General features: G+C 64.1%; 81 protein-coding genes, 4 tRNA genes, 1 other RNA gene and 1 riboswitch. Of the genes, 34 read left to right on the top strand and 52 right to left on the bottom strand.

Features of this window, described 5'->3' with window-relative positions; all coding sequences use genetic code 11:
- From GCN78_RS26775 to GCN78_RS26730, 10 genes are all read right to left on the bottom strand, one after another.
- On the bottom strand, positions 1 to 868 hold an 868-nt coding region (locus tag GCN78_RS26775), incomplete at its 3' end, for a CheR family methyltransferase (protein ID WP_152254412.1).
- Positions 865 to 1,323 carry a chemotaxis protein CheW gene (locus tag GCN78_RS26770; RefSeq protein WP_152254411.1) on the bottom strand — a complete coding sequence of 153 codons (459 nt, stop codon included), beginning with the start codon at positions 1,321 to 1,323 and terminating at the stop codon, positions 865 to 867. The genes GCN78_RS26775 and GCN78_RS26770, both read right to left, overlap by 4 nt.
- 4 nt (positions 1,324 to 1,327) lie before the next feature.
- Positions 1,328 to 3,139, bottom strand: coding sequence for a methyl-accepting chemotaxis protein (locus GCN78_RS26765; RefSeq protein WP_152254410.1), 1,812 nt, complete (start codon positions 3,137 to 3,139; stop codon positions 1,328 to 1,330).
- 186 nt (positions 3,140 to 3,325) lie between these two features.
- Entirely contained in the window at positions 3,326 to 4,561 is a 1,236-nt protein-coding gene (locus GCN78_RS26760; RefSeq protein ID WP_034759383.1) for an argininosuccinate synthase, read from the bottom strand.
- 69 nt (positions 4,562 to 4,630) lie between these two features.
- A complete protein-coding gene (gene argF, locus GCN78_RS26755) occupies positions 4,631 to 5,551 on the bottom strand; it encodes an ornithine carbamoyltransferase (RefSeq protein WP_152254409.1) in 921 nt (306 codons plus the stop codon).
- A 284-nt stretch (positions 5,552 to 5,835) separates the two neighbouring features.
- Complete coding sequence (locus tag GCN78_RS26750) at positions 5,836 to 8,688, bottom strand: ATP-binding protein (RefSeq protein WP_152254408.1); 2,853 nt, start codon at positions 8,686 to 8,688, stop codon at positions 5,836 to 5,838.
- A 187-nt stretch (positions 8,689 to 8,875) separates the two neighbouring features.
- A complete protein-coding gene (locus tag GCN78_RS26745) occupies positions 8,876 to 9,331 on the bottom strand; it encodes a hypothetical protein (protein ID WP_152254407.1) in 456 nt (151 codons plus the stop codon).
- Between the two features lie 267 nt (positions 9,332 to 9,598).
- A complete protein-coding gene (gene rsgA, locus GCN78_RS26740; RefSeq protein ID WP_034785059.1) occupies positions 9,599 to 10,504 on the bottom strand; it encodes a ribosome small subunit-dependent GTPase A in 906 nt (301 codons plus the stop codon).
- Positions 10,501 to 10,866 carry a 4a-hydroxytetrahydrobiopterin dehydratase gene (locus tag GCN78_RS26735; protein WP_152254406.1) on the bottom strand — a complete coding sequence of 122 codons (366 nt, stop codon included), beginning with the start codon at positions 10,864 to 10,866 and terminating at the stop codon, positions 10,501 to 10,503. Before GCN78_RS26735 ends, rsgA begins: the two co-directional genes overlap by 4 nt.
- Complete coding sequence (locus GCN78_RS26730; RefSeq protein WP_152254405.1) at positions 10,863 to 12,143, bottom strand: M48 family metallopeptidase; 1,281 nt, start codon at positions 12,141 to 12,143, stop codon at positions 10,863 to 10,865. The genes GCN78_RS26735 and GCN78_RS26730 overlap by 4 nt, the downstream gene beginning before the upstream one ends.
- A 56-nt stretch (positions 12,144 to 12,199) precedes the next feature.
- Here GCN78_RS26730 and orn point away from each other — a divergent pair, with 56 nt between their 5' ends.
- Complete coding sequence (orn, locus tag GCN78_RS26725) at positions 12,200 to 12,796, top strand: oligoribonuclease (protein WP_175560553.1); 597 nt, start codon at positions 12,200 to 12,202, stop codon at positions 12,794 to 12,796.
- Here orn and GCN78_RS26720 read toward each other — a convergent pair.
- Both GCN78_RS26720 and gcvA read right to left on the bottom strand, forming a co-directional pair.
- Entirely contained in the window at positions 12,786 to 13,139 is a 354-nt protein-coding gene (locus GCN78_RS26720) for a hypothetical protein (RefSeq protein ID WP_152254404.1), read from the bottom strand. The genes orn and GCN78_RS26720 overlap by 11 nt on opposite strands.
- A complete protein-coding gene (gene gcvA / locus GCN78_RS26715; protein ID WP_131689209.1) occupies positions 13,136 to 14,080 on the bottom strand; it encodes a transcriptional regulator GcvA in 945 nt (314 codons plus the stop codon). Before gcvA ends, GCN78_RS26720 begins: the two co-directional genes overlap by 4 nt.
- A gap of 243 nt (positions 14,081 to 14,323) precedes the next feature.
- Here gcvA and GCN78_RS26710 point away from each other — a divergent pair, with 243 nt between their 5' ends.
- From GCN78_RS26710 to GCN78_RS26700, 3 genes are all read left to right on the top strand, one after another.
- Complete coding sequence (locus GCN78_RS26710) at positions 14,324 to 15,235, top strand: DMT family transporter (RefSeq protein WP_152254403.1); 912 nt, start codon at positions 14,324 to 14,326, stop codon at positions 15,233 to 15,235.
- A 213-nt stretch (positions 15,236 to 15,448) separates the two neighbouring features.
- Entirely contained in the window at positions 15,449 to 16,534 is a 1,086-nt protein-coding gene (locus GCN78_RS26705; protein WP_152254418.1) for a hemin-degrading factor, read from the top strand.
- Positions 16,522 to 16,755, top strand: coding sequence for a hypothetical protein (locus GCN78_RS26700; RefSeq protein WP_193316883.1), 234 nt, complete (start codon positions 16,522 to 16,524; stop codon positions 16,753 to 16,755). Before GCN78_RS26705 ends, GCN78_RS26700 begins: the two co-directional genes overlap by 13 nt.
- Before the next feature lie 48 nt (positions 16,756 to 16,803).
- Here GCN78_RS26700 and GCN78_RS26695 read toward each other — a convergent pair whose 3' ends face one another.
- The 6 genes from GCN78_RS26695 to GCN78_RS26670 all read right to left on the bottom strand — a co-directional run bounded on the left by GCN78_RS26695 (position 16,804) and on the right by GCN78_RS26670 (position 23,101).
- Entirely contained in the window at positions 16,804 to 17,238 is a 435-nt protein-coding gene (locus GCN78_RS26695; protein ID WP_193316882.1) for a hypothetical protein, read from the bottom strand.
- Positions 17,235 to 18,674 carry an efflux transporter outer membrane subunit gene (locus tag GCN78_RS26690; RefSeq protein WP_152254402.1) on the bottom strand — a complete coding sequence of 480 codons (1,440 nt, stop codon included), beginning with the start codon at positions 18,672 to 18,674 and terminating at the stop codon, positions 17,235 to 17,237. Before GCN78_RS26690 ends, GCN78_RS26695 begins: the two co-directional genes overlap by 4 nt.
- The gene (locus tag GCN78_RS26685) at positions 18,671 to 19,741 is read right to left on the bottom strand and encodes an HlyD family secretion protein (protein ID WP_152254401.1); all 1,071 of its coding nucleotides are present in this window, start codon (positions 19,739 to 19,741) and stop codon (positions 18,671 to 18,673) included. The genes GCN78_RS26690 and GCN78_RS26685 overlap by 4 nt, the downstream gene beginning before the upstream one ends.
- Positions 19,742 to 19,767: 26 nt before the next feature.
- Positions 19,768 to 21,303, bottom strand: a complete 1,536-nt coding sequence (locus GCN78_RS26680) for an MFS transporter (protein ID WP_152254400.1) — start codon at positions 21,301 to 21,303, stop codon at positions 19,768 to 19,770.
- Between the two features lie 102 nt (positions 21,304 to 21,405).
- Positions 21,406 to 22,326, bottom strand: a complete 921-nt coding sequence (locus GCN78_RS26675) for a LysR family transcriptional regulator (protein WP_152254399.1) — start codon at positions 22,324 to 22,326, stop codon at positions 21,406 to 21,408.
- A gap of 76 nt (positions 22,327 to 22,402) precedes the next feature.
- Complete coding sequence (locus GCN78_RS26670; RefSeq protein ID WP_034785080.1) at positions 22,403 to 23,101, bottom strand: UPF0149 family protein; 699 nt, start codon at positions 23,099 to 23,101, stop codon at positions 22,403 to 22,405.
- 103 nt (positions 23,102 to 23,204) lie between these two features.
- Between GCN78_RS26670 and GCN78_RS26665 the strand changes: the two genes are divergently transcribed.
- A complete protein-coding gene (locus GCN78_RS26665) occupies positions 23,205 to 24,218 on the top strand; it encodes a serine/threonine protein kinase (protein WP_152254398.1) in 1,014 nt (337 codons plus the stop codon).
- Between the two features lie 124 nt (positions 24,219 to 24,342).
- Positions 24,343 to 26,790 (top strand): coiled-coil domain-containing protein, encoded by a 2,448-nt coding sequence (locus GCN78_RS26660; RefSeq protein WP_152254397.1) that lies wholly within the window; start codon positions 24,343 to 24,345, stop codon positions 26,788 to 26,790.
- 123 nt (positions 26,791 to 26,913) lie between these two features.
- Here GCN78_RS26660 and GCN78_RS26655 read toward each other — a convergent pair whose 3' ends face one another.
- The 11 genes from GCN78_RS26655 to GCN78_RS26605 form a co-directional block, all read right to left on the bottom strand.
- Positions 26,914 to 27,867, bottom strand: a complete 954-nt coding sequence (locus GCN78_RS26655) for a hypothetical protein (protein ID WP_152254396.1) — start codon at positions 27,865 to 27,867, stop codon at positions 26,914 to 26,916.
- A 263-nt stretch (positions 27,868 to 28,130) separates the two neighbouring features.
- Positions 28,131 to 28,505: a hypothetical protein gene (locus GCN78_RS26650; protein WP_071078763.1), complete on the bottom strand. Its 375-nt coding sequence runs from the start codon at positions 28,503 to 28,505 to the stop codon at positions 28,131 to 28,133.
- A gap of 33 nt (positions 28,506 to 28,538) precedes the next feature.
- Positions 28,539 to 29,771: a TerD family protein gene (locus GCN78_RS26645; protein WP_152254395.1), complete on the bottom strand. Its 1,233-nt coding sequence runs from the start codon at positions 29,769 to 29,771 to the stop codon at positions 28,539 to 28,541.
- Positions 29,768 to 30,763 (bottom strand): HpcH/HpaI aldolase/citrate lyase family protein, encoded by a 996-nt coding sequence (locus tag GCN78_RS26640; protein WP_152254394.1) that lies wholly within the window; start codon positions 30,761 to 30,763, stop codon positions 29,768 to 29,770. The genes GCN78_RS26645 and GCN78_RS26640 overlap by 4 nt, the downstream gene beginning before the upstream one ends.
- Entirely contained in the window at positions 30,756 to 31,862 is a 1,107-nt protein-coding gene (locus GCN78_RS26635; protein WP_152254393.1) for a cysteine protease StiP family protein, read from the bottom strand. Before GCN78_RS26635 ends, GCN78_RS26640 begins: the two co-directional genes overlap by 8 nt.
- On the bottom strand, positions 31,859 to 32,611 hold the full coding sequence (locus GCN78_RS26630) for an HAD family hydrolase (RefSeq protein WP_152254392.1): 753 nt from the start codon (positions 32,609 to 32,611) through the stop codon (positions 31,859 to 31,861). Before GCN78_RS26630 ends, GCN78_RS26635 begins: the two co-directional genes overlap by 4 nt.
- Complete coding sequence (locus GCN78_RS26625; RefSeq protein WP_152254391.1) at positions 32,589 to 33,746, bottom strand: phosphoribosyltransferase domain-containing protein; 1,158 nt, start codon at positions 33,744 to 33,746, stop codon at positions 32,589 to 32,591. Before GCN78_RS26625 ends, GCN78_RS26630 begins: the two co-directional genes overlap by 23 nt.
- Entirely contained in the window at positions 33,743 to 34,780 is a 1,038-nt protein-coding gene (locus GCN78_RS26620) for an ATP-grasp domain-containing protein (RefSeq protein WP_152254390.1), read from the bottom strand. Before GCN78_RS26620 ends, GCN78_RS26625 begins: the two co-directional genes overlap by 4 nt.
- Before the next feature lie 98 nt (positions 34,781 to 34,878).
- Positions 34,879 to 35,595, bottom strand: a complete 717-nt coding sequence (locus tag GCN78_RS26615) for a TIGR00266 family protein (RefSeq protein WP_035826041.1) — start codon at positions 35,593 to 35,595, stop codon at positions 34,879 to 34,881.
- Positions 35,596 to 35,724: 129 nt separating this feature from the next.
- Positions 35,725 to 36,300, bottom strand: a complete 576-nt coding sequence (locus GCN78_RS26610; protein ID WP_046682304.1) for a TerD family protein — start codon at positions 36,298 to 36,300, stop codon at positions 35,725 to 35,727.
- Between the two features lie 100 nt (positions 36,301 to 36,400).
- Positions 36,401 to 37,483, bottom strand: coding sequence for a DUF475 domain-containing protein (locus GCN78_RS26605; protein ID WP_152254389.1), 1,083 nt, complete (start codon positions 37,481 to 37,483; stop codon positions 36,401 to 36,403).
- 236 nt (positions 37,484 to 37,719) lie between these two features.
- On the opposite strand from GCN78_RS26605, the gene GCN78_RS26600 reads away from it, so the two are divergent.
- The 3 genes from GCN78_RS26600 to GCN78_RS26590 all read left to right on the top strand — a co-directional run bounded on the left by GCN78_RS26600 (position 37,720) and on the right by GCN78_RS26590 (position 42,782).
- Positions 37,720 to 38,145 carry a divergent PAP2 family protein gene (locus GCN78_RS26600; protein WP_152254388.1) on the top strand — a complete coding sequence of 142 codons (426 nt, stop codon included), beginning with the start codon at positions 37,720 to 37,722 and terminating at the stop codon, positions 38,143 to 38,145.
- Between the two features lie 239 nt (positions 38,146 to 38,384).
- Positions 38,385 to 39,557 (top strand): efflux RND transporter periplasmic adaptor subunit, encoded by a 1,173-nt coding sequence (locus GCN78_RS26595; protein ID WP_152254387.1) that lies wholly within the window; start codon positions 38,385 to 38,387, stop codon positions 39,555 to 39,557.
- A 3-nt stretch (positions 39,558 to 39,560) separates the two neighbouring features.
- Complete coding sequence (locus tag GCN78_RS26590) at positions 39,561 to 42,782, top strand: efflux RND transporter permease subunit (RefSeq protein WP_152254386.1); 3,222 nt, start codon at positions 39,561 to 39,563, stop codon at positions 42,780 to 42,782.
- 98 nt (positions 42,783 to 42,880) lie between these two features.
- Here the strand turns inward: GCN78_RS26590 and GCN78_RS26585 are convergent, their stop codons facing one another.
- From GCN78_RS26585 to GCN78_RS26565, 5 genes are all read right to left on the bottom strand, one after another.
- Entirely contained in the window at positions 42,881 to 43,204 is a 324-nt protein-coding gene (locus GCN78_RS26585; RefSeq protein WP_152254385.1) for a hypothetical protein, read from the bottom strand.
- Between the two features lie 240 nt (positions 43,205 to 43,444).
- Positions 43,445 to 44,368, bottom strand: a complete 924-nt coding sequence (locus tag GCN78_RS26580) for an SAM hydrolase/SAM-dependent halogenase family protein (protein WP_152254384.1) — start codon at positions 44,366 to 44,368, stop codon at positions 43,445 to 43,447.
- A gap of 17 nt (positions 44,369 to 44,385) precedes the next feature.
- The gene (locus GCN78_RS26575) at positions 44,386 to 46,899 is read right to left on the bottom strand and encodes a TonB-dependent receptor plug domain-containing protein (protein ID WP_226939840.1); all 2,514 of its coding nucleotides are present in this window, start codon (positions 46,897 to 46,899) and stop codon (positions 44,386 to 44,388) included.
- 133 nt (positions 46,900 to 47,032) lie between these two features.
- A complete protein-coding gene (locus GCN78_RS26570; RefSeq protein WP_152254383.1) occupies positions 47,033 to 47,797 on the bottom strand; it encodes a histidine phosphatase family protein in 765 nt (254 codons plus the stop codon).
- Between the two features lie 80 nt (positions 47,798 to 47,877).
- The gene (locus GCN78_RS26565; protein ID WP_152254382.1) at positions 47,878 to 49,278 is read right to left on the bottom strand and encodes an L-cystine transporter; all 1,401 of its coding nucleotides are present in this window, start codon (positions 49,276 to 49,278) and stop codon (positions 47,878 to 47,880) included.
- 261 nt (positions 49,279 to 49,539) lie between these two features.
- Here GCN78_RS26565 and GCN78_RS26560 point away from each other — a divergent pair, with 261 nt between their 5' ends.
- The 3 genes from GCN78_RS26560 (at position 49,540) to GCN78_RS26550 (ending at position 50,898) form a co-directional block, all read left to right on the top strand.
- Complete coding sequence (locus GCN78_RS26560; protein ID WP_152254381.1) at positions 49,540 to 49,917, top strand: nuclear transport factor 2 family protein; 378 nt, start codon at positions 49,540 to 49,542, stop codon at positions 49,915 to 49,917.
- A gap of 13 nt (positions 49,918 to 49,930) precedes the next feature.
- Positions 49,931 to 50,320, top strand: a complete 390-nt coding sequence (locus tag GCN78_RS26555; protein ID WP_152254380.1) for a hypothetical protein — start codon at positions 49,931 to 49,933, stop codon at positions 50,318 to 50,320.
- A 128-nt stretch (positions 50,321 to 50,448) separates the two neighbouring features.
- Positions 50,449 to 50,898, top strand: coding sequence for a hypothetical protein (locus GCN78_RS26550; RefSeq protein WP_152254379.1), 450 nt, complete (start codon positions 50,449 to 50,451; stop codon positions 50,896 to 50,898).
- A 12-nt stretch (positions 50,899 to 50,910) separates the two neighbouring features.
- Here the strand turns inward: GCN78_RS26550 and GCN78_RS26545 are convergent, their stop codons facing one another.
- Together GCN78_RS26545 and GCN78_RS26540 are read right to left on the bottom strand one after the other, a co-directional pair.
- On the bottom strand, positions 50,911 to 51,504 hold the full coding sequence (locus GCN78_RS26545) for an IMPACT family protein (protein ID WP_152254378.1): 594 nt from the start codon (positions 51,502 to 51,504) through the stop codon (positions 50,911 to 50,913).
- Between the two features lie 67 nt (positions 51,505 to 51,571).
- Positions 51,572 to 51,829, bottom strand: a complete 258-nt coding sequence (locus GCN78_RS26540) for a hypothetical protein (protein ID WP_152254377.1) — start codon at positions 51,827 to 51,829, stop codon at positions 51,572 to 51,574.
- A 114-nt stretch (positions 51,830 to 51,943) separates the two neighbouring features.
- Between GCN78_RS26540 and GCN78_RS26535 the strand changes: the two genes are divergently transcribed.
- Positions 51,944 to 52,663: an AraC family transcriptional regulator gene (locus GCN78_RS26535; RefSeq protein WP_226939839.1), complete on the top strand. Its 720-nt coding sequence runs from the start codon at positions 51,944 to 51,946 to the stop codon at positions 52,661 to 52,663.
- Between the two features lie 55 nt (positions 52,664 to 52,718).
- On the opposite strand, the gene GCN78_RS26530 is transcribed toward GCN78_RS26535, so the two are convergent.
- Positions 52,719 to 52,794: transfer RNA gene (locus GCN78_RS26530), tRNA-Lys, on the bottom strand.
- A gap of 71 nt (positions 52,795 to 52,865) precedes the next feature.
- Positions 52,866 to 52,941: transfer RNA gene (locus GCN78_RS26525), tRNA-Lys, on the bottom strand.
- 118 nt (positions 52,942 to 53,059) lie between these two features.
- On the opposite strand from GCN78_RS26525, the gene GCN78_RS26520 reads away from it, so the two are divergent.
- Together GCN78_RS26520 and GCN78_RS26515 are read left to right on the top strand one after the other, a co-directional pair.
- Positions 53,060 to 53,518 carry a MarR family winged helix-turn-helix transcriptional regulator gene (locus GCN78_RS26520; protein WP_152254375.1) on the top strand — a complete coding sequence of 153 codons (459 nt, stop codon included), beginning with the start codon at positions 53,060 to 53,062 and terminating at the stop codon, positions 53,516 to 53,518.
- Positions 53,515 to 55,002: an MDR family MFS transporter gene (locus GCN78_RS26515; RefSeq protein WP_226939838.1), complete on the top strand. Its 1,488-nt coding sequence runs from the start codon at positions 53,515 to 53,517 to the stop codon at positions 55,000 to 55,002. Before GCN78_RS26520 ends, GCN78_RS26515 begins: the two co-directional genes overlap by 4 nt.
- On the opposite strand, the gene GCN78_RS26510 is transcribed toward GCN78_RS26515, so the two are convergent.
- The gene (locus GCN78_RS26510) at positions 54,996 to 56,084 is read right to left on the bottom strand and encodes an NADH:flavin oxidoreductase/NADH oxidase (protein WP_152254374.1); all 1,089 of its coding nucleotides are present in this window, start codon (positions 56,082 to 56,084) and stop codon (positions 54,996 to 54,998) included. The two genes, GCN78_RS26515 and GCN78_RS26510, sit on opposite strands and share 7 nt — an antisense overlap.
- Positions 56,085 to 56,190: 106 nt before the next feature.
- Between GCN78_RS26510 and GCN78_RS26505 the strand changes: the two genes are divergently transcribed.
- Both GCN78_RS26505 and GCN78_RS26500 read left to right on the top strand, forming a co-directional pair.
- Positions 56,191 to 56,532: an ArsR/SmtB family transcription factor gene (locus GCN78_RS26505; RefSeq protein ID WP_152254373.1), complete on the top strand. Its 342-nt coding sequence runs from the start codon at positions 56,191 to 56,193 to the stop codon at positions 56,530 to 56,532.
- 122 nt (positions 56,533 to 56,654) lie between these two features.
- The gene (locus tag GCN78_RS26500) at positions 56,655 to 57,785 is read left to right on the top strand and encodes an acyltransferase family protein (RefSeq protein ID WP_152254372.1); all 1,131 of its coding nucleotides are present in this window, start codon (positions 56,655 to 56,657) and stop codon (positions 57,783 to 57,785) included.
- Between the two features lie 36 nt (positions 57,786 to 57,821).
- Here the strand turns inward: GCN78_RS26500 and GCN78_RS26495 are convergent, their stop codons facing one another.
- From GCN78_RS26495 to ybgC, 11 genes are all read right to left on the bottom strand, one after another.
- Positions 57,822 to 58,127, bottom strand: a complete 306-nt coding sequence (locus GCN78_RS26495; protein ID WP_226939837.1) for a type II toxin-antitoxin system RelE/ParE family toxin — start codon at positions 58,125 to 58,127, stop codon at positions 57,822 to 57,824.
- A 69-nt stretch (positions 58,128 to 58,196) separates the two neighbouring features.
- Positions 58,197 to 58,400 carry a type II toxin-antitoxin system RelB family antitoxin gene (relB, locus tag GCN78_RS26490; protein WP_152254371.1) on the bottom strand — a complete coding sequence of 68 codons (204 nt, stop codon included), beginning with the start codon at positions 58,398 to 58,400 and terminating at the stop codon, positions 58,197 to 58,199.
- A 143-nt stretch (positions 58,401 to 58,543) separates the two neighbouring features.
- Positions 58,544 to 58,619 (bottom strand) — tRNA-Lys (locus GCN78_RS26485).
- Between the two features lie 89 nt (positions 58,620 to 58,708).
- Positions 58,709 to 58,784: transfer RNA gene (locus tag GCN78_RS26480), tRNA-Lys, on the bottom strand.
- 67 nt (positions 58,785 to 58,851) lie between these two features.
- Positions 58,852 to 59,610, bottom strand: coding sequence for a tol-pal system protein YbgF (gene ybgF / locus GCN78_RS26475; protein ID WP_152254370.1), 759 nt, complete (start codon positions 59,608 to 59,610; stop codon positions 58,852 to 58,854).
- Positions 59,611 to 59,745: 135 nt separating this feature from the next.
- Positions 59,746 to 60,267: a peptidoglycan-associated lipoprotein Pal gene (gene pal / locus GCN78_RS26470; protein WP_034759187.1), complete on the bottom strand. Its 522-nt coding sequence runs from the start codon at positions 60,265 to 60,267 to the stop codon at positions 59,746 to 59,748.
- A 43-nt stretch (positions 60,268 to 60,310) separates the two neighbouring features.
- The gene (gene tolB / locus GCN78_RS26465; protein WP_226939841.1) at positions 60,311 to 61,579 is read right to left on the bottom strand and encodes a Tol-Pal system beta propeller repeat protein TolB; all 1,269 of its coding nucleotides are present in this window, start codon (positions 61,577 to 61,579) and stop codon (positions 60,311 to 60,313) included.
- Between the two features lie 5 nt (positions 61,580 to 61,584).
- Complete coding sequence (gene tolA, locus GCN78_RS26460; protein WP_152254368.1) at positions 61,585 to 62,592, bottom strand: cell envelope integrity protein TolA; 1,008 nt, start codon at positions 62,590 to 62,592, stop codon at positions 61,585 to 61,587.
- A gap of 48 nt (positions 62,593 to 62,640) precedes the next feature.
- Complete coding sequence (locus tag GCN78_RS26455) at positions 62,641 to 63,081, bottom strand: ExbD/TolR family protein (RefSeq protein ID WP_226939836.1); 441 nt, start codon at positions 63,079 to 63,081, stop codon at positions 62,641 to 62,643.
- Between the two features lie 15 nt (positions 63,082 to 63,096).
- Positions 63,097 to 63,786: a protein TolQ gene (gene tolQ, locus GCN78_RS26450; protein WP_046682323.1), complete on the bottom strand. Its 690-nt coding sequence runs from the start codon at positions 63,784 to 63,786 to the stop codon at positions 63,097 to 63,099.
- Between the two features lie 46 nt (positions 63,787 to 63,832).
- Positions 63,833 to 64,234, bottom strand: a complete 402-nt coding sequence (ybgC, locus tag GCN78_RS26445; protein WP_099387060.1) for a tol-pal system-associated acyl-CoA thioesterase — start codon at positions 64,232 to 64,234, stop codon at positions 63,833 to 63,835.
- Positions 64,235 to 64,517: 283 nt separating this feature from the next.
- Positions 64,518 to 64,642: riboswitch (ZMP/ZTP riboswitch) on the top strand.
- A gap of 111 nt (positions 64,643 to 64,753) precedes the next feature.
- On the opposite strand from ybgC, the gene glyA reads away from it, so the two are divergent.
- From glyA to GCN78_RS26390, 11 genes are all read left to right on the top strand, one after another.
- Positions 64,754 to 66,001 (top strand): serine hydroxymethyltransferase, encoded by a 1,248-nt coding sequence (gene glyA, locus GCN78_RS26440; protein WP_058050318.1) that lies wholly within the window; start codon positions 64,754 to 64,756, stop codon positions 65,999 to 66,001.
- 144 nt (positions 66,002 to 66,145) lie between these two features.
- A complete protein-coding gene (gene nrdR / locus GCN78_RS26435; RefSeq protein ID WP_071078724.1) occupies positions 66,146 to 66,610 on the top strand; it encodes a transcriptional regulator NrdR in 465 nt (154 codons plus the stop codon).
- 203 nt (positions 66,611 to 66,813) lie between these two features.
- Positions 66,814 to 67,404, top strand: coding sequence for a type IV pilus modification protein PilV (gene pilV, locus GCN78_RS26430; protein WP_152254367.1), 591 nt, complete (start codon positions 66,814 to 66,816; stop codon positions 67,402 to 67,404).
- Positions 67,401 to 68,360, top strand: a complete 960-nt coding sequence (locus GCN78_RS26425) for a PilW family protein (RefSeq protein WP_152254366.1) — start codon at positions 67,401 to 67,403, stop codon at positions 68,358 to 68,360. Before pilV ends, GCN78_RS26425 begins: the two co-directional genes overlap by 4 nt.
- 84 nt (positions 68,361 to 68,444) lie before the next feature.
- Positions 68,445 to 69,029 carry a pilus assembly PilX family protein gene (locus GCN78_RS26420; RefSeq protein WP_264372700.1) on the top strand — a complete coding sequence of 195 codons (585 nt, stop codon included), beginning with the start codon at positions 68,445 to 68,447 and terminating at the stop codon, positions 69,027 to 69,029.
- The gene (locus tag GCN78_RS26415; protein ID WP_152254364.1) at positions 69,026 to 72,883 is read left to right on the top strand and encodes a pilus assembly protein; all 3,858 of its coding nucleotides are present in this window, start codon (positions 69,026 to 69,028) and stop codon (positions 72,881 to 72,883) included. Before GCN78_RS26420 ends, GCN78_RS26415 begins: the two co-directional genes overlap by 4 nt.
- An 88-nt stretch (positions 72,884 to 72,971) precedes the next feature.
- Positions 72,972 to 73,472 (top strand): type IV pilin protein, encoded by a 501-nt coding sequence (locus tag GCN78_RS26410; protein ID WP_152254363.1) that lies wholly within the window; start codon positions 72,972 to 72,974, stop codon positions 73,470 to 73,472.
- A gap of 3 nt (positions 73,473 to 73,475) precedes the next feature.
- Positions 73,476 to 74,045 carry a GspH/FimT family protein gene (locus tag GCN78_RS26405; RefSeq protein WP_226939835.1) on the top strand — a complete coding sequence of 190 codons (570 nt, stop codon included), beginning with the start codon at positions 73,476 to 73,478 and terminating at the stop codon, positions 74,043 to 74,045.
- A 35-nt stretch (positions 74,046 to 74,080) separates the two neighbouring features.
- The gene (gene ribD / locus GCN78_RS26400; RefSeq protein WP_152254362.1) at positions 74,081 to 75,181 is read left to right on the top strand and encodes a bifunctional diaminohydroxyphosphoribosylaminopyrimidine deaminase/5-amino-6-(5-phosphoribosylamino)uracil reductase RibD; all 1,101 of its coding nucleotides are present in this window, start codon (positions 74,081 to 74,083) and stop codon (positions 75,179 to 75,181) included.
- 30 nt (positions 75,182 to 75,211) lie between these two features.
- Positions 75,212 to 75,847 (top strand): riboflavin synthase, encoded by a 636-nt coding sequence (locus GCN78_RS26395; RefSeq protein ID WP_152254361.1) that lies wholly within the window; start codon positions 75,212 to 75,214, stop codon positions 75,845 to 75,847.
- Between the two features lie 102 nt (positions 75,848 to 75,949).
- On the top strand, positions 75,950 to 77,149 hold the full coding sequence (locus tag GCN78_RS26390) for a hypothetical protein (RefSeq protein WP_152254360.1): 1,200 nt from the start codon (positions 75,950 to 75,952) through the stop codon (positions 77,147 to 77,149).
- Here GCN78_RS26390 and GCN78_RS26385 read toward each other — a convergent pair.
- Positions 77,146 to 77,571: an OsmC family protein gene (locus tag GCN78_RS26385; RefSeq protein ID WP_152254359.1), complete on the bottom strand. Its 426-nt coding sequence runs from the start codon at positions 77,569 to 77,571 to the stop codon at positions 77,146 to 77,148. The genes GCN78_RS26390 and GCN78_RS26385 overlap by 4 nt on opposite strands.
- A gap of 357 nt (positions 77,572 to 77,928) precedes the next feature.
- Between GCN78_RS26385 and ribBA the strand changes: the two genes are divergently transcribed.
- The 3 genes from ribBA (at position 77,929) to nusB (ending at position 80,293) form a co-directional block, all read left to right on the top strand.
- Positions 77,929 to 79,050 carry a bifunctional 3,4-dihydroxy-2-butanone-4-phosphate synthase/GTP cyclohydrolase II gene (gene ribBA, locus GCN78_RS26380; RefSeq protein WP_096234479.1) on the top strand — a complete coding sequence of 374 codons (1,122 nt, stop codon included), beginning with the start codon at positions 77,929 to 77,931 and terminating at the stop codon, positions 79,048 to 79,050.
- A gap of 98 nt (positions 79,051 to 79,148) precedes the next feature.
- Entirely contained in the window at positions 79,149 to 79,631 is a 483-nt protein-coding gene (ribH, locus tag GCN78_RS26375) for a 6,7-dimethyl-8-ribityllumazine synthase (protein ID WP_131689563.1), read from the top strand.
- Between the two features lie 191 nt (positions 79,632 to 79,822).
- Positions 79,823 to 80,293, top strand: coding sequence for a transcription antitermination factor NusB (nusB, locus tag GCN78_RS26370; RefSeq protein ID WP_152254358.1), 471 nt, complete (start codon positions 79,823 to 79,825; stop codon positions 80,291 to 80,293).
- 222 nt (positions 80,294 to 80,515) lie between these two features.
- Here the strand turns inward: nusB and GCN78_RS26365 are convergent, their stop codons facing one another.
- Entirely contained in the window at positions 80,516 to 81,433 is a 918-nt protein-coding gene (locus GCN78_RS26365) for a transglycosylase SLT domain-containing protein (RefSeq protein WP_413465241.1), read from the bottom strand.
- 479 nt (positions 81,434 to 81,912) lie between these two features.
- On the opposite strand from GCN78_RS26365, the gene ubiD reads away from it, so the two are divergent.
- From ubiD to dnaX, 3 genes are all read left to right on the top strand, one after another.
- Positions 81,913 to 83,397, top strand: coding sequence for a 4-hydroxy-3-polyprenylbenzoate decarboxylase (ubiD, locus tag GCN78_RS26360; protein ID WP_071654453.1), 1,485 nt, complete (start codon positions 81,913 to 81,915; stop codon positions 83,395 to 83,397).
- Between the two features lie 122 nt (positions 83,398 to 83,519).
- Positions 83,520 to 83,618: signal recognition particle sRNA small type (ffs, locus tag GCN78_RS26355), an RNA gene on the top strand.
- A gap of 216 nt (positions 83,619 to 83,834) precedes the next feature.
- Positions 83,835 to 85,007, top strand: a 1,173-nt coding sequence (gene dnaX / locus GCN78_RS26350) for a DNA polymerase III subunit gamma/tau (protein WP_152254357.1), incomplete at its 3' end; no start/stop codon positions are given.

Raw genomic sequence — 85,007 nt, 5'->3', positions numbered from 1 at the left:
TGGCCGGCGCGACGGGCGCCGAGGGAGCGGCAGCGCGCCTTGGCGCGGGCGGCACGCTGCGCAGGGCAGGCAGCGGCGCCACCTGGATGACGGCGGCCGGCGGCGTGCTGTCCTTTTTCAGCGCGAAGGCCTGGCGGAACTGCAGCGTCGCAAAGCCGTTCTGGCAGAATGACGGCACTTCCGCATAACCGGCCAGCAGCATGCCGTCGTCGGCCAGCAGCGCCGACAGATTCTCGATGGCCGCGCGCGTGGTCGGCTTGTCGAAGTAAATCAGGAGGTTGCGACAGAAGATGACGTCGTAGTGGCGGCTGTAGGTGGCGGTGTCGAACTGCAGCAGATTGCCCTGCCTGAAGGTGACTTGCTCGCGCAAGGAGTCGATGATGCGGTAGGCGTCGTCGGCCACGTGCGTGAAATAGCGTTCGCGAAAGCCCACGTCCTGCGCGCGAAAGGCGTTGCGGCCATACACGCCGGCCTGCGCCCGCTCGATGCAGCCGGGACTCAGGTCATACGCGTCGATGCTGAACGCCTGCTTCGGCACGCCGCCGTCGCGCAGCGCCATGGCCATCGAATACGGTTCCTCGCCGCCGGCGCAGGGGATCGACAGGATGCGCGTGGCGCGCCCGCGCGCCCAGCGTTCCTGCACCAGTTCGACGGTGGCGTAGAACGCCTGCGGGTCGCGGAACAGCCACGATTCCGGCACCACCACCAGTTCGATCAATTGCGTCATTTCGGCCGGCGTGAGGGCCTGCAGGTAGGCTACGCTGTCGGTAAAACCCGTTTGCTCCATGCGCTGGCCGACGGCCCGCTCGGCCACGGCCTTGGAAACGGACAGGCCGGTGGCGCGGCGCAGCAGGGCTTGCGCCGTCATGTCGCGCCCGCGTCTTGAAACAGCAGCGCGCGCACGTCCGGCGGCAGCAGGTGCGCCAGTTCCACCAGCTGCACGATGCCGTCGGCGTCGCTGGCCACCTGGCCCAGGAAGGGCGCCGTCGCCACGCCGCTATCGTCGAGCTTTTCCGTATCGATGTCGGCGATGCCGCGCACCTGCGAGGCCAGCAAACCCAGCGCGTGCATGGTTTCGCCGCCAGGCGCGCGGTAGTCGACAATGACGATGCGCGTGTCGAACTGCGCGGCGGCGGCCGGCAGCCCGGCCAGGCGCGACAGGTCGATCACGGGCACGGGCGTGCCGTGCAAGTCCATCAGGCCGGCCACGTAGTCTGGCGTGAGCGGCAACTGTTTCAGCTCCAGCAGCGGCAAGACGCGCACGATGCCGGCCAGGGGCAGGCCATAGCGGTCGCGTCCTATGTGAAAGAGCAATACTTTCATGGGATCAGATGGTGACGGCGAAGGTCGACACGCTCGACTGCAGGTCGCCCGCCGCATATTGCAGCTGGTGCACCGCTTCGCTGGTGGCTTTCAATGACTCCACCGTCTGCTGCGTGGCGTCGTTGAGCTGCATCATGGTGTCGGAAATCTGCGAGGCGCCGATGGCTTGCGACTGCATGCCTTGCAGCACGGCGTCGAATTGCGGCGTGAGCTTTTGCACCTGGTCCATCACGGACGACAATTGTTCCGCCACTTGCCGCACTTCGCCCACGCTGCGGCGAATTTCTTCCGAGAATTTATCCATGCCCATCACGCTGGCGGACACGGCCGACTGCATTTCCTTGAGCATTTGCTCGATATCCCAGGTGGAAACGGAGGTCTGGTCGGCCAGGCGGCGGATTTCCGTCGCCACCACGGAAAAGCCGCGACCCGCCTCGCCCGCCTTTTCCGCCTCGATGGCGGCGTTCAGCGACAGGATGTTGGTCTGGTCGGCCACCTTCGTGATGGTGATCAGCACGCTATTGATATTGCTGGCTTTTTCCGACAGGGCCGCCAGCTTGGCGTTGATGGAATCGGTGGCCGAGACCATGTGCTGCATGGTCGAATCCATGCGCTTGAGGTTGTTTTGCGCTTCGGCCGTCGCATTCGTCGTGTAGTCGGCCACGGCGGTGGCATCTTCCATAGTTTTGAGCAACTGGCTCGTGTTGGCCGAAATTTCCTTGGTGGTGCTGAGGATTTCCACGCTCGTTTGCGCCTGCTCGATGCCCGTGGCTTCCTGCTGGCGCGCCGAGGCGGCGATTTCCGTGGCGGACGTCGTCACCTGGATGCCGGCCTTTTGCACATTGTTGAGCAGGCTGCGCAGGTTCTCGAACATCTTCGCCAGGCCATTGCCCAGCTGGCCGATGGCGTCGTTGCCCGTGATGCCGACCTTGCCCGTCAGGTCGCCCGAGGCCGCTTTCGACACCACTTCCAGCAGCGAATCGACCTTGGCGCGCAAGGTGTTGGTGGCGGCCAGTTCGTTGGCCTGGTTGTCCTGGATGGTTTGCGCCATGCGGTTGAACTCTTCCGTCACCTGACCCAATTCGTCGCGCGAAATGATGGCGGCGCGCGCGCTCTGCTCGCCGCCGGCGATGCGCCCGACGGCCTCCGTCAGGTTGTTCAGCGGACTGAGGATGGAGCGGCCCAGCAGGTAGGAAATGCCCAGCGCCAGTACCACGCACAGCAAGCCGCCCAGTGCCAGGGTCAGCATCATGGTTTCCTGCAATTTCGCCGTGGTGGCCGTGCGTTCGGCCAGCAAGCGGGACTCTTCTGCCGCCGCTTCGTCGAGCAGCTTGTTCGCTTGCGCGATGGCCGGGTAGCCGGTCGGCGGCATGGTGCGCGCCACCGATTCCGTGGCGCCTGGCGCATTGCCCAGCGCGCGGCGCTTCTCGATCAGCGGGGTGATCCATTCCTTGACCCAGGTGGTGGTCAGCTGGTCGATCTTGCGGAAGCGTTCCGATTGCACCTTGTTATCGACCGTCATGGCGATGGCTTTTTGCGTGTGCTGCGTCAGCACCGCCATCTCGTCCGTTTCCGGGTTCAGCGAAGCGTCGTTGCCGGTCAGAATGAAACCGCGCGCTTCCACCTGGATTTGCAGGATGGAATTGTGAATCTTGTCGATCTCGACCTGCACCTCCATCGTGTGGCGGTCCCAGGCATTGGCTTCCGACAGGCGCGTAAAGCTGTTGTAGGCCACGGCCAGCAGGATCAGGATGATGGCCACGATGGAGCCGAAGCCCAGATACAGTTTATTCTTGATGCTCAGGTTCTTGAACATGGGAGGGCTCCGGAAGCGGGAAGGTCAGCACAATTGCACTGTAGCATTTTGCCACGCAGACAGCAAAATGGGGGCAATACAGGGGAGCGCACGGCCGAAAATCGCGGCCGAGTGCGTTTCAGACGTAAAAAAGCCGCCCGTGGGCGGCTTGGGTTGGCACGGGAGGCAGTGCCTCCCGGCAACTAATTACTTCTGGCCGCGCTTTTCGCGGGCGATGGCGGCGATGCGCATGCGCAAGGCGTTCAGTTTGATGAAGCCGCCGGCGTCGGCCTGGTTGTAGGCGCCGCCGTCTTCGTCGAAGGTGGCGATGTTCATGTCGAACAGCGAGTCCGTCTTCGAATCGCGCGACACGACGATGACATTGCCCTTGTACAGCTTGATGCGTACCCAGCCGTTCACGGTTTCCTGCGTGTGGTCGATCAGGGTTTGCAGGGCGACGCGCTCGGGCGCCCACCAGTAGCCGTTGTAGATCATCGACGCGTAGCGCGGCATCAGGTCATCTTTCAAGTGGGCCACTTCGCGGTCCAGGGTGATCGATTCGATGGCGCGGTGGGCTTTGAGCATGATGGTGCCGCCCGGGGTTTCATAGCAGCCGCGCGACTTCATGCCGACGTAGCGGTTTTCCACCAGGTCCAGGCGTCCCACGCCATGCTTGCCGCCAACTTTGTTCAGTTCGGCCAGCACGGTGGCGGGCGACATGCGCACGCCGTTGATGGCGACGATGTCGCCTTTTTCGTATTCGATGTCCAGGTATTCCGCTTCGTCCGGCGCCTTTTCAGGGCTGACGGTCCAGCGCCACATGGTCTCTTCCGCTTCGGCGCTCGGGTTTTCCAGGTGGCGGCCTTCAAAGCTGATGTGCAGCAAGTTGGCGTCCATCGAGTACGGCGCGCCGCCGTTCTTGTGCTTCATGTCGATTTCGATGCCGGCGTCTTCCGCGTACTTCAGCAGTTTTTCGCGCGACAGCAGATCCCACTCGCGCCATGGAGCGATGATCTTTACGCCTGGCTTCAGCGCGTAGGCGCCCAGTTCGAAACGCACCTGGTCGTTGCCCTTGCCGGTCGCGCCGTGCGAGATGGCGTCGGCGCCCGTGGCGTTGGCGATTTCGATCAGGCGCTTGGCGATCAATGGACGGGCGATCGAGGTTCCCAGCAGGTATTCGCCTTCATACACGGTATTGGCGCGGAACATCGGGAAGACGAAATCGCGCACGAATTCTTCGCGCACGTCTTCGATATGGATGTTTTCCGGCTTGATGCCGAACTTGATGGCCTTGGCGCGCGCCGGTTCCAGTTCTTCGCCCTGGCCCAGGTCGGCCGTGAAGGTGACGATTTCGCACTGGTAGTTATCTTGCAGCCATTTCAGGATGACGGAGGTGTCGAGTCCGCCCGAATAGGCCAGGACTACTTTTTTAATGTCGCTCATATTGCTTCCAGTTGTCGTTGTCGATGTATGTGTTGCGATGCTGCCGGGAGTTCTGCAGTTCCAGGCGAATTATTGGATTTTACCGAGTAACAGGTATTCGATCAGCGCTTTTTGCACGTGCAAACGGTTTTCCGCCTCGTCCCACACCACCGATTGCGGGCCGTCGATCACTTCGGCGGCCACTTCCTCGCCGCGGTGGGCGGGCAGGCAGTGCATGAACAGGGCGTCGGGCGCGGCGCGGGCCATCTTCGCGCCATCGACGATCCAGCCGTCGAAGGCGGCGATGCGGGCCGCGTTTTCCGCTTCGTAGCCCATGCTGGTCCACACGTCCGTGTTGACCAGGTGCGCGCCTTCGCAGGCGTCCGACGGGTTGGCGAAGAAGGTGTAGCGGTCGGTCTTGACTTGCGACAGGTCGATGTCGTAACCCTTCGGCGTCGACACGTTGACGTGGAAGCCGAACACTTCGGCCGCCTGCAGCCACGAGTACAGCATGTTGTTGGCGTCGCCGATCCAGGCGACGACCTTGCCGGCGATCGAGCCGCGGTGTTCGATGTAGGTGAAGATGTCGGCAAAGACCTGGCAAGGGTGGTGTTCATTGGTCAGTCCATTGATCACCGGCACGCGCGAATTGGCGGCGAAACGCTCGATGATTTCCTGGCCAAACGTGCGCACCATGATGATGTCGCACATGCGCGACATGACCTGGCCCGCGTCTTCCACCGGTTCGCCGCGGCCCAGCTGGGAATCGCGCGTGTTCAGGTAGATGGCGGCGCCGCCCAGCTGATGCATGCCCGCCTCGAAAGACAGGCGGGTGCGGGTCGAGTTCTTTTCAAAGACCATCACCAGGGTGCGGTCGATCAGTGGATGGTAGATTTCGTAGTTCTTGAACTTGCGCTTGATCAGATGGGCGCGTTCGATCACATATTCGTACTCTTCCAACGTGAAATCGGAGAACTGGAGGTAGTGCTTGATCGGTTTTTTTGTCGACATAATGACCACTTGAAGATGCGCAGGCCGCCGGCGGCGTGCCTTTCCCGCCGGGTTGCATCAGCGTACAACATCTCGTCTGATGACTGCCTCGCCCGGCGCGCTGCTGTGTTGATCGGTGCCAGCGCGACGCCTGTCGCGCGGTACGATGCGGTTTGCCAAGTTGAAAATAATGCAATGGCAAGTACTTCAGCCGTTCAATTATAAGGGTTTTGCTTTTAGATTGGAAAGACCGTCCGGGCGCGTACTTGTATAGGCAAGCCTGCGCCCAGGAAAAGGGCGGCCTATTAATAGATGCTGGCGGGCGCGGCGCCGTCCAGTCGGGGCGCCACCAGGGGCAAGTCCAGGGTGAAACGCGTGCCGGCGGGGCTGCTGGTCACCTGGATGGTGCCGCCCAGCAGGGCCGTGACGATGTTGTAGCTGATCGACAGCCCCAGGCCGCTGCCACCCTGGCCCAGCTTGGTGGTAAAGAAGGGGTCGAAGATGCGCGACAAATGCTGTTCGGCGATGCCGCCGCCATTGTCCTCGAAGACGATCCGCACGCGCGCGGCGTGCGCCGTGGCCGACAGGCGCATGCAGCCCGTGCCGGCGGCGCCATCGTTGGGCGCGGGGGCGAAGGCGTGCAGCAGCGCATTGTTGATCAGATTGGTGATCACCTGGCCGAACGGGCCCGGATAGCTGTCCATGGCGATGCCGAAGGCTATCTCCATTTCGATGCGGTGGCCCGAACCGCGGATGCGGTTCATGACGGTGGCGATGATTTCATTGCTCACTTGTTGCAGGTCGAACTGGCGCCGCTGCTCGGTGGTGCGGTCCACGGCCACCTGCTTGAAGCTGTTGACCAGGTCGGCCGCGCTGCGCAAGCCGCGCATCACCAGCGCCGATGCCTTGCGCGCATCGTCGATGAAGGCCGCCAGGTCCGAGCGGCGCAGTCCGGGACCGTTCATCAGGCGTTCCACATCTTCCGTCTTTTGTTGCATGGTGCTGGCGATCAATAAACTGTTGCCGATCGGGGTATTGAGTTCATGCGCCACGCCGGCCATCAGCGAACCGAGGGCGGCCAGTTTTTCCTGCGATACCAGTTGCGCCTGGGCATCTTGCAATTGCCGGTAGGCGCTGGCATTGTCGAGCGCGATGGCGCCATACGCGCACAGGGTGCGGAAGATCAGGCGTTCGCGTTCGCCGTAGGCATGCGCATGGCACGCCTGCACCGTCATCACGCCCAGCACGCGTTCGCCCACCATCAGCGGCACGTACAGCACGCTCTGGTTATGCAGGGTGCCGGGCACCGTGTAGGCGTGGCGCTGCGGCGGTACCTGGTCGATATACACTTCGCGCCGGCCCAGCAGGCAACGCACGGAATAGGCGCGCGGATTGCTCAGAGGAATGGCGTTGTCGGGCAGGGGATGGCCCGCCTCCATGCCATGCGCGCGGTGCAGGGCCGTGCCCGCCGCGTCGAGCATGTAGACGGCGAAGGTGTTGACCGGCAGCAAGGCATGCACGTGGCGGTCGAGCACCTGGAAGACGGCGCTGGCGTCGAGGTGGGTGGTGATTTCCTGGCCGATGGCCGACAGCCGTTCCAGGGTGTCGCTGGTCTGCTGCAGCACTTCGGCGCGGCGCGCTTCGGAGGCGGCCAGTTCGCGGTGGTGATAGCCTTCCGAGCGCGCATGTTCCGTCTGGTGGTAGATCTGCATGGCGGTGGCGCGGTTGCTCGCTTGCTGGGTGTGGCTTTTTTCGCGCGCCACGCCCGCATCGAGGGCGATATCGTAGGCGCGCGCATAGTCGCCCGCATGCGCGTATTCGCGCGCCAGCGCATCGAGCAGTTCGCCGGGCGGCGAGTAGCCTTCGATGGAGGCGGCCACCTGCAGCGCCTGGTGCAGGAAATGCAGGGCGGGATTGCGTTCCGACATGCCTGCGGGCGGTGGCAACTCGTGGCGCGCATGCAGCATGGCCAGCACGCGCAGCGCCGCCACCTGGTGCATGGCGTCGCCCTGCGCCGTGGCCAGCTGGCAAGCCCGTTCAGCCGCCTGCAGCGCCTCGTCCGGCCGGTCCAGGTAGGACAGCGCGTGGGCGCTGCCGCGTTGCGCCATGCTGCGGAAATCGGCCTGGCCCAGCGCTTCGGCGCGCTGCGCCAGCCGGCTGAAGGCGTCGAGCGCCGTGTCGTAGTCGCCCTTGTCCAGGCTCAGCTCGCCCAAGTGGAACAGGGCGTTGGCGTAGGTGCGCGCACCGGATACGGGCGCCAGGATGTGCAGCGCTTCGCGCAGCAAGTCTTCGGCGGCGGCCAGCCGCCCCAGCTTGCGCATGGTTTCGGCCGTATGCGTCTGGCAGGCGCCGATGCTGCGCGGCCAGCCCGTGGGACGGGCCAGATCCAGCGCGCACTGCATCCATTCGAGGGCCGATTCGTTGTCGTTGAGGCTGGAGAAACAGTCGCCGATATTGATGGCGGCCGTGATCGCGCCGCGCAGCTGGCCGCTTTCCAGCGCCGCCTCGTAGCTTTGCATGTAGTAGCCGGCGGCCGCGCCCAGGTCGCGCGAGGTGTGCGCCAGCAAGCCGCGGAAGTCATGCACCCAGGCCGCCAGCGGCGCGGGCAGCTTGACGCCGGCGTCGGCCTGGAGGTGCCCGCTCCAGCGGGCCTGGGCGGCAGGCGCGTCGCGCAACACGGCCCAGCGCGCCATGGCCGCGTCGGCCAGGCTGGCGCGCGTCGCATCGCCGGCGCCGCGCGCTTGCTGCGCCGCAGCCAGCAGTTCGGCGTCGCAGCGGGCATGGTCGCCACGGTCGACGGCGATCGAGGAGAGCAGCCAGTGGGCGTCGGCGCAACCGGCGCCGTTGCCGTGCGCGCACAGGATGGCGTGCGCCGCCATGGCCAGGCTTTCCGCGGCATCGAGCGCACCTTGCAGCCATGCCACTTCCGCCTGCACCAGTTGCAGGCGCGCGCGCGCCTGTTCCAGTGCTGCCGCATCCAGGCCCGCCAGCGGCAGCAGCAGATGCGCCTCTTCGCTCAGCGCAATTGCTCTAGCGCAATCGCGCTGGCGCAGATGCCACGACAGCGCCAGCAGCAGCGGTACGCGCCCGGCGCCGCGCAACGGCAGCAATGCGCTTTCCCACTGCGCTACGTCATGTTCGAGCGCGAACATTTCCATTCAAGCATTCTCCCCCGCAAACAGTGGCTCCAGCCTGTGATTGCACAGGCCATGCGTCATCGCATTGTAAGCTGCATTCAGGGGAATTGTTCAGTGCGCCGGTCAGAATTCTTCATCGGGCATGGCGTCCCCGGCGGGGGCGATTTGCCCCCGCCGGCCGATGGCGGGGCAGGCGCCCAAGTCGATCCTAGCGCGACACCAGCCGGATGCTGGCGCTGCCCGTCGCGGTGCTGGCGCTGCGCATGTCGGCGGGCAGGCGCAAGCCGGGCAGGAACTGGGCGTCGTCGATCACCACGCGGTCGCCCGCATTGCTGAAGACGAAGGTGGCGCCCTTTTTGGTGACAAACTGGCCCGGGCCGGTCGGGTAGATTTCCACGCTGTTTTTTGCCTGCCATTCGCGGTCGTCGATCAGGCGGCCAAAGAAATGGCTGTCTTGCTGGCGGACTTCCAGCCGTTGTCCATTCGACAGGCGGTATTGCTGCTCGATGTCGAAGGCTTCCTGGGCCGTGACGTGATAGTAGGTGCCCGAGGTGACGCGCACGCTGTCGGTGGTGGGCGGTGCGGCGGCGGTTTGCGCCTGGGCCATGCCGCCGGCAAGCGCGAACAGGGCAAGGAGGAGGGGGAGGAAACGTTTGGTATGCATGACATTCACCTTCGATCAGGATGACAGGATTGGTTGAAGTTAGATCGTGTGGTCGCTGGCAGGTTTCCTGCAGGGACTGGTGTCAAGTTAGCAAACGCGCCTGGCCATCGCCAGCGGCGGGCGACGGAGGGCTGGTTTTACGCGATGAAGTGCATAAAACGGCAGATGAATGGTTTTGGGATTAAAATCGGAAGGCGAGCTCGGCTGCGAAATTAAATTTCGCCAGCCGAGCTTTTTTTGCCGTGATATTTGCGCTGGGGCGGGTGCTTAATACAGGGTCTGCGCCGATTCGTGCAGCAACTGGCCGTACAGGGTATGGCGCATCTTGGCGATCTTGCCTTCAGACAAGGCTTGCAGGATGGCGCACTGCGGCTCGATCAGGTGGCGGCAGTTGTAGAACTTGCAGCCGCCCAGGTAGGGCTGGAATTCGCGGAAGGCCCGCTCCAGCATGCCTTCGGACAGGTGGTACAGGCCGAATTCCTGGAAGCCGGGCGAATCGATGATGGAGCTGTTCGCGCCCAGTTCGTCGAGCTTGTACAGGCGCGTAAAGGTCGTCGTGTGCTTGCCCGTGTCGAGCGCTGCCGAGATTTCCCGCACGGCGATGTCGGCGTCCGGCACCAGCAGGTTGATCAGCGACGACTTGCCCATGCCCGACTGGCCGATGAGGATGGACGACTGGCCCGCCAGCAGCGGCGCCAGGGTGGCCACGGCGTGCTCCGGTTCGGCGCGCGCCGACACTTCATCGACGGGATAGCCCATCGAGGAATACGGCAGCAGGCGTTCGCGGGCGCGCTCCAGCGAGGCCGTCACGTCCGTTTTGTTCAGGATGATGCGCGCCTCGATGCCGGCCGCGTCGGCCGCCACCAGCGAACGCGAGATCAGGTCGTCGGCAAAGCCTGGTTCCGTCGCCACGACGATGAACAGCTGCGTCAGGTTGGCGGCCAGCAACTTCGATTTGTACTGGTCCGAGCGGTACAGCAGGGTCTTGCGTTCCTCGATGCGGTCGATGACGGCCTGGTCGTTCGAGGTGCGCGTCAGGTGCACGATGTCGCCCACGGCCACATTGGTCTTCTTGCCGCGCGTCACGCATTGCAGCTTGGCGCCATCCACGTCGGCCAGGTAATGGCGGCCGTGGGCGGCGATGATGACGCCGGTCAACTTGCCTTCGCTCATGGGGCCACCTGGCTGCTCTGGTAGATGAGGTCTGCCTTGGCGGCGCAGATGAAGTCGTTTTCGGACAGGCCGCCGGCGCCATGGTTGACCGAGTGCGTGTCGTAGCGCACGGCGCAGGTTTTGTAAGTAATGATGAGCTCCGGATGGTGGTCTTGCGTATGGGTCATATAGGCCAGGGCGTTCACGAACGCCAGGGTCTGGTAGTAATTCTTGAAGCCGAAGTCGCGGCACAGCTTGCCATTTTGCAGCGTCCACTGGGGCAGCAGGGCGTGCAGGGTGGCGATGTCCGTGTCGCCCAGCGCCTGCTGGCGCGGCGTGCAGGACAGTTGGGCCAGGTCTTGCGAGGTGGATGGCGTATTCATGTCGTAGCCCCTTTCAGGTGGCGGATGCGCACGCTGGCCGGCGGGTGCGAGTCGTAGAAGGCCGAGTGCAGCGGGTCGGGCGTCAGGGTCGACGCATTGTCTTCATACATTTTCACGAGCGCCGAGACCAGGTCGTCCGCCTGCGTGTGCGTGGCGGCGAAAGCGTCGGCTTCGAATTCATGCTTGCGCGAGCTCAGTGACGTCAACGGTCCCAGCAGGAAAGTGAAGACGGGCAAGGCCAGCATGAACAGCAGCAGGGCCAGCGCGTCCGTCGGCTGGCCCGTGATGGCCAGGGCGACGGGATCCACGCCCAGGCCCGCGTAAAACCATGGCTGCGTCTTCAGGAAGCCCAGCAGCGCCAAAAAGCCCAGCGAGATGGCGAACATCACGGCGATGCGCTTGACGATGTGCTTGAGCTTGAAGTGGCCCAGTTCATGCGCCAGCACGGCTTCGATTTCCTGCGGCGCCAGGCGCGACAGCAGGGTGTCGAAGAAGACGATGCGCTTGTTGGCGCCAAAACCCGAGAAATACGCATTGCCGTGGGCGCTGCGCTTCGAGCCATCCATGACGAACAAGCCTTTCGAGGCGAAACCGACGCGCTGCATCAAGCCTTCGATGCGGCTTTTCAAGGATTCGTCGGCCAGCGGCGTGAATTTGTTGAACAGCGGCGCGATGACGGTGGGGAACAGCACCATCATCAGCAACTGGAAGCCGCTCCAGACGAACCACGCGTACAGCCACCACAGGTCGCCCGACTTGGCCATCAGGGTCAGCACGACCCAGATCAGTGGCAGGCCGATGACGGCGCCCAGGCCCACGCCCTTGAGCATGTCCGCGAAGAACAGCTTGCGCGCCATGGTGTTGAAGCCGAAGCGCTGCTCGAGCACGAACTGACGGTAATAGTCGAAGGGCAGGTCGATCAGGCCGGAAATGGCGGCGAAGGCGGCGATCAGGCCGATCTGGTACAGCATGGGCGAGCCAGGCCCCATCCATTCATTCAGATGCAGGGCCAGCCATTGCAGGCCGCCCAGCAAGGTAAAGCCGATCAGCACGGCATAGTTGACCAGCAAGGTCAGCAAGCCGAACTTGGTCTTGGCCACCGTGTAGTCGGCCGCCTTCTGGTGCGCGGCCAGCGGAATCTTTTCCGCGAATTCGGGTGGAACAAAGGCGCGGTGAGCCAGCACGTGGCGAATCTGCCGCGAAGCGAGCCAGAAGCGCACGGCCAGGGTCAAAACGAGGACGGATACAAACAAAATCGAAAACGCGAGTGAATACATTCTGTGCCTGTGAGAAAATGGCTGATTATTTAGTTTGATTAGGCCAAGAGAGAATTATGTCACAAGCGACTGACTTAACTGCATCCACCCCCGCACCCACCGTGCCGGCACGTCCCAATGAGATGAACCTGGTCTGGGTCGACATGGAAATGACGGGCCTGGAGCCCGATACCGACCGCATCATCGAGGTGGCGGTGGTGGTGACGGACATGCACTTGAACCTGCTGGCCGAAGGCCCCGTGTTCGTGATTCACCAGTCCGATGAAACGCTGAACAAGATGGATGCCTGGAACAAGGGCACGCACGGCCGCTCGGGCCTGATCGACAAGGTCAAGGCGTCGACCGTGACGGAAGCCCAGGCGGAAGCGGAACTGATCGCGTTCCTGAAGAAATACGTACCGGCAGGCAAGTCGCCCATGTGCGGCAACACCATCGGCCAGGACCGCCGCTTCATGGTGCGCGGCATGCCGAAGCTGGAAGCGTTCTTCCACTATCGCAATGTTGACGTATCGACGCTGAAAGAGCTGTGCAAGCGCTGGAAGCCGGAAATCGCCACCGGTTTCAAGAAACACCAGAAACACACGGCCCTGGCCGATATCCTGGAGTCGATCGAAGAGCTGAAGTATTACCGCGAGCATTTTATTAAATTATAAATTCCTCGGCTGTTCCAAAAGCGAGGGTGGACCACACGCCATCCTCGCCTTGCCATTCCAGCGCAAACGTTCCCGTTTGCCGTAAAGCCGTGATCCAGCGCACGTCGCCTGGCTGGCGGTGGTATTCCATACACTGCCCGAACGGCTGGTCCAGCCGGCACAGCACCAATCCCTCGCCCGCCACGGCGCACCATCGCTCGTTGATGTCGATCAAGGCCACGGCCGGGTCGCCATAGAACTCGCCCAGGCTCGCCCGCCGGCCATCGGCGGCCAGTACGCTGGCGTGTTCGTATTCATGCTGGACAATATATGCGGCGCTGCGCGCCAGTTCCCTGTTTGTCATGCGCTCTCCACGGTGGGCCAGACGGTTTCCTGGTCGGCGCGGGCCTCGGCGATCAGCCATTCGCAGAACGCATGCACGAGGGGCCGCGTTTCCGCCTGGGGCGAGCGCAGCAGATAATAACAGTGGGGGCCGCGCACAGCGTGTTCGAACACGCGCACCAGGCGGCCCGAGCGCAGGTCGTCGCCGATCAGGGGGCTGGCGGCGATGGCCACGCCCTGGCCGCTGGCGGCCGCGTCCAGGCACAGATACGTGTGCGAAAAGCGCGCGCCGCTGTTGCCGCTATTGCCGCTGTAATGCACGCCGCAACTATGCAGCCAGCGCGTCCAGTCGATTTCGCCGGGCAGGTGCACTTCCGGTTCGTCGTGCAGCAGCGGATAGCGCAGCAGGTCGGCGGGCTGGCGCAGGCTGGCCGCGTTGGCGCGGAAGCCGGGGCTGCAGACGGCGGAAAACCATTCTTCCATCAATAAATCGACCTTCAGGCCCGGATAGCGGCCCGGTCCCAGGCGGATGGCCACGTCCACGCCATCGCGCGCCAGGTCGACCGGGTGCATCGACGCCAGCACGCGCAGCTCGATCTGCGGGTAGCGGTCGCGCAGCCGGCCCAGGCGCGGCATCAGCCAGCGCGAGACGAGCGAGCTGGTGGCCGTCACCGTCACCACCTTGTCGTCGCCCTGGCGCCGCGCCTGCTCGGACACGTCGGCCAGCTGGTTGAGTATCGGCCCCAGCGAAGCCGCATAGCGCTGACCGGCATTGGTCAGCACCACGCCGCGCGGCAGGCGCTGGAACAGCACGATGCCCAGCCACGCTTCCAGCTGTTTCACGTGGTGACCGATGGCGCCGGCCGACACGTGCAATTCTTCGCCCGCGCGCTGGAAGCCTTCATGGCGGGCGGCCGCCTCGAAGGCGTGCAGGGCGGCGAGCGGGGGCAAGGGACGTGACATGGCACTCTCAGGAGATTGAGCCTCAGTAATATTCGGCCTATCCGTGAAGAATATTGGTTTGTTTCATTTTGCGCAAGCGAATATGATGCCGTCACTGCGAGAAGTGACCCGCAATAGGATTCACGCATGCATTTCACGCACGCATCACCTTCCAGCCTTGCTTGGCATTAATATTTACAACGCCTGGGAAAACCGTCGCGATACGCAGCGGGTTTGCCCAGGTGTACTCAAAGAGGTTTAGTCATGTCTGATCGCCGCGCCGTTGCGCTGGTGTTGCTGTCGGCCGCCGGTTTCGGCAGTTCCGCAGTGTTTGCCAAGGCGGCCTATGCGTCCGGGGTCAACCCGTCGACCATGCTGGCTTTGCGTTTCGTCATCGCCGCCATGCTGTTGCTGCCGCTCGTGTGGCTCGGTGGCTGGCGCTTGCCGCGCGGCCGCCTGCTGGCCGGCTACATGCTGATGGGCCTGATGTACACGGCCCAGTCGCAAGGCTATTTCAATGCCTTGATGTATGCCAGCAGCGGCCTGTGCGGCATGCTGCTGTATGTGTATCCCGTGCTGGTCACCATCCTCGCGCTGGCGCTGGGCTGGGAAAAGCTGGACCGGCGCATGCTGGTGCTGATGGCGCTGGCGATTGCCGGCATGGCCATCACCCTGGGCGGCAAGTTGCAGGGCCAGCCCATCGGCATCGCGCTGGCCTTGATGGCCGCCGGCGTGTACGCCGTGTACATCCTGTTTGGCAACAGCCTGTCGAAAAGCCGCGAGAATATTCACCCATTGGCCGCCTGCGTGGTGATCCTGGGCACAGCCGGCCTGTCGAACAGCGCGATTGCCTTGTGGCAAGGCGTGTCCTTGCCGGGCACGGCGACGGGCTGGCTGGCCGTCAGCGCCATCGCCCTGTTTTCGACGGCCATCGCCATTGCCGCCTTCTTTGCCGGCGTGGCGCAGATCGGCGCGGCCAAGGCCTCCATCATTTCCACATTCGAACCCGTCATCACGATGGCGTTCGGCGTGACCCTGCTGAAGGAATCCGTCAGCGGCACGCAATTGCTGGGCGGCGCCATGGTGCTGGCCGCCGTGATCCTGCTGGCGCAGCGCTCCAGCCCGAAGCAGGCGGCGGAAGCGGCCGTCATGCCGGGAGCGCAGGCCAGCGCCTGACCTTTTTTTCCTGAACTGATCGGCAATACCGATCGGTCTCCTTTGCGCCGCGACGGGTTTCCTGTCGCGGCGCTTTTTTTTGCGCGCTATTCTTTTCACGCAAATAAGCCTTGATTGCGAATGATTCTCATTTATAATTGAATTCAAGATTCCCCACCACCAGCCAGCCCATGCCAGCCAGTGTTCGCCTTGAAAGGAGACACCGTGACGAGCATGCCCCCTGTTTGCAACACCGAGCTGGTCGCCAGCGAATTTGCCCGCCTGCGCCGCGAGAAAAAAGCCCGCCACCGCGACATCGCCGAGGAACTGGGCATGGCCGAAGGCGAGCTGATCGCCGCGCATGCGGGCTTGTCGCTGGCCAATGGCACCTTGCTGGGCGCCGAGCGCCTGCAGGCCGACTGGCCCGCCATCGTCCAGGCGCTGGAGCCGCTGGGCGAAGTCATGGCGCTGACGCGCAACGCCTCGTGCGTGCATGAAAAGACGGGCGTCTACCGCAAGGCCAGCCACAACAACCACGTGGGCCTGGTGCTCGGTGGCGACATCGACCTGCGCATGTTTTACCGCCACTGGGCGCATGGCTTTGCCGTTCGGGAGATGGGTGAGAAGGAAGTGCGGCGCAGCCTGCAGTTTTTCGATGCGGCCGGCCATGCCGTGCACAAGATTTTCCTCACGCCGCACAGCGACATCGCCGCCTACGATGCGCTGGTGGCGCATTTTGCCGACGCGAACCAGGCGGCCGGCATCAGCGTGACGGCGCCGGCGCCGCGGCCGGCCGAACTGCCCGACGCGCAGATCGACGTGGCCGGCTTTCGCGCCGCCTGGGCCGACTTGCGCGACACGCATGATTTTTTCACCGTGCTGAAAAAATACGCGGTCTCGCGCCTGCAGGGGCTGCGCCTGGCCGAGGCGCGCTTCGTGCAGCGGCTCGACCCATCGTGCGTGCTGGACCTGCTCAATAGCGCCGCCCTCGAAAAGGTGTCCATCATGGCCTTCGTCGGCAATGCCGGCATGATCCAGATCCATTCCGGCCCCGTGCACAAGATCGCCGTGATGGGGCCATGGATCAATGTCCTCGACACGCGCTTCAACCTGCATTTGCGCGAAGACCATATCGCCAGCGCCTGGGTGGTGAAAAAGCCGACCGTCGACGGCCTGGTGACGTCCGTGGAACTGTTCGACGCCAGGGGCGACAACATCGTCATGTTCTTCGGCGAACGCAAGCCGGGCGTGCATGAGCTGTGCGAATGGCGCCACATCGTCGAGCGCGTGGCGCAGGAGGGCGAGCTATGCGCCGCATGATCGCCGCCAGCGTGGCGCGCCGCATCGCGCTGAAAAAAATGGGCGCGGGAGCGCTGGCGCTGGCCACGCCGATGCAGGTGCTGTCCGCCGTCGGCGATGCGGCCTCGCAGTACCCGGCCGTGGCGCAACAGCTGCCGCAGGCGGGCCATGCGCGCGCCCTGTCGGCAGAGAGCGTGCTGGCGCCGACGCAGCGGATCGCCACCGAGGACGCGGCGCCGTAAGCACCGCGGCGTCCCGCCGGGGCGATGGCGTGCTGCCGGCCGCCGCACTCACCACACGTCCGCCGCGCGCGGCCGCGCCATCTGGCCGCTGCCCAGCAGCCAGACCATCAGGGCCTCGGCCTGTTCGCGCGTGGCGGCCACTTCCTGCAGGATGCCGAAGGCTTTCATGGCGCCGGCCGCCATTGCCTGCAGGCGCGCGCGCTGTTCCGCATCCTCCTCGACCGATACCAGGCCCCGGCACAGGGCGGCCAGCGCCACCTTGTTATGCTTGAGCCACAGGCCGCGGCGCTTGCGGTCGATGTGCGCTTCATCGCCGCGTTCCTCTTCGAACAGCATGACGAACGGTACGCCATGGCGCAGCAGGGCGTCCATGTCGTTTTCCCACAGCGGGGCATAGCCGGTGACGGCCGTTTCAGGGCGAAAGCGCACGATGGGAAAGTCGCTGACGTCGTGGATGGAAAAATGTGCGGGATTCGGTTTCATGGCGTGCTTCCTTGCGATGGGGTTGAAAAGGCTTGCCAGCCGCCGCCCAGCGCCTTGTAGACCTGGACCAGCGACAGCGAGGCGGTGGCGCGGCTGTCGACCAGCGCCGCTTCGTTGTTCAATAAGGTGTTTTGCACATGCAGCACGTTGATCAGGTCCGTGCCGCCCTGGCGGTACTGCAGTTCAGCGCTGCTCAGCGCCCGGCGTCCCTGTCTGACGGCTGCATCGAGGCTGGCCTGGCGGCGGGCGTTGGCCTGGTAGCTCGATAACGCATCTTCCACCTCGTGCCAGGCGGCCAGCACCGTCTGGCGGTAGGCGATGGCCGCTTCCTGCTGCTGCGCCTCGCGCAATTGCAGCTTGCCGCGCAGGCGGCCGCCATCGAACAGGGGCACGCTGAAGCCGGGACCGAAGGCGAAGCGTTTGGCGTCCCAGCCGATATCGGACAGCTGCATCGCCTGCAGGCCGACGCTGCCCGAGAGCGTGATGCGCGGATAAAAATCGCCTTGCGCCACGCCGATGGCGGCCGTGGCCGCGTGCAGCTGCGCTTCGGCGCGGCGGATGTCGGGACGCCGTTCGGCCAGGCTGCTCGGCACGCCCAGCTGCACCTGCATGGCCACGGCGGGAATGGCCTTGCCCGCCGCCAGTTCCGCCTGCAGGGACTGTGGCGGCAGCGCCAGCAGGAGGGCGAGGGCATTGCCCAGGCGCGCTTCGCGCTGCTGCAGCGGCGGCAGGCGCGCCTCGATGGTGGCCACGTGGGCCGCCGCCTCGGCCTCGTCGAGTTGCGTCGCCGCGCCTTCACGCAGGCGGATGCGCGTCAGTTCCAGCGTATGGCGGGCGATATCGAGCAGTTGCTGCGTGATGGCCAGGGTCTGCTGCGCGCCGCGCAGCTCGATGTAGTCGCGCGCCGTCTCGGCCAGCACGGCCAGCAGCACGCCGCGCTGCGTTTCCACGGCCGCGTCGACGCGCGCGTCGGCCGCTTCCACGTCGCGCCGCACGCGGCCCCACAAGTCCAGCTCCCAGGCCGCATCGAGATTGCCTTGCCACAGGTTGTAGGCGGACTGGCCGTTGTGGCGCGACGGGTCGCTCAAGCCTTGTTCGCTGTTGCGCGCGCGGCCATAGCCGCCATTCGCGCCCAGGGACGGGCCTTGCGCGGCGCCGGCCACGCCGCGCGCGGCGCGGCTCTGTTCCAGCCGGCTGCCTGCCGCCAGCACGTCGAGGTTGGCGCCGGCGGCGCGCTGCAGCAAGGACGACAGGGTGGCGTCGCCAAAGCTGTCCCACCAGCGCTGCTCGATGGCGCCATCCTGGCTGGCGGCGAAACTGGCATGCTCCGCCTGGCGCCATTGCTGTGCCAGATCATGGTGCGGACGCTGGAAATCGTTGCCGACGCTGGCGCAGCCGGCCAGGCCCAGGGCCGTAAAGAGTATCAGTGCTTTCATCGCGCGCTCACCTGCTTCAATTCTTGACGACGCATGGCCGTATCGATGCGCACTTCGGCCGACATGCCCACGCGCAGGTGATGTTCGGCATCCTGGCCGGGATCGAGCGCGATCCTGACGGGGATGCGCTGCACCACCTTGGTGAAGTTGCCGGTGGCGTTTTCCGGCGCGATGGCGGCGAACGTCACGCCCGTGGCGGGCGCGATGCTGTGCACCGTGCCGCGCAGGAGCACGTCAGGATAGGCGTCGACGGCGATGCTGGCGCGCTGGCCCTGGCGCACGTGCGTCAACTGGGTTTCCTGCAGGTTGGCGACGACGAAGCTGCGGTTCAGGGGCACCACGGCCATCAGGCTGGCGCCGGGCGCCACCAGGGCGCCGACGCGCACGGCGCGGCGTCCGACGATGCCGTCGATGGGGGCGCGCAGCTGCGTATGCGACAGATCCAGTTCGGCCCGTTGCAGGCTGGCGCGGGCGCGCAGCAGGGCCGCTTCGGCCGCGCCTTGCTGCGCCTGCTGAATGTCCGTCTGCTTGCGGGTGGCGACGAGGGCGGCGCGGTTCTGCGCCAGGCGCGCGCGGCTCACGTCGAAGCGCGACTGTGCCTGCTGCGCGTTTTGCACGCTGCCCGCGCCCTGGCCAGCCAGGTGCTGCGAGCGGGCCAGTTCCTGCTGCGCCAGTTTGTCTTCCGCCTGGTTGGCGTCGACCAGGGTCGTGGCTTGTTCGATCACCGATTGCTGGCGCTGCAAGGTGGCGCGGGCATTCGCCAGTTGCGCCTCGGCGCCGGCGACCTCGGCGCGGGCCGAGGCGGCGGCGGCCTCGTAGTCGCGGTCGTCGATGCGCGCCAGCAGCTGACCCGCCTTGACAGTCTGGTTGTCTTCCACCAGCACTTCCCGCACGATGCCGCCCACCTTGGGGGAGAGCACGGTGTAGTCGGCGCTGACGAAGGCGTCGTCGGTGCTTTGTTCGTCGCCACGGGCGAATAGCAGTTGCCAGGCACAAAAGGCGAGGGCGCAGGCCAGCAGGGCCGGGCCGAGAAGAAAGGCGCGCGAGCGCAGTATGGGTTTTTGCATGGTGAAGCTCTTTCTAGAAATAAAAGTCAGGCGGCGCGCGGCGGATAGACGCGCGTCGGCAGGATGGGAATGATCACAATCATGGCCAGCGCGATGGCGGCGACAATGAGGTACAGATCGGACGAGGTCAGGGTGACGACTTGCGCATGCATGCGCGCACTCAGGCCAGACCCCAGCCCCGGCACGTCCACGGCGCCAGGCAGGTTGCCCAGGCGTTCGCTGAGCACCGTCGAATGAAAATGGTTGCGGCGCGTGATCAGCGCATCGAGCACGCCGGTGGCGACGACGGCCGACATGCCCTTGATGGTGTTGAACCAGGCCGAGGCGAACGGACCATCCTGCGGCGCCAGGCCCGTGGTGGCCAGCAGCAGCAAGGGAATCACGGCCATCGGTTGCGCAAAGATCTGCACCGCTTGCAGCAGGTAGAAATGCGTGCGGATCCAGTCCGGCGACATGCGCGCGCCGAGCACGCAGGACAGGGCCAACAGGGCCAGGCCGATGGCCAGCACCCAGCGGCAGTCGACGGCGCGGATATTGCACAGGGCGGCCACCAGCGGCAGGGCGATCAATTGCGGCAGCGCCACCATCAGCATCACGGGCGCCGTCTGCAGCGGGCGGTAGGCGTGCACCTGCGCCAGGTAGGATGAGGGAATCAGGATCACGGCCAGCAAGACGAACAGCACGCCGCCCAGGGTCAGCAGGGCATGGCTGAGGTTGCGCCGCGACAGCAGCTGCAGCTTGAAGAACGGCAGCGGGTGCGACCACTCGTTGATGAAGAACAGCACCAGCAGCAACAGACCGCCGCCCAGCAGCACGCAGATCAGCGGCGAGGCGAACCACGCCAGGCGTTCGCCCTGCAGCAATCCCACCACCAGCATGCTGATGGCGGGCAGGCCAAGCAGCAGGCCGCGCCAGTCGAACTGGCGCAAGCGCTCAAGGCGCAGCGGGTCTTGCGGCAAGCCCCAGGACACCATCAGCAGGGCGACGATGCTGCCCGGGACGACTTGCCAGAAGGCCCATTGCCAGCCCAGGTACTCGGTCCAGAAGGCGGCCAGCGGCGTGCCCAGGCTGGGGCCGAAGGTGGCGCTCAGCGCATAGCCGCCCAGGCCATACAGCTTGATGTTCGGCGGCAGGAAGCGCAGCGCCACAGTCATCAGCATGGGCGGCAGGGCGCCGCCAGCCGCGCCCTGCACTACGCGCAGGACCATCAGCACGGACAGGTTCGGCGCGAACGGGCATAGCACGCCGGCGGCCATGCAGACGAGGATGGCGGCGGCCGTCAGCCGGCGCAGCGAAAAGGTGACGGAGCACCACGGCGCGAACGCCATGGCCGAGACCGAGGCGGCCGCATACAGGGCGACGAGCCAGCTGGCGTCGTCGCGCGCGATGCCCATGGCGCCGCGGATGTCGGCCAGCGCGACCTTGGTGATGTTTTCATTCAGGCCGGCCACCAGCACGGCCAGCAGCACGCCGGCCAAGCCCGTGGCCAGGCGCAGTCCGAAGATGGGAGGCGCGGGCGGCGCGGCCGCGGGGGCGGCGCCAGGAAGGGGTACAGCAGACACAGGGAACTCCGTGGATGAGGATCAGTCCACGCAGTATAGGTAGCGCTAAATCTTATGAAAATTGATCATTGATGAAGTCTGAATTGCGTCTGGCGCAATGATTCAGGTGTCCGGAAGCGCGCTGCCGCACAGCTCCTTGATCGTGCGGCGCAGCCAGCGGTGCGCATGGTCGTGATCGAGGCGCGGGTGCCAGGCCTGGAAGACTTCCACGCTGTCGACGGGGATCGGCAGCTGGAAGGTGCGCAGCTTCAAGCCCAGCCGCTCGACGATGGCCAGCAGGGGCGTGGGCATCAGCGGCAGCAGCAGGCGCGAATCGGCCACGGCGAAGATGGCGGACTGGAAGTTGGGGCTGATCAGGGACACTCTGCGCATGTAGCCCCGCTCGGCCAGGGCCGTGTCGAACGGGCCGCGTGCCAGGCCGCGCCGCGAGACGCTGATATGTTCGTACTCGGTAAAGCTGTCGAGGTTGATGGGGCCGTCGAAGAGCGGGTGGTCGCTGCGGGCGATGCCGACAAAGCCGCTGGTAAACAGCTGCTGCAGCTTGATGTCGGGCGCAAAGGCGCGCCGCGCGCTGATGTACAGGTCGATGCGGCCCGCGTGCAGGGCGTCGTTTTCCGTGGCGCCATCGCCTTCGGGCACGAAGCGCAGCACTGTGTGCGGCGCATGGATGGCCAGCAGGTCGCGCAGCTTGCCGCCATAGGCACCGACAAACACGTCGTTGGCGCACAGGCTGAAGGTGCGTTCCAGGGTGCGCAAGTCCACTTCGCGGCCGGAGGTGAAGATGGCGTGCGCCTGCTCCACCACGCCGCGCACCTGCTCGCGCAATTCCAGCGCGCGCGGAGTGGGCGCCAGGCCGCGCCCGGAGCGCACGAAGACGGGGTCGCCGATGGCGTCGCGGATGCGCGCCAGGGTGCGGCTCATGGCTGGCGCGCTCAGGTTCATGCGCCGCGCGGCGGCCACGGCGCTGCCTTCCTCGAGCAGGATGTCGAGGGCGACGAGCAGGTTCAGGTCGGGGAGTTTCATGCGCCGATTATAGCCGGTGGGCCGGCGCCAGCGCTGCGCCGGCAGGACGCCGGCGCAGATGGATGCTACTGCGGTATTACTCGGCTGCCGGCTCGGCGCCGCAGCATTTCTTGAACTTCTTGCCGCTGCCGCAAGGGCAGTCGTCGTTGCGGCCCACTTTCGGCTCTTCGCGCTTCATGGTTTGCACGGGAGCCTTGCGGCGTGGTACCCAGAAACGGTGGATGGCCGGCAGGTTCGCTTCCAGTTCCTGCGCCAGCTTGTGCGCCTTGACCGGGTCTTCCACCAGTTTCAGTTCTTCTTCCTTGATTTCGTCGGCGCCCAGCAGGTAGATCGGCTGCATCAGTTCGGCCACTTCGGAATCCCAGATCTCGTTCCACGAGCCGGGACGCAGCTCCATGCCGTCCCAGAAGCCCCAGCACCAGGCTTCGGCGTCGATCAGGGTCTGGCCTTCGTAGTCGTGCTCGACGAACAGGGCTTCGAACTCTTTCGGCGCCACTTCAAACGTCACCAGCACTTCGTTCATGAAGCGCATGATCAGGTTGACGATGCGTTCTTCTTCCTTGCTGTTCTTGAATTTCGGCGCATCTTCGGCATCTTCGCCCCACACGCGCGGCAACCACTCGGCCGGCATGATCGGTTCCGGGCCGATGGCGACGGCCGTCAGATAGCCGTGCAGCATATCCATGGTCATCGCGTCTTCGGAGCAGCGCTCCGACAACAGGAATTGGTCTAATTCGTCGAATTCTTTTTCTGATAATGGCTGTTCGAGTTGCATGGCTTGCTCTTTGATGAAATGTAAGCCGCCAGTATACGCCTTGCGGCGCTTCATCACCGAAGTGTTTGCACCGGCGGCCCGCGCGCGCCTTACAATGTCGCTTATGCACAATGAAAACCAGCCGCACGAGGACGACCGGCCCGTCCATCCCTTTTCCGCCCTGAGCCCCGATTGCGTGCTCGACGCCCTCGACAGCGTGGGCTTGCGCGGCGATGGCCGTCTGCTGGCCCTGAACAGCTATGAAAACCGCGTCTACCAGGTGGGCATCGAAGACGGCGCGCCCCTGGTGGCCAAGTTTTACCGTCCCGCGCGCTGGAGCGAGACGGCCATCCTGGAGGAGCATGCGTTCGTCTCGGAACTGGTCGAGCGCGAAATCCAGGTGGTGCCGGCGCTGGAAATCAATGGCAGCACCCTGCACCAGTACCAGGGCTTCCGCTTCGCCGTCTTCCCCCGCCACGGCGGCCGCGCGCCCGAGCTGGACGACCCGGCCACCCTGGAATGGATAGGGCGCTTCATCGGCCGCATCCACGCCGTCGGCGCGCTGTCCAGCTACCAGGAACGGCCGGCGCTCGATCACCAGACGTTCGGCGTCGAGCCGCGCGAGTTCTTGCTGGAGGGTAATTTTTTGCCGCCCGAGCTGCTGGCCGCGTATTCCAGCGTGGCGCAGCAGGCGCTCGATGGCGTCAAGCGCTGCTATGACCGCGCGGGCGACGTGGCCGTGCTGCGCACGCATGGCGATTGCCATGGCGGCAACGTGCTGTGGACGGATGCCGGCCCCCATTTCGTCGATTTCGACGACAGCCGCATGGGACCGGCCATCCAGGACCTGTGGATGATGCTGTCGGGCGAGCGCGGCGACCAGGTGCGCCAGATGAGCGACATCCTGGCCGGTTACGAGGATTTCTGCGATTTCGACCCGCGCCAGCTGTACCTGGTCGAAGCGCTGCGCACGTTGCGCCTGATCCATTACTCGGCCTGGCTGGCGCGCCGCTGGGACGATCCCGCCTTCCCCGTCGCCTTCCCGTGGTTTAACACGCAGCGCTACTGGCAGGACCGCATCCTCGAATTGCGCGAGCAGGTGGCGCTGATGGACGAAGCTCCCTTATGGCCAATTTGAGTTAAATAGCGAAAAGAAAGGTAAACGCCCCTCTTCTTGCCGCGCTGATTTGTGCATGCCTGTTCGATAATGGTGGTAATAAATTCCCATAAGCAACGGAATTCACCCGAATAAGCGAGAAATCATGCAAGCACAGCAAAATCAGCGCCAGGCCGCCTCCCTCACCGTCGCCTATTCGGCTGACGACGAGTTCGACCAGGACAGCATCGTTTCGCTGCATGATTTCAAGGACCTGGAGCGCAAGGCTGACGTACCTGCGCCAGCGCCTGTCCCTGAGGCTCCCGTCGCCGCGATGCCCGAACCGCAAGCCGAACCGGCAGCGGAAACCGACAGCAAGGCGCCCGCCGCCGAACGCCAGAAAATGGAATTGAAAGCCATCCACGAGGCGATTGCCCGCGTGGAAGCGGAAGCGAAGGCCACCTGCGCCGCCGAAAGCCGGGCCTTGGCCGAGGCGCGCGTGCGCTCGCTGGCCGAGGACCGCGCCGCCATCGACGCGGCCGCCGCCGCCGCCGCGCAGCAAAATGCGCAGGCGGCCGAAGAAGCCATCGCCGCCAACCGCGAACGCCTCGACACCATGCGCGCCGCCGCGCAAGCGAGTGTGGCCCGCCTGGAAGCCGTCAAGCAGGAGACGGCCGAATTGCGCGCCCGCGTGGAGTCCGACAATGCCATCCGCCTGGCCGCCGAACAGCGCGCGCGCGCCGAGCAGGAAAGCCGCCTGCGCGCCAGCGAGCAAGTGGCGGTGCAATCGGAACTGGCCGAGCAGGCGGCCCGCGCCGCCGAGGAATTGCAGGTGCAGACGGAGCAGGCGCGCCTGCAAGCCGTCGAGCGCGTGGCCGCCGTGCAGGCGGCCAAGGAAGAAATGGTGGGCATCGCCTCGGCCGATGCACGAGTCGCCGTGCTGGCGCGTGAACGCGAGCGCCATGCGCACGGCGCGCGCCAGACGGCGCAGATGCTGGCCGAAGCGGAAAGCGAAGCGCTGGACTTGACGGTGCAGCGCGAGCGCGCCGACCAGATCGCGCTGGAATCGGCCTTCAACCGCGCCGCCGCCGAAGTGCGCGCGCTGGAAGAGGCGCGCGCGCTGGCGCACCTGGAACAGGAACGCGAAGCGATCGCGCTGGCGCAGGCGGAATCGGAGCGCCATGCGGCGCAGTCCCTGCGTTTGCGCCTGCAGACGGAAAAGGAATTGCGCGACGCGGCCATCCACCGCGAGCGCCTGGAAATGGTCGCCGTGGCCAGCGCGCAGGCGCGCCGCGACGCCGACGTGCGCATCCTTGCCGCCACCGAGGCGCGCATCGAGGTGGACCGCCAGCTGCGCGCCGTGGCGCTGGCCCGCGTGGCCGCCGAACAGGATGCGGAAATCGCCGGCCACGCCAAGCTGGAAGCGGAAACGGCGGCCCTCGAGGAAACCAAGGCACGCGAAGCGGCCGAACAGGCAGCCGCCGTGGCGGCCGCCCGCGAACTGGAAGAGCAGCAGCGCGCCGCCAGCCTGGCGCAGGAACGGGCCGAGCTGGCGCGTCAGGCGGCGGAACTGGCCGCCAGCCAGAACGCAGCCGAGCAGGCCGAGGTCGATGCCGGCCAGGCGACATTGGCCGCGCAGGCGCAAGTGTCGCAACTGGCGCAGGAAAAAGCCCGGCAGGCAGAGCAGTTGCTGCAGGCCGAGCAGGAGCGCCTGGCCGCCGAACAAGCCGCCATCGCCGCCCTGAAAGAGAAACTGGAAGCGGAAGCGCTGGCGTTCGCCGCGGCGCAGGAACGCATCGCCGCCGAAGGCGCGCAAGCGGAACTGCTGCGCGGCCAGCATGCCGCCGAACAGGCCTTGCGGGAAGCGGCGCAGAAGGAAGCCGACGCCATCCGCATCCTGATGGACCAGGCCCTGGTCGAAGGCGAAAAGAAAGCCGCCGCCGCGCAAGCCGTGCAGGTGCAGGCGCGCCTGGCCGTGGAACTGGGGCAGGTGCATAGCGAGCGCGCCCGCGTGGAAGAAGACAAGGCGCAAGCCGCCGAAGCGCTGCTGGCGTCCGAGCGCGATTTCGTCGCGGCCGAGCGCGAGTCGCTGGCCCTGATCGCGCAAAAACTGGTGCAGCAGCGCCAGACCAGCAGTGCCGAAGAGCGCGCCTCGCAAGCCATCGCCGGCCGCCTGGAAGCGGAAAAGCAGGCGACGGCCGCAGCGGAAACGCGCGCCGCCATGGAACAGCAGGCGCTCGACGCCATGCGCCAGCGCGAGCAGCTGGAACGGGCCGCGCAGCAGGCCGCCGGCGAGAAGCTCGCTGCGCAGCAAGCCTTGCTGGCCAGCGCCCAGGCCCATGCCGCCCTGCAGCGCAAGGCGGCCGACACGACGCGCGCGATGGCCGAGGCCAAGCAGCAATTGCTGGACCTGGAAACGGCGCGCGCGCAGCAGCAGGAGCGCGAACTAGCCGCCCTGCGCGCCAGCCTGGAGCAGCCGCAAAGCGTCTTTTCCAGCTCCTTGAGCGCGGCCCGCGCGAAAGCCGAACAAGTGAGCTCGGCCAGCTTGACGCGCGAAGTGATCGAGCGTCTGACGCAGCCTAACGAGGCAGGCGCCGTCTGGCGCTCACGTTGAAGGCCTGAAAACCCGATAACACCCGGGGTCGGACCTTAATGGGGAAACGCAGTCCAATGGACTGCGTTCCAATCGCGCAGCGACCGACCCCAGTCCTAGGTTTGGGTTACGTCTGCATCTCGCTCAAAACTTCCGTCCCACCCCCACCAGTAGCACATCCGCATCGCGGTGGTAATCCGTCACCACCCGGTTCCACGCCACTTGCGCCACCCAGCGGCGGTTGACGTGGTAGCGGGCCACGGCTGACAGCAAGCCGGTCAGGCGCGTGCTGTGGCCCTGGGTGTCGCGCCCGTCCCACGCCAGGTAGGGGCCGCCGCCCATGCCGAATTCCACCTTTTCATTCAGTGAGCGGATCAGCCACAGCTGGGCGGCCACGCCGCGCCGGTGCGCCAGGTCCGTATCGCCTTCATCGAGGGCGGTGACCGTCCAGTCCACGTATTTTCCCGCCGCGCGCCGGTATTCCAGGGTGAACGGGCGCGAGGACTCGGAGCGCAAGCTGTTGACGATGGTGTGGCCCGTCGATAAGGTCAGGGTGTCGTCGTGCGCCCAGTTCTGCAAGTGCAGCTTGGCGCCCGGCACGCCATCGTAGCGGTAGCCGGCGCCGATCAGCAGGTGCGTGGTGTTGTCCTTGCCGTCCGGCTTGATGCGGTTGAGCTGCGCTTGCGCATACCAGCGGTTGTCGAACTGCCAGCGCGCCTGCAGGCTGACGATGGAACCCCAGCCATGGTCATTGTCGAAGTTGTGCAGGCCGTCGTCGGTCCTGGCCGTGTCGAAGAAAAAATAGCGTCCCGCGCCGGCGCCCACCATCAGGCCCTGCTCCACCTTCTTCGTGCGCAGCCAGAACTGGCCCGCCATGCCGTCGCGGTGATGGTCTTCCGGGTGGCCTTCATTGATGTAGGACAGGCTGACGGCGTTGTGCTCGCCGACCGGCTGTGTGTAGCTGACGGCGGCGACAAAGGTGCGCTCATTGGTCGAGTTGACTTTCAGGGCGCCGGCCATGCCGGACAGGTCCTGTGCCTGGACGGACAGGGGGAGCGAGGCGGCCAGCAGGGCCAGGGCGGAAAGTTGCTTGCGCATGAGGTATCCGATGGTGATGATGCACGCTAAAGGTCGGCTGGCTGGACGTCATGCGGAAGGGTAACCGTCACGCCTATTTGCTACATTCGTAGATTGTTTCAGTCAGAACTAGTTGCGCAAGTGTATAAGAAAGTGAGAATGTGTGAGGCGCGCAATAAATTTCTTGCTAGAAAGTTATTCTGGCGGGGGAGACATGCGGGGGCGGGAGGGGGAGAGCGCCGGCCAGCAAGGGCTGCCGGCGCTGGACTGCGGGAACGGCGGTGTTACTGGCTCAACACGACTTTATCGGCAAAATATTCCGTCTCGCCGAAGCATTGCGTGGGCACGCCCTTGTGCTGGCTGTAGGTGACGAGGATGCGCTTGCCGGCGGCGGCCGTCAGCTGCTTCGCCACTTCCTCGTCGCGCACGCTGAACTGGAATTTTTCCGGGATGGTGCCCGGCAGCGCCGTCAGCAGCAATTCACCTTCCCATGTCTTGCAGATCCAGCCCCGCTTGGAGAACTTTTGCAGGTAACCCGCCCGTTCGCCTTCCGAGTACGAGAAGCTGAGGGCCATCCACGTATAGGCGGCCAGCAGCAGGAAGCCGGCCACGAGGAAGATGACGAAGGCGAAGGTGACTTTTTTGGTCGTAGGGGTCATGTTAAGGGGTGAATTGTTTAGTTGGAGAAAGAGTTAGTCTTTCCGTCCGGCTTTCCAGTTCAAGCCGAAATTGTAGCGTTCGTCCATGGCCTGGTGCGCCGTGATTTTACCTTGGCCGCCGAAGTATTCCACCAATTTTGTCACCTGCAGGTTGCCGCCGTGGTTTTCCAGCATGGCGATGGCGCACATGGCGTGCTGGCTGTCGCTGTCGAGGCGCACTTCCACCGTCGGCTGACCGGGAATCTCGATGGTCACGACGCCATCCGTGGCGGCCCAGTTCGGCACGCCTTCGTAGATGAAGGCGTACACGAGCACGCGCTTGATCTGGTCGAAATGGGTGCCGTTGATGAAGATGTTTTCGCCGCTGCTGACGCTGCCCGTGCGGTCGTCGCCTTCCAGGTGGATGTACGGCGGCCGGTCATACGCGCCCCAGCTGTTGCCCAGCGCCTGCACGGCGCTCTTGGCGCCGCTGCTCATTTCGAACAGGCAGCCGATGTCGAGGTCGATGCCGCCCGCGCGGCCGGCCGGCTTGTTGAACAGCTTGCCAAGGAAACCCGTGTCGAGCTTGGAGGCGGGCGCCTGGCCTTGCGACGCGTTCTGGTTCCAGTTCAGGTTGACCCGGATGCGGCCATAGCCGCCGCTGTCGCGCTTGTCGAGCGAGATCTTGTCGCCGCGTTTTTCCAGGCGGATCTTTGACAGCGAGATTTTATTCGCCGCCGGCGGGGCCGCCGGCGTGGGTGCTGGCGCCGGGGCCGCTTGCGCCGCCTCGCTGCCGCCGAAGTGCTTCAGCAGCGCCGCCAGGCCGCCTGCAAAGCCCTGGCCCACGGCGCCGAAGCGCCAGCTGCCGTCGCGGCGATACAGTTCGCCGATGATGACGGCTTTCTCGTCCTGGAAGTCGGTGCCCGTGAAGGCGAACGTGGCCGCCTGGCCCAGCGCCATGCTGGAGTTGCCCAGCGCGCGCATGCTGCCCTGTTCCGTCGCCGCCGTGAACACCAGCTTGTCGATCGAGGCGGGCAGGCGGGAAAGGTCCACCTGGAAGGTGGAGCGGGGGCCGTTCAGCTCCACCGTGACGGCGTTGTCCGGCGCGCTTTTCTGGTTGTAGAACACCATGTAGCGGTCGTCCGACAGCTTGCCGGCCGCATCGACGCCGAAGCAGCTGACGTCCACTTCCATCGAGCCCGATGCGATATCGAGCGTGACGGCAAACGGGCCAATCAAGCCCAGGTCAGCCAGTTTGCCTTTTTGTCCGCGTGTGAAATTGGTCATGGTCGTGCAGTCCCTTCGTCGCTGGAGAGTTGAGTATTCAAGGAGTGATGCAAATGGGGTGCTGACGCCGCGGCGCCGTCGGCCGCATGGCGGATGCCGAACAGGCGCGCCTGCTCGATGATGCGCTGCGCCCAACTGCTGTGCGTGGCCACTTCGCACATCGATTCCTGCATGCGGAACACGGCCGGGCTGTCCGGGTCGATGATGCGCAGCGCCAGTTCGATGTCCGACTGCGCCACCTGATAGTGGCGCTCGATCTGCGGCACCTGATCCGGGTGGATGGCCGTCTTGGCGATCATGCCGTGCGCCATGTCCTGCGCCACTTCGGCATCGAGCCAGCTGCCCTGCGACAGGTGCTCGAAGACGGGCGCCGTCAGCTGGAAGCCGTGCGGCTTGAAGATCGTCACCAGGCGGCCGATGACCTGGCCCAGCGGCGTTGAATAAATCGTGCCGCTGGTGGGGCGGCGCAAGCCCAGCAGGGCTAATAAATCGTTGCCGCCGATGCGCAGGGCCAGGATGCGGCGCCGCACTTCCGGCGCCGACAGGACGATGCGGAACTGCTTCATTTCCTCGTCGTCGAACACTTCCGCCGTTTCCAGGGTCGGCATCAGCAAGTGATGCGTGTGGCGCACGAGATCGAAATACGCGGCGAAATTGTGGCGCGTGGACTTGGGCAGCACGAAGCCGCTCAATTTGTCGGCGCCCGGCATGGCCAGCACGCGCGCCAGCACGTCGAGATTGCGCACGCGCACGAAGCGCAAGGTATCCGATTCCTCGCACATGTTTTGCAGCGCCAGCGACAGGTTGAACAGCGCGTAACTGAGGTCGCGTTCCGCGATGGCGTCTTCGGTGCAAAGGATGACCGAGCGCAGATGGCTGAATTTGTCGCCATTGGCGATCGCCAGCAAGTCCTTGTGCGTGGTCGGCACATACATGGAGGCGCCCAGTGCCGCCTTATGCTCGCTTTGTGGGTGTAGGGAGTTGTTATCCATCGACTGCGCTCCTGATGAGGGCGACCGCCTGGTAAGGCAGCGCCGGTTCTACTGTGACGGGTATGGCTTTTTCCTGCGCCAGAAGCAGCAAATGTGCCACGTCCGGCGCATTCGTGTCGCGCACGATCAGGCGCTCGGGCACGCGGCGCAGCAGCACGCGGGTCGCTTCGCCGATGCCTGGCTTGATCAGGTTGATGTCGCTGATGCCGTATTGCTGCTGCGCGGCGGCCATGTAGGCTTGCGAGCGGGCCGCCATGGCTGGCGCATCGCTCGCTTCGGCCAGCGGAATGCCGCTGCTGGCGGCGACCGCCATGGCGTCGGCCACCAGGCCGTCGGCGAAGGTGCGCGACTGGTCGTGCTGTTCGAACTGCGCGTAGTACACGCAGCCGTGGAAGTCGTCCGGACCGATGGCGTCATTCAACACGGAGCGGCTGACCAGGCCCGAGACGGTGGCGTTGAGGATGCTCGACGGGATCAGGTAATCGCTGGCCGAGGCGGCGCAGGCGGCCGTGCCGGCCAGATCGGACAGCACGAACAGGCCGCCGTCGATGGCCGTGCCATGCGCCGCGTTGAAGTCGTTCACCGTCTGGCGCAGCTCGCGCGAGATCACGCCCTTGCCCGTCCAGCCGTCGACGAAGACGATGGATTCGGCAGCATGGCCCTGCGCCAGGATGTGTTTCAGGGCGTTCGCATCAATGCCGCGGTCGCGGATGATGGAGACGGAATAATGGCTGCACTCGCGCTGGAACACCTGGCGCAGCAGGTGGCCCAGGATGACGCCCACGGGCGTGCCGGCGCGCGCCAGCGACACCAGCGTGATGGCGCCAGTGCGGCGCGCCGCGATCAGGGCCGCCAGGCGCAGGCAGTCGCGCGCCATTTGCAGGCGGTTGGCCGCGAACGCGCTCTGGAACAGCGCCAGGTAGGCGGGCGAGGGCAAGGATTCCGGCGACAGCATTTCGCTGTAGTGGCGCTGGCCCGACTGGATCAGCCGCTCTTTTTCGGCCAGGTCGAGGATAGGTTCGAGCGCCATGGGCGTGAGCAGAAATTCCACGTCTTCCTGGCGGTAGCTGCCGCTGAAATGCTGCATGCCTTCGGTCATAGCGCCGCCACCGTGAGTGCCGCCAGCTGGGTGCCGTTGGGGATGATGGCGTAGTCGCAGGCGGCCATGAAGCGGGCGTCAGAACGGCTGTCGCCCATGCCGAAGCTGACGATGGGGCCGTGTTCGGCTTCCAGTTCCGCGCGCAGGTAAGCCACGGCGCGCGCCTTGTTCAGGGTCTTGGGCAGCACGGCCAGGTTGTTGCCGTTGCGGTGGATGAAGTAGTCGGCGCCTTCGGTGGCGATCCACTGTTGCAGCACCTGCTCTTCGATGTCGGCCAGGCGTTCGCCGCGCGCTTCATGGTCCTTGACGACGATGTAGAACGGCGTGTTGTAGTCTTCGATCAGGCGCGCGCGCGAGGGCATGCCCGTCTTGACCTGGAAATCGTCGATGATGCGCATGGCGTCCCGCAGGCCGGGCAAGGCCGTCTGCATGTCGTCCTGCATCAGGGCCAGCCAGCCCGCGTCGAGCGCGCCGCCAGGCTGCAGCACGATGCCGCCGTAATCGAGCACGCTGTAGCTGGTAAACGGCAGGTCGACGCGGCGAAACGCGTCGCCGTTTCGCGCCGTGGCGGGAATCAGGGTCATGCCGCTTTGCGCGAACTCAAAGAAGGCGCGCTGGCGCGCCGTCGTAAACGAGCAGGCGTCGCCATTTTTCAAATAAGCGGCCGCTTGCAGGTCGGTCTCGCCCGGGCATTTTTTCGGGGTCTGGAACAGTGTGTCGTCCAGGTCAACAAACAGGAATTTCTTCAATTTTGGTCTCTGACTGAAAGTGGAACAGGCGGCCATTGAGCTGGCCGGCGAGTTGCATGAGGGCCGGGCTGGCCGGGGTTTCATGGCAGATGAAAACGTGCTGGTACTGGCCAGGCGCCACGTTGTACAGGTAGTTGGCGATGCCTTCGCCGTAGTTGTCGTCGCAGCGGACGATGTGGCCGACGGCGCCCCACGACAAGATCGGCGAGCGCGTGGTCGATTGCACCACGACGTTCTTGCCCAGGCTTTCCAATTCGCGCGCCAGCAGGAACGACGGGTGCATGAATTCGCCCGTGCCCAGCACCAGCACGGAGTCGCCGGCGCCGATTTCCTGCGCCAGCCGCACCGCCAAGCCTTGCGGCGGCGTCAGGGCGCGTCCTACGCCGATGCGCCCGAAGGCGGGGCTGGCGCCCCGTTCCGCATTCGCCTCGAAGCGCTGCGCGCTGGCCGCCACGGGAGCCGGCGCGTCGCCGGCCTGGAAGGCGTACTGGCCGGAGAGCGCCGCGCCGATGCTGGTGGGCAGGCCGAAACGCTCGCTCAAGCCCGCGTTGGCGGCCTGGCCCATGAAATTGGTGATCACGCCCAGGTGCAGCTTTTCCAGCTGCGGATAGCGCGCGCGGCACACTTGCACCAGGTTGGCGAAGGTGTTGCCGGTCGACGCTTCATCGTCGATCAGCACCAGGCTGCGCGCCGTGGAAAACAGCGCGCTGGCCGCGTCGGACAAATGCAGGAACTGGCGCGGCGCGTGGCTGTGCGATTCCTCGAATTCGAAGAAGGGCACGCTGCCCACCCGATAGCGCGAGCTGTGCAAGAACAGCGCCTTGCCATTCGGATTGGCGCGCAGCCACGCATCGAACACGCCCTGGCCCAGGCCGACGGCCGTTTCCGCCATGGCGATGAAGACCACGGGACCGGGCAGGCTGGGGGGGATCTGCGCGGCCAGGTCGTCGTGGATGGTTTGCATGGCGCGCGGCGTGACGGGCCAGTGCTTGCCCAGCACCTTGGACAGGAACAGGAAGCCGCGCTTGGCGTTGGCGCGCGCGGCAAAGCCGATCAGCCAGTCCAGCGGAAAGCGCGCCTCGTCCACTTTCAGGGTCAGCTCGCCCGTGGGCATCTGCTGCTTGACGAGGTTCATGGCAGTTCCACGGCGTAGGCGGCTTCGCCCACGCGCATGCCTTCGTGGATGGCGGGCACGGTGAGCCTGTCAAAGCCCTGGTCGAAACCGGCCAGCGCCAGGTAGGGCAGGTTGGGGCCTGCCGCGCAAGCCATGCCGATGCCGCCCGACATGCGCGGGTTGATCTCCAGCAGTGCCAGGCCGTTCGCACCTTCGCGGAACTGGATGTTGAAGACGCCGTTCAGGCGGTAGTCGCGCGCCAGTTTGTCGCAGGCCGCCAGCAAGTCGGCGCGCAGCTCGATCAGCTGGCCGCTGCCGCCCCCGTGCAGCTTCTTGCGCGGCACGGCGCAAATGAGCTGGCCCTGGTCGGCCACGCAGTCGGCGCTGTATTCGTGGCCATCGAGGTATTCCATCAACAGCAGGGTCTTGAAGGACTCCATCTGCGCCAGGCCGCTGCGCAGCTCTTGCGCATTGATCTGGTAGGCGGCGCCGGCCAGCAGCAGCTGGGCGCTGCTGCGCTCCTCATCGAGAATGGCAAAGCCCAGCGCATACACGGATTCCGCTGGCTTGATGCACAGCTTGCGATGCAGCGGGCGCAGCTCGGCGTAGGCGGCGTCGTATTCTTCGATGGTGGTGACGGCGCGGTAGTCGGCCGGACGCGCCATCGGCAGATCGAGGCCGTCGCAGAAGCGCGCCTTGTCGTGCATCAGGGTCAAGGTCTCTTCGCTGGCCACGCTGAGCACGCGCGTGCCGAGGGCGGCGAAGCGCGCGCTGGCGCTGCCGATCAGGCCCGCTTCCTTGCCGGGCCAGAAAATCGTGATGCGGCGGTCGCGGCAAAATTCCAGGCACCACTCGACATAATTGTGGCCCGTCAGTCCCGACGGTTCGACCGCATATTCGTGGGCCGACAGTAAGGCCGCCGCGTGCGCGTTCGTATTGCTGCACACGATGTGATAGCGGGGCACGCCGCCCGTTGCGGCCATATCGGCTTCGCGGATCAGGCGCATGGCCGTGCCGACCGAGGAAAATGTTTTGTTGAACCAGACTCTTTGCATGTACGGGGACCGGGTGGAAATAGGGGAAGCCGCGCGCAGGTGCGCGCGCGGGGATTCTAAGTGGCCAGACTTAACCTGGCCTTATAGAGGAGGGGGAATCAGCCGGCTTTGCCGGACGCCGTCCATTTGAGGAAGGCGTCGCGGTTGCGCGAGCAGATGAAGACCTTGCCCGAACCGGAAAAGCGCAGCACGATGCCTTCGCCGCTGGTCACGCTATTGACGATATTGCCGAGGAAGCCGCCGATGCCGCCGCCGCTGGCGCCGCCGCCCGTGGTCACGGAAATCTCGTATTTCAGGCTATTGTCCCAGCAGACCACGTGGGAATTGTCGATCACGACATCCTTGCCCGGCTCGACGTCGAGCTGGAACATGGAGCCGAAGCCCGACACCACCACTTGCCCGGTGCCGGCCGTCTCCATGACGAAGAAGCCGCCCGACTGGGCGAACAGCGCGTTGCCGATGCTTTGCGTGCGCACCTTCATTTCCGTGCCCGAGGTGGCGGCGACAAAGGCGCCGTCGTTGAGCAGGTACTGGCGCGCGCCCACGTCGACCACTTCGATGGCGCCCGGCAGGGTGGGCGAGAGCAGGCAGTCGCCGCTGCCGCGCACCGCTTCGATATGCTGCTGGAAGAACGATTCGCCATTCGCGAAACGGCGCATGATGGCGCTGCCCAGGCCGCCCGTCATCTTGCCTTTCAAGTCCAGCGCCGTTTCCATCATCACCATCGCATCGGATTCGCAATAGATGGTTTCGCCCTGTTTCATGCTGACGTGGAGGAATGGATCGACGTCGCCCGTGACACTAAATACTGGCATGATAAATCTCCAAAAAAAAGCCGCCTGATCTGTGCAGGCGGCAGTGATGATATGACAAAAGTGCAATTCACCTCGGAAAACCGTCGCGGGCACGCCCGATGAGCGGCCGGCAGGTTTAACGAGCGTGAATTAGGCGTTGACGCCGAACGAGCGGGCCAGAGGGCCCAGGCCGCCGTTGAAGCCCTGGCCGATGGCCTTGAACTTCCATTCGCCGTTGTAACGGTAGATTTCGCCAAAGATCATCGCCGTTTCCGTCGAGCTGTCTTCGGACAGGTCGTAGCGGGCGATTTCTTTTTCGCCTTCCGCGTTCAGGCAGCGGATGAAGGCTTTCGAGACCATGCCGAAGTTCTGGCGGCGCGCGTCGGCGTCGTGAATGGTGACGGTGATGCTGATGCGGTCGATGTCGGCTGGCACGCGGGTCAGGTCGATTTCGATGCGCTCATCGTCGCCTTCGCCTTCGCCCGTGGTGTTGTCGCCCGTGTGCACGACGGAACCGTCGGTCGACTTCAGGTTGTTGTAGAAGATGAAGTCAGAGTCGCCACGGACTTTGCCGTCGCTTTTCAGGAGGAAAGCGCTACCGTCAAGGTCGAAGGTGGCGCCGTCCGTCGAACGAGGATCCCAGCCGAGGCCGACGATGATCTTCTTCAGGTTCGGTGCTTCCTTGCTCAGGTTGACGTTGCCGCCTTTTTGCAAACTGATTGCCATGTGGTGCTCCTTTTCAGTAAGTTACTTAAACATGCCTGCATGGGATGAGCGCCAGGCGCTCGTGCCATTACTTCCTCAAATGGGGGCGGCCCCCCCGATTTCAAGCTTGTGCCGCGTGCCGTTTGCGATAACGCAGGGATGACCACAGCGAGACCAGGATGAAGGCCACGCCCGACAGGCCCGTGAACCACTCCGGAATATGGTACTTGACGGACGCCAGCATGATCAAGGCCAGGATGCCGATCGCATAATGGGCGCCGTGCTCGAGGTAGACGAATTCGTCCAGGGTACCCTTGTGCACGAGGAACACCGTCATCGAGCGCACGAACATGGCGCCGATGGCCAGGCCCAGCATGATGATGACGACGTCGTTGGTGATGGCGAACGCGCCGATCACGCCGTCAAAGCTGAACGAGGCATCGAGCACTTCCAGGTACAGGAAGCCGCCGATGCTGCCGCGCGCCACCGTTTTCACCAGGTCGCCATTGCCGTTTTTCGCTGGCGCGGCGCCTTCTTCCGCGTCATCCTGCAAGTCCGGTTCGCCTTCTTCCAGCAAGCCGCTGATCCAGTTCACGCCGATGTAGACGGCGATGCCGACGATGCCCGAGGCCAGCACGCTGTATTTTTGTTCCGCAGGGCCCATCGCCACGCAGGCGGCCACGGCGCCCATGGTGATCAGCACGGCCAGGCTTTCGGTGCCCAGCGCGTTGACTTTTTCCTCGGCCCAGCCCAGCCAGTGCAATTCCTTCTCGTCGTCGAACAGGAAGTTCAGGAACACCAGCAACAGGAAGGCGCCGCCGAAGGCCGCCACTTGCGCATGGTTGTCCGTCAGGTGCTTGGCATATACGTCCGGCGTGGTGGTGGCCATGGTCCATACGTCGACCAGGCCCAGGCCCGTGGCCACCGATACGATGACGAGCGGAAACAGCAAGCGCATGCCGAAGACGGCCACGAGGATACCGACCGTCAAGAACAGTTTTTGCCAGAATTCATTCCAGTGACGCAAGACCGAGGCATTCACGACGGCATTGTCGAACGACAGCGACACTTCCATGACGCCCAGCACGCCCGTGATCCACAGCGCCTGGATCATGCCCGGCACGCCGCCATGGCTGTAACCCCACCAGCCGGACACCGCCATGAGGACAAAAGTGACTAAAAAGGAAATTCTGAAATGCCGCATGAGTACCCCGTTGCAAGTGTTAAGACGTTTGATGATCCGCGCCGCTGTGCGCGCCGCACTCAGTGTTGATATACGTCAATTGTTGTATATGCCATGATTTTATATTAGTTGCCGCCGGGGGCGGCGTTTTATAGGTTGACGACAGACAGTTCTGCTGGCGCGGCCGATCTGCGATAATTGCGGCGCGCCTGTCCCCCCTGACAGACTCTCTACATATATATAAGAAGGAATACCCCGTGGATATCGCTTACCTCGTCACGCCCCTGATCACCTGGATCCTGGTCGGACCGATCAAATTCCTGATCAACAGTGTTCGCACGCGGCAATGGGCGTTCGGCCTGGTCGGCAATGGCGGCTTTCCCAGCAACCACAGCGCCGTCGTGTCCAGCATGGCCACCCTGATCGCCTTGCGCGAAGGCATCGGTCATCCCGCCTTCGGCGTGGCCGTGACCTTGGCCTTCATCGTCATCATCGACGCCAACAGCCTGCGCCAGCACGTGGGCAAGCAGGCGGCCGCCATCAACCGCCTGGCCGGGGAGGCGGCCAGCGCCGCGCACAAGACCTTGCGCGAGCGCATGGGCCATACCCTGGTGGAAATTGCCGGCGGCCTGTGCACGGGCGTGGCCATCGGTTTCCTGATCAACACCGTGTTTGCCCGCTAAGCGTCTTTCCCCTGAAACGCAAAACCCCGCCTGAAGGCGGGGTTTTGCGTTTCAGGGCGTAAAAACTACGTTTCATCCATTGATTAAAGCATTACAGGAACCCGCCGATTGACATGCCCAGATGCGCTCATGGATACTTTGGCGCTTGTGGTTTTAATAAAAATAATTGCCTGTGATCGCCTGCCACCCTATCCGGGCCGCCGGGACGGTCTTGGTGCTTTCTATCCGGAGAATTACCCATGTTGCGCAAAACCCTGTTTGTTCTGGCAATCGCTTCTGCCCTGGCCGCCTGCGGCAAAGAGTCCAAAGATCCCGGCAAGGGCGGCAAGAATGGCAAGGAACAGGCGGGCGCTGCCGTCAATTTGCTGGTTTCCCCGGAAGACCTGCTGACCATTCAGAGCAATGCGCTGGCGTCGGGCCCCGTCATCACCGGTTCCGTGCAGCCCGAGCGCAACGCGGACTTGCGCGCCGAAGTGTCGGCCGTGGTGATCCAGGTCATGAAGGAAAACGGTGAAGTCGTCAAGCGGGGCGACGTGCTCGTGCGCCTGGACGAAACGTCCATCCGCGACAGCCTCAATTCGGCCGAGGAAGCCAGCCGCGCCGCCAGCCAGGTGCTGGAGCAGTCCGAACGCATGTTCCAGCGCATGAAAACCCTGCGCGCCTCGGGCATGACGTCGACGCAGGCGCTGGAAGACGCGGAAATCCGCCGCAACAATGCGCAAAGCGATTTGTCCGCCGCGAAAAGCCGCGCCGTGCAAGCCCGCCAGCAGCTGCAGCGCACCCTCGTGCGCGCGCCGTTCGACGGCATCGTGAGCGAGCGCAAGGTATCGAATGGCGATACGGCGCAAATCGGCAAGGAATTGATCAAGGTCATCGATCCGACCAGCATGCGCCTCGAAGGCCTGGTGTCGGCCGACAAGATCGGCGTCGTCAAGGTGGGCCAGCCCGTGCTGTTCCGCATCAATGGCTATCCAGGCCAGGATTTCGCGGGCAAGGTGCGCCGCGTCGATCCGGCCGCCAACGCCGTCACGCGCCAGGTGGCCGTGCTGGTCGACTTCAACGACAAGGAACAGCCGCGCGTGGCCGGCCTGTATGCGGAAGGGCGCATCGAGACGGAAACCGTCAGCGCGCTGATGATCCCCGACTCGGCCCTGGTGAAGGCGGGCGACGTGACGTACACGTGGAAGGTCAAGGACAAGGCTTTGCATAAAGTCAACTTGCGCATCGGCGCGCGCGACGTGCGCACGGGCCAGTGGGAAGTGCAAAGCGGCCTGGCCAGCGGCGACACCGTGCTGCGCACGCCGGGCTCTACCTTCAAGGATGGACAGAAAGTGGAGCTGACGGCCGCCAAGGCCGTGCCTGCCGCCGCCGTGGCCAGCAGCAGCACCGCCGTTGCCGGTAAAGGAAACTAAGCCATGTTCCTTTCCGATTTCAGTATCAAGCGGCCCACCGCCACCATCGTCCTGATCCTGGCCATGATGTGCGTCGGCCTGCTGGCGCTCAAGAAATTGCGCGTCAACCAGAATCCGGATGTCGAAGTGCCTTTCATCGTCGTCAGCATTCCTTACCCTGGCGCATCACCTGATACGGTCGAGCGCGAAGTGGTGAACCGCCTGGAAAAATCCTTGCAGAGCATTTCCGGCGTGACCGAAGTCAACAGCGACTCGAATGAAGGTTCGGCCAGCATCTTCCTGAAGTTTTCCTTCAATACCAATCTGATCGAAGCGTCCGACAATATCCGCAATGCGATTGCCGCCGTGCGCTACAAGTTGCCGACGGAAATGCGCGAGCCTATCTTGCAGCGCATCGACCCGGCAGCCGAACCGATCATGCAACTGGCCCTGTCGTCGAACTCGCAAAGCCATGCGGAAATCTCGCGCCTGGCCGAGGACGTGCTGTCGGACCGCTTCCGCACCGTCGACGGCGTGGCGCTGGTCAATGTGGGCGGTTCGCTCAAGCGCGAACTGTCGGTGCTGCTGCGGGCGGAAAAGTTGCGTGAATACAATGTATCCGTCAGCGACGTCGTCACCGCCCTGCGCAACCAGAACACGAATGCGCCCGTGGGCAAGGTGCGCGGCACCCTGGACGAGAAAAGCATCCGCCTGGTGGGCCGCATCGAATCGCCAGCTGACTTCGAGAAAGTGGTGATCAAGCGCCGCGGCGAGGAAATCGTGCGCCTGGCGCAAGTGGCCACCATCGAGGATGGCTTTGCCGAAGTCAACAGCCTGAGCATGCGCAGCGGCAAGCCCAACGTGGGCATTTCGATCACCCGCGTGCGCGACGCTTCCACCGTCAGCGTGGCCAACAAGATCCGCGACATGGTGGCGGAAATCAACAAGACCTTGCCGAAAGGCACGATCCTGCAAGTAACGCGCGACGGCGGCGAGAACGCCCAGCATAGCTTGAACAACGTGATCGAATCGCTGGTGCTGGGCGCCGTGCTGACGATTTTCGTCGTCTACGCCTTCCTGAACTCGTGGCGTTCGACCCTGATCACGGCGCTGAGCCTGCCTACGTCCGTGATTGCCGCCTTCATCGCCGTATGGCTGTGCGGCTTTACCCTGAACTTCATGACCTTGCTGGGCCTGTCGCTGGCCATCGGCGTGCTGATCGATGATGCCATCGTGGTGCGTGAAAACATCGTGCGCCACATGCAGATGGGCAAGGACCGCCGCACGGCCGCGCTGGAAGGCACGGCCGAGATCGGCATGGCCGTGGCCGCCACGACCTTCTCCATCATCGCCGTCTTCATCCCCGTCGCCTTCATGCCGGGCATCTCCGGCGAATGGTTCCGTCCCTTCGCCTTGACGGTGACGTGCTCGGTGCTCGTCAGCCTGGGCATCTCGTTCACGCTCGACCCGATGCTGTCGGCCTACTGGGGCGACCCGGTCGAGGAACATGCGGCGCCGAAAAAAGGCATTGGCCGCGTGCTGGAACGTTTCAACCACTGGTTCGACCACCAGGCCGACCGCTACGGCCGCGTGATCGCCTGGGCCCTGCATCACCGCCGCTGGATGGCCGTCATCGCGTTCGGCAGCCTGGTGGGCGCCATCGCCCTGCACGCCACGCATGGCGGCACGAGTTTCTTGCCGGCATCCGATTCGGGCAATCTGATGATCAATGTGCGCACGCCATCGTCGAGCAGCATCGAGTATTCGCGCTTGAAACTGGAAGCGGCGGCCGTGCTGGCGCGCACCTTGCCTGAAACCAAGGATACCAACAGCTCCATCAATGCCGGCGGCGGCCGCGTGTATGTCGACATCGGCAAGCGCAATACCCGCAAGCGTTCGGCCAAGGAAATCGCCGTCGAGCTGCGCGAGAAGATGTCGCGCCTGGTGGGCGCCGAATACGTGGTGCAGGATGACTTGAGCAACGGTTCGCAAAAGCCGATCCAGGTGGAATTCACGGGTCCGGACTCGCGCAAGCTGATGGAAATCACGAATGCCTACATGGACAAGCTGCGCGCCATTCCCGGTGCCGTCGACGTGGGCCTGTCCGAGCAGGATCCGAAAAACGAGCTGCAGATCGAGCTCAACCGCGGCCTGGCCAACTCGATGGGCATTTCTGTCAATGACGCGGCGCAATCGTTGCGCGTGGCATTCGCCGGCGTGGAAGTGGGCGACTGGGTCGATCCGACGGGCGAGACGCGCGACGTGGCCGTGCGCCTGCATCCCGACGACCGCGTGGCATCGGAAAACATCGAGCGCCTGCCGATCAGCGTGACGGGCACGTCGCAAATGGTGCCGCTCGACCAGATCGCCACCATCACCATGGGCAAGGGCCCGTCCGGCATCGAGCACAAGAATGGCAAGCGCACGATCACCGTGTCGGCCAATGCGCAAGGCCGCTCGAACGGCGAAGTGACGAGCGACGCCATGAAGCTGGCCAACTCCATCGACTTCCCGCCCGGCTACGGCCTGGCGCTCGGTGGCGCCGGCCAGGATCAGCAGGAACTGTTCACGGAAATGCTGATCGCGCTGGTGATGGGTATCGGCCTGATGTATTTGATCCTGGTGATGCAGTTCGGTTCCTTCACGGCGCCGGTGGCCGTGATGATGTCTTTGCCGCTCAGTCTGATCGGCGTGGTGGTGGCGCTGGTGATCACGAACAACACCCTCAATCTGATGAGCTTTATCGGCATCATCATGCTGATGGGCCTGGTCGCCAAGAACGCCATCCTGCTGCTGGACGCGGCGCGCAAGCGCGAGGAAGAGGGCCATGGCCGCGAGGACGCGCTGATGTACGCGGGTCGCATGCGTCTGCGCCCCATCCTGATGACGACGTTCGCGCTGATCGCCGGCATGTTCCCCGTGGCGCTGGGCCTGGGCGAAGGCGGCGAGTTCTACCGTCCATTGGCGATCGCCATCATCGGCGGCACCATCACCTCGACGATTCTGACCCTGCTGGTCGTGCCGACCTTCTATGACAGCATCGAGATCGCCCGCGATGGCGCCGTGGCCAAGTTCCACCGCCGCGCCGCGCGCATGCCCGTGGCCGTGGCCATGATCTTGACCATGCTTGAATGCGTGCTGACCTTGCTGCTGCTGCGCTTCGTCTACCGCATGCTGAAGAAGGGCGTGCTGTTCCTGATGGGACGCCGCACGCCGAAAGCGGCGTCCGTCAGCCTGCAAAAGTAGTACCGGGCCAAGGCCAGCTTGCGCTGCGCCGTGGTATTTCAAGAGCCTTCCTCGGAATGCTCTTTTCTTACCTGCCAGGCGGGCTAGGGCGCGGCGCGCTAGCTATTGCGCGCTGGCGGCGTGGTGCCTGTGCCTGTACCTGTTCCCGGTGTCGTGTCATTTTGAGGCGGGGTGGTGGAGGGCGGAGTGGTCGTGCCATCGGGATTGGTGGTACCCGGTGTCATGCCAGGCGTGGTGGTGTCCGGGTTGGTCGTGCCCGTGGTGCCGGACGTGCCGCTGGTGGCGGGCGGCGTTGCCGGCGCAGTGGTAGCGGGCGTGGCGGTGGTGCTGGTGTCGCTGCGTTTGTTGCAACCGCCCAGCAGCGCACAGACGATGGCGCTACCGAGGACGAGCTTGCTGGTGGTCAGGAGGGGAGCCGTCATGATTATTCCTTTTCAGTGGAAGACTGTCATGGAAACGCATGCCTCGCCAGATTGCGTATCTGAAACATGGCTGGCATCGCTTGCAAGGTTTAGAGCGGGTGGACCGGCACAGGTTCACCGGACTTGTACAGGCGTGGTGCTGGCGGGGGCGGGCAGAGCGCTGAGTTTGACGTAGCGCAAACCCGCAATGGATATGGCCAGTTGGACCAGGGCAGGAGGCCCTGGCCGCGTAAGGGCGGTTTATTTGGCGACAGGGGCCTTGCTCACTTCCACTTCCCAATCCACGCCCGACTCGACGTGGTGCTTGGCCGCAAAGTCGCCCTGGCTGATGGCGACGGCCACGTCGAGCAGGCTGTTCAGGTAGACCAGGGGCTTGCCCTTGGCGACGCCGCCGAACGTATGCTCGAATGGCGCCGTGACCTTGGCTACTTGCTTGCCCTTGTGCAAAATGCGCACTTGCAGCGGGTCGTGCAGTGTTACCTGCAATTCGTCGAGCAGGGATTTCGGGATATTCGTCCAGACATTGCCATATTTGACGTCGAGCACGGGTACGATGCCGCGGATGGTGTTGCCGACGCGCACGGGTTTTTGATACGCGATCTTCACCACCGATTCGCTCGGCAATGGCGGGCCCACCTGTTCATACGTGATGGCGCCCGAGGCCAGGCGCGCGCCCACATACGCGTACACGTCGCGGCCATGGAAGGTGTACGACTCGGCGGAACCGGCCAGGCGGTTGACCTTTTCATCGATTTCGCGCAGTTCCGCCACGCCGTCGCGCTCAGCGATCAGGGTGAACAGGCCATTGTCCGGTCCTACGAAGTAGCGTCCCCCCTTGGTTTTCAGCACCACCGACTTGCGCGCCGTGCCCACGCCCGGGTCGATGACGGAGACGAACACCGTGCCTTGCGGCCAGTAATTGGCCGTCTGGTACAGGCGGTAGGCGCCCAGCCAGATGTCGTAGTCGGGAATCTGGTGCGTCAGGTCCGAGATGGTCAGCCGGGGATCGACGCCATAGGCCACGCCATGCATGGCCGACACGGCGCCATCGGCCGTGCCGAAGTCCGTCATCAGCACCAGCGGCGCGGCGGCCTGGGCGGACGACAGCAGGAGGGCGCTCAGGCAGGCGCCGGCGACGAGGTGGGAAATTTTCTTGATGATCATATGGTCTTTCCGTGACGTTAAAACGTGTAGTTCAGCCTGGCGTAGAAGTACGCGCCATTGACGCCGATGGGGTTGATGAAATTGTAGGGCAGGGCGCCGCCATAGGTGGCGTTGTTCGTTTCCCGCACGCGCTGCGGATAGCGGTCGAGGATGTTGTTGCCGCCCACGCTCACCGTCAGTTGCTTGCTCAGTTTTAACTGGCCTTCCAGGTCCAGCGACCAGACGGCGCCGAAGCGTTGCGCGGGGATGCCGTCGATCAAGGGCGCCTCGTTGTCGTAGGAAAAATCTTTCAGCTCGCCAAAGCGCGTGGCGCGCGCCTGCATGCCCCAGCCGGGCGCCTGCCAGTCGGCGCCGAGGATCAATTTGCTGGTCGGCGACGCATGTTTGATGCGGAACAAACTCGTCTCCGTCAGCAGGGTCAGACTGGGATCGATATTGGTCAGCGCGGCCGAACGTTGGCGCACCTTGTCGAGGCTGGTCTTGTTCAGGTTCAGCGCCGCGTTCAGGTTCAGTTTGCCTGAGGAGAACGCCAGATCGTGGTTCAGCACCACGTCCAGGCCCTTTGTGCGCGTGTCGAGCAGGTTGGCCAGATAGGCCACGGACTGGATGTCGCTGCGGCCATTCGCGGCCAGATAGGCGGTGACGGCGTCGCTTTGCAAGTCGCTCGAGCGCGTGATGCGGTCGCGGATGCGGATCACGTAGGCGTCGACCGTCACGCTGGTGGCGGCGGCCGGTTTCCAGGCCAGGCCCAGCGAGGCGTTGGTCGATTTTTCCGGTGTCAGCTGTTGCGCGCCGAAGCTGCGCGCCAGCGGGTCGCTGGCCGGCAGCAGGGCCGCCGTTTGCAGGGCCGTGCCGTCGGCGTTGAAGTTCAGCGTGGCAAAGCGGAATCCCGTCTGCACGAGGGCCGGCGCGCGGAAGCTGTTCGACAGCGAACCGCGCACGAGGAAATTGTCCGTCACTTTATAGCGCGTGGACAGCTTGCCCGTGCTGGCGCTGCCGAAGTCGCTGTAGTCGGCATAGCGGGCGGCGGCGCCCACCAGCAGGCGCGGCGTGAGGTCGCTTTCCACGTCCGCATACACGGAGCGGATCTGCCGGCTGCCGTCGTAGGCGTCCGACGGGCGCAGGCCCGGCCCCGCCTGCGCGCCCGGCGGTGCATCGGTGAAACTGCCGGCCGCGTACGAAGCGGGGTCGCCAGCCGAGCTGGTGTAGGTTTCGCGCATCCATTCCGCGCCCACCGCCAGGTTCAAGGGCGCGGGCAAGCCGATGTCGATGCTGCGCGTGGCATCGACGTTCAAGGCGTTCTGGCGGAAATCGAAGCCGGCCAGCTTGAAACGCGTAGGGCTGGCCGCGCCCAGCGAAGCATTGACGGAGTGGCTCACGCCGTAGTCAAAGCGGTCGCTGCCGTGGCGCGCGCTGGCGTCCCAGTTCCACGCGCCCGCGCTGCCGCGCACGCCGGCCACGATGCTCAGGTCGCGCTTGTCGCCGTTGGTGACGGGGCGGTAGCCGTTTGGATACAGGGCCGATACGTTCGACGGGTCGCCCGGATAGCGGAAGTAGGCGCTGCCATCCGATGTGCGCTCGTTGAGGGTGGCAAACGAGTACAGGTCCAGGCCGTTGGCCAGGGTGAGCTGGGTGTTATAGAACAGGTAGTGGTTGCGCTGGCGCGAGTCGCCGGACTTGAACACGACCTTGCCGTCGAGCGCCTGGTCCGCCGGCGTGAAGTTGTAGGACGTCCAGCCTGCGTCGCTGGGACCGGCCCGTTCCGTGGGCGAGCGGTGCCGCGTTTCCGCGCCGAAGCGGAAGTATCCCGCCTCGCCCAGCGGCAGGCCATAGTCGGCGTTGACGATGACGGTCTGGCCATCCGTCAGGGTTTGGTCGGTCGGGTCGAAATGCGTGTGGTTGGTGCCATAGCTGACGGAAGCGGCGCCACCCGTGCGGGCTTTTTTCAGCACGATGTTGATCACGCCCGCCACGGCGTCGCTGCCGTACTGGGCGCCGGCGCCATCGCGCAGGATTTCGATGTGGTCGATGGCGTTCGGCGGAATGGCGTTGATGTCGACCGGCACGGTGCCGGCAAAGCTGCTTTCCGTGTCGAGCACGGCGCTCGTGTGGCGCCGCTTGCCGTTGATCAGCACCAGCACCTGGTCCGGCGCCAGCCCGCGCAACTGGATGCCGCGCACGGAGTCCGACGCGCCGCTCGACTCGATGCGGGGGAAGTTGATCGAGGGCGACAGGTTTTGCAGGGCCGCGCCCACGTCGCCCGTCGACAGCGCATTGCTCACTTCGCGCGCGCCGAAACGGTCGATGGGCACGCTGCTGTCGAAGACGGTGCGGTTGCGCGCGCGCGAGCCGACGACGGTGACCTGGTCGATGCTGGCGCCGGGCGTGTCAGCGGTGGCGCCTGCGCTGGCGGTCGCTTGCGCATCCTGGGCCCAGGCGGGCGCAGTGCCCAGCATGGCGCAGGCCAGCACGATGGCGCGCAGCGGCGTGGCGGGAAGGGAATGGGAGGCGGATGAATGGCGCGGATACAAGGCGGTGTCCTTTGGGCTCGATTAGTGTCGGTGTGGAAACAGTTGCCATGAGCTTAAGGGAGGCGCCCGCCGGCGCTAACGATTCTTTCTGGATATGCTTATGCTGTTGTTTTTATGCCTTTATTGCCCTCGCTCAGGATTTCGGCGCGGCCGGCATATCGGGCTGGGCCGTGACGGGTGTGCCGGCCGCCTCCAGTGGCGCGACGAAGTTGCACAGCTCCAGCTGCAGCTTGCCGTGCCTGCCCAGGGCCGGGTTGAAGGCGTACGAGGTGACGCCGCAATTGGGTACGTCGGCGGCCTTGTCGATGGCCAGGATGGCATGCTCGTCGCAGCGTTCCAGCAGGTAGCGGAAGCAATTGACGATGACCTGGTGGCCGACGATCAGCACGCGTTCGCCACGGTACTCGCGGGTGATGGTGTCGAGCACGCTGCGCAGGCGCAGGATGACGTCGCACCAGCTTTCGCCGCCCGGTGGCCGGAAGTAAAATTTGCCCACGTGCTGGCGCTGCTCGTACAGTTCCGGGTATTTGCTGGCGATGCCGTGCACGGTCAGGCGGTCGAGGATGCCGAACTCCTTTTCGCGCAGGCGTTCGTCGGCCGCCACGGAGGCGGGGCTGTCCGCGTCGATGCGCGCCAGCACGGCGTGCGCCGTCTGCCGCGCCCGCACGTAGGGCGAGTACAGCACGACGGTCGGTTGTTGTTCAGGGGGGAGGGTGGCGAACCAGTCGCCCAGCGCTTGCGCCTGGCGCGCGCCCAGCTCGGAGAGCGGGACGTCGACATCGCGCTCGGCGACGGCGATCAGCAGCTGTTTTTCCGCTTCGGCGGCATCGCGCGCCACGTTGCCGGCACTTTGGCCGTGCCGCACGATCCAGATGTGCTGCGGCCATTTCTGTTCCATCGCCTCGGGCCTTCCTCTATGTCTATTGTCAATAAATATAGAGGAAAGCGGCAAGGCGCGGCGCGCCGCTGGATGGCTTCCTAGGCAGCGTGTTCCGCTTCGTCCAGGTCGGGCGCGTCGTCGCTGTTGTAGACGGCCAGGTCGGTCTCGCCCATGACCCGGCTGGTGACGGTGCCGGCCGTGATCGAGCCGCTCACGTTCAGGGCCGTGCGGCCCATGTCGATCAGCGGTTCGACGGAGATCAGCAAACCGGCCAGCGCGACGGGCAAATCCATCGCCGACAGCACGATCAGGGCGGCAAACGTGGCGCCGCCGCCCACGCCGGCCACGCCGACGGAACCGATGGTGATGATGGCGAGCAAGGGCAGCAGGAAGCTGACGGTGAACGGGTCGACGCCGACGGTGGGGGCGATCATCACGGCCAGCATGGCCGGATAGATGCCGGCGCAGCCGTTCTGGCCGATGGTCGAGCCGAACGAGGCGGCGAAGTTGGCGATGCCTTCCGGCGTGCCCAGGCGCTGGGTTTGCGTCTGCACGCTCATCGGGATGGAACCGGCGCTGGTGCGCGAGGTGAAGGCGAAGGCCAGCACGGGGAAAACTTTTTTCACGAAGCGCAGCGGGTTCAGGCCCACGCCGGCGATGATGGCCAGGTGCACGAGGAACATCAGGATCAGCGCGCTGTACGAGGCGACGACGAAATTGATCAATTTCAGGATGTCCGTGTAGCTCGACGAGGCCACCACTTCAAACATCAGCGCGAACACGCCATACGGCGTCAGGCGCAGCACCAGGGTGACCATGCGCATGACGATGGCGTGCGCCACTTTCATGAAGCTTTCGAAGGACGCGAAGATTTCCGGCTTCTTCGCCGCGATGCCCGTGGCCGAGATGCCGATGAAGATGGAGAACACCACCACGGCGATGGTCGACGTCTTGCGCGCGCCCGTCATGTCGAGGAAGGGGTTGGTCGGCACGAAGCTGACCAGCAGTTTCGGCAAGGACAGGGCCTTCGCCGTTTCCAGCGAGCCTTGCAGCTGCACGCCGCGCGCCACTTCGGCGGCGCTCGACGTCAGGCCGACAGCCGTCAGGCCGAACAGCTTGGCCATCAAAATGCCCAGCGCTGCGGCGATGGTGGTGGTGATGAGCAGGGTGCCGATGGTCAGCGCGCTGATCTTGCCCAGGGAACTGGCGTCCTTGAGCTTTAAAATGGCGGAAATGATGGACACCATGATCAGCGGCATGATGATCATTTGCAGCAGCTTGACGTAGCCGCTGCCGACGATGTCGATGTATTCATTGGTGCCCGCGATGATGGGCGAGCCCGCGCCGTACAGCCACTGCACGGCCGCGCCCAGCAGCACGCCCAGGCCCAGGCCCGTGAAGACGCGCACGGTAAACGTCGCGTGTTTGCGCTGCTGGTGGAACATGAAGGCGAAGACGATCAGCGCTACGAGCAGGTTCAGAATGATGTTAATTGCCATAAGTGGGCCTTATCTTGGTTTTATTCGAGACTGCGGAGAGCATGAGAACTTTGCGGCCAGTAATTTTCGCCCCAGCCCGGGGCGAAAGGGCAAGTACTGTACAGTACTATGGTGGCGTTTTGCGCAATACCGCTGCGAATATTACGCTATATAAATATGCTCCACAGGCATAAGTCTTCCGGCGGATTGTGAAAAAGAAGATTTCATGCCAGCATGTTTTGCCTATTTATTAATGTCGTGCCACTTATTAGAAGGAAAAAGATGAATGCTTTAACGGAAGTGCAGGTACTCGATGCGGAAGAGCGCTTGCGCCTGGCCATGATGGCCTCCGACGTGGCTGTGCTGAAAGACTTGCTGGCCGATGACATGTTGTTTACGAATCACCTGGGCCATCTGCTGAGCAAACATGCGGACCTGGCCGCGCACGAGCAGCGCCTGTTGACCATCACGGACTTGCGCGCCTCCGAGCGCCATGTGCGCGTCAACGGCAGCGTCGCCGTCGTTTCCGTGCGCATGCAGCTGACGGGCAGCTATCACGACGTGGAAACGCATGGCGACTTCCGTTTTACGCGCGTCTGGGCGCAGGATGCGGCCGGTGCGCTGCAAGTGATCGTCGCCCATTCCGGCGTCGTGGCTTGAGGAGCAAGAGTTAGTGGATCATCGTTCCAAAGGGCAGCTGTTTGAAGCTGTCATCGCCGCCGGCCCGGCCACCCTGGCCATCACGGCCGGCTACCCCGTGCTGTTGTACAACCTGGTACGCACCTGGGCCGACGCCCCCGGCGCCAATGCCCTGGCCGCCTTGCTGCTGACGGGCGGCCTGTGGGCCTTGCTGGAATTCTGGCGCATCGCCCTGGCGACCGTGGCGCGCAAGGCATACGCGTTCAACTGGCGCTTCTGGCTGGCCATCGCCGGTTTTCTCGCCTGCTTCGTGCGCTTCGTGCCGGACATGCCGGCCGGACTGATGTTGCTGTTGCTGGTGCTGCCGGCGCTGGCGTGGATACATTTCATCTTGCTGCAAGTCAAACGGCCGCGCGGTGCCTGAGTTTCGCATAAGCACGGCAAGCTGTGGCAAGATCGTCATGGCACGGTGCCTGGCTATCGATATAATCATTCCCGCATGCATGGCAACCGCATGTTTGGCGTAACTTCTCTTATTTTGAAAGAATTTCGATGAAAGCTCTCTTTTTGCTGCTGTTCGTATCGGGCGCGGCCATGGCCGATGATGCTGCCATGTTGCAATGCCGTTCGCTGGCCGATATCGCCAGCCGCGTGAAATGCTATGACGCCATTCCATTGGGCGCCGCCGCGCCTGTCGCCGTGCCGACCGCGCAGCAGCGCGAGCAAAGCTTTGGCATGGAAACGGTCAAGCAGCCGAAGGCCGCGGAGGCGCAAGAAAGCAAGTCGATCAGCAGCAGCATCGCCGGCAAGTTCGATGGCTGGAGCGGCAATGAATTGATCAAGTTGAGCAATGGCCAGGTATGGCGCATCGTCGATGGCAGCTCCGCCGTGCTGGCGCCGTTGAACAATCCCAAGGTGACGGTTGAACGCAATTTCATCGGCACCTTCTTCCTGAAGATCGAAGGCACCAACAACTCGCCGAAAGTGCGCCGCGTGCAGTAAGCCGCGCCGGCCTCAGTCGTCGGTGTCGAGCCAGGCGATGCGGCCATTTCCCGCTTCATGCAGATGGGCCAACAGGGCGGTCGCGGCCGTTTCAGGCAGGCTGAAGTCGAACAGCACGTCGTCGCCGTGCGCCACGTTCAGCAGGGTGGCGCCGGCGGCATCGAGTTCGCGGCGCAGCATGCCTTCCATCGCATACGGCACCGTGCAGCGCAGGGGCCTTTGGCGCACGATGGCCGTCTTTTCCGCCTGCAAGAGCGCCTGCGCCACGCTGTCCGTGTAGGCGCGCACCAGGCCGCCCGCGCCCAGCTTGATCCCGCCAAAGTAGCGCACGACGGTCGCCAGCACGCCTTCCAGGTCCTGGTGGCGCAGCACGTCGAGCATGGGCCGCCCGGCCGTGCCGCTCGGTTCGCCATCATCGACGGCTGCCGACTGCCCGCCCGCCAGCAGCGCCCAGCACACATGGCAGGCGCCCGGATGCTGGGCCTTCAAGTCATTGACCACCTGCTGCGCGCTGGCGCGGTCCGTCATCGGCTGCACGCAACCGATGAAACGGCTTTTCTTGATGATCAGTTCGCTGTGGACGGGGGTGGCAATGGTAAACGGCATGGCGGGGGCGAAGGCGGGCAAAGCAGCATGATAGAGGAAATGCGCGCCGGCGACGAGCCGGTGCCGTCTACTTGCCCGATGGCGAGACCAGTTCGCGCAGCGCAGCGTCGCGCACTTGCACAATGTCGAACAGTCCCAGCGCGTGCAGGGCGGGCAAGGCGTCGACAATGTCGCGCTCGGCGATGGCCTTTTCGGCGATGCTGCCGGTCTCGTCCAGCCATAGCCGGGCATTCGCCAGGAAGGCGCCCACCGTGCCCTTGCGTACGGTGACGCCATTGAACTGGCCCTGGTTTTGTTGATCGGGTAAGACGTCTTCTGCGCGCATGGTGAACTCCTGAACGATGGAAAGACTCCACTGTATGATGGCCGGATTGTCTAGCCTGCGTTGTTTATGTCATTCGATACCTCAAATCCGCCAATCTTGCCGCCGTTGCGCGCCATGCACATTTCCCAGCCGCAGGAACGGGTGACGGCGGCCCACCGCCATGCCAGCGGCCAGCTGTTCGGCGCCATGCAGGGCCTGCTTTCCGTTGCCGCCGACAGCGGACAGTGGGTGGTGCCGGCCAGCCACTGCGTGTGGATGCCGCCCCATCACGTCCATGCGCTGCGTTCGCATGGCCCGTTTGCTGGCTGGAGCGTGTACGTGGACGAGGCCAGTTGCGCCAGCTTGCCTGCAGCGCCGTGCGTGATGCGCGTCTCGGGCTTGCTGCGCGAAGCGGTGGACCGCGCCAGCAGCTGGGGCGATGGCGCGCTGGAGGCACTGGACGCGCGGCAGGCCCGGGTGGCGGGTGTGATCCTCGATGAGATCGCCGCCTCGCCGCACGAGCCGTTCGGTTTGTCGCTACCCACGGACCCGCGCCTGCTGCGCGTGGCGCGCGCCGTGCTCGATGACCTGGCCGACGAGCGGGGCGTGGAAGCGCTGGCCGCCTGGGCCGGCGTCTCGCCGCGCACCCTGGCGCGCCGTTTCAGGATCGAGACCGGATTTACGCCGTCCGCCTGGCGCCAGCGCGCCCGCATCCTGCGCGCCCTGGAACTGCTGGCCGCCGGCCAGCCCGTCACGACGATCGCGCTGGACCTGGGCTACGACAACGTCAGCGCCTTCATCGCCATGTTCAAGCGGGTGATGGGGGTGACGCCGGGCAGGTATGGGGAAGAATAAGCTGGCGCGCAAAGCAAAAAAGCCAACCGCGAACGGTTGGCTTCTCTGAAGTATTTGGTAGGCCGTGCGGGATTCGAACCTGCGACCAACGGATTAAAAGTCCGCTGCTCTACCAGCTGAGCTAACGACCCAAAAACTTTACTACTGAACTGCGGTAACGCTGTGCCGTATCAACATGCTTGCCATGCTGACGGCTGAATCTTGGTAGGCCGTGCGGGATTCGAACCTGCGACCAACGGATTAAAAGTCCGCTGCTCTACCAGCTGAGCTAACGACCCAAGGGCGGCTATTATGACGGCCAACGGCGGTTTTGGGAAGGGCGGGAATGGAAAAAACCTTGCGCAGCGCTTGGGGGCGGACTAATATAGGTAGATAGTCTACCTACTTATATATTCCATGCCCACGACCGAAGACCCTCCCATCCCCGAGCGCGCACTGGCGCTGTCCGACGAATTGCGCACGGCGTTCAAGCGCCTGCTGCGTACCATGCAGCGCGAAGGGGGCGAGCTGGAGGGCGGCGTGTCGATGATGCAATATATGCTGCTGGCGCTGATCCACGAGCAGCCCGGCATCGGTGTGGCCGCGTTGGCGCGCCTGCAGAACGTGCGCGGGCCGACCGTCAGCGCGCAGGTCAAGTCGCTCGAAGAGGCGGGTCTCGTCGAGCGCGGCGCGCCCGATCCGCAGGACCGCCGCCGCTCGGGCCTGCAGGTGTCGGCCGAAGGCTTGCGCATTCTTGAGACCCTGCGCGCGCGCCGCCGCGATGCGCTGGCGCGGCGCATCGCCCGCCTGACGCCGCAGCAGGTCGAGGCGCTGGCCGCCGCCATGCAACCCTTGCTTGAGATAGGCCAGGCATGAGCGGCCACGAACAAGCTTCTGATGCTGTCAAACCCGTCACCGAACGCGAAGTGCGCGCCATCTACCTGGGCTTGATGGCCGTGCTGGGTCTCGGTGCGCTGGACCAGAGCATCGTCGCCACAGCCTTGCCGCGCATCGTCGACGACCTGGGCGGCATGGCGCACCTGTCGTGGGTGGTCACGGCGTATGTGCTGGCCTCGACGGCCACCATGCCCCTGTACGGCAAGCTGGCCGACCAGTACGGCCGCCGCCCCATGATCTTCACGGCCCTGTTGACGTTTTTGCTCGGTTCCGTGCTGTGCGCACTGGCGCAGAACATGACGGAGCTGATCATCTTCCGCGCCATCCAGGGCCTGGGCGCGGGCGGCTTCATGCCGCTGGCGCAGATCATCATCGGCGACATCGTGCCGCCGGCCGAGCGGGGCAAGCGGCAAGGCATGGTGCCCATCGTGTTTGCCGTCACCAGCGTGCTGGGGCCCGTGCTGGGCGGCGTGATCACGGACGCCTTGTCGTGGCACTGGATTTTCCTGGTCAACCTGCCCATCGGCGCGGCCGCCTTTGTCATCATCGCGCGCGCCATGCGCAAACCCGTGCGCACGCATGCGCACAAGATCGATTATCTTGGCTCGGCCTTGCTGACGGGCGCCATCACGGCGGCCCTGCTGGTGCTGGCGCTGGGCGGCACCGAGTGGCCGTGGGATGCGCTCGCCATCAAGGTGTGCGGCGGGGTCGCGCTGCTGCAGGGTATCTGGCTGGCCTTCCACGTGGGGCGCGTGGACGAACCCGTGCTGCCGCCCGACCTGTTCGAAAACCGCACCTTTAATATTGCCAGCCTGGTGATGGCCATGACCTTCATGGGCCTGATGGGCGCCAGCGTCTTCTTCCCCCTGTTCTTCCAGCTGGTGATGGGCGCGAGTCCCGCCGAATCGGGCGTGATGACGGTGGCGATGATGGTGGGGCTGGTGGCGTCGTCGATGTTCAACGGCCGGGTGCTGTCGCGCTCGGGCAAGTACAAGATGGTGCAGGTGGCGGGGCTGGCGGCGGCGCTGCTGGCGTTTGCCGTGCTGGCCTGGGCCATGGCAACGTCGCGCGGTTATTGGGTCATCGAGCCGGCCATCTTCCTGCTCGGCACGGGACTGGGCCTGGTGATGCCGAACATGACGATCGCCGTGCAAAATGCCTTGCCGCTGGCGCGCCGCGGCGTGGGCACGGCCATGCTGGCCTTTTTCCGCTCGCTGGGCGGCTTGCTGGGTGTGACGGCGTCCGGCGCCATCCTCGCGCACCAGCTACATAGCCATGGCGTGGAAGCCGTCTCGGCGCTGGGCGCGCACGCGGCGACGCAGACGGTGGACGTCTACCGCCATGCCATCGCCAGCGTGTTTGGCGCCGGCGCCGTGCTGCTGCTGGTGGGACTGGTCTTCCTGCTGTTTCTGCCGGAACTGCCCCTGGAGGGGCATCCGGCAACGGTCAAGGACAATCAGTAGCGTTCCAGCCAGTGCGCATACGGCGCCGGCAGGGTCCACGAGGCACGCTCCACGCCGAGTTCCTTGGCGGCAAAATATGCCCAGTGCGGATTGGCCAGGTGCGCCTTGCCCACCATCACCACGTCCAGCTGTTCTTCCTTGACGACGCGCTCGGCGATGGCCGGCGTGCCGAAGCCCCAGGCGGACGAGACGGGCACACCCGCTTCGTGGCGCACGCGCTCGGCGATCGGGCCCATGAAGGCCGGGCCCCAGGGAATTGCCACGTCGGGAATCGTGAAGCCCATGCTGACGCTGAGCATGTCCATGCCGGCATCCTTGAACTGGCGCACGAGGGCTATCGATTCGAGCAGGGTTTGCTCATCGCGGCCGTCGAACTCCAGTACGCCGAAGCGGATCGTCAGCGGCAGGTGCTCGGGCCACACTTCACGCACGGCTTTCAAGGTTTCCAGCAAGAAGCGGCTGCGGTTTTCCAGGCTGCCGCCATAGATATCGTCGCGCTGGTTCGAGTGGGCGGAAAAGAAGCTTTGCGCCAGGTAGCCGTGGGCGAAGTGCAGTTCCAGCCATTCGAAGCCCACTTCGCGGGCGCGGATGGCCGCGTCGACGAAGTTCTGGCGCACGCGGGCGATATCGTCGAGGTCCATGGCGCGCGGCACCTTCGGCAGGCCGCCGCCAAAGGCGATGGCGGACGGGGCGATGGTTTGCCAGCCGCGCGCATCGCCTGCAGGAATATGGTCGTCGCCTTCCCATGGGCGGTTGGCGCTGGCCTTGCGGCCCGCATGGGCGATCTGGATGCCGGGCACGGAGCCGGCCGCCTTGATGGCCTTTACCACCGGCACGAAGGCTTGCGCCAGGTCATCGTTCCAGATGCCCGTGCAGCCGGGCGTGATGCGGCCTTCCGGCGCCACGGCCGTCGCTTCGACGATCACCAGCCCGGCGCCGCCACGGGCCATGCCCGCGTAGTGCGACAGATGCCAGTCGTTGACCTGGCCATCGACGGCCATGTATTGGCACATGGGCGGCACGGCGATGCGGTTGCGCAGGGTGATGCCTTTGAGGGTGTAGGGCTGGAAGAGGGCGGACATGGTGGCCTTTATGGTTTGTTGATGAGTAAGGTGCTGCAATAGATTCGTTAGTTCGTAAATATTCGAATAATGGAATTAGTATAGCGCATGCTGTATGATTCTGCACATGCGCCCACACAAACATCCCCCCGCCAGCGAATTCGTGCTCGAGCGCGTACTCTACGCCCTGAGCGATTCCATCCGCCTCGACATCGTGCGCCACCTGGCCAGAGTCGACGCGGCCGCCTGCGGCGACCTCGATGGCGGGCGGCCGAAGTCGACCGTCTCCCACCATTTCAAGGTCTTGCGCGAAGCGGGCCTCGTCCACACGGAAAACGCGGGCACGACGCACATGAACACCCTGCGCCGCGCCGATATCGAGAGCCGTTTCCCCGGCTTGCTCGATGCCATCCTGGCGCAGCAGCCACAGTCCGCCGAGTCGCAGGAGGCGGGCGGGCAGGGAATCTAGCCCCCTGCCGTGCCCCGCCATTTGCCAGGCTCGGCTATCATGTCGGCCTTTCGGTAAATCCTCAGCCGCGCGCCTGTTGCGCGATAGGCTGGCGACACTACCTGGCATGGCAAGGATAGGGAATGACGGCAGCAGCAGTGGTATCACAGGCGGACCTGGCACATCGTCCGCAGTTTGGCTGGATCAATGGGTTGAAGGCGGGCGCGGCGCAGTTGATCGTGTTGCACCACCTGGCGTTTTACGGGCCCATGTCCGATTACGTGCAGCCCATGTGGCCCGAGTTGCTGGACTGGCTGGGCGGCAGCGCACGTATCGCCGTGCAAGTGTTTCTCGTCATCGGCGGCTTTCTCGTCGCCAAATCCCTCTCGCCCGCCGGCAACCCAGGCATTGCCGCGCCGCTGCAAGCCATCTGGCGCCGTTATGCCAAGCTGGCGCCGCCTTTCCTGGCCGCCACCTTGCTCGCGGCCATCATCACGCCCGTGGCCGGCATCTGGATGCTGCACGATTCCATGTCGGCCGCCGTCACCCTGGGCCAGTTGAGCGCCCACGCCTTGCTGCTGCACGGCGTGCTCGGCTATGAATCGCTGTCGGCCGGCGCCTGGTATGTGGCCATCGATTTCCAGTTGTACCTGCTGACGGTATCGCTGCTATGGCTGGGTGGCCGCCTGGCGGGCCAGCGGCGCGGACACTGGCTGATGCCGCTGGCCGTCACCGCGGGCATCACCTTTTCCCTGCTGTATTTCAATCTCGACGCTGGCTGGGACAATTGGGCGCCGTATTTCTTCGGCAGCTATGGCTTGGGGCTCATGGCCTGGTGGGCCAGCGACCCGGCCCGCAAACCCGGCGCCATGACCGTGCTCATGGCCATGGCCGCCGTGCCCGTCCTGCTGGCCCTGGCCGTCGACTACCGCAGCCGCATCGCGCTGGCCCTGATCGTCGCCTGCGCGCTGTTCCTGTTCGGCCGCGCCCGCACCCCGTCGCAGGGCCGCGCCTGGCGCATCGTCAATACCCTGGGGCGCATTTCGTATGCCGTGTTTCTCGTCCACTTTCCCGTCAGCCTGCTGGTCAATGCCTTGTTTGTCACGTATGCCCCGCTCGAACCGGCATGGCAGGCCCTGGGCATGCTGACGGCCTGGAGTGGCAGTCTGGCGGCCGGGGCCGCGTTTCACCGCTGGGTGGAGGTGCCGCTGGGGCGGGTGATGGGCGGTGTGCTGGCGCATCTGGCGGGAAGGCCGGCGTTGGCGTCGCGTTAACGACTGGTGTCCAGCATGCCGGTAGGGGGGGGGGGCTCAGGGGTATCGTTGCCGTGTATGCATGACGGCAAGAATTTCTATCGCGCTTGCTTCAACGCGATATACGACGACATAGTTTGGGTGGGCTACCAGTTCCCGCATGCCGGCAACTCTTCCGGTTCGGTACAAATGAGGATGATGTGGAAGTTGGGAGATGACGTTGTCGATGTCGTTGTAAAGCTGAAGTGCTGCTGGCGGGTTGCGCTGCGCGATGTAAGTAAGGATCGCGGTCAAATCTTCCTGCGCTTTAGAGCACCTATCAAAACCTACTGCGCGTCGTAATTTGCGGTCTGCGATGCTCACTGTACCTTCGTACAGTTGCGCTTCTCAACCACAACTTACTTCCGCTCGCTACGGTTTTGTTAGGCGTTGTTAGCCTTCCATCGAATCGGCAGCATGGTCATCAGGCTGGGCTGTGACGATTTTCCTCAGTTGCGCCATGACCGTTGCATGTGGACGGGCAGGGCGGTCATCATTTAGTGATGACAATACCTTTGCGCGAAACCAGTGGTCATAGGTTTCGGCTGCTTCCGCTGTCTCAAATGCGGACGTGGTCGAGGGTAGGAGGCCGTTCATGATTGCCTGATTATACGACAGTTCGACAGGGGCATATCGCAGGTGGCAGGGTGTTTGATTTGTGTCACCGCTGGCATCCCGTGCGGGTGATGCCATTGAAAACAAAAAAGCCAACCGCGAACGGTTGGCTTCTCTGAAGTATTTGGTAGGCCGTGCGGGATTCGAACCTGCGACCAACGGATTAAAAGTCCGCTGCTCTACCAGCTGAGCTAACGACCCAAAAACTTTTTACTGCAACTTCGGTAACACTGTGCCGTAAAAAAATGCTTGCTATAACAACTCGCAAGCAGATCAGTACTGCGTATTCGTGGTAGGCCGTGCGGGATTCGAACCTGCGACCAACGGATTAAAAGTCCGCTGCTCTACCAGCTGAGCTAACGACCCGAAGAAGAAAGATTATAGGGGGTGCCCGGGATTCTGTCAAACCGAACGGGCAACTTTTTCCCCGTTTTTACTTTTTACCGGCCCGTTCCTTGGCAGCCTGGGCCGCGCTGGAGTCCGGGTAGCGCGAGATCAGCGCGTTCAAGGTCTTGGTCGCGTTCGGCTTATCCTTCAGCTCCGTGTAGCAGCTGGCGATGTTGAGCATGGCGTCGGCCGCCTTCGGGCTGTCCGGGTAGTGTTTCAGCACTGCCTGCTGGGCCGTGATGGCGCTCTTGCAGTCGCGCTGGGCGTAATAGGCGTTGCCCAGCCAGTATTGCGCGTTGGCCGCGTAGGCCGATTCCGGATAGCGCTTGACGAAGGCGTCCAGGGCCGTGACGGCGCCCTTGTAGTCGCCCGACTTGAACAGGCCGAACGCGGATTCATACGCGCTTTGCTCGGACACGCCCACGGCCGCTTCCTGGCCGTCGATGGTGACCTGGCGCGGCTCGAGCTTGCGCAGGCGCGCGTCGATGTCGGTGTAGAAATCCTTCTGGCGCTTTTGCACAGTCGCCAGGTCGTTGCCCAGCACTTCGATCTGGCCGCGCAGGCGGGCGATCTCTTGCATGGTCTGATCATGCTGGTTGAGCATGCTCAGGGTGCTGGTCTTGTCCGCCTTGGTATCGATGCGGCCGTTCAGGTCGCGCGCCATGGCGTCGACCTTGGCGCGCAGCTCGAGGATGGCCTTGCGTGCTTCGTCGTCATCGAACAGGGCGGCGTTGGCGTGCAGGGGCAGGTAGGCAAACGCGGCCATCAAGGCGGCGGCGACGCCGGCTTTCGAGAATGTCATCATGGGTCGGGCTTTCAAAGGTTACGCAAAACATGCAAACGGGGCGCCGGGCGGTGAATCACCGCGCTGCGCCCCATTATTATGCCTATGACTGGCCAGTTAGGTAAGCGTCAATGCTGCCGCGCTCACCCGTCAACATCAATAAACGATGTCAGCGCGGCGGTTTTCTGCCCATGCTGCTTCGTTGCTGCCTTGAGCTTTAGGCTTTTCTTTGCCCAGCGACACGGCTTCCATTTGGCCTTCTGGCACGCCCAGGGCGGCCATCGACTTGCGCACGGCTTCAGCACGTTTCTGGCCCAGGGCCAGGTTGTACTCGGCGCCACCGCGTTCATCGGTGTTACCTTGGATCAGGATCTTGCGGCTAGGCGTTTTCACCAGGTAAGCAGCGTGGTTTTGCACGACTGGGGTGTCCGCTTCGCGCACGACGTACTTGTCGAAGTCGAAGTAGATGCTGCGGTTAGCCAGCACGCCTTTTGGATCGTCCAGTGGATCGACCGATGCGGTCGTCACTGGCTGAACTTGACGGGTGTCAACTGGAGCTGCGACTTTTTCAGGAGCGCGCTCAACCACTGGGGTTTCTGCGACTTTGACTGGGGTGCTGCAGGCGGACAGCAGGGCTGCGGTAGCGGCGATGAAAGCCAAACTTTTAAAGTTACTCATTTTTATTCTCCGGGTCATGGTTAAAGGTGAAACTGTACAGCATTTACTTCATAAAAGGACCCCAGGTGGGCTCCTTGATATTGCCAGCTTGCGTAGTCAAACGCTGTTTGACGCGGCCATCCACCGATACCACTGCCAGCGACTTGCGTCGTCCGGATTCGGTCGCGTACATGATATATTTCCCGTTGGGCGAAAAGCTCGGTGATTCGTCGTTGGCGGTGTCCGACAGGCGCAGTTCCTGGCCACTAGCCAGGTCGAGCGCGTAGAGCTGGAAATTGCCGTCGCGACGGGAAATATAAGCGAGAGTCTTCCCGTCGGACGAAATCCGCGGGCTGATGTTGTAGGAGCCGCCAAACGTCACGCGCTTGGCTTCGCCGCCGCTGACCGACATGCGGTAGATTTGTGGTCCGCCGCTGCGATCGCTGGTGAAATAAATGCTTTGGCCATCGGCCGAGAATTGCGGTTCCGTATCGATGCCGCTGCTGGTGCTGACGCGGCGCAAGCCGCTGCCGTCGGCATTGACGGTGTAGACCTGGGTATGGCCATCGCGCGACAGGGCCACGGCCAGGCGTGAGCCGTCCGGGCTCCAGCTTGGCGCCGAATTGCTGCCTTTTTCATTCGAGACGATGGTGCGCTGGCGCGTCACCAGGTTTTGCACGTAGACGATGGGCTTTTTCTTTTCAAACGACACATACGCGACCTTGGTGCCGTCCGGCGACCACGACGGCGAAATGATCGGCTCGTTCGAGCGCAGCGCGACCTGGATGCCTTCGCCATCGGCGTCGGCGATTTCCAGTCGGTACTCGCGGCCCGATTGCGTGACGTAGGCGATGCGCGTGGCGAACGCGCCCTTGACGCCCGTCAGCTTTTCATAGATATCGTCGGCGATCTTGTGCGCCAGCAAGCGGTTGAACTGCGGCGCGGCCGCATTGTTCATGCTCGAGATCTGCGCACCCTTGATGGTGTCGAACAGCTTGTAGCGCACATCCAGGCGGCCATCGGCCATGCTTTGCACGCTGCCGGCCGCCAGCGCGTCGGCGCCGCGCGACTTCCATTGCTCGTAGCTGACGGGCGCCGTTTCCGATACGGGCGCATCGGCGTCGATCAGCTTGAACACGCCGCTGCGCGCCAGGTCGGCCTTGATGATGCCGGACAGCGATTGGGGCGCCGCCGATTCATTGACGAAGCTGGCGACAGCCACCGGGATCTGGTTGCTGCCGATCCCCGTAATCTCCACGCGCAGCTGCGCCTGGGCGCCGGCGGCTCCCAGCATCAGGCCGGCACAGAGCACGACATAGCTCATTTTTTTCATGGTCATCATTTAGGCAAATCCTTCATCTCGAATATGAGTTCAATCTCGCGTTCCACGGTGCCGTCTTTTTTCTTCGGCAGTGGCGACGATTTATTAATGGCGTTTTCCACCGAGCTGTCATACGCCGGCAGGCCGCTACTTTTAATCTTTCGGACCGAAATAATTTCCCCAGTTGGCAGTTGCTCGATCTTGAACACGGCGCGCGGGTTGCCCGGCACGTCCGTGCTACCGCTGTACGCGATATTGCTCTTGATCTTGCTCGTCAGGGCAGCGACATAGCCGCTGTCCTTGCGTGGCGCGGTCGCTTTCGCGGCCGTGCCCGTTGTGCCATTGCCTGCCTGCGCCATCAACCGCTTCATGTCATCGGCACGCAATTTGTCGGCTGCCGCTTTTTCAGCCGCCGCTTTCTTGGCCTTGGCCGCTTTTTCCGCCGCCGCTTTTTTCTCGGACAGTTCTTTCTCGGCTTTTTCTTCCGCCGCTTTTTCTTTCTCTTTGGCTTCCTTGGCTTTCTCCAGCTTGTCGGCCTTTTCTTTTTCCAGCTTGGCAGCCTTGTCTTTTTCTTTCTGCTTCTGTTTTTCCAGTTCGCGCTTTTCTTCCTCGCGTTCCTTCAATTCCTGCTTGCGGCGTTCTTCCGCCGCCGCTTTCTCTTCCTTCAGCTTGGCCTTCTTGCGCTCGAGGGCGATTTCCGCTTCGCGCAAGTCGACCTTCGGCTCGGGCGCGGCCACAGGCGGTGGCGGCGGCGGGGCCGGCTGTTCCACTTCGGGTTGCGGCGGAGGCGTCGGCTCCGGTTCCGTCGCCACGTCGGGCGGCGGCGCGGCCGTCTGTACTTTCAGGTCCCAAACTTCCGCCTCGACGGCGACAGGCTCCGTATTTTGCCAGTGTACGCCCACCCACAGGAAAAACAGCAGGCCAAGGTGCATCGCCAGCGCCAGGCCCAGCGAGGGCCAGCGGCTGCGTTCGCGCGGCACGCTGTAGGGCTTGCCGAGTACATGGTCGATTTGTTTGGTCTGCAAAGTCTAGTCTATCTAAAAACGGTCAAGTCTGGAAACAGGGTGCTGCGCTTACTTGGTGGCCAGGCCGACGCGGGTAATGCCCATCTTTTTCGCTTCCGAAATGAGCTGGATCACATCGTCGTACTTGCTTTCCTTGTCGCCCGCGATCATCACGGGATAGTCAGGATTGCTCTCGTGCAAACCGCGCAACTTGCGCAGCAGGGCGTCGCGGTTCGGTTCCGTTTCCGGCGCCAGCTGTTCTTTGCCGATCACGCCGATCGACAGCGAACCATTTGGTTTCAGCACGATCTGAATATAGTCATCGGGCGGTTTCGCCGACTTTTCCGCGTTGGGCAAGTTCACCACGCTGGGATTGTTCGACGACGGCATCACCATGAAAATGATCAGCAGCACCAGCATCACGTCGATGTAGGGCACGACGTTGATCTCTGACTTGAACTTGCGGCCACGGCCGCCGCGCATGCCGCCGCTATTGAATGAGGAACCCATGGACCTTGCTCCCTCTTAGCGCGACTGGCGCTGCAAGATGTTGGAGAATTCCTCGACGAAGCTCTCGAAGCGGATCGCCAGGCGGTCGATATCATGCGAAAAACGGTTGTAGGCGACGACGGCGGGAATGGCCGCGAACAGGCCGATGGCCGTGGCGATCAGCGCTTCGGCAATGCCGGGCGCGACGGCGGCCAGCGTGGCTTGCTGCACGTTGGCCAGGCCGCGGAAGGCGTTCATGATGCCCCAGACGGTACCGAGCAGGCCGATGTACGGCGAGACGGAACCGACGGATGCCAGGAAGGCCAGGTGCGATTCGAGCACGTCCATTTCACGCTGGAAAGCGGCGCGCATGGCGCGGCGTGCGCCGTCGAGCACGGCGCCCACGTCCAGCGCTTCGCGCGAGCCGTAGGAAGCCTTGCCCTTGATGAATTCGCCCATGCCGGCGTCGAAGATGCGGGCCAGCGCGCCGCTCTGGTCGCGGTTGCCGCTGGCGTTCTGGTGCAGCGCATGCAGGTTGCCGCCGGCCCAGAAGCTGCGTTCAAATTCGATGGTCTGCTTGCGCGCCTGGCGCACGGCAAACATCTTGCGGAAAATGTAGGTCCAGCTGGTCAGGGAAATCAGCAGCAGCAGGGCCATGATCAGTTGCACGATCAAATGGGCATTGGTGATGAGCGCGAGGAAAGAAAGATCTTGTGTAACGTTCATTGGCTGGCAGTCTGTTGGGTGAATTATCCGGGGGTGGCGGTAGGGCTCAGGCGGCGCGCATGCGGGCCGCGACTGCATCAGGCACGGCGCGCGGGCGCAGTGCCGAGTCGACGCAGCCGATCTTGACGCGGGCCGTGTTGAGCAGGCGGTCGCCGCACCAGGCTTGTTGCAGGAAAACGATGGAGGCGCGCCCCATTTTTTCTATGCTTAAGGTTAATCTTACCGTGTCATCGAGCCTGGCTGGCGCATGATAGTCGGCGTTGACGCTTTTGACAACGAACATCGCGTCGTGCTGTTCCAGCAATGCCTGCTGGCCCACGTCGATGGCGCGCAGCCATTCGGTGCGCGCGCGCTCGAAGAATTTCAGGTAGTTAGCGTAATAGACGATGCCGCCGGCGTCGGTGTCTTCATAGTAGACACGTACGTTCCAGGTAAAGACTGAAGGCATGTTTATTGCGCCAGTAGTGAGATTGAGCAACATTTTACGCGATTTTTCTTCTTGTGACTGTGGGCGCTTGCTGGAAAGCCATGCAAAAGCTGCATATAAGTTGCACCGCAGCATTGTAAAACGCAGGGCTGCAATGGCAAGCCCCGTAACATACGCTTACATGCCGTCGCAAAGTTTACGTCCAGCTTAAGACCGTGGACGGGCGCTGCCCGGGCGGGGATTATAGCCGCACGGTTGCATTCCTTGCTCAATTTGGGCACTTAACTTACAATTTGATTTCCATTCCGTCTCACGTGACTGGCGAAAAGTCGGGCGATCTCCATGGATGGCGATCGGCAAACCGGCGAAAGGTGGGCACCCACCGGGAAACGTGAGATTTTTCATCAGCCGTTCGCCTGGGTAGCCACTATGGAAAAGCACGAAGAGGCTGCCTGTTCAATGTTGTTATTCAATTAACGCCGGCTCCCCTCATTCGATCCAACCTGCCAGTACAAGCACCCTCATACTTGGAGTTTTTACATGTTTGCAAAAGATCATACCCTCGCCAACGTCGACCCTGAATTGTTCGCCGTCATTCAAAAAGAGAACACGCGCCAGCACGACCACATCGAACTGATCGCGTCGGAAAACTACACGTCGCCAGCCGTCATGGAAGCGCAAGGCTCGCAGCTGACGAACAAGTACGCCGAAGGCTATCCGGGCAAGCGCTACTACGGTGGCTGCGAATACGTCGACGTGGCCGAGCAACTGGCCATCGACCGCGTGAAACAGCTGTTCGGCGCCGAATGCGCGAACGTGCAGCCGAACTCCGGTTCGCAGGCGAACCAGGGCGTGTTCTTCGCCATGTTGAAACCAGGCGACCTGATCATGGGTATGTCGCTGGCCGAAGGCGGCCACCTGACCCACGGCATGCCGCTGAACATGTCCGGCAAATGGTTTGACGTCGTGTCGTATGGCTTGACGGCGGAAGAGGACATCGACTACGAGGCGATGGAACGCCTGGCCCGCGAACGCAAGCCGAAACTGATCATCGCCGGCGCGTCGGCGTTCTCGAAAAAGATCGACTTCGAACGCTTCGGCAAGATCGCCAAGGAAGTTGGCGCCTACTTCATGGTCGACATGGCCCACTACGCGGGCTTGATCGCCGCCGGCCTGTACCCGAATCCGGTGCCGTTCGCCGACTTCGTCACCTCGACCACGCACAAATCGCTGCGCGGCCCGCGCGGCGGCATCATCCTGATGAAGGCTGAACACGAAAAAGCCATCAACTCGGCCATCTTCCCCGGCATCCAGGGCGGCCCGCTGATGCACGTGATCGCCGGCAAGGCTGTCGCCTTCAAGGAAGCGCTGAGCCCTGAATTCGTCGAATACCAGAAGCAAGTGATCAAGAACGCCGACGTGCTGGCGAAAACCCTGATCAAGCGCGGCCTGCGCATCGTGTCCGGCGGCACCGAATCGCACGTCATGCTGGTCGACCTGCGCGCCAAGAACCTGACGGGCAAGGAAGCTGAAGCCATCCTCGGTTCCGCGCACATCACCTGCAACAAGAACGGCATCCCGAACGACCCGCAAAAACCGTTCGTCACCTCGGGCATCCGCCTGGGCAGCCCGGCGATGACGACGCGTGGTTTCAAGGAAGCGCAAGCGGAAGAAGTGGGCAACCTGATCGCCGACGTGCTGGACAATCCGCATGACGCCGCCACCATCGAGCGCGTGAAAGCGGCCGTGAAAGTACTGGCCGACGCGCATCCGGTATACGCAGCATAATTATTTGTCCAGAATGTGTCATACGGAGTAAGATTCTGTCTGACACATTCCAGTCGTGCCCAAGGGCGCCCGGAGTGATTCGGGCGCCCTTTGTACAAGGGCGGCGATTTCCCGTAATTATTACTATAAAGTTGTAGCCAGCCCATGAAATGTCCATTTTGCCAGCACGGCGACACCCAGGTTCTCGATACGCGCGTATCGGAGGAAGGGGATGCCATTCGGCGCCGCCGCCGCTGCGGCAAATGCGACAAGCGTTTTACGACTTACGAACGCATTGAACTTATCATGCCGGCCGTCGTCAAAAAGAATGGCAGCCGGACGGAGTTCGCTGCGGATAAGTTGCGCGGCAGTTTGATGCTGGCCTTGCGCAAGCGTCCCGTCGCGGCCGCCTCTGTGGATACGGCCATCGCCTCCATCCAGGAAAAACTGCTGACCAGCGGCTTGCGCGAAGTCGATTCCGGCTATATCGGCGAGCTCGTCATGCAGGAACTCAAGCGCCTCGACAAGATCGCCTACATTCGCTTCGCCTCCGTCTACAAGAATTTCGAAGACCTGGCCGAGTTCCAGGATGCGATCGCCGAAGTGGGACAGGCGCGCAGCAAGCCCTGACGCACACTGTGCCGACAACGGGGCCGAGGGCCCCGTCTTCATCACGCCAGCGTTCGCCTGGCAAGCGGTCTGATCAATACCAACCCTGTTTTTTACCTTATCGCCGTGCTGTTTGCGCCAGCGCAGCCCCGGTTCTTTGCGTCCGCCTATCTTGTAGCTGGGCCGCCTGTTCTTGCGACCGTGTCTGCGGAAGGGAGTAGCGCATGCGCAATGGTGGTCGCGAGATATTTTCTGCGGGTGGCAGCAGCCTCGTCGAGGTGCTCGTGTCGCTGCTGCTGTTGGCGCTGGGCCTGCTGGGCGCCAGCATCCTGCAACTGCACTCCCTGCGCGCGCGCCATGAGTCCGCGCTGCTGTCGGTGGGCGTGCAACTGGCCGCCGGCATGGCCGAACGCATGCGTGCGAACAGCGTGCTCATGAATGGCCCCGATACGGGCAATCCCTACCTGAGCGTGGCCTACGCGGCGGCGGACGATGCCGAAGCTGGCGGCGGCGCGCCGGACTGCTTCGGTGCCGCCGCCTGCGGCGCGGCCGAACTGGCGCAATTCGACATCGCCGAATGGAAGCTGGCGCTGCATGCGGCCTTGCCCGGCGCGCGTCTGCATATCTGCCGCGATGCTTCCACGTGGGATGTCGCCTCGCAAGGCTTGCACTGGGCGTGCAGCGGCGGCAAGGGCGCGCCCATCGTCATCAAGCTGGGCTGGCGCGCCCGTTCGCCCGACGGTTCGCCCGCCGTGAATGGGGCAGGCGAGTCGCTGCCCAGGCTGGCGTTTCAGCTGGGTGGAGGCGGCGCATGAACGGCCGGCATCGTGGCATGAGCCTGGTCGAATTGCTGGTGGCCCTGTCGCTGGGGACGCTGCTGATGCTGGCCGCCAGCACCATGTTGCTGGCGGCCAGCGGCAGCTATGGCGACCAGTCCGCCAGTGCGCGCCTGGATGACAATGGCCGCTATGCGCTCGACACCATCGCCCGCGCCGTGCGCCAGACGGCTTACGTGAACTGGGACAGCAGCGCCGCGCCCGTCGCCCATGCCGATGACGACAGCGCGAATATCGCCGGGCTCGACGCGCACAGCCTGGGCAAGAACAGCGAGGGCATCAGCGGCGCGCTGCCCGGCGCCCTGTATGGCAGCGACGTGCTGGCCCTGCGTTATTACGGCGCCGGCAAGGAGGCGGGCGGCGATGGCTCGGTGCTCAATTGCGCGGGCTTCGGCGTGGGCGCCGCGCAAACGGAGGCGCAGCGGGGCTGGAGCATTTTCTATGTGGCCCAGGGCGCCGATGGCGAGGGGGAATTGCGCTGCAAATACCGTGGCGCGAACGGCTGGGGCGCGGACGCCGTCATCCGCGGCGTCGACGCTTTCCAGGTGCTGTATGGCCTCGACACGGATACGCCGCCCGACGGCGTGGCGAACCGCTATGTCAACGCGAGCGCGCTCGATGCCTACGATGCGGCGCTGGTGCTGGCGGGAGCGGATGCGGCCGCGCGCCAGCGCGATTTTTACCGGCGCACGCACTGGAAGCGCGTGGCCAGCGTGCGCGTGGCGCTGCTGTTGCATGGCGAGGCGGGCCAGGCCGACAAGATGGCGGAACTGGGGCCGGCGCAGTTCGACCTGTTCGGCCAGGCGTATGCCGAGGCGCACGGCGCCGGCGACACGGGCGTGCGCATCGCGCGCGCGTCCTTGCCCGCCGCGACGCGTTCCAGACTGCGGCAACTGGCGCAGACGAGCATCATGTTGCGCAACGGGCCGGTCTAGGCGGGCGGCGCAATGGCCGGCGCGGGCGTCCGCTGTTGCATACCGTGGTGCTCACCTCGTGCCCGCCACGGTGGCGCCACCCTCGTGTATGTGCTGTGCCTGCTGGTGATCATCTTGTTGCTGGGCATATCGGCGGCGCAGATGGCCTTGCAGGGCGAAAAGGCGGCGCGCGGCGAGCGCGACCGGCAGATCGCGTTTCAGGCGGCGGAGGAGGCATTGGTGGATGCGCAGAACGATATCGAAGGATTGCCCGGCGCACCGGGACGCAGCGGCATCTTCGCACCAGGCAGTGCGGCAGGGTTCGCGGATGGCTGCGGCGAGGGAGGCGCGCTGGGTCTGTGCCTGCCCGCGGCCCCGGACGCGCCGGCGCTCTGGCTGAGCATGGACCTCGATGGCGCGCAAGCGAGCAGCCGGGCCGTGCCATATGGTCAGTTTACGGGCGCCGTCATGCAGACGGGGCAGGGTTTCCTGCCGTCGCGCCCACCCCGCTACCTCATCGAACTGCTGCCGTTTCACCCGCCCGGCGCGCAGGCCACGGCAGTGGCTGGCGGCCTGGCCACGCAAAGCTATGTGTACCGCATCACGGCCATGGGTTTTGGCGCACAGGAAAGCACGCAAGTCGTGCTGCAAATTTATTATCGCAAACAGGCGGCGGGAGCGGGGCCATGAGGGCGCTGGCGTCCGTCTGCTTGCTGCTGCTGGCTTGTCTGGCATGCGCCGCCGTCGCCGCCCCTCCCGCGGTGACGCTGGCGCGGGCCGACGCGGGCTTGCATGGCGCGAGGGTGCCGCCGAATCTGCTGCTCAACCTGTCTTTCACGCATGCGGCGGCCGCTGCCGCGCATGGCGGCGACTATGCGCCGCAGCGCGAGTACCTCGGCTACTTTCATGCGCGCATGTGCTACAGCTATCCGTACCGCAGCAAGGACGGCGTCATGCAGCCGGACTTGCGCGTAGCGACCGCTTACTTCTCCGTGCTGAAACCGGCCGATGCGCTGCACGGCTGCGGCGGCGATAGTTTTAGCGGCAACTTTCTCAACTGGGCCAGTACCAGCATGCTCGACATCGTGCGCTATGCGCTGACGGGCGGCGACCGCGTCGTCGACGAAGCGCGCAAGACGGTGCTGCAGCGCGCCTACCTGCCCGATGCCGGCGGCCCCATCGACTTCTTTGCCCACCCCGTCTTTTTCCCGCGCAAGGTCTTGCAAGCCGGCGTGGCGGCGGCGACGCCGTTTGCGCTGGCGCAACTGGCCATCATTTCCTGCCGCAACCGCCTGCTGTTCGGCGACGCCAGCTTGCCTCTGGCCGGCAATTGCGACGCGCCCGGTGCCGCCGCCAAGCACGGCGTATTCCTCGCGCGCGTGCGCGTGTGCGACGCTGATGAGGGGCCGCTGCGCGACGACTTGTGCCTGGCGTATGGCAAGAACTACAAGCCCGTGGGCGCCGTGCAGCGCCATGGCGGCAGGGTGCGGGTGGGCGTGTTTGCTCACCTGAATGGCGTGCCCGCCGGCGCCGGCCCCGTGTATGGCGGCGTGCTGCGCGCGCCGCTGGCCCACGTGGGGCGGCAACGCTGGGCGGCGCCCGACTATCTGCCGCAAGACAACGCCGACGTCGAGTGGCATCCCGCCACCGGCGTATATGTGGCGCCAACGGTGGCCCAAGCTGCGGGCCCTGGCGGCGGGGTGACCGCTTACATCAATGGCCTGGGCCGCGGCAATGCCGGGCATCCCGGCAGGTACGCCAGCGCGGCGCCAACGGCCGAATTGCTGTACGAATCGTTGCGCTACCTGCAGGGACGGCAAGCGAGCGCCGTGGTGCCGCCCGTCACGGCCCCTCCTGCCATTGACGACGGCTTGCCGGTGGTGATTGCGTGGAGCGACCCGCAAACGGCCAATTGCCAGCGCCACAGCATCGTCACCCTCGGCGATGCGGGCATGGCGGTCGACCGCTACGTGCCCGGCAATGTCCCGGCGACTCCCGCGTCAAATGGCGACCGTGCCCGCGCCGCCGATGGCTTTGCGTCGCCACCGTTGGACGCGATGGTCTGGACGCATGCGGTGGGCACCCTGGAAAGCGGCGGCGCGCAGGGCAATCCCGCGCCACGACCGGAACTGGCGGCGCTGGAATGGCTGGCCGAGGGGGCGGGCGGCGCCAGCTACCATGCGGCGGGCCTGGCCTACTGGTCGCATGTGCAGGCCCTGCGTCCGGGCGGCAAGAACGACGGTGTTGCAAGGGTCGAGCACTATGCGGGCGACTTGCGCCAGGGCGGCCCGGCCGGCGAATCAGCCGCCACTTCCGCCGCCACCCCCTTGTCACTGGTGGCCAAATATGGCGGCTTTCTCGATGCGAACGGCGACGCCACCCCCTTCAAGAGCATGTCGGGCAGCGCGCTGGAGGAGTGGAGCCCCGACGGCCGCTGGCCCGCCCATTACCTGCCCGGCAGCGATCCGGCCGCCTTGATCGGGGGATTGCGCGCGGCCTTTGCGGCCGCCGACAAGGGCACTGTGTCGGCGACGCTCGCCGGCCCGTCCCTGATGGCGCTGGACAGCGGCACGGAAGAAGCGTACTGGTTCCAGACGCGGATGCGCCTGGCCGATGGCGGCATGACCTTGTCGCGCACCGCGTTTGCGTTGGGCGCCGATGGCACACTGCTTCCCGGCAAGCTATCGTGGACTGCCGGTGGACAGGACAAGTCCGTGCCGGATGGCGCGCCCGCGCCCTTGCGCCCCGTCTACACGCTCGACGCCCAGGGCGCCCTGATGCCGCTGGCCTGGAGCCGTCTCAACGGGGAACAGCGCGGCGCCTTCGACGGCGGCGATGGACTGGGGGAAGCGCGCCTGGCGTATCTGCTGGGCCAGCGCACGCGCGAGGTGGGCCAGCCGGGTGGCTTCCTGCGGCGCCGGTCAGGCAGCCTGGGCGCGTCACCGTACGGCAATCTGTTGTACGTGGGCGCGCCGGGGCTGGGCATGCCGGGCGCCGGTTATGGCTTGCACCGCCAGGCCCAGCTGCAGCGGCGCAAAATGCTGTACCTGGGCGCCAACGATGGCTTGCTGCATGCGTTCGATGCGCGCACGGGCAGCGAAGCGTTTGCCTATCTGCCGCAAGCGCTGCTGCACACGGCGGCCGTCGCTGCGAGCACTCACTACAGTCCCGGGCCGCTGCTTGACGGCGCGGCGGCCACGGCGGAAGTGCTGGCGCTGGGACATTGGAAGACGGTGCTGGTGTCGGGCATGGGCGGCGGGGCGCAAGGCGTGTTCGCGCTCGACATCACCGACCCGGCGCGCTTCGCGCAAGACGGGGCGCTGTGGGAATTCACGGACCGCGACGACAAGCTGATGGGCAATGTGCGCGCGCCGCCCGCCTTTGCCCGCATCAACATGGGCGGCAAAGAGGGCGTACTGGCCTACCGCGATTTTGCCGTCGTCGCCAGTGGCTACAACAACCATGTGGACGACGGCAAGGACACGACGGCGCCTGCATCGGCCGCCGCCATCTTCCTGCTGGCGCTGGACAAGGCGCCCGGCGCGCCCTGGGTGTTGGGAAGTAATTACTTCCGCCTCAAGGTGCCCGTGGCCAGCGGCGGCGATGGCCATGAAAGCGATGGGGAGGCGGGCGCCGATGCCATCCCCCACGCGCTGGGCCCGCCCGCCGTGGTGCCGGGCGGCGACGGCGCGCTGGCGTATCTGTATGCGGGCGATTTGCAGGGCAACATCTGGCGCTTCGACATGGCGGGCGGTCCGCCGTGGAAGGATGGCGTGGGGCGCAAGCTCGTCTTTGTCGCGCGCAATGCGCAGGGCCGGCGCCAGCCCGTGACGCAGCAACTGAACGTGGCGTATGCGCCCGGCGGCGGTTATCTGCTGCTGTTCGGCACGGGCAAACTGGTCGAAGCGGCCGATACCTGGCCTGCCGCTTTCCTGTCGCAGTCGTTTTACGCCGTGCACGACGATGTGCGCAAGTCATCTCCCACGCGCAGCCGGGCCGACCTGGAACAGCGCAGCCTGGGCGAGGCGGCCGGTGGCGTGCGTGTCGACGGCGCCGAGCTGCGCTATACGGGCAGCGACGCCATGCGCGGCTGGTACCTCGATTTCCTTAATACCGCACAGACGGGCGAACGCAGCATCAACAGTCCCGTGCTGGCCGCCGGCAAGGTGCTGTTCAATACCGTCCTGCCCGGGCGTGACCCTTGCGCCAAGCCGGCCACGCGCCTGTACGTGCTCGATGTGCTGAGCGGCTTTGCCGCCGATGGCGCCGGTGTCGTGCAGGCGGGCGCGCAGACGGGGCGCTTGTTCGATGGCCTGGCGCGCGCGCCGCCGCTGGCGCTGGAATTGAACAGCACGGTGGGTGCCGCGACGGCGGCAGGGCGGGCAGAGGGGCGCAAGGAACTGGCCGTGCTGCAACCTGGCTTGCCCGGCGCGGCCAGCGGGGCAGGGCTCAAGGTTGTCAGCGCGCCGCTGCCGGCCCGGCGCCTCAGTTGGCGCGAAGTGGCGAACTGGCGCGAATTGCACGAGGCGGCCAAGAAAAAATAGGCGTGACTATGGGTGGTGTGCCGAAAGTTAACGCAACGAAGGCCGGTGCGGCGCATCGGCTGGCGCTTTTTGAAAAAGGGGAGGTTGCATGGGCGCGCTGGCAAGGCGGAACTGGGCCGCTGCAAACGGCGGCACCCCTGCCGTCACCCTGGGCTTCAGCCTGATCGAACTGCTGGCCGTGCTGGCGATCATGAGTCTGTTGCTGGCCTTGGCCGTGCCCGCTTATCACGCCCATATCGTGCGCGCCAAGCGGGTGCAGGGGCAGGCTGCCCTGCTGCGGCTGATGCAGCAGCAGGAGCGCTATTATTCGCAAAACAACCGCTATCTGGCCTTTTCCTCGGCGTCGCCGGCGCAGTTGGCGCAGCAGTTTCCATGGTGGTCCGGCGACGGGGGCGCGGCCGGCAGCGCGTATGAAATCGAGGCGCTGGCCTGTCCCGGCCTGGCGATCGGGCAATGCGTGCTGTTGCGCGCCATGCCGGGCACGTCCAAGGTCGATGCGCAGTTCCAGGATGCCGATTGCGGAGTCCTGTCCCTGAATAGCACGGGTCAGCGCGGCAGCAGCGGCCCGGCCAGCCATTGCTGGCCCTAAGCCATGAGCACGCGCAAGCATTCGGGCCGGACAGGGCACACCTTGCTCGAATTGCTGGCCGTGCTGGCGATGGCCGCGCTGTTGACGGCCGCCGCCATGCCCAGTCTGCAGCAGGTGCTGGCGCGTCAGCAGGTGCGCGCGGCGGCGACGGACTTGTTCTCGGCCATCGAATTGACACGGGCGCAGGCGATGGCGCGCGGGCAGCGCGTACTGTTGATGCCGGCCGGACCCGGTGGCATGGACTGGGGCACGGGCTGGCTGGTCTTTATCGACCGCAATGCCAACCTGGCCTTCGATGGCGATGATGAATTGCTGTTTCGCCAGGGACCGCTGCCGGCAGGCATCACGGCCCAGTTCGCGTTTTCCTCGGCCACGGCGCCGTTTTATATCGCCTACAATGGCGCAGGGCGCAGTTGCAGCGCGACCAATAGCCTGGCGGCGCGCTGGGGTACCTTGTCCCTGGCTTTGGGAAAGCAGGTGCGCCATATTAAAATCAACATGCTGGGGCGGGTGCGCGTGTGCGACCCGCAGCTGCAAGCGGCCAATTGCAGCGGCGTGGCCGACAGTTCGTAAGCCGACTCAGCTATCACTCACTCTCAAAGAAGCCCGTGGAAATACTCAACGATATCGATGGCATGCGCCTGGCGCTGGAATGGGCCGCGCGCGGTTTGTACACGACCTCGCCCAATCCCCGCATCGGCTGCGTGATCGTCAAGGATGGCCAGGTGATCGGCGCCGGCGTGACGCAGGCGGCCGGGCAGGATCATGCCGAAGTGCAAGCGCTGGCCAACGCGGCCGCGCGCGGCAACGACGTGCGCGGCGCCACGGCCTACGTCACCCTGGAGCCGTGCAATCACCATGGCCGCACGCCGCCCTGTTCCGATGCGCTCGTGCGCGCGGGGCTGGGACGCGTCGTGGCCGCCATGACGGACCCGAACCCGCTGGTGGCGGGGCAGGGACTGGCCAAGCTGCAAGCGGCCGGCATCGCCGTCACGACGGATGTGCTGGCCGACGAGGCATATGAAATGAATATCGGCTTCTTCTCGCGCATGCAGCGCGGCAAGCCATGGGTGCGCCTGAAAACGGCGGCCAGCCTGGATGGCATGACGGCTTTGCACAATGGCCAGAGTCAGTGGATCACGGGGCCGCAAGCGCGTGCCGACGGCCACGCCTGGCGCGCGCGCGCCTGCGCCATCCTGACGGGCATCGGCACCGTCAAGGCGGATGATCCGCAACTGAACGTGCGCGCCGTCGAGACGCCGCGCCAGCCGCGCCGCATCGTCGTCGACAGCCGGCTCGACATCAGCCTCGACGCGCGCATCCTGCAGGGCGGCGGCACGTGGATCGTCGCCGCCGTCGCCAACCCGGAAAAGGAGGCGCAGCTGCGCGCCCTGGGCGCGGAAGTCATCCTGTTGCCGAACGCGGCCGGCAAGGTCGACCTGGCCGCGCTGATGCTGGAACTGGGGCGCCGGCAAATCAATGAAGTCCACGTCGAGGCCGGTACCAGGCTGAACGGCTCGCTGATACGCGAAGGTTGCGTCGACGAGCTGCTGGTCTACCTGGCGCCCACCTTGCTGGGCGATGCGCAAGGCATGTTTGCCTTGCCCGCCTTGACGGATATCAAGCAGCAGCGCACTTTGCAATTTCACCAGGTTCAGCAAGTGGGCGAAGATGTGCGTATCCTTGCAAGATTCGCCCAGCGCAATTAATACTTTCATCATTTTTATAAGGTTAGCTCCATGTTTACAGGAATTGTTGCCGCCATTGGCAAGATTGAAACCGTGCAGCCGCTCGACGGCGGCCTCGATGCAGGCGTGCGCCTGAACATCCACGCAGGCGGCTTGCCGCTGGCCGACGTGGCCCTGGGCGATTCGATCGCCATCAATGGCGCCTGCATGACGGTGGTGGAAAAATCGGACACGGGCTTTGCCGTCGATGTCTCGCGCGAAAGCCTCAATTGCACCGTGGGCCTCGATACCACCACGGAAGTGAACCTGGAAAAAGCCCTGACCCTGGCCGAGCGCTTGGGCGGCCACCTGGTGTCCGGCCACGTCGACGGCCTGGGCACCGTGCGCAAGTTTGAAGCCGTGGGCGAATCGTGGGAACTGGTCGTCGAAGCGCCGCGCGAACTGGCGAAATACCTGGCCTTCAAGGGGTCCGTCGTCGTCAATGGCGTGTCCCTGACCGTCAACCGCGTGGAAGACCTGGGCGCGGGTGCCGCCGACGGTTGCCGCTTCTCGATCAACCTGATTCCGCACACGATCGCCATGACGACCTTGAAACACTTGACGGTTGGTGGCAAGGTCAACCTGGAAATCGACCTGATCGCCCGCTATGTCGAGCGCATGCTGTCCCTGGACAAGGCTGCCGCCTGATATAAGTAGAACTGGATACGGCAACACCTCCTCCTTGCCAGGCGTGTGTTGCTTTTCTTGCAGACGCGCATACTATGAAGCTTTCCGCAGGGGAGGCTGACCATGGACCCGATTTCGCGCGCAACCGTGCCCAACACCATTCCGGCCACGTCACGCGTGGGCGAGACCGCGCCGCTGGCGCCAGCGCTGCCCGTGCCGGCTTCCGGCGCGGCGGCGGCCCTTGCCATTGTGTCCTCGACACAGGTCGACCTCTCCCCGCTGGGCCAGTTCCTGTCCGGCGTGGCCTTGTCGCGCCGGCAATTGCTGGCCCTGCAGGGAGCCACGGACGAGGCCAGGGCGGCCACTACCCCCGTGAACGTCAATGACGACTTGCTGGCGCTGGCGCGGCAGCTGACGGAATCGTTCGCCCAGCTGCAAACGAGCGGCATCGATGCCAGCCAGCTGGCCACGGCCGGCGACACGCCGGGCAGCCTGGCGCAGCGCTACGATTTGCTGTCGGGCGATGGCACCACGAACACGGCGGCCGCGCTGGCGCAGGACGGCAACTTGCTGACCCAGGCGGGCCTGGCGCGCATCGGCATCGATTTGCGCAATGAAAATGTCGAACCGGTAACTTTGCAAGCCGCGTATGCGGCCGACAGCCGTGCCACGCTGGACGCCTTGCAGCAGGGAACGGACGTGCTGGCGCAGGTGGGCGCCGTGCTGGCTCGGCAGCAGGTCGCGCCGCTGGCGGCCGTGGTCGAAGCGGATTTGACGGGCGAAACATTGCCATCGAGCGCCGCGCAAGCCGCGCAGCCGCATGTCGTCGACGCGGCGCCGCCGCAAACGGCCGCTATTGCACAGCGGCAGCTGGAATTGCAGCAGCAGCTGGAAGCGGAAGAGCTGAATGTGGATCTGCAGGCGCAGCGGGCTGACAGCCAGCGCGTGGATGCCCTGCGCATCGACAGCGAACGCATGAATACCGAGCAACTGGCGCAGCAGGAGGAAGCCGCGCGCGCGGCCCAGGTGCAGGCGCGCGCGTCGCTGGGGCAAGCTGATGCGGGCCTGGCGACGGCGCAAGCCCCGCTGGCGCAGGACAATGCGCAGGCGCAGCAGCTGGCCGCACAGGCGGCGGGCATGGCCGTGCCGTTGCCGTCTTCGCAAGACCCGTCCGTGGCGGCGGCCATTGCCGCGTATAACCTGAACAATGCGGCCCTGAATCCCGGCTTGATGAACCGGCCATTGCCGGCCAGCGACTCGCGCCTGCCGCTGGTGGCGCCGGTCGCTCCCGTGGAACCCGTCAAGCCCGTGCCGAAAATCTAGGCCAGCAGGGTGGCGTCCAGGGTGATATTGGCTTTCAGCAGCTTCGATACGGGGCAGCCGGCCTTGGCCTTGGCCGTCAGTGCTTCGAATGTCGCCTGGTCGGCGCCCGGTATCTTCGCTTTCAGGACCAAATGGACGGCCGTGATGGCAAAGCCGTCGTCGACCTTGTCGAGGGTTACTTCGGCCGTCGTTTCCATCTTTTCCGCCGTCAGCCCCGCTTCGCCGAGGATCAGCGACAGGGCCATGGTGAAGCAGCCCGCGTGGGCGGCGCCGATCAATTCCTCGGGATTGGTGCCCGGTTTGCCTTCGAAGCGGCTGGCAAAGCCGTAGGGATATTCCTGCAAGGCGCCGCTGCGCGTGCTGATGGCGCCCTTGCCGTCCTTGATGCCGCCTGACCAGATGGCCGATCCGTTGGTTTTCATATTGCCGCTCCTGTGTGGGGTGTCGCCGCGAGTGGGGTGTCAGCGCCGTGGCGGTGACTGGCTGATCTTATGCTCTTTGCAAGACCGGCGGCGCGCGTTTTGGCGCCGCCGCCTGCGCTGGATCAGGGAAGCGTCGTGTTCCGGGGCAGACTGCGGCATCCGTGCCGCCAACCTGTCTTATTTCAGGTCTGCAAGCGCTAAATCCTTTAAAATAGCAGGTTATAAGAAAATTCCCGGAAATTCGCGGAATATTCGCGCGCGATGTTTCAGTTTCAGTTTCAGTTTTTAGTTTCACTAACAACGCCCGGCAAAACCGACGCGCAGCAGGTTTTGCCAGGCGTCCTATGAGGATGAACAATGTCTATATCCAGCACCGAAGAGATCGTCGCTGAATTGCGCGCCGGCCGCATGGTGATACTGGTCGATGAAGAAGACCGGGAAAATGAAGGCGATCTGGTGCTTGCCGCCGATTTCGTGACGCCTGAAGCCATCAATTTCATGATCACGCATGCGCGTGGCCTGGTCTGCCTGACCCTGACGGAAGAGCGTTGCGACGAGCTGAACCTGTCGATGATGACCTCGCGCAACGGCACGGCCTACGGCACCAACTTTACCGTGTCCATCGAAGCGGCCGAAGGCGTGACGACGGGCATTTCCGCCGCCGACCGAGCCAAGACCATCCAGGTGGCCGTGGCCAAGGGCACGCAGCCCAGCGACATCGTCCAGCCTGGCCATATCTTCCCGCTGAAAGCGCAAAAAGGCGGCGTGCTGATGCGCGCAGGCCATACGGAAGCCGGTTGCGACCTGACGGCCATGGCCGGCTTGACGCCCGCGTCCGTGATTTGCGAAATCATGAAGGACGACGGCACCATGGCGCGCCTGCCGGACTTGCTGGTGTTCGCCGAGCAGCATGGCTTGAAAATCGGCACGATTGCCGACCTGATTCATTACCGCAGCCAGACGGAGTCCCTGGTTGAGCGCGTTGCCGAGCGCACCTTGCACACGGCGCACGGCGAATTCCGCCTGATCGCGTTCCGCGACAAACCGAGCGCGTCGGCCCACCTTGCCCTCGTGCATGGCGACCTGGCGCCCGGCCTGGAAGCGCTGGTGCGCGTGCACCAGCCCGTTTCCCTGCTGGACGTGCTGGAAAGCGAAGCGACCACCCACTCGTGGACGGTGGCCGCCTCGATGGCCGCCATCAAGCAGTCCGAGCGGGGCGTGATGGTCTTGCTGAACTGTGGCGAGACGTCGAGCGAGCTGTTTGCCCAGTTCGCCGCACTGGACACGCCGCAAGCCAAGCCGAAAGGCCGCGCCGCCAGCATGGACTTGCGCAGCTATGGCATCGGTGCGCAAATCCTGCGCGACCTGGGCGTGAGCAAGATGCAATTGCTGGCCAGTCCCCGCAAGATGCCGTCGATGGCCGGTTTCGACCTGGAAGTAACGGGTTTTCAGTGCCATCCAGGCCAGACGCCTGACTAAATCGACTGCGCGTCGCGATTTTGTCAGACGTCGATGTGAGAGTAAACGATGGCGGCATGTGTGTGTCGCCCTGAACCACCAGATTAAAGAGGCATATGATGAGCGTAGGAACGTATGAAACCAATTTTGCCGGCGAAGGTTTGCGCGTCGGTATCGTCCAGGCACGATTCAATGAAATCGTCGGTGGTGGCTTGCTGTCGGCATGCCTGGAAGAGTTGAGCAAGCTGGGCGTGGCCGATGAAGATATCCTGCACGTGACCGTGCCGGGCGCCCTGGAAATCCCACTGATTCTGCAAAAAATGGCGGAAACCGAGCAATTCGACGCCCTGATCGCACTGGGCGCCGTGATTCGCGGCGAAACCTACCACTTCGAGCTGGTATCGAACGAATCGGGCGCAGGCATCACGCGCGTCGGTCTCGATTACGGCATCCCGATCGCCAACGCAGTGTTGACGACCGAAAACGACGAGCAGGCGGAAGTGCGCATGCTGGTCAAGGGAGCCGAAGCGGCACGCGTGGCAGTGGAAATGGCTAATCTGGCGCAAGCGCTGGAAGAGTTGCAGGAATCCGAGGAGGACTAGCCGTGTAGTGAACGTCCGATAAAACGCCCATAGCTGCGTTGCAAGCCCTCGCCGTACATTCGGGCTCGCGCCTTGCTCTGAGCATTTTCTCGAACGTTCTGACACGCGGTTGGCTGCGGCGCGTTGAAAAGCGCGCCGTGCTGCCTCGCCGGAATTTGTGGTGAACACGTACTTAAGAACAGGTAACAATCATGACTGAGAAAAATTTGCTCGCCAATCCCAGCAAAAACCGCACGCCGCGTCACCGCGCGCGCGAGTTTGCGCTGCAGGGCTTGTACCAGTGGCTGCTGAACAATGAAGACGCGACCACCGTCGTGAACAATATTCGCGCCGCGCATGGTTTCGACAAGGCCGATGGCGATCATTTCACGGTGCTGCTGTACGGCACCATCAAGGATTCGCTGGCGCTGCGCGACAGCATGGCACCCTTGATCGACCGCAACATCGCGGAACTGTCGCCGATCGAACACGGCATCCTGCTGATCGGCGCTTTCGAGCTGAAGAACAACATGGAAATTCCGTACCGCGTCGTCATCAACGAAGCGGTCGAGCTGGCCAAGTCGTTTGGCGGTATCGACGGCCACAAGTATGTGAACGGCGTGCTTGACAAGCTGGCAGTGAAATTCCGCGAGGAAGAAGTGGGCGCCAACAAGCGCAAGTAAGATAGCAGGTTATCCTGCGGCGAAGGCCGCAATGGATGCAAAAAGGGCAGACTGAAAAGTCTGCCCTTTTTGCTGTCGGAGTGATGTGCATTAACGCATCGGCGCCTCTTCAAACCGTAGCGAGCAAGCCCGATATCGGGTTGAGTAACGCAGCTGTACTGGAGTACAGCGAGTAACGCCGACCCGAGAGCGGGCTGCGCAGTAGGTTTGAAGAGCGCGTTGCTACAGGCCGGCGATCTCGTTGTGTGGCAGCACTTTGATGGTGATGCCGCTTTCCGGCGCAGGCGCCTTGACTGGCGCTGGCGTGTTCGATGCCATCACCGGCGTCGTGGTCGGCACGCGCTGGCCGGCGGACACTTGCTTGAGGCGGCGGTACTCGGCCAGCACGCGCGAGCCGTAGCCCGAGTCGGTGGCGAAGTTGGCGGCGCCCACGTAGGTTTTCAAGCCCGCTTCGACGGAACCGCCACGCGTGACGTAGTCTTTCAGGATCAGGGAGCCGACGCGGATGTTGGCGACCGGGTTCAGCGCCGCTTGCACGCCGCCCATTTCCTGGAAGCGCTCATGGTGCACTTTCGACATGACTTGCATCAAGCCTTGCGCGCCGACCGGGCTTTCCGCGAACGGGTTCAAGCCCGATTCGATGGCCATCACGGCCAGGATCAGCAGCGGATCCAGCTTGATTTCGCGGGCCGTCAGGTAAGCCGTCGAAACGAGCATATTGGTCGCGTCGTTGGCCACGCGGTAGCGCTTGGAGAGCCAGTTGGTGACCCATTGCTGCTGCTTTTGCGTGCCCAGCAAGGCTTTTTCTTCCTTGGTCAAAGGCGTTTCGCTGGCGGCGGCCGTTTGCACGGATGCGGGCGCTTCCATCAGTGCCGACAGGGCCGGCGCTTCGACGGCTTGCGCTTCTGCCATCGGCAGCGGGAACAGGCTGTGCGTCAGTTGCTTGCCCAGGTCCGGGCGGAACATCAGCAGGGCGATCAGTGCCAGGGCGGAAATGCCGAAGACTGTCAGTGTGTGTTGCGCTGTGGTCAATACGCCACGTGCCGAAATGGCTTGTGCGCGGGCGCGCAAACGCGCCAACGCTGGCTGTCCAGCCACGGTCGAAGCAGGCAAGGCTGCTTCAGTGCTACGATGAGTCATAGAGTTCCCCGAAATGTCGCGTCAACAGACAGCCCCTCCGCGGTCTCGCGGTGTTGTGGGTACTGCCAATGCCGTGCATCAGAAATATCATCGTTTCCGCCGCGTATGGATGCGTGCGAGAAACGCCGTCATTGCTTGCTTGAGCTGATCGGTCCCGTTTTTGGTATTGGATCAGTCGCAATACAACTTTTACCGGGGGTAAGGCAGACGCCTTTTGAAAACACTCCTTAAAATGTCATGTGGAGCCCCGACTCCGTGAATGAAAGAGAAACGCTAAAATCAAGCTCTGGGCCGGCGTGCTCTTTCAAGTTGGGCGAATTGTAGAAGCCGTTTTATATCAAGTCAATACTAACGAATCGTTTCTTTATTACTTTTATGTCTTACTTTTTGACTTGCATTGTGCCAAAAGCCAATAAAATCAATTACTTGGCATAGATCCTTCAGCAACGGCGTCCGACGTCAAAAAAAATTAAAAACACATGAAATATTCAGATTTGCGAGATTTTATTTCTCAACTGCAACAAATGGGTGAACTTAAGCCCATTTCGACCCCCATTTCACCGATTTTGGAGATGACGGAAGTGTGCGACCGCACCTTGCGCGCAGGCGGACCGGCCTTGTTGTTCAACAACCCGACGGGATACGACATGCCGGTGCTGGGCAATCTGTTCGGCACCACGCGCCGCGTGGCGCTGGGCATGGGCGCGGAAGACGTCAGCGAGTTGCGCAAGATCGGCCATGTGCTGGCGCGCCTGAAGGAGCCGGAGCCGCCGAAGGATTTCAAGGACTTGCTGGGACTCGGTTCCCTGGTGAAATCCGTGTGGGACATGTCGCCGAAGGAATTGCGCGGCGCGAAGTGCCAGGAAATCGTCTGGGAGGGTAACGACGTCGACCTGGCGCGCCTGCCGATCCAGCATTGCTGGCCAGGCGACGTCGCTCCCCTGATCACCTGGGGCCTGGTGATCACCAAGGGCCCGAACAAGAAGCGGCAAAACCTGGGCATCTACCGCCAGCAGGTACTGGGACGCAATAAAGTCATCATGCGCTGGCTGGCGCACCGGGGCGGGGCGCTGGACTTCCGCGAACACGCGATCCAGAGCAAGGGCAAGCCGTATCCGATCGCCGTCGCGCTGGGCGCCGATCCCGCTACTATATTAGGGGCCGTCACGCCGGTGCCGGACAGCCTGTCCGAATACCAGTTCGCCGGCTTGCTGCGCGGCAGCCGCACGGAGCTGGTGAAAGCCATCGGCAGCGAGCTGCGCGTGCCCGCGTCGGCCGAGATCGTGCTCGAAGGCCATATCTACCCGGACGAAAACCATCCGAGCGGCTACGAGCACGCGCTGGAAGGGCCATATGGCGACCACACGGGCTACTATAATGAGCAGGACAGTTTCCCCGTGTTTACGATCGACCGCATCACCATGCGCCGCGACCCGATCTACCACTCCACGTATACCGGCAAACCGCCGGACGAACCGGCCGTGCTGGGCCTGGCCCTGAATGAGGTGTTCGTGCCGCTGCTGCAAAAGCAGTTCAGCGAAATCACGGACTTCTATCTGCCGCCCGAAGGCTGCAGCTACCGCATGGCCGTGGTGCAGATCAAGAAGCAGTACGCGGGCCACGCCAAGCGCGTGATGTTCGGCGTGTGGAGCTTCCTGCGCCAGTTCATGTATACCAAGTTCATCGTCGTGGTCGACGAAGACGTCAATATCCGCGACTGGAAAGAGGTCATCTGGGCCATCACGACGCGGGTCGACCCGATCCGCGACACCACGCTGGTCGACAACACGCCCATCGATTACCTGGACTTCGCCTCGCCGGTCAGCGGCCTGGGCAGCAAGATGGGTATCGATGCGACGAATAAATGGCCGGGCGAAACGACGCGCGAGTGGGGCACGACGATCGCCATGACGCCGGAAGTGAAGGCCAGGGTGGATGGCATCTGGCAAGAGCTGGGTTTGTAGGGCAGCTGGGGTCAGACCCTCAACACCGCTGACGCAAAGGTCATTGCCAACTTGACCGGGGGTTTGACCCCGGATTTCAGCTTGCTTCCCCAATCTTGCGCAGGTCGGTTATAATTGTCCCCGGCGGGCCCCTGCGCATCGTGGCATGGCTAACCTGGTCAGGTCGGGAACGAAGCAGCCACGGCTATTAACCATGAGTGCCGCAGATCAGGCTCGCCTCCTTCGGGAAACAAACAGTAAAGCTGCCGTTGGCGGCTTTTTTGTTTTGCGGCGCTGTGTTTTGCCAGTCCGCATGCTTGCCTGATTTTCCAGAATGCCACTCTCCATGTTATACAATTGCTGCTTTGCCGCGTTTGCCATATTTGAATGTGGCCCGGCCATGAGGCTTGCGCCCGCCGCGCAGGATCACCCGCAAAATCGCATGGTAAAATCTCAGCATGTCCTATCAAGTCCTCGCCCGTAAATACCGCCCCAAGAATTTCGAGACGCTCGTCGGCCAGGAGCACGTCGTGCGCGCGCTCACGCATGCCTTGCACAGCGGCCGCTTGCACCACGCCTATCTGTTCACGGGCACGCGCGGCGTCGGCAAGACGACCCTGTCGCGCATCCTGGCCAAGTCGCTCAATTGCATCGGCCCCGATGGCACGGGCGGCATCACGGCCCAGCCCTGCGGCGTGTGCGAAGCGTGCACGGCGATCGACGCGGGACGCTTTGTCGACTATATCGAGATGGATGCGGCCTCGAACCGCGGCGTCGATGAAATGGCGCAGCTGCTGGAACAGGCGGTCTACGCGCCCAGCAATGCGCGCTTCAAGGTCTATATGATCGATGAGGTGCACATGCTGACGAACCACGCGTTCAATTCCATGCTGAAGACGCTGGAAGAGCCGCCCGAGCACGTCAAGTTCATCCTGGCGACGACGGACCCGCAAAAGATACCCGTGACCGTGCTGTCGCGCTGCCTGCAGTTCAACCTCAAGCAGATGCCGCCCGGCCACATCATCAGCCACCTGGACAATATCCTGGGGCAGGAAGGCATCGCCTTCGAACAGCCAGCCTTGCGCCTGCTGGCCCAGGGCGCCCACGGTTCCATGCGCGACGCGCTGTCGCTGACGGACCAGGCCATCGCGTACGCGGCCGGCGAAGTGACCCTCGATGCCGTGCAAGGCATGCTGGGCGCGCTCGACCAGTCGTATCTGGTGCGCCTGCTCGACGCGCTGGCGCAGCAGGATGGCGCCGACCTGCTAGCCGTGGCCGACGAAATGGCCTCGCGCAGCCTGTCCTACAATGGCGCCCTGCAGGACCTGGGCACCTTGTTGCACCGCATTGCGCTGGCGCAAACCGTGCCCGCCGCCTTGCCGCAGGATTTGCCGGAATACGCGGACATCGTGCGTCTGGCCGCCGCGTTTGACGCGGAAGAAGTGCAGCTGTTTTACCAGATCGCCGTGCATGGCCGCAACGAGCTGGGCCTGGCGCCCGATGAGTACGCGGGCTTCACCATGACCTTGCTGCGCATGCTGGCCTTTCGGCCCGGCATAGGCGGCGCCGACGGCGTGCCGGCGGCCGCACCCGCCGCCGCAACGGGTAACCGTCCGGCCGCCATGGCCGCC

This window comes from Janthinobacterium rivuli (assembly GCF_009208735.1).
In the GTDB taxonomy this organism is placed as follows: domain Bacteria; phylum Pseudomonadota; class Gammaproteobacteria; order Burkholderiales; family Burkholderiaceae_D; genus Janthinobacterium.
Note: the sequence above shows the minus strand (reverse complement) of the source record. Positions and strands in the feature narration are given on the sequence as shown.

What these genes read in the sequence shown, in the direction of transcription:
- rsgA (WP_034785059.1), bottom strand. Translation starts at nt 10,504, where the DNA reads ATGAGCGAAGGCAAGTTGACCGGCGTCATCATCGCCGCCCACGGCCGC.
- GCN78_RS26580 (WP_152254384.1), bottom strand. Translation starts at nt 44,368, where the DNA reads ATGATCATCAAGAAAATTTCCCACCTCGTCGCCGGCGCCTGCCTGAGC.
- GCN78_RS26455 (WP_226939836.1), bottom strand. Translation starts at nt 63,081, where the DNA reads ATGGGTTCCTCATTCAATAGCGGCGGCATGCGCGGCGGCCGTGGCCGC.
- GCN78_RS26695 (WP_193316882.1), bottom strand. Translation starts at nt 17,238, where the DNA reads ATGAAACCGAATCCCGCACATTTTTCCATCCACGACGTCAGCGACTTT.
- GCN78_RS26605 (WP_152254389.1), bottom strand. Translation starts at nt 37,483, where the DNA reads ATGCGGCATTTCAGAATTTCCTTTTTAGTCACTTTTGTCCTCATGGCG.
- GCN78_RS26645 (WP_152254395.1), bottom strand. Translation starts at nt 29,771, where the DNA reads ATGACCAATTTCACACGCGGACAAAAAGGCAAACTGGCTGACCTGGGC.
- GCN78_RS26770 (WP_152254411.1), bottom strand. Translation starts at nt 1,323, where the DNA reads ATGAAAGTATTGCTCTTTCACATAGGACGCGACCGCTATGGCCTGCCC.
- GCN78_RS26570 (WP_152254383.1), bottom strand. Translation starts at nt 47,797, where the DNA reads ATGGAACAGAAATGGCCGCAGCACATCTGGATCGTGCGGCACGGCCAA.
- GCN78_RS26690 (WP_152254402.1), bottom strand. Translation starts at nt 18,674, where the DNA reads ATGAAAGCACTGATACTCTTTACGGCCCTGGGCCTGGCCGGCTGCGCC.
- nrdR (WP_071078724.1), top strand. Translation starts at nt 66,146, where the DNA reads ATGAAATGTCCATTTTGCCAGCACGGCGACACCCAGGTTCTCGATACG.
- gcvA (WP_131689209.1), bottom strand. Translation starts at nt 14,080, where the DNA reads ATGTCACGTCCCTTGCCCCCGCTCGCCGCCCTGCACGCCTTCGAGGCG.
- GCN78_RS26760 (WP_034759383.1), bottom strand. Translation starts at nt 4,561, where the DNA reads ATGAGCGACATTAAAAAAGTAGTCCTGGCCTATTCGGGCGGACTCGAC.
- tolB (WP_226939841.1), bottom strand. Translation starts at nt 61,579, where the DNA reads ATGAAAAAAATGAGCTATGTCGTGCTCTGTGCCGGCCTGATGCTGGGA.
- GCN78_RS26595 (WP_152254387.1), top strand. Translation starts at nt 38,385, where the DNA reads ATGTTGCGCAAAACCCTGTTTGTTCTGGCAATCGCTTCTGCCCTGGCC.
- GCN78_RS26750 (WP_152254408.1), bottom strand. Translation starts at nt 8,688, where the DNA reads ATGGAAATGTTCGCGCTCGAACATGACGTAGCGCAGTGGGAAAGCGCA.
- GCN78_RS26565 (WP_152254382.1), bottom strand. Translation starts at nt 49,278, where the DNA reads ATGGCAATTAACATCATTCTGAACCTGCTCGTAGCGCTGATCGTCTTC.
- GCN78_RS26640 (WP_152254394.1), bottom strand. Translation starts at nt 30,763, where the DNA reads ATGGATAACAACTCCCTACACCCACAAAGCGAGCATAAGGCGGCACTG.
- GCN78_RS26390 (WP_152254360.1), top strand. Translation starts at nt 75,950, where the DNA reads ATGGACCCGATTTCGCGCGCAACCGTGCCCAACACCATTCCGGCCACG.
- GCN78_RS26730 (WP_152254405.1), bottom strand. Translation starts at nt 12,143, where the DNA reads ATGTATTCACTCGCGTTTTCGATTTTGTTTGTATCCGTCCTCGTTTTG.
- nusB (WP_152254358.1), top strand. Translation starts at nt 79,823, where the DNA reads ATGACTGAGAAAAATTTGCTCGCCAATCCCAGCAAAAACCGCACGCCG.
- orn (WP_175560553.1), top strand. Translation starts at nt 12,200, where the DNA reads ATGTCACAAGCGACTGACTTAACTGCATCCACCCCCGCACCCACCGTG.
- GCN78_RS26745 (WP_152254407.1), bottom strand. Translation starts at nt 9,331, where the DNA reads ATGCATACCAAACGTTTCCTCCCCCTCCTCCTTGCCCTGTTCGCGCTT.
- GCN78_RS26590 (WP_152254386.1), top strand. Translation starts at nt 39,561, where the DNA reads ATGTTCCTTTCCGATTTCAGTATCAAGCGGCCCACCGCCACCATCGTC.
- GCN78_RS26685 (WP_152254401.1), bottom strand. Translation starts at nt 19,741, where the DNA reads ATGCAAAAACCCATACTGCGCTCGCGCGCCTTTCTTCTCGGCCCGGCC.
- GCN78_RS26520 (WP_152254375.1), top strand. Translation starts at nt 53,060, where the DNA reads ATGCCCACGACCGAAGACCCTCCCATCCCCGAGCGCGCACTGGCGCTG.
- GCN78_RS26610 (WP_046682304.1), bottom strand. Translation starts at nt 36,300, where the DNA reads ATGGCAATCAGTTTGCAAAAAGGCGGCAACGTCAACCTGAGCAAGGAA.
- ubiD (WP_071654453.1), top strand. Translation starts at nt 81,913, where the DNA reads ATGAAATATTCAGATTTGCGAGATTTTATTTCTCAACTGCAACAAATG.
- GCN78_RS26425 (WP_152254366.1), top strand. Translation starts at nt 67,401, where the DNA reads ATGAACGGCCGGCATCGTGGCATGAGCCTGGTCGAATTGCTGGTGGCC.
- GCN78_RS26395 (WP_152254361.1), top strand. Translation starts at nt 75,212, where the DNA reads ATGTTTACAGGAATTGTTGCCGCCATTGGCAAGATTGAAACCGTGCAG.
- GCN78_RS26675 (WP_152254399.1), bottom strand. Translation starts at nt 22,326, where the DNA reads ATGAAACTCCCCGACCTGAACCTGCTCGTCGCCCTCGACATCCTGCTC.
- tolQ (WP_046682323.1), bottom strand. Translation starts at nt 63,786, where the DNA reads ATGAACGTTACACAAGATCTTTCTTTCCTCGCGCTCATCACCAATGCC.
- GCN78_RS26735 (WP_152254406.1), bottom strand. Translation starts at nt 10,866, where the DNA reads ATGAATACGCCATCCACCTCGCAAGACCTGGCCCAACTGTCCTGCACG.
- GCN78_RS26700 (WP_193316883.1), top strand. Translation starts at nt 16,522, where the DNA reads ATGCGCCGCATGATCGCCGCCAGCGTGGCGCGCCGCATCGCGCTGAAA.
- GCN78_RS26660 (WP_152254397.1), top strand. Translation starts at nt 24,343, where the DNA reads ATGCAAGCACAGCAAAATCAGCGCCAGGCCGCCTCCCTCACCGTCGCC.
- GCN78_RS26665 (WP_152254398.1), top strand. Translation starts at nt 23,205, where the DNA reads ATGCACAATGAAAACCAGCCGCACGAGGACGACCGGCCCGTCCATCCC.
- GCN78_RS26510 (WP_152254374.1), bottom strand. Translation starts at nt 56,084, where the DNA reads ATGTCCGCCCTCTTCCAGCCCTACACCCTCAAAGGCATCACCCTGCGC.
- GCN78_RS26540 (WP_152254377.1), bottom strand. Translation starts at nt 51,829, where the DNA reads ATGCGCGCAGAAGACGTCTTACCCGATCAACAAAACCAGGGCCAGTTC.
- GCN78_RS26710 (WP_152254403.1), top strand. Translation starts at nt 14,324, where the DNA reads ATGTCTGATCGCCGCGCCGTTGCGCTGGTGTTGCTGTCGGCCGCCGGT.
- GCN78_RS26720 (WP_152254404.1), bottom strand. Translation starts at nt 13,139, where the DNA reads ATGACAAACAGGGAACTGGCGCGCAGCGCCGCATATATTGTCCAGCAT.
- GCN78_RS26550 (WP_152254379.1), top strand. Translation starts at nt 50,449, where the DNA reads ATGAAAGCTCTCTTTTTGCTGCTGTTCGTATCGGGCGCGGCCATGGCC.
- GCN78_RS26545 (WP_152254378.1), bottom strand. Translation starts at nt 51,504, where the DNA reads ATGCCGTTTACCATTGCCACCCCCGTCCACAGCGAACTGATCATCAAG.
- GCN78_RS26415 (WP_152254364.1), top strand. Translation starts at nt 69,026, where the DNA reads ATGAGGGCGCTGGCGTCCGTCTGCTTGCTGCTGCTGGCTTGTCTGGCA.
- ribH (WP_131689563.1), top strand. Translation starts at nt 79,149, where the DNA reads ATGAGCGTAGGAACGTATGAAACCAATTTTGCCGGCGAAGGTTTGCGC.
- GCN78_RS26615 (WP_035826041.1), bottom strand. Translation starts at nt 35,595, where the DNA reads ATGCCAGTATTTAGTGTCACGGGCGACGTCGATCCATTCCTCCACGTC.
- argF (WP_152254409.1), bottom strand. Translation starts at nt 5,551, where the DNA reads ATGTCGACAAAAAAACCGATCAAGCACTACCTCCAGTTCTCCGATTTC.
- pal (WP_034759187.1), bottom strand. Translation starts at nt 60,267, where the DNA reads ATGAGTAACTTTAAAAGTTTGGCTTTCATCGCCGCTACCGCAGCCCTG.
- GCN78_RS26365 (WP_413465241.1), bottom strand. Translation starts at nt 81,433, where the DNA reads ATGACTCATCGTAGCACTGAAGCAGCCTTGCCTGCTTCGACCGTGGCT.
- GCN78_RS26560 (WP_152254381.1), top strand. Translation starts at nt 49,540, where the DNA reads ATGAATGCTTTAACGGAAGTGCAGGTACTCGATGCGGAAGAGCGCTTG.
- relB (WP_152254371.1), bottom strand. Translation starts at nt 58,400, where the DNA reads ATGAACGGCCTCCTACCCTCGACCACGTCCGCATTTGAGACAGCGGAA.
- GCN78_RS26585 (WP_152254385.1), bottom strand. Translation starts at nt 43,204, where the DNA reads ATGACGGCTCCCCTCCTGACCACCAGCAAGCTCGTCCTCGGTAGCGCC.
- GCN78_RS26620 (WP_152254390.1), bottom strand. Translation starts at nt 34,780, where the DNA reads ATGCAAAGAGTCTGGTTCAACAAAACATTTTCCTCGGTCGGCACGGCC.
- GCN78_RS26705 (WP_152254418.1), top strand. Translation starts at nt 15,449, where the DNA reads ATGCCCCCTGTTTGCAACACCGAGCTGGTCGCCAGCGAATTTGCCCGC.
- GCN78_RS26405 (WP_226939835.1), top strand. Translation starts at nt 73,476, where the DNA reads ATGAGCACGCGCAAGCATTCGGGCCGGACAGGGCACACCTTGCTCGAA.
- GCN78_RS26385 (WP_152254359.1), bottom strand. Translation starts at nt 77,571, where the DNA reads ATGAAAACCAACGGATCGGCCATCTGGTCAGGCGGCATCAAGGACGGC.
- pilV (WP_152254367.1), top strand. Translation starts at nt 66,814, where the DNA reads ATGCGCAATGGTGGTCGCGAGATATTTTCTGCGGGTGGCAGCAGCCTC.
- ybgC (WP_099387060.1), bottom strand. Translation starts at nt 64,234, where the DNA reads ATGCCTTCAGTCTTTACCTGGAACGTACGTGTCTACTATGAAGACACC.
- ribBA (WP_096234479.1), top strand. Translation starts at nt 77,929, where the DNA reads ATGTCTATATCCAGCACCGAAGAGATCGTCGCTGAATTGCGCGCCGGC.
- GCN78_RS26650 (WP_071078763.1), bottom strand. Translation starts at nt 28,505, where the DNA reads ATGACCCCTACGACCAAAAAAGTCACCTTCGCCTTCGTCATCTTCCTC.
- ybgF (WP_152254370.1), bottom strand. Translation starts at nt 59,610, where the DNA reads ATGATGACATTCTCGAAAGCCGGCGTCGCCGCCGCCTTGATGGCCGCG.
- glyA (WP_058050318.1), top strand. Translation starts at nt 64,754, where the DNA reads ATGTTTGCAAAAGATCATACCCTCGCCAACGTCGACCCTGAATTGTTC.
- GCN78_RS26635 (WP_152254393.1), bottom strand. Translation starts at nt 31,862, where the DNA reads ATGACCGAAGGCATGCAGCATTTCAGCGGCAGCTACCGCCAGGAAGAC.
- GCN78_RS26670 (WP_034785080.1), bottom strand. Translation starts at nt 23,101, where the DNA reads ATGCAACTCGAACAGCCATTATCAGAAAAAGAATTCGACGAATTAGAC.
- GCN78_RS26765 (WP_152254410.1), bottom strand. Translation starts at nt 3,139, where the DNA reads ATGTTCAAGAACCTGAGCATCAAGAATAAACTGTATCTGGGCTTCGGC.
- GCN78_RS26500 (WP_152254372.1), top strand. Translation starts at nt 56,655, where the DNA reads ATGACGGCAGCAGCAGTGGTATCACAGGCGGACCTGGCACATCGTCCG.
- GCN78_RS26505 (WP_152254373.1), top strand. Translation starts at nt 56,191, where the DNA reads ATGCGCCCACACAAACATCCCCCCGCCAGCGAATTCGTGCTCGAGCGC.
- GCN78_RS26625 (WP_152254391.1), bottom strand. Translation starts at nt 33,746, where the DNA reads ATGAACCTCGTCAAGCAGCAGATGCCCACGGGCGAGCTGACCCTGAAA.
- GCN78_RS26410 (WP_152254363.1), top strand. Translation starts at nt 72,972, where the DNA reads ATGGGCGCGCTGGCAAGGCGGAACTGGGCCGCTGCAAACGGCGGCACC.
- GCN78_RS26535 (WP_226939839.1), top strand. Translation starts at nt 51,944, where the DNA reads ATGCACATTTCCCAGCCGCAGGAACGGGTGACGGCGGCCCACCGCCAT.
- GCN78_RS26655 (WP_152254396.1), bottom strand. Translation starts at nt 27,867, where the DNA reads ATGCGCAAGCAACTTTCCGCCCTGGCCCTGCTGGCCGCCTCGCTCCCC.
- GCN78_RS26515 (WP_226939838.1), top strand. Translation starts at nt 53,515, where the DNA reads ATGAGCGGCCACGAACAAGCTTCTGATGCTGTCAAACCCGTCACCGAA.